The organism is Streptomyces sp. NPDC088706, assembly GCF_044752765.1.
GTDB lineage: Bacteria > Actinomycetota > Actinomycetes > Streptomycetales > Streptomycetaceae > Streptomyces.
Map to the genome: position 1 here is coordinate 1 of NZ_JBIVLW010000019.1, position 108,883 is coordinate 108,883.

General features: G+C 70.9%; 105 protein-coding genes, 2 tRNA genes, 3 pseudogenes and 1 riboswitch. Of the genes and pseudogenes, 66 read left to right on the top strand and 44 right to left on the bottom strand.

Going from position 1 to position 108,883, the window contains the following annotated elements:
- Positions 1-106 precede the first annotated feature (106 nt).
- The 24 genes from ACIQAK_RS28925 (at position 107) to ACIQAK_RS29040 (ending at position 17,940) form a co-directional block, all read left to right on the top strand.
- Positions 107-580, top strand: a complete 474-nt coding sequence (locus tag ACIQAK_RS28925; RefSeq protein ID WP_366392057.1) for a hypothetical protein — start codon at positions 107-109, stop codon at positions 578-580.
- A gap of 1,140 nt (positions 581-1,720) precedes the next feature.
- Entirely contained in the window at positions 1,721-2,146 is a 426-nt protein-coding gene (locus tag ACIQAK_RS28930) for a hypothetical protein (protein ID WP_366392052.1), read from the top strand.
- Positions 2,143-2,979, top strand: coding sequence for a relaxase/mobilization nuclease (locus ACIQAK_RS28935; RefSeq protein ID WP_366392051.1), 837 nt, complete (start codon positions 2,143-2,145; stop codon positions 2,977-2,979). The genes ACIQAK_RS28930 and ACIQAK_RS28935 overlap by 4 nt, the downstream gene beginning before the upstream one ends.
- A 122-nt stretch (positions 2,980-3,101) precedes the next feature.
- Entirely contained in the window at positions 3,102-3,686 is a 585-nt protein-coding gene (locus ACIQAK_RS28940) for a hypothetical protein (RefSeq protein ID WP_366392050.1), read from the top strand.
- 23 nt (positions 3,687-3,709) lie between these two features.
- A complete protein-coding gene (locus ACIQAK_RS28945) occupies positions 3,710-4,471 on the top strand; it encodes a hypothetical protein (RefSeq protein ID WP_366392049.1) in 762 nt (253 codons plus the stop codon).
- Positions 4,472-4,543: 72 nt separating this feature from the next.
- The gene (locus ACIQAK_RS28950) at positions 4,544-4,915 is read left to right on the top strand and encodes a hypothetical protein (RefSeq protein ID WP_366392048.1); all 372 of its coding nucleotides are present in this window, start codon (positions 4,544-4,546) and stop codon (positions 4,913-4,915) included.
- A 13-nt stretch (positions 4,916-4,928) separates the two neighbouring features.
- On the top strand, positions 4,929-5,336 hold the full coding sequence (locus ACIQAK_RS28955; RefSeq protein ID WP_366392047.1) for a hypothetical protein: 408 nt from the start codon (positions 4,929-4,931) through the stop codon (positions 5,334-5,336).
- 271 nt (positions 5,337-5,607) lie between these two features.
- On the top strand, positions 5,608-5,991 hold the full coding sequence (locus tag ACIQAK_RS28960) for a hypothetical protein (protein ID WP_366392046.1): 384 nt from the start codon (positions 5,608-5,610) through the stop codon (positions 5,989-5,991).
- Entirely contained in the window at positions 5,988-6,791 is an 804-nt protein-coding gene (locus ACIQAK_RS28965) for a DUF317 domain-containing protein (protein ID WP_366392045.1), read from the top strand. Before ACIQAK_RS28960 ends, ACIQAK_RS28965 begins: the two co-directional genes overlap by 4 nt.
- 25 nt (positions 6,792-6,816) lie before the next feature.
- A complete protein-coding gene (locus ACIQAK_RS28970) occupies positions 6,817-7,173 on the top strand; it encodes a hypothetical protein (RefSeq protein ID WP_366392044.1) in 357 nt (118 codons plus the stop codon).
- Positions 7,164-7,982 carry a DUF317 domain-containing protein gene (locus ACIQAK_RS28975; protein WP_366392043.1) on the top strand — a complete coding sequence of 273 codons (819 nt, stop codon included), beginning with the start codon at positions 7,164-7,166 and terminating at the stop codon, positions 7,980-7,982. The genes ACIQAK_RS28970 and ACIQAK_RS28975 overlap by 10 nt, the downstream gene beginning before the upstream one ends.
- A 284-nt stretch (positions 7,983-8,266) precedes the next feature.
- A complete protein-coding gene (locus ACIQAK_RS28980; RefSeq protein ID WP_366392042.1) occupies positions 8,267-8,566 on the top strand; it encodes a hypothetical protein in 300 nt (99 codons plus the stop codon).
- Between the two features lie 2 nt (positions 8,567-8,568).
- Positions 8,569-9,345: a DUF317 domain-containing protein gene (locus ACIQAK_RS28985; RefSeq protein ID WP_366392041.1), complete on the top strand. Its 777-nt coding sequence runs from the start codon at positions 8,569-8,571 to the stop codon at positions 9,343-9,345.
- Between the two features lie 37 nt (positions 9,346-9,382).
- Positions 9,383-11,173, top strand: a complete 1,791-nt coding sequence (locus ACIQAK_RS28990) for a TraM recognition domain-containing protein (protein ID WP_366392040.1) — start codon at positions 9,383-9,385, stop codon at positions 11,171-11,173.
- Positions 11,170-11,745, top strand: a complete 576-nt coding sequence (locus ACIQAK_RS28995; RefSeq protein ID WP_366392039.1) for an XF1762 family protein — start codon at positions 11,170-11,172, stop codon at positions 11,743-11,745. Before ACIQAK_RS28990 ends, ACIQAK_RS28995 begins: the two co-directional genes overlap by 4 nt.
- Entirely contained in the window at positions 11,717-12,256 is a 540-nt protein-coding gene (locus ACIQAK_RS29000) for a hypothetical protein (RefSeq protein WP_366392038.1), read from the top strand. Before ACIQAK_RS28995 ends, ACIQAK_RS29000 begins: the two co-directional genes overlap by 29 nt.
- 121 nt (positions 12,257-12,377) lie before the next feature.
- The gene (locus ACIQAK_RS29005) at positions 12,378-13,097 is read left to right on the top strand and encodes an HAD family hydrolase (protein ID WP_366392037.1); all 720 of its coding nucleotides are present in this window, start codon (positions 12,378-12,380) and stop codon (positions 13,095-13,097) included.
- Positions 13,098-13,389: 292 nt separating this feature from the next.
- Complete coding sequence (locus ACIQAK_RS29010) at positions 13,390-14,094, top strand: HAD family hydrolase (RefSeq protein ID WP_366392036.1); 705 nt, start codon at positions 13,390-13,392, stop codon at positions 14,092-14,094.
- A 17-nt stretch (positions 14,095-14,111) separates the two neighbouring features.
- Positions 14,112-14,303: a hypothetical protein gene (locus tag ACIQAK_RS29015; RefSeq protein WP_366392035.1), complete on the top strand. Its 192-nt coding sequence runs from the start codon at positions 14,112-14,114 to the stop codon at positions 14,301-14,303.
- Positions 14,300-15,055: a DUF317 domain-containing protein gene (locus tag ACIQAK_RS29020; RefSeq protein ID WP_366392034.1), complete on the top strand. Its 756-nt coding sequence runs from the start codon at positions 14,300-14,302 to the stop codon at positions 15,053-15,055. Before ACIQAK_RS29015 ends, ACIQAK_RS29020 begins: the two co-directional genes overlap by 4 nt.
- Before the next feature lie 138 nt (positions 15,056-15,193).
- Positions 15,194-15,682 (top strand): hypothetical protein, encoded by a 489-nt coding sequence (locus ACIQAK_RS29025; RefSeq protein ID WP_366392033.1) that lies wholly within the window; start codon positions 15,194-15,196, stop codon positions 15,680-15,682.
- Positions 15,679-16,434, top strand: a complete 756-nt coding sequence (locus ACIQAK_RS29030) for a hypothetical protein (protein ID WP_366392032.1) — start codon at positions 15,679-15,681, stop codon at positions 16,432-16,434. Before ACIQAK_RS29025 ends, ACIQAK_RS29030 begins: the two co-directional genes overlap by 4 nt.
- A gap of 28 nt (positions 16,435-16,462) precedes the next feature.
- A complete protein-coding gene (locus ACIQAK_RS29035) occupies positions 16,463-16,969 on the top strand; it encodes a hypothetical protein (RefSeq protein WP_366392031.1) in 507 nt (168 codons plus the stop codon).
- 266 nt (positions 16,970-17,235) lie between these two features.
- On the top strand, positions 17,236-17,940 hold the full coding sequence (locus tag ACIQAK_RS29040; RefSeq protein WP_366392030.1) for a hypothetical protein: 705 nt from the start codon (positions 17,236-17,238) through the stop codon (positions 17,938-17,940).
- A gap of 6 nt (positions 17,941-17,946) precedes the next feature.
- On the opposite strand, the gene ACIQAK_RS29045 is transcribed toward ACIQAK_RS29040, so the two are convergent.
- Positions 17,947-18,510 (bottom strand): hypothetical protein, encoded by a 564-nt coding sequence (locus tag ACIQAK_RS29045; RefSeq protein WP_366392029.1) that lies wholly within the window; start codon positions 18,508-18,510, stop codon positions 17,947-17,949.
- A 374-nt stretch (positions 18,511-18,884) separates the two neighbouring features.
- Between ACIQAK_RS29045 and ACIQAK_RS29050 the strand changes: the two genes are divergently transcribed.
- From ACIQAK_RS29050 to ACIQAK_RS29075, 6 genes are all read left to right on the top strand, one after another.
- On the top strand, positions 18,885-19,469 hold the full coding sequence (locus ACIQAK_RS29050; protein ID WP_366392028.1) for a hypothetical protein: 585 nt from the start codon (positions 18,885-18,887) through the stop codon (positions 19,467-19,469).
- 191 nt (positions 19,470-19,660) lie between these two features.
- The gene (locus ACIQAK_RS29055) at positions 19,661-21,136 is read left to right on the top strand and encodes a site-specific integrase (protein ID WP_401849379.1); all 1,476 of its coding nucleotides are present in this window, start codon (positions 19,661-19,663) and stop codon (positions 21,134-21,136) included.
- The gene (locus tag ACIQAK_RS29060; protein WP_366392026.1) at positions 21,133-22,182 is read left to right on the top strand and encodes a hypothetical protein; all 1,050 of its coding nucleotides are present in this window, start codon (positions 21,133-21,135) and stop codon (positions 22,180-22,182) included. Before ACIQAK_RS29055 ends, ACIQAK_RS29060 begins: the two co-directional genes overlap by 4 nt.
- Positions 22,179-22,976: a hypothetical protein gene (locus ACIQAK_RS29065; RefSeq protein ID WP_366392025.1), complete on the top strand. Its 798-nt coding sequence runs from the start codon at positions 22,179-22,181 to the stop codon at positions 22,974-22,976. The genes ACIQAK_RS29060 and ACIQAK_RS29065 overlap by 4 nt, the downstream gene beginning before the upstream one ends.
- Positions 22,973-25,123: a hypothetical protein gene (locus ACIQAK_RS29070; RefSeq protein WP_366392024.1), complete on the top strand. Its 2,151-nt coding sequence runs from the start codon at positions 22,973-22,975 to the stop codon at positions 25,121-25,123. The genes ACIQAK_RS29065 and ACIQAK_RS29070 overlap by 4 nt, the downstream gene beginning before the upstream one ends.
- Positions 25,120-25,539, top strand: coding sequence for a hypothetical protein (locus ACIQAK_RS29075; RefSeq protein ID WP_366392023.1), 420 nt, complete (start codon positions 25,120-25,122; stop codon positions 25,537-25,539). Before ACIQAK_RS29070 ends, ACIQAK_RS29075 begins: the two co-directional genes overlap by 4 nt.
- A gap of 75 nt (positions 25,540-25,614) precedes the next feature.
- On the opposite strand, the gene ACIQAK_RS29080 is transcribed toward ACIQAK_RS29075, so the two are convergent.
- Positions 25,615-25,971, bottom strand: a complete 357-nt coding sequence (locus ACIQAK_RS29080) for a DUF4440 domain-containing protein (RefSeq protein WP_366392022.1) — start codon at positions 25,969-25,971, stop codon at positions 25,615-25,617.
- A gap of 196 nt (positions 25,972-26,167) precedes the next feature.
- On the opposite strand from ACIQAK_RS29080, the gene ACIQAK_RS29085 reads away from it, so the two are divergent.
- The 6 genes from ACIQAK_RS29085 to ACIQAK_RS29110 all read left to right on the top strand — a co-directional run bounded on the left by ACIQAK_RS29085 (position 26,168) and on the right by ACIQAK_RS29110 (position 32,836).
- Positions 26,168-27,040 (top strand): hypothetical protein, encoded by an 873-nt coding sequence (locus tag ACIQAK_RS29085; protein WP_366392056.1) that lies wholly within the window; start codon positions 26,168-26,170, stop codon positions 27,038-27,040.
- Positions 27,037-28,302, top strand: coding sequence for a DNA cytosine methyltransferase (locus ACIQAK_RS29090; protein WP_366392021.1), 1,266 nt, complete (start codon positions 27,037-27,039; stop codon positions 28,300-28,302). Before ACIQAK_RS29085 ends, ACIQAK_RS29090 begins: the two co-directional genes overlap by 4 nt.
- On the top strand, positions 28,303-29,415 hold the full coding sequence (locus tag ACIQAK_RS29095; protein ID WP_366392020.1) for a DnaB-like helicase N-terminal domain-containing protein: 1,113 nt from the start codon (positions 28,303-28,305) through the stop codon (positions 29,413-29,415).
- Positions 29,412-30,818: a DUF317 domain-containing protein gene (locus tag ACIQAK_RS29100; protein WP_366392019.1), complete on the top strand. Its 1,407-nt coding sequence runs from the start codon at positions 29,412-29,414 to the stop codon at positions 30,816-30,818. Before ACIQAK_RS29095 ends, ACIQAK_RS29100 begins: the two co-directional genes overlap by 4 nt.
- A 770-nt stretch (positions 30,819-31,588) precedes the next feature.
- Positions 31,589-31,819: a DUF397 domain-containing protein gene (locus tag ACIQAK_RS29105; protein WP_366392018.1), complete on the top strand. Its 231-nt coding sequence runs from the start codon at positions 31,589-31,591 to the stop codon at positions 31,817-31,819.
- 180 nt (positions 31,820-31,999) lie between these two features.
- Positions 32,000-32,836 (top strand): helix-turn-helix transcriptional regulator, encoded by an 837-nt coding sequence (locus tag ACIQAK_RS29110; RefSeq protein ID WP_366392017.1) that lies wholly within the window; start codon positions 32,000-32,002, stop codon positions 32,834-32,836.
- 36 nt (positions 32,837-32,872) lie between these two features.
- Here ACIQAK_RS29110 and ACIQAK_RS29115 read toward each other — a convergent pair whose 3' ends face one another.
- The 3 genes from ACIQAK_RS29115 to ACIQAK_RS29125 all read right to left on the bottom strand — a co-directional run bounded on the left by ACIQAK_RS29115 (position 32,873) and on the right by ACIQAK_RS29125 (position 35,111).
- A complete protein-coding gene (locus ACIQAK_RS29115) occupies positions 32,873-33,709 on the bottom strand; it encodes an SAM-dependent methyltransferase (RefSeq protein WP_366392016.1) in 837 nt (278 codons plus the stop codon).
- A gap of 179 nt (positions 33,710-33,888) precedes the next feature.
- Complete coding sequence (locus ACIQAK_RS29120) at positions 33,889-34,326, bottom strand: hypothetical protein (protein ID WP_366392015.1); 438 nt, start codon at positions 34,324-34,326, stop codon at positions 33,889-33,891.
- Positions 34,323-35,111 (bottom strand): hypothetical protein, encoded by a 789-nt coding sequence (locus ACIQAK_RS29125; RefSeq protein WP_366392014.1) that lies wholly within the window; start codon positions 35,109-35,111, stop codon positions 34,323-34,325. The genes ACIQAK_RS29120 and ACIQAK_RS29125 overlap by 4 nt, the downstream gene beginning before the upstream one ends.
- A 1,280-nt stretch (positions 35,112-36,391) precedes the next feature.
- Between ACIQAK_RS29125 and ACIQAK_RS29130 the strand changes: the two are divergent.
- Positions 36,392-37,181, top strand: a pseudogene (locus tag ACIQAK_RS29130) (IS5 family transposase).
- 415 nt (positions 37,182-37,596) lie between these two features.
- Here the strand turns inward: ACIQAK_RS29130 and ACIQAK_RS29135 are convergent.
- The gene (locus tag ACIQAK_RS29135) at positions 37,597-38,457 is read right to left on the bottom strand and encodes a DUF5655 domain-containing protein (protein WP_366392055.1); all 861 of its coding nucleotides are present in this window, start codon (positions 38,455-38,457) and stop codon (positions 37,597-37,599) included.
- Between the two features lie 1,301 nt (positions 38,458-39,758).
- Between ACIQAK_RS29135 and ACIQAK_RS29140 the strand changes: the two genes are divergently transcribed.
- Entirely contained in the window at positions 39,759-40,976 is a 1,218-nt protein-coding gene (locus tag ACIQAK_RS29140) for a site-specific integrase (protein WP_322784830.1), read from the top strand.
- Positions 40,977-41,094: 118 nt separating this feature from the next.
- Here the strand turns inward: ACIQAK_RS29140 and ACIQAK_RS29145 are convergent.
- Together ACIQAK_RS29145 and ACIQAK_RS29150 are read right to left on the bottom strand one after the other, a co-directional pair.
- Positions 41,095-41,168, bottom strand: a tRNA-Pro gene (locus tag ACIQAK_RS29145).
- A gap of 50 nt (positions 41,169-41,218) precedes the next feature.
- A complete protein-coding gene (locus tag ACIQAK_RS29150; protein WP_366392012.1) occupies positions 41,219-43,873 on the bottom strand; it encodes an AAA family ATPase in 2,655 nt (884 codons plus the stop codon).
- A 116-nt stretch (positions 43,874-43,989) separates the two neighbouring features.
- Here ACIQAK_RS29150 and ACIQAK_RS29155 point away from each other — a divergent pair, with 116 nt between their 5' ends.
- The 5 genes and pseudogenes from ACIQAK_RS29155 (at position 43,990) to ACIQAK_RS29175 (ending at position 48,364) form a co-directional block, all read left to right on the top strand.
- Positions 43,990-44,469 (top strand): DUF309 domain-containing protein, encoded by a 480-nt coding sequence (locus ACIQAK_RS29155; RefSeq protein WP_366392011.1) that lies wholly within the window; start codon positions 43,990-43,992, stop codon positions 44,467-44,469.
- Positions 44,470-44,555: 86 nt separating this feature from the next.
- Positions 44,556-44,963: a hypothetical protein gene (locus ACIQAK_RS29160; RefSeq protein WP_366392010.1), complete on the top strand. Its 408-nt coding sequence runs from the start codon at positions 44,556-44,558 to the stop codon at positions 44,961-44,963.
- A gap of 153 nt (positions 44,964-45,116) precedes the next feature.
- Positions 45,117-47,032 (top strand): annotated as a pseudogene (locus ACIQAK_RS29165) (DUF2264 domain-containing protein).
- An 11-nt stretch (positions 47,033-47,043) separates the two neighbouring features.
- Positions 47,044-47,397, top strand: a pseudogene (locus ACIQAK_RS29170) (response regulator transcription factor); the annotation flags it as partial.
- Between the two features lie 82 nt (positions 47,398-47,479).
- Complete coding sequence (locus ACIQAK_RS29175) at positions 47,480-48,364, top strand: DUF2510 domain-containing protein (RefSeq protein ID WP_366392054.1); 885 nt, start codon at positions 47,480-47,482, stop codon at positions 48,362-48,364.
- An 81-nt stretch (positions 48,365-48,445) separates the two neighbouring features.
- On the opposite strand, the gene ACIQAK_RS29180 is transcribed toward ACIQAK_RS29175, so the two are convergent.
- Entirely contained in the window at positions 48,446-50,506 is a 2,061-nt protein-coding gene (locus ACIQAK_RS29180; protein ID WP_366392009.1) for a phosphocholine-specific phospholipase C, read from the bottom strand.
- Between the two features lie 295 nt (positions 50,507-50,801).
- Between ACIQAK_RS29180 and ACIQAK_RS29185 the strand changes: the two genes are divergently transcribed.
- The 4 genes from ACIQAK_RS29185 to ACIQAK_RS29200 all read left to right on the top strand — a co-directional run bounded on the left by ACIQAK_RS29185 (position 50,802) and on the right by ACIQAK_RS29200 (position 55,338).
- On the top strand, positions 50,802-51,191 hold the full coding sequence (locus ACIQAK_RS29185) for a cold shock domain-containing protein (protein ID WP_366392008.1): 390 nt from the start codon (positions 50,802-50,804) through the stop codon (positions 51,189-51,191).
- A gap of 581 nt (positions 51,192-51,772) precedes the next feature.
- Positions 51,773-52,984: a helix-turn-helix domain-containing protein gene (locus tag ACIQAK_RS29190; protein WP_366392007.1), complete on the top strand. Its 1,212-nt coding sequence runs from the start codon at positions 51,773-51,775 to the stop codon at positions 52,982-52,984.
- The gene (locus ACIQAK_RS29195) at positions 52,981-53,613 is read left to right on the top strand and encodes a transcriptional regulator (protein WP_366392006.1); all 633 of its coding nucleotides are present in this window, start codon (positions 52,981-52,983) and stop codon (positions 53,611-53,613) included. The genes ACIQAK_RS29190 and ACIQAK_RS29195 overlap by 4 nt, the downstream gene beginning before the upstream one ends.
- A 78-nt stretch (positions 53,614-53,691) precedes the next feature.
- A complete protein-coding gene (locus ACIQAK_RS29200) occupies positions 53,692-55,338 on the top strand; it encodes a pyruvate, phosphate dikinase (RefSeq protein WP_366392005.1) in 1,647 nt (548 codons plus the stop codon).
- A 101-nt stretch (positions 55,339-55,439) separates the two neighbouring features.
- Here the strand turns inward: ACIQAK_RS29200 and ACIQAK_RS29205 are convergent.
- Positions 55,440-55,513: transfer RNA gene (locus tag ACIQAK_RS29205), tRNA-Pro, on the bottom strand.
- A 127-nt stretch (positions 55,514-55,640) separates the two neighbouring features.
- On the opposite strand from ACIQAK_RS29205, the gene ACIQAK_RS29210 reads away from it, so the two are divergent.
- Positions 55,641-56,360 (top strand): transketolase, encoded by a 720-nt coding sequence (locus ACIQAK_RS29210; protein ID WP_366392004.1) that lies wholly within the window; start codon positions 55,641-55,643, stop codon positions 56,358-56,360.
- Between the two features lie 65 nt (positions 56,361-56,425).
- Positions 56,426-57,328 carry a transketolase C-terminal domain-containing protein gene (locus ACIQAK_RS29215; RefSeq protein WP_366392003.1) on the top strand — a complete coding sequence of 301 codons (903 nt, stop codon included), beginning with the start codon at positions 56,426-56,428 and terminating at the stop codon, positions 57,326-57,328.
- Between the two features lie 70 nt (positions 57,329-57,398).
- Here ACIQAK_RS29215 and ACIQAK_RS29220 read toward each other — a convergent pair whose 3' ends face one another.
- Together ACIQAK_RS29220 and ACIQAK_RS29225 are read right to left on the bottom strand one after the other, a co-directional pair.
- A complete protein-coding gene (locus ACIQAK_RS29220) occupies positions 57,399-57,782 on the bottom strand; it encodes an MmcQ/YjbR family DNA-binding protein (protein ID WP_366392002.1) in 384 nt (127 codons plus the stop codon).
- Positions 57,783-57,965: 183 nt separating this feature from the next.
- Complete coding sequence (locus ACIQAK_RS29225) at positions 57,966-58,916, bottom strand: NAD-dependent epimerase/dehydratase family protein (RefSeq protein ID WP_366392001.1); 951 nt, start codon at positions 58,914-58,916, stop codon at positions 57,966-57,968.
- A gap of 186 nt (positions 58,917-59,102) precedes the next feature.
- On the opposite strand from ACIQAK_RS29225, the gene ACIQAK_RS29230 reads away from it, so the two are divergent.
- Entirely contained in the window at positions 59,103-59,846 is a 744-nt protein-coding gene (locus ACIQAK_RS29230) for a TetR/AcrR family transcriptional regulator (RefSeq protein ID WP_366392000.1), read from the top strand.
- A 168-nt stretch (positions 59,847-60,014) separates the two neighbouring features.
- Entirely contained in the window at positions 60,015-60,575 is a 561-nt protein-coding gene (locus ACIQAK_RS29235) for a substrate-binding domain-containing protein (protein ID WP_401849361.1), read from the top strand.
- Here ACIQAK_RS29235 and ACIQAK_RS29240 read toward each other — a convergent pair.
- Genes ACIQAK_RS29240 through ACIQAK_RS29260 form a run of 5 tightly spaced genes read right to left on the bottom strand, consistent with a single transcriptional unit; the run spans position 60,511 to position 64,420 of the window.
- Positions 60,511-61,095 carry a GAF domain-containing protein gene (locus ACIQAK_RS29240; RefSeq protein WP_366391999.1) on the bottom strand — a complete coding sequence of 195 codons (585 nt, stop codon included), beginning with the start codon at positions 61,093-61,095 and terminating at the stop codon, positions 60,511-60,513. The genes ACIQAK_RS29235 and ACIQAK_RS29240 overlap by 65 nt on opposite strands.
- Positions 61,092-61,715, bottom strand: a complete 624-nt coding sequence (locus ACIQAK_RS29245) for an ATP/GTP-binding protein (RefSeq protein ID WP_366391998.1) — start codon at positions 61,713-61,715, stop codon at positions 61,092-61,094. Before ACIQAK_RS29245 ends, ACIQAK_RS29240 begins: the two co-directional genes overlap by 4 nt.
- A complete protein-coding gene (locus ACIQAK_RS29250; protein ID WP_366392053.1) occupies positions 61,693-62,064 on the bottom strand; it encodes a DUF742 domain-containing protein in 372 nt (123 codons plus the stop codon). Before ACIQAK_RS29250 ends, ACIQAK_RS29245 begins: the two co-directional genes overlap by 23 nt.
- 2 nt (positions 62,065-62,066) lie before the next feature.
- Positions 62,067-62,501, bottom strand: a complete 435-nt coding sequence (locus ACIQAK_RS29255; RefSeq protein ID WP_366391997.1) for a roadblock/LC7 domain-containing protein — start codon at positions 62,499-62,501, stop codon at positions 62,067-62,069.
- Positions 62,502-62,506: 5 nt separating this feature from the next.
- Complete coding sequence (locus tag ACIQAK_RS29260; protein WP_366391996.1) at positions 62,507-64,420, bottom strand: ATP-binding protein; 1,914 nt, start codon at positions 64,418-64,420, stop codon at positions 62,507-62,509.
- A 352-nt stretch (positions 64,421-64,772) separates the two neighbouring features.
- On the opposite strand from ACIQAK_RS29260, the gene ACIQAK_RS29265 reads away from it, so the two are divergent.
- Positions 64,773-66,218, top strand: coding sequence for a glyceraldehyde-3-phosphate dehydrogenase (locus ACIQAK_RS29265; RefSeq protein WP_366391995.1), 1,446 nt, complete (start codon positions 64,773-64,775; stop codon positions 66,216-66,218).
- Between the two features lie 65 nt (positions 66,219-66,283).
- On the opposite strand, the gene ACIQAK_RS29270 is transcribed toward ACIQAK_RS29265, so the two are convergent.
- Positions 66,284-67,492 (bottom strand): MBL fold metallo-hydrolase, encoded by a 1,209-nt coding sequence (locus ACIQAK_RS29270; protein WP_366391994.1) that lies wholly within the window; start codon positions 67,490-67,492, stop codon positions 66,284-66,286.
- Between the two features lie 96 nt (positions 67,493-67,588).
- Positions 67,589-68,029, bottom strand: a complete 441-nt coding sequence (locus ACIQAK_RS29275) for a PPOX class F420-dependent oxidoreductase (RefSeq protein WP_366391993.1) — start codon at positions 68,027-68,029, stop codon at positions 67,589-67,591.
- Positions 68,030-68,176: 147 nt separating this feature from the next.
- Between ACIQAK_RS29275 and ACIQAK_RS29280 the strand changes: the two genes are divergently transcribed.
- Positions 68,177-68,788 (top strand): TetR/AcrR family transcriptional regulator, encoded by a 612-nt coding sequence (locus tag ACIQAK_RS29280; RefSeq protein ID WP_366391992.1) that lies wholly within the window; start codon positions 68,177-68,179, stop codon positions 68,786-68,788.
- A 4-nt stretch (positions 68,789-68,792) separates the two neighbouring features.
- On the opposite strand, the gene ACIQAK_RS29285 is transcribed toward ACIQAK_RS29280, so the two are convergent.
- Positions 68,793-69,794 (bottom strand): DUF6745 domain-containing protein, encoded by a 1,002-nt coding sequence (locus ACIQAK_RS29285; protein WP_366391991.1) that lies wholly within the window; start codon positions 69,792-69,794, stop codon positions 68,793-68,795.
- 172 nt (positions 69,795-69,966) lie between these two features.
- Entirely contained in the window at positions 69,967-70,293 is a 327-nt protein-coding gene (locus ACIQAK_RS29290) for a hypothetical protein (RefSeq protein WP_366391990.1), read from the bottom strand.
- Between the two features lie 196 nt (positions 70,294-70,489).
- Between ACIQAK_RS29290 and ACIQAK_RS29295 the strand changes: the two genes are divergently transcribed.
- Genes ACIQAK_RS29295 through ACIQAK_RS29320 form a run of 6 tightly spaced genes read left to right on the top strand, consistent with a single transcriptional unit; the run spans position 70,490 to position 76,747 of the window.
- Positions 70,490-71,443: an STM4015 family protein gene (locus tag ACIQAK_RS29295; RefSeq protein WP_366391989.1), complete on the top strand. Its 954-nt coding sequence runs from the start codon at positions 70,490-70,492 to the stop codon at positions 71,441-71,443.
- 7 nt (positions 71,444-71,450) lie between these two features.
- A complete protein-coding gene (locus tag ACIQAK_RS29300) occupies positions 71,451-72,410 on the top strand; it encodes an STM4015 family protein (RefSeq protein ID WP_366391988.1) in 960 nt (319 codons plus the stop codon).
- Positions 72,391-73,548, top strand: a complete 1,158-nt coding sequence (locus ACIQAK_RS29305; RefSeq protein WP_366391987.1) for an STM4014 family protein — start codon at positions 72,391-72,393, stop codon at positions 73,546-73,548. Before ACIQAK_RS29300 ends, ACIQAK_RS29305 begins: the two co-directional genes overlap by 20 nt.
- A 28-nt stretch (positions 73,549-73,576) precedes the next feature.
- A complete protein-coding gene (locus ACIQAK_RS29310) occupies positions 73,577-74,389 on the top strand; it encodes an STM4013/SEN3800 family hydrolase (protein ID WP_366391986.1) in 813 nt (270 codons plus the stop codon).
- The gene (locus ACIQAK_RS29315) at positions 74,386-75,780 is read left to right on the top strand and encodes an STM4012 family radical SAM protein (protein WP_366391985.1); all 1,395 of its coding nucleotides are present in this window, start codon (positions 74,386-74,388) and stop codon (positions 75,778-75,780) included. Before ACIQAK_RS29310 ends, ACIQAK_RS29315 begins: the two co-directional genes overlap by 4 nt.
- 7 nt (positions 75,781-75,787) lie before the next feature.
- Complete coding sequence (locus tag ACIQAK_RS29320) at positions 75,788-76,747, top strand: STM4011 family radical SAM protein (protein ID WP_366391984.1); 960 nt, start codon at positions 75,788-75,790, stop codon at positions 76,745-76,747.
- A 6-nt stretch (positions 76,748-76,753) separates the two neighbouring features.
- Here the strand turns inward: ACIQAK_RS29320 and ACIQAK_RS29325 are convergent, their stop codons facing one another.
- Together ACIQAK_RS29325 and ACIQAK_RS29330 are read right to left on the bottom strand one after the other, a co-directional pair.
- Positions 76,754-77,581: an SGNH/GDSL hydrolase family protein gene (locus ACIQAK_RS29325; RefSeq protein WP_366391983.1), complete on the bottom strand. Its 828-nt coding sequence runs from the start codon at positions 77,579-77,581 to the stop codon at positions 76,754-76,756.
- Positions 77,582-77,743: 162 nt separating this feature from the next.
- Entirely contained in the window at positions 77,744-78,694 is a 951-nt protein-coding gene (locus tag ACIQAK_RS29330) for a LysM peptidoglycan-binding domain-containing M23 family metallopeptidase (RefSeq protein WP_366391982.1), read from the bottom strand.
- 5 nt (positions 78,695-78,699) lie between these two features.
- Positions 78,700-78,858, bottom strand: a riboswitch (cyclic di-AMP (ydaO/yuaA leader).
- Between the two features lie 410 nt (positions 78,859-79,268).
- On the opposite strand from ACIQAK_RS29330, the gene ACIQAK_RS29335 reads away from it, so the two are divergent.
- Positions 79,269-80,081, top strand: a complete 813-nt coding sequence (locus ACIQAK_RS29335) for a tyrosine-protein phosphatase (protein WP_366391981.1) — start codon at positions 79,269-79,271, stop codon at positions 80,079-80,081.
- A gap of 16 nt (positions 80,082-80,097) precedes the next feature.
- Here ACIQAK_RS29335 and ACIQAK_RS29340 read toward each other — a convergent pair whose 3' ends face one another.
- The 17 genes from ACIQAK_RS29340 to ACIQAK_RS29420 all read right to left on the bottom strand — a co-directional run bounded on the left by ACIQAK_RS29340 (position 80,098) and on the right by ACIQAK_RS29420 (position 97,934).
- Entirely contained in the window at positions 80,098-80,274 is a 177-nt protein-coding gene (locus ACIQAK_RS29340) for a DUF6126 family protein (RefSeq protein ID WP_366391980.1), read from the bottom strand.
- 43 nt (positions 80,275-80,317) lie between these two features.
- Positions 80,318-80,926: an XRE family transcriptional regulator gene (locus tag ACIQAK_RS29345; protein WP_366391979.1), complete on the bottom strand. Its 609-nt coding sequence runs from the start codon at positions 80,924-80,926 to the stop codon at positions 80,318-80,320.
- A 64-nt stretch (positions 80,927-80,990) separates the two neighbouring features.
- Positions 80,991-82,388 (bottom strand): aspartate aminotransferase family protein, encoded by a 1,398-nt coding sequence (locus ACIQAK_RS29350; RefSeq protein WP_366391978.1) that lies wholly within the window; start codon positions 82,386-82,388, stop codon positions 80,991-80,993.
- The gene (gene hpnH, locus ACIQAK_RS29355; protein WP_366391977.1) at positions 82,385-83,404 is read right to left on the bottom strand and encodes an adenosyl-hopene transferase HpnH; all 1,020 of its coding nucleotides are present in this window, start codon (positions 83,402-83,404) and stop codon (positions 82,385-82,387) included. The genes ACIQAK_RS29350 and hpnH overlap by 4 nt, the downstream gene beginning before the upstream one ends.
- Before the next feature lie 5 nt (positions 83,405-83,409).
- Positions 83,410-84,057 carry a 1-hydroxy-2-methyl-2-butenyl 4-diphosphate reductase gene (locus tag ACIQAK_RS29360; protein ID WP_366391976.1) on the bottom strand — a complete coding sequence of 216 codons (648 nt, stop codon included), beginning with the start codon at positions 84,055-84,057 and terminating at the stop codon, positions 83,410-83,412.
- Positions 84,057-86,057: a squalene--hopene cyclase gene (gene shc / locus ACIQAK_RS29365; protein WP_366391975.1), complete on the bottom strand. Its 2,001-nt coding sequence runs from the start codon at positions 86,055-86,057 to the stop codon at positions 84,057-84,059. Before shc ends, ACIQAK_RS29360 begins: the two co-directional genes overlap by 1 nt.
- A gap of 108 nt (positions 86,058-86,165) precedes the next feature.
- Positions 86,166-87,269 carry a polyprenyl synthetase family protein gene (locus ACIQAK_RS29370; protein ID WP_366391974.1) on the bottom strand — a complete coding sequence of 368 codons (1,104 nt, stop codon included), beginning with the start codon at positions 87,267-87,269 and terminating at the stop codon, positions 86,166-86,168.
- A complete protein-coding gene (gene hpnE, locus ACIQAK_RS29375) occupies positions 87,266-88,651 on the bottom strand; it encodes a hydroxysqualene dehydroxylase HpnE (protein ID WP_366391973.1) in 1,386 nt (461 codons plus the stop codon). Before hpnE ends, ACIQAK_RS29370 begins: the two co-directional genes overlap by 4 nt.
- Positions 88,652-88,769: 118 nt before the next feature.
- A complete protein-coding gene (hpnD, locus tag ACIQAK_RS29380) occupies positions 88,770-89,690 on the bottom strand; it encodes a presqualene diphosphate synthase HpnD (RefSeq protein WP_366391972.1) in 921 nt (306 codons plus the stop codon).
- A gap of 29 nt (positions 89,691-89,719) precedes the next feature.
- On the bottom strand, positions 89,720-90,631 hold the full coding sequence (hpnC, locus tag ACIQAK_RS29385) for a squalene synthase HpnC (protein ID WP_366391971.1): 912 nt from the start codon (positions 90,629-90,631) through the stop codon (positions 89,720-89,722).
- Between the two features lie 312 nt (positions 90,632-90,943).
- Positions 90,944-91,729: an ABC transporter ATP-binding protein gene (locus ACIQAK_RS29390; RefSeq protein ID WP_366391970.1), complete on the bottom strand. Its 786-nt coding sequence runs from the start codon at positions 91,727-91,729 to the stop codon at positions 90,944-90,946.
- Entirely contained in the window at positions 91,722-92,651 is a 930-nt protein-coding gene (locus tag ACIQAK_RS29395) for an ABC transporter permease (RefSeq protein ID WP_366391969.1), read from the bottom strand. The genes ACIQAK_RS29390 and ACIQAK_RS29395 overlap by 8 nt, the downstream gene beginning before the upstream one ends.
- A gap of 101 nt (positions 92,652-92,752) precedes the next feature.
- Positions 92,753-93,625 (bottom strand): glycosyltransferase, encoded by an 873-nt coding sequence (locus tag ACIQAK_RS29400; protein WP_366391968.1) that lies wholly within the window; start codon positions 93,623-93,625, stop codon positions 92,753-92,755.
- Positions 93,626-93,633: 8 nt separating this feature from the next.
- Complete coding sequence (locus tag ACIQAK_RS29405) at positions 93,634-94,413, bottom strand: CDP-alcohol phosphatidyltransferase family protein (protein WP_366391967.1); 780 nt, start codon at positions 94,411-94,413, stop codon at positions 93,634-93,636.
- Complete coding sequence (locus ACIQAK_RS29410) at positions 94,391-95,452, bottom strand: iron-containing alcohol dehydrogenase family protein (RefSeq protein WP_366391966.1); 1,062 nt, start codon at positions 95,450-95,452, stop codon at positions 94,391-94,393. The genes ACIQAK_RS29405 and ACIQAK_RS29410 overlap by 23 nt, the downstream gene beginning before the upstream one ends.
- A complete protein-coding gene (locus ACIQAK_RS29415; protein WP_366391965.1) occupies positions 95,440-96,177 on the bottom strand; it encodes a phosphocholine cytidylyltransferase family protein in 738 nt (245 codons plus the stop codon). The genes ACIQAK_RS29410 and ACIQAK_RS29415 overlap by 13 nt, the downstream gene beginning before the upstream one ends.
- On the bottom strand, positions 96,174-97,934 hold the full coding sequence (locus tag ACIQAK_RS29420; protein ID WP_366391964.1) for a DUF5941 domain-containing protein: 1,761 nt from the start codon (positions 97,932-97,934) through the stop codon (positions 96,174-96,176). The genes ACIQAK_RS29415 and ACIQAK_RS29420 overlap by 4 nt, the downstream gene beginning before the upstream one ends.
- Positions 97,935-98,252: 318 nt before the next feature.
- Here ACIQAK_RS29420 and galE point away from each other — a divergent pair, with 318 nt between their 5' ends.
- The 3 genes from galE to idi all read left to right on the top strand — a co-directional run bounded on the left by galE (position 98,253) and on the right by idi (position 101,315).
- Positions 98,253-99,278 carry a UDP-glucose 4-epimerase GalE gene (gene galE / locus ACIQAK_RS29425; protein ID WP_366391963.1) on the top strand — a complete coding sequence of 342 codons (1,026 nt, stop codon included), beginning with the start codon at positions 98,253-98,255 and terminating at the stop codon, positions 99,276-99,278.
- A gap of 157 nt (positions 99,279-99,435) precedes the next feature.
- Entirely contained in the window at positions 99,436-100,377 is a 942-nt protein-coding gene (locus ACIQAK_RS29430; RefSeq protein ID WP_366391962.1) for a cation diffusion facilitator family transporter, read from the top strand.
- 344 nt (positions 100,378-100,721) lie between these two features.
- Positions 100,722-101,315 carry an isopentenyl-diphosphate Delta-isomerase gene (idi, locus tag ACIQAK_RS29435; RefSeq protein WP_366391961.1) on the top strand — a complete coding sequence of 198 codons (594 nt, stop codon included), beginning with the start codon at positions 100,722-100,724 and terminating at the stop codon, positions 101,313-101,315.
- A gap of 27 nt (positions 101,316-101,342) precedes the next feature.
- Here the strand turns inward: idi and ACIQAK_RS29440 are convergent, their stop codons facing one another.
- Both ACIQAK_RS29440 and ACIQAK_RS29445 read right to left on the bottom strand, forming a co-directional pair.
- Positions 101,343-101,798 carry an ATP-binding protein gene (locus tag ACIQAK_RS29440; protein WP_366391960.1) on the bottom strand — a complete coding sequence of 152 codons (456 nt, stop codon included), beginning with the start codon at positions 101,796-101,798 and terminating at the stop codon, positions 101,343-101,345.
- A 146-nt stretch (positions 101,799-101,944) separates the two neighbouring features.
- Complete coding sequence (locus ACIQAK_RS29445; protein WP_366391959.1) at positions 101,945-102,595, bottom strand: DUF308 domain-containing protein; 651 nt, start codon at positions 102,593-102,595, stop codon at positions 101,945-101,947.
- Positions 102,596-102,675: 80 nt separating this feature from the next.
- Between ACIQAK_RS29445 and ACIQAK_RS29450 the strand changes: the two genes are divergently transcribed.
- A complete protein-coding gene (locus tag ACIQAK_RS29450; protein WP_366391958.1) occupies positions 102,676-103,449 on the top strand; it encodes an enoyl-CoA hydratase-related protein in 774 nt (257 codons plus the stop codon).
- Here the strand turns inward: ACIQAK_RS29450 and ACIQAK_RS29455 are convergent.
- Together ACIQAK_RS29455 and ACIQAK_RS29460 are read right to left on the bottom strand one after the other, a co-directional pair.
- Positions 103,439-104,074 carry a DJ-1/PfpI family protein gene (locus tag ACIQAK_RS29455; RefSeq protein ID WP_366391957.1) on the bottom strand — a complete coding sequence of 212 codons (636 nt, stop codon included), beginning with the start codon at positions 104,072-104,074 and terminating at the stop codon, positions 103,439-103,441. The genes ACIQAK_RS29450 and ACIQAK_RS29455 overlap by 11 nt on opposite strands.
- A gap of 89 nt (positions 104,075-104,163) precedes the next feature.
- Positions 104,164-105,135, bottom strand: coding sequence for a DJ-1/PfpI family protein (locus tag ACIQAK_RS29460; RefSeq protein WP_366391956.1), 972 nt, complete (start codon positions 105,133-105,135; stop codon positions 104,164-104,166).
- Positions 105,136-105,260: 125 nt separating this feature from the next.
- On the opposite strand from ACIQAK_RS29460, the gene ACIQAK_RS29465 reads away from it, so the two are divergent.
- Both ACIQAK_RS29465 and ACIQAK_RS29470 read left to right on the top strand, forming a co-directional pair.
- Positions 105,261-106,130: an SCO6745 family protein gene (locus ACIQAK_RS29465; RefSeq protein WP_366391955.1), complete on the top strand. Its 870-nt coding sequence runs from the start codon at positions 105,261-105,263 to the stop codon at positions 106,128-106,130.
- A gap of 188 nt (positions 106,131-106,318) precedes the next feature.
- The gene (locus ACIQAK_RS29470) at positions 106,319-108,748 is read left to right on the top strand and encodes a Tex family protein (protein ID WP_366391954.1); all 2,430 of its coding nucleotides are present in this window, start codon (positions 106,319-106,321) and stop codon (positions 108,746-108,748) included.
- Positions 108,749-108,883 lie beyond the last annotated feature (135 nt).

Sequence of the window (108,883 nt, forward strand, 5' to 3'; positions counted from 1 at the left end):
GTTGAGACGTCAGACATCTCGATCAACAGCTCGGGGGCCCTGTTCGTTGCGGTCGCAGCCCGTCACCCGATCGGTGGCCATCTCGAAGAAGCTCACTCAATGGACCGTGGAGCACACCTGCTTCCACCAGGTCATTCACGACCTTTCCGGCCGCCCGGCCGACCAGCGGGCTGGCTTCGCCCGCTGGCTCGCGGGCCGGGATTGCACCGACTGCTGGACGGCAGCGCGCGACGCCGACACCGGCTCGAAGGAGAAGTGGCTCGCGGCCAAACGAGCCTCCGAGCAGGAGGAGGCCGCAGCATGGGCGAAGCAGTTCGACATGCCGCCGCTGGAAGGCCCGCAGAAGGCCCTGGACTGGGGCGAGCGCTCCCGCCACCAACTGATGACCGCGGCGCACAACGCGCTCGTCATGGAGGGGAGCTGGGGAGAGGCCGACTGGGCGGAGCTGGAGGAAAAGGCCCGAAAGGTGGGTCGAGCCGGTTGGTGGATCGACCAGAGGGACGCCGAAGGTTCTGATCTGGTGGAACTCCTCGACGCCGCCACCGAGCAGGACCAGGGGACAGAAAATCCGTTCCGCTGACCCCTACTCGGAATGTTTTGCCGTCACCCACCGGGGTGTCCGCTCCCTCGCCGCCCGGCTGTGCTTCTCCCCGAGCCGATGACCGTACGCGCCCCCACGTTGCGCGCGTGCCTCGTACCTACCTCCTGCCGAGCTTCGCCAGCCCCTGGACCCGCAACATTGCGCGCCTCAAAACAATGTTGCGAACGCCCATAGATGGAGACAGTTCGAGAATCCCGTCGCAGCAACATGGATTAACAATGCACGGACAGGTCTGCACGCAATACCGGAGAGGTAATGTCGGGTACGGCGAATACTAATTCGCCAGGCATCAAGGATTCCGAACCCCAAATACCAATGGTAGAGTCTTAAGAGCCATCCACATTGAGGACGGAACCCGCCCGCGCCTGGAAGCTTAGACGGGCCCCGCCCGAGTGGGACGTGGATGCAGAGGCAGGGGTCCACATACGCGGGCCCCTGCCTTCACACCCTGGTCAGAGCAGCCACGACTTGATCGCGTACGCGACCCGCACGACGACCAGAACAAGCTGGCCCACGAGGGCCACAGCCCTCAACCGGTGCCGCAGGCGCGCCCACCGTCGACGCATCGACTGCCGTGGCGGTTGTTGACCAGGTTCCTGCACGTCCATCACCCCCTTCCCTCGCTGGAAAGGCGGACAGGACAAGCTCACAGTATCACCCGGGAATGCGCCGACTTACCCTCAACACGGGTACTCAAATGTACCCGCGAGGGAGGTTGCTTAACTCTATGATTCAGGGTCTAGCTTTCCGCAGGAAAAGAATTACCACCTTCCGGCCGGTTTTCGCAGGTCACGAACTGTGGTCCCCGCCAAGGCGGGGGCGTTCGCCTGTCGTCGCGTCAGCTGCCCGCGAAGGGTGCTCCTCACGGGGCGCGGATGGCGATCTACAGGCGTGCCCATCCTTCGCCAGGCTGATGGGTGGGCGAAGAAGTGCGGGCGATCTGAGGCTTTTTTCACGGCCGGGCGTCTACAACGGGTTCTGCATTCATGGCAGTTCGTCCAGCTGGCAGGCCACGAGGCGGTCGGAGCGACGGAAATATAACCGGCAGTCGCCGGTTAGCCAAACCGGCGTTCCTCCGGACTATTGATGCTCCCACCCCGCCACCTGCGGAAGGACCTCATGTCCCAGCTCCCACGCGCTTCGGCGTTCGCACCGACGCCTGATCCGCTCACCCCCGACCGGGACGTCACACACCGACATTTCCGGGCCGGTGACACCGTCGTCGTCCTCAAGGGCGTGGCCAGCGGTGAACTGTGGGGCGACTCGATGCGCGTCGTCGCCCCGTCCTGGCACACCCCGACCGACGAGGACGGGTGGCGGTTGCGGGATGCGACCGGCGGAGCCCAGTCCTACGTCACCGCCCACCCCCGCTACCTCGTGCACCTCTCCCGTCGCTGCCCGGACTGCCTGATCCACCTACGCGCCATGGAGGATGCGCTCCTGGCACGGTTCGCCGGCCGGGAGGAGCTGATCGACTGCGGCTGGTACACCACCACCGCCCTTGGCCAGCTCGTACACATCGCCGACATCCGGGGCGGGCGATGATCCCTCGCATTCATCACCGGACCCACCGGCCGCACGACCCGCTCGAAGCGGCCCTGGGCCGGCCGGTGTCGCCGGACGAAGGGCTGACGGAGTACACGGTCGTCGCCCACTGGCCGGGCCTGGACGAATGCACCCAGGACGATGAGGACAGGACCTGGACGTCCGTCGAGTGGGCCGAGCACCTCGACGATCCCCGCCTGAACCACCCGTTCCCCGCAACTCCGCCCGACGGGCGGGAGTTCTCCCACATCGAGCTGCGCCTCGCCCCGCACGACCGGGAGTTGGCCCTGCAGGAATGGGCCGAGGTTGCTCACCGATTCGCCCGGGCCGCCGGAATCGAGATTCCCGGCAAGGAACAGGGCGCCCGGTGGATCGCAGTCCAAGCCCAGCCCGGGCGCCTCGACCTCATCGCCAACCTGATCCACATCGACGGCACGTGGCACGCACCACCCGGGAACGTGGCACGACGTCTGGTGGCCGAGGCTCGCCGTATCGAGCAGGACCTCAACCTCACCCCGACGCGTGCCACGCCTGCGCCTCGTCCCGCCGCTCGTACGGCGCCGACGGCATCCGCGCAGCTCGCGGCCGTTCTCACGCAACTCGCCGACGAACACACCGGCCCCTTGGCCACAGTCCGTGGACTCATCGAGCACACCGCCCACCGGACCGCCCATCAGCCCGGTGCCGCCGGCACCGCCCACAGCCTGCTGCTGCTCGCCCGCCGCGTTTACGCCGTCCAGGATGACCTGCACCGCGACGCAGCCGGGCTGGCCCAGTCTCCGGTCGCCGTCGAACCACCCACCGCCCGGCGCTCCACCCACCGATCACCGTAGGAGAACCGCCCCTGCTCCGCATCAACCGCTTCGTCCAGATCCGCCGCGACCCGGACTCCGAAGAACTCCTTGCCCGAGAGGGCGACGCCCCGGCCCACAGCATCCTCCAACGCGCAGGCTTCGTGCCCGTCGTACGCGCCCACGACAGCTACCACCGTGCTCCCAAGGGGCTGACCGCCAAGGACGAGGACCGTCTCGCCACCGCCGCTGTCGCCCGTCTCCGGGCCCAGGGCTACCACGTGTCCTGCGATGACGACTTCGACACCGACGACCGCCCGGCAAGCTACCCGCCGTCCAGCGCCGAGGTCGCCCACGTCACCAACCGCGTTGAGGAGGCCACCACCACGGACGAAGCGGCCGCCGCCCTGACCGAGCTGACCGCTCCCCACGACGGCATCCTCACCGCGATCGAGGAAGTCCTCACTGCCACCGCCGACTTCTACGACGGGCTCGGCGAGCCATCCGACCCGCAGATCGCCCAGCGGCTCCGCTACCTCGCCGACGAGGTCCTCCGCACCATCCGTACCGACCTCTCCGACACCCGCAATCAGCTCGCCGACCGGCACGCCCCGCACCCCGGCCGCAGCACCTGCGCGCAGGAGGTCCCGGCCCACGAACGCGAACGCTCCGCCGTGTGTGCCTGCCCGCCCCCGCCGCACCCGCTCCCGGCCCCGCCGCCCCCGGTGGCCGTCGCCCTGCGCCGCTGACTCCTATCCCGCCCAAGGACAACATGTACGACCACCACGAAAGCTCCGACCGCCTCGCCTCGTACGCCGACGTCCTCGCCGGCGAACTCCGCGGCAGCTGGACCAGCTCCCACATACCGGCGGACGCCAAGGACGACCTCGCCGAAATCGCCGACCGGATCTGGGACCTGGACCTGGTCGCCGGCTCCCTCGCCGCCCACCCGCTCCAGGAAGCGGCCCTCCTTTCCCGCCCGGACGGCGCCCAGCTCGTCCTCCTGGACCGGCACGACGAACGCGACGGGTTCCTCATCGCCGCCATCGCCCCACGCGCACTGCCCGACGAGGCGTACCGCTCCGTCCCCGAGCCCAACGGCATCGCCCTGGTCGACGACCCGTTCCTGAGCGCAGAGCACGTGGCCGGCGACCTCCTCGCCCGCTACGACAGCGCGCTCGCGCAGGTGCGCAGCAACGTACTAGGCGGCCTGCAGCCCTCCCAGACGGACCGTGTCGTCCTGACCTGGCAGCCGGACGGCAGCGTCGCCACCGCCCCCGTCGACCACCGCGCCGGTGAGATCCTCCTCGCCCACGGCTTCGTCCAGGACCCGCAGGACGGCATCTACCGTCTCAACGGCGACGACACCCAGGCCCAGGCCCGCGCCCTGCGCGAGATCGGCCCCCGACTGGAAGCGATCGGCATCGGAACCGGCCTGCAGCACCCCACCGGCCGGACCGCCCCCACCACCACCCCGGCTTTTACCCCGCCGGTCCCGGCGGGCAACCGCACACCATCGGTCCGCGGGCGATGAAGCAGCACGAACCCCACTGCGCACGCCCTGCTGGCCGCCGGCCACAGTGTGCACCTCGACCCTGCCCTCAACATGCTGGCCACCCCGGATGGCGACCGAGATGCCGCCCTGCGCTACCTCGGCAATCTCGCCGAGCGGGTCGCCGCCGCCGAGACCGGCAGCCAGGTGGCGGAGGTACTGACCGAGGTCGCCGCCCCGGCCAACGGCCTGTTGCCCCTCACCAGAGAAGTCGTCGTCCGCGCAGCGTTGGCTGCCAGAGCACTAGAAGGCACCCCTCCCGGCGACGAACCCGATCACATCGACCGCCTCCTGGAAATCACCCACTCCATGAGCCGGGCTGCACAAGCCATCCTCCACGCCCGCAATCACGTTGCCCGCGCTCCGCAGAAGGCCCCCACACCGCCGCCGAGCACACCCCGGCCCCGGGCCTCCCGCCGCCCTTGAACCGGAGAAGCGCATGACCAACCTGGCCGACGAATGCGGCACGGACGCCGAGATCTACAAGAGGCCCTTTCCGCCCACGGTCCACGTCGACACCCGTACCGGTGCCCCTGCCGCCCTCTACGACCTGCTTGACCAGCTCGGTCTGGAACGGCACACCGTCCAGGAGTGCGACCAGACCCTCACCTTCCACACCGCGCCCCTGCAGCTGGACTTCGACGAGCAGAAGCGCGTGGCGACCCGTGCCATCCCTGGCCTTCTCCTGGCCGGATACAAAATCAACTGCACGCCCACCGTCTTCGACGAACCCACCTACGACCAGGCCGTGCACGACATCCGCGTCCGTAAGGCGAACCCTGCGGCACAGCTGCCAGCACCAGCCAGCGCACCCTCACGGTCCGCTCCTGCCCGCCGTACCCCATAGGCCCCAGGCGGCCCCGGCTGCACCCCGGGGCCGCCCACCCCGCCCCGACCCCGGAGTAACCCGTAGCACCCCGCACACCCCCACCGATCAACAGCCGGCTCAAACCACGCCTGGCCACCGCCCTGTTCCGCCGATACCTGCGCGCCTGCATCCCCACCGGGCCCGACAGCGGCTCTCCGCTGGCCGGTGCCCGGCCGGAGGCCGTCCTCGCCGAGTCGCAGCGCGTCGGGCAGCGCGACCGCCCCTGACCGTCCCACCGACACGGAGGAGCATGTCCCACCCCGCCCCCTACCCGATAGGGCTGGCCGACGAGATCACCCGGCAGCTCCATCTGCTCGCCGAGCACGTCGCCGTACTGCCGCCTGACCAAGCGACGCAGGTCATCGCACACATCCTCAACCCGGATGACGGGCTGCTCGACAGCGTCACCGGACTCGTCTCCGTGAGCAGCACGTTCGCCAAGGTCCAAGCCGAAGGCGGGGTGCTTCCAGCCGAAGTGTGGCTCGCGCTGGGCCGGGCCGCCAACGATCTTGACGCCGTCGGCGGAGACCTGGACGAGCACCGCGCCACCCTTCTACGTTTCGGCGCTCAAGCTGGTACCGGCGCGGCAAAACCTCCGGCCCCCGCGCCGCTCGTCGTACGGCGGCGCCGATGAAGAAGAAGCAGCGGCACGGCTGGGGAACCGGTGACCAGGCCGAGCAGCACTATCTGGTCCAGCCCCGAACCCTGGCCGGAGGCGGGGATATCCGGCACGTCTCGGAGTTCCTGCGCGCCTCGGGCTGGCGGGACAAATCCAAGACGGGCGGCCCTCTGCACATGGAGAGCCCGGACCGCACGCTCCGTGTGGCCTACGACCCCTACGTCCTGCCCGGTGGATGGACCGTCCACGGCCGGGCGAATGGGCCGAACGGCGAGTGGGCGGCGCAACTGGGCCAGCAGACCCCGGTGGAGATCGTCGCCGGTCTGACCGACGCCCTCACCCGACCCCGCACCGCCCACGCTCCCGACGTCTGGGCGCCGCTGGCGGAGCAGCAGTGGGACATGCGCTTCGAGGGAGACAACTACGTGGCGAGAAGCCCCGACGGTGCCACGTGGATGCAGTACCACCAGAGCACCGACGGCTCGGCGATGTGGTGGACCGGCGCGAAGGACAAGCAGGGCAACGGCTGGACGGCGCACTTCACGTCCAACACCCCGATGCACCTGGTCCAAGCGTTCTCAACCCAACTCGCAAGCCCAGAATCCGCCATGCGCCCGCGGGGACATTTCCCTCTCAGCGCCCAGATCCGTACCTGGTCGGTTTCCGTCAAGCCCTCCGAGCTCAGCGCATGGCAGCAGGCCCGGATCACGGCAGCCCGTGCCTCCACGTGGGCCCGCAACAGCGCCCGTGGCTCCCGGCCGCGCACCACCACTCCCCTCTACACCCCCGTCGGCGGCGCCCGCACCCACCGATGAAGTACCGCCCGCTCCAAGGAGATTGATGCCCGCACTTACCCCGGAAACCATCCGCACCCTCACCGAAACGCTGGCAGATCTCACCGACTACCTGCGCGAGACCCCCGATCTCGACGAGGCCCTCGCGCTCGTCGAGCCCCTCCTCGACGAGTACACGGGCCTGCCCGTCCAGTTCGCCGACGCCCTGCGCGCCTTGGCCCGTGCCCTGCAGGAGCACCCGGACGCCCCGCGCACCGTGCAGGTCGACCTGCTGCTCACCGAGTTGCGTACGGCCGCGTGGGAGCAGGCCGACCAGCACACCCTCCACTACGTCTTGGACGACCTCCGCGATCTGTACGGCAGCTCCGTGACACGCGAGCCGGGGTGCTGCTGGTGTCGCTGAACGACCGGCAGCTCGCCGCGTTCGCCGACAAACACGCCTGGCAGATTCCGTTCGACACCGGACCGCGCCATCTCGCGGGTCCGGGAGATGCCCGCCACGTCACCCACGGCCTGGCCGCCGCCGGATGGAGCACCGTCTCCGACCCCCTGAGCGCCGAGATCGTCCTGCGCAGCCCCGACCTCCGTCTCAGCCTGCAGTTCGACCCGCAGTCCGCCACCGGAGCGTGGTGGCGGCTGCGGTCCGAGCCCTTCGCAGACGGTCCCGCGTGGTACGCCGAGTTCGGCGAACTCGTGCCCGCCGAGGTCCTCGCCGCCTTCACCGACGCCCTCAACGGCGCACCGTCGCAACCGGCCGACCCGTGGGCCCCAGTGACCTCGGCGGGTTGGCACCGGGACTCAGAGAGCACAGCTCGCTCACCGGACTCCATGTGCCGCATCGAGCTACGGCAATTCAGCGAATCTCGGGAGCTGCCGTCCTGGCACATCGAGACCAGCGAGCCCCGCGGCGAGTTCTCCGGCCCGCGCATCTGGCACGCCTACCTCGACGAACTCACCCCACCCCACCTGGTCGCTCCCTTCCTCACCGCGCTGGCCGACCCCAGTCCGCTCCAGCGCGGCATGTACGAACGCACCGGCCATCACAGCGCCGTACAGAAGCCGAGCCCACTGCTCCCTCAACAGGTGGTCGACGCCCACACCAACCGCATCAACGCTCTCCGCACGCAGGCACGCTCCGCCCGCCGACCGCGGACGAAACCCACGACAACCCCGGCGAACACGAACTCAGCCCGTCCGGCAAACCGCCGCTGAACCGACAGGACCCGTCCATCCCCTCCGACCACCACGCACACCGCGCCGCCCTCCGCCACCTCGACCGCTACCTGAGCGACAGCAACAAGATCCTCACCGCCTGGGACGCCTACTCCGCGGAGCACACCGACCTCGACGGCCGGCCCCATGACGACCGCGCCTACGGCCTGCAGGCGAGCCGGCGTGACGCCGCCACCGCCGCGGCGTTCGAGCCGGTCCGACCCGGCGCCCGTCACCTGCTGGCCACCGCCGAGACCCAGCTGATCCGCCTGCCGAAGAACACGGTGCAAGGCCGGTGGATCTACCAGCTGGGCGTTCTGCGCGACGCCCTCGACCGGCTGGACGAACTGCACGACGAGTGGCAAGCAACCCGCGACACACTGCCGATCACCACCCAACCCGGCACACCGGACTACGACGACGGACTCGCCGAGCATCACGCCGAGTCGTGGAGCTATCTCGACGACTGGTCCACCTACGGCGAGACGATCCGAGAGATCAACACAGCCGCCCGAAGCATTCGTTCGCCGCTGGCACCAACGCCTTCCCCGGTCCCTGCCCGGCACGCTGCGGCACGGAAGTAGACATGGCCCCGTCTCCCCAGACCGTCGCGGTCGACTTCATCACCCCGCGCCACCTCGCGGGTGGCGGGGATCCCGCTTGGATCACCGTTCCACTCCACCGAGCCTGTGGCTGGACCTACGACAATGACCCGCTGATGCCCCGAGTGGTTCTCACCAGCCCGGACAAGTCAGCCGTCCTACGCCTGGAACCCAACACGGACGGGCAGTGGTGGGTCCTCCACCACATCGGCGGCACGGGCCTATCGGACTGGTACGCCAGTTTCGGCGCCCGCACTCCGGTCGAACTGATTGCCGGGTTCGTCGACGCACTCACCGACCCAACTCCCGCAGCGTCAACGTCCGACCCCTTCGAGCCGCTGCGCCACTACGGCTGGGAGTCCACTCAGACCGCCCCCGGACTCGCCGCTCCCGATGGTACGGCGTTCGTACAGCGTCCGGGCGACGAGCACAGCCCAGGCCCGTGGTTCATCACCGCCACCCTCGGACACGACCGGCCGGTATGGCAGGCCCGCTTCGGGGAGAACACTCCACCGCACCTCGTCACCGCGGTCACCACTGCGCTCGCAGACCCGCAGCCCGTGTGGCGCACCAACAGTCCCCTGGGCCTGCCGACGCTGGACCCGAAGATCATCAGCCGCCACACCATCGCCGCACCCAAGGCGCTCGTCCCCGCGGCCTTGGTCGATCGCGTAACCACGCTCGCCGACTGGCCTCATCCCCCGAAGGGGGAGCCGAACCCGCCGGAGCCACCAGCACCAGGCGCGTCCCGCCGCCGCTGATCCGACCGTCCCCGAACAGAAGCGCGAAAGCCCTTTCTTGCCTCCCACCTCCACCAACTCGACCGACGGATACGACCTCGTCCTCCGCCTACTCCTCGGCGTTCTCGCCGTGGTGGTGCCGCTGTCCCACCTTGCCTGGCTGGCCGGCAACACCGCCGCCTACCTCAGCAACACCCCGACGGCTCCGTACCAACCGACGGCAGCCCTTCTCCACCCCGAGCAGCTGTGGCCCGAAGCTGGAGAAACGATCCTGCTGGTCAGCACACGCATCGTGCCCATTGCTCTGATCCTGGCGCTCGGCGTGCTACTGGCCGTGCTGTGGGCCCGGTACAAGAACCGCTCCGGCGGCCGGAAGAAGAAGATCACCGATATGGCCACGGCCCGGGACATCGAGCCGCTCATGGCCAAGGCGATCACCGACAAGTCCCGCTCCCTGCGCCCCAGCCTGAAAGACGTCAAGCACATCGACGCGAAGGACACCGGCATCCTCCTCGGCAACCTCGCCGGTACCCGCCACGAGGTGCGGATGGGATTCGAGGACGTGTGCGTCGCCATCATGGCGCCACGGTCTGGGAAGACAACGTCGCTCGCCATCCCCTCGATGCTCAACGCGCCCGGTCCCGTACTGCTGACCTCGAACAAGGCGGCTGGCGATGCTTACACCACCGCGTACGAGGCGCGGGCCGGTATGGGGGCTGTGTGGACCATGGATCCGCAGCAGATCGCCCATGCCAGTCGGAACATGTGGTGGAACCCCCTCGCCACCGCGAAGTCTCTCGACGGGGCGAATCGGCTGGCGTCGCACTTCCTGGCCGCGTCGGTCGATGCTTCCCAGCAGGGCGACTTCTGGAGCAAGGCCGGATCCAACATCCTGTCCCAGTTGCTGTTGGCCGCCGCGCTCGACGAGCGGCCGATCACCGACCTCATGCAGTGGCTCGCCTTCCCCGCCGACCGCACGCCTCTCGACATCCTCCGCGACGGAGACTTCGCCGCCGTCGCCGCCCAGCTCAAGGGCACCGTCGAAGGTCCTCCGGAGACCCGGGACGGGATCTACGAGACCGCCAGACAGTACGCCGCCGCGCTCCTCAATTCCGAGATCGCCGCCTGGGTGACACCGCAGAAGGGCGTCGCCGAGTTCCGGCCCGCCGACTTCGTCACCTCCACCGACACCGTCTTCCTCCTCAGCAAGGACGGCGGCGGCGGCGCCTCGGCGCTGATCGCCGCGTGCGCCGACTCCGTGATGCGCGCCGCGACCGCTCAGGCCGAGCGGGCCGGCGGGCGCCTGGACCCGCCCATGCTCGCGGTCCTGGACGAGGCCGCGAACGTGTGCAAGATCAGTGACTTGCCGGACCTGTACTCCCACCTCGGCAGCCGCGGGATCATCCCGATGACCATCCTCCAGAGCTACCGGCAGGGCCAGAAGGTCTGGGGGGATACGGGCATGGACGCCATGTGGTCCGCGTCCACGGTGAAGGTGGTCGGGTCCGGAATCGACGATCCCGACTTCGCCGACAAGCTGTCCCGTCTGATCGGCGACCACGACGTCGAGACCACCTCGACCTCGCACTCGGACTCCGGCAAGAGCACGTCGGTGTCGATGCGGCAGGAACGGATCCTGCCCGCCGACGCGATCCGCGCCCTGCCCAAGGGCTCGGCCTTGTGTTTCGCGACCGGAATGCGGGTGGCGATGCTGGACCTGCGCCCGTGGTACGCCGAGCCCGGGGCCAAGGAGTTGTCCGAGGCGTCCGCCCGCGCGTCGGCGGGCATCACCGACCGAGCCGTGGCCAAGCACACGCCCCGACAGTCGGACTTCGGGACGGCCGCGTGAGCGACGACGCCCGGCTCCACCTCGTACCGGTCCGCTCGCGGGAGGCGCGTGAGTTCGTGCGCGCCTGGCACCGTCACCACCCGCCGCCCGCCGGGCAGATCTTCTCCGTCGGGGCCGCTGACCACGAGGGCATGTTGCGCGCCGTGGCCATCGTCGGCCGACCGGTGGCCCGTCACCTCGACAACGGCACCACCCTCGAAGTCACCCGCACCGCCAGCGACGGCGCACGCAACACCAACTCCCTTTTGTACGGTGCGTCATGGTGGGCGGCGAAGGCCCTCGGGTATCGGCGGTTGATCACCTACACCCAGGAGGGCGAGAGCGGCGCCTCCCTGCGCGGCGCTGGCTGGCGGGTGATCGCCAGCCGGCCGCCCCGAGCCGGATGGCACACAGCCTCACGGCCCCGAGCCGGCCACGGAAACGACCGCATTGCCCGCCTTCTGTGGGAAGCCACCCGATCCAGCCCGTACGCGGCAACGATTCCTCCACCTTCACCTCGCCCTGTCCTGCCCACTTCCAGGAGCTCCCCTGCACGCCGTCGACTTGACTCAACACACCCGTCTTCTCGGTGAGGTGGCCCCCGCCCTGGAAGAGCTGTCCGCGGAGGCGGCTCGGATCCGGGCGGGCGAGATCGCCAAGCCCTTCCGAGAGATCGTGCCTCTCAGCCTGCGGGTGCACGAGCTGGCGATGCGGTGCACCCAGCAGGCCCACGACCTCTCGATCAGCCAGTACCCCGCGATGAGGGACGGTGCCGAGAACGTGGCGCTCCTCGCCGGGGCCTGCGCCCAGATCTCGCTCGCCGCCACCCTGTGCAACTTCGCCGTCCATCACCGTATCGAGATCCTGGCCTACGTGGACGCCGACGCGACCCCTGCCACCAGCCGCGATCAACTACGTCGCGCAGGTGACGAGTTGCAGACAGCTGCCAAGTGCTACCGCGCTGTGGCGCAGCGGCTCTCCCGCCGCCTCGCCTCCTTTCCGGCGCAGGCTGAGGACCGGCAGCTTGTCGCCGAGGCCCGCGAACGCGGCCTTCAGCAGGTCACTTCGACTCCGTCGGCTGCCGCGGTCCGGCGCCACGTATGACAACACCTTCTGAGGACCTCCTGGTCACGGTCAACGTACTCGCCGATTCGCCGCCGGAGCGCGACCTCCTAGTAGCTCGGACGGATCCGGCCCCTCCATCAACTCTTCGGGAGACGCGCTGATGCTCATGAGCCCTGCCCAGCCCGTCCACCCCGTGCACATCGTCTGGGACTGGAACGGCACTCTTCTGGACGACCTCTCCGTCATGGTCGACGCCGTGAGCGCCTGCCAGGAGGCCATCGGCGAACCGCCCGTTGATGCGGCCACCTACCGGCAGCGGCACTGCCTGCCCGGCCGCGCCTTCCACGACCGCCTCTGCGGACGCCCCGTGACCGACGCCGAATGGCCCACCATCACGCGCACGTTCGCCGAGCACATGGCGGCCCGGAACCCGCCCCTCCGGGCTGGGGCTGCCCGGCTCCTGGAGTCGGTCGCTCGCCGGAAGCACACCCAGTCCCTGCTGTCCCTCACCGACGATCCGCAGTTGCGCCGGGAGGTGGAGCAGACCGGGCTGGCCCGCGTCTTCGAGCGGATCGACGGACGGCGCGAACCGGGTACCGCGAAATCTGTCGCGCTTGAGCAGCATCTCCGCGCGCTGGGCGAGCGTGATCGTCGCAGGGTCGTGCTGATCGGCGACACCCGGGACGACGCCCGGGCCGCCGGGGCGTGCGGCATCCGAGCGGTGCTCCACTCCGGCGGCTTCGAGCCCGCCGAGCACCTGCGGACGGCCGGTGCGCCCGTCGTCCACAGCCTCGACGCGGCAGTTCGTCTCGCCATCGAACGGTCCCCCCGTCCGCCTCGGCCAGGTCTCAAAGACGACAAGGTGGACCAGCGCCGTTGACAGGCGGCGCGGCATCGGCACCGTCCTCGCTCGGGAATCCCGACGTCTCCTCGTCCGTACGGAGTACCTGCTTTGGTACCGGGCCGGGCGGGTCCACCTCACCCGGCCGGCTGACGCGCCCTGACCCCCGCCCTGAGCGGGCCGTGCCCCCGACCGCTGACCACCCTGGGCCCAGTGAGCCGACCGGCAGCGACCGCCACGCGCACTCCGTCCCGCCGGCCCCGTACCCCGTCGCCCCTCACTCCAGGAAAGCGCCCTCTTATTCATACCCTCCGCCTCGCCCGTCCTCCCCGTGCACATCGTCTGGGACTGGAACGGAACCCTGCTGGACGACCTCGACCACATGGTCGACGCGGTGAACCGTTGCCGTGAAGCCATCGGCGAACCCCATGTCGACGCCGCAACCTACCGGCAGGAGCACTGCCTCCCCATCCGTCGCTTCCACGACCGCCTCTGCGGACGACCAATCACCAACAGCGAATGGGCCACCGTCCAGCGGACCTTCGCCGAACAGATGGCAGCCCGGCTGCCACCCCCCATGCGGACAGGCGCGGCGGCCCTACTGTTCAGGATTGCCGAGCGGGGGCACACCCAGTCGCTGCTGTCGCTCACCGCGGATGCTCAGCTTCGCCGCGAGGTGGACCGGACCCATCTCGACATCTTCTTCCGGCGCATCGACGGCAGGCACGAGCCCTCCACCCCGAAGTCCGAAGCCCTGCAACTCCACTTGGCCGCCCTGGGGGAACCAGACCGGCGCCGGGTCGTACTGATCGGTGACACCACCGACGACGCTGAAGCGGTCCGGGCGTGCGGCGTACGCGCTGTCCTGCACACCGGGGGTTTCGAGCCCCTGGAGAAGCTGCGTACCGCGGGGGTGCCCGTCGTCGACGGCTTGAACGCAGCGGCCCAGCTCGCCGTGGAACAACCCACCCGTACATCCGAGCAGCCCACCATCCCGGACATCGTGCGGGGCCGCGATACGCGCCGCCACCGCTGACAGGAACGGCCCTCAACGTGAACCAGCCAGACATCTGCGCACACGTCGCCTACCTTCGGCGCCTCGGCGTCGACTTCGCCGGTCTCCGCTCCACCCTGTCCACGCTCTCCGCCAGGGCTCAGGGCCTGGCCACCCGGTCGGCCGCAGAGGTCACTGGTCTCGATGGCAGCCACTACATCCGGGTGCCGGGGAACCGGTCCGGCCGGTGACGCGGTTCGCGCCGGACGAGCTGGTCCTCGTCTCCCCACGTCATCTGGCAGGTACCGGAATCGACAAGATCCGCGACGCCCTCGCTCCTCTGATCCGCCTATTCGGCTGGACCTCCGAGAAGCAGCTGCCCCAGGTCTCCCTCGCAAGCCCCGGTGGCGAGCTGTTCCTCGACTTCACGCCAGACCGGCAGGACGATCGCTGGTGGTCAATCGCGCACCACGAGCCGTTCTGGCGCGTGGAGTTCACCCGGCAAGTGCCCGTAGAAGCCATCGCAGCGGTCACCCAGGCCCTGCCCCAGATCCTGGGCGACAACCGGCACGCCAGCCGCATTCCCTTCGCCGACGAATACCCCGCCCTCATCGCAAAGCGCTGCGGCTGGGCGGTACGCGGGACCACATGCGGTGTCACGTGGACATCCCCCGACGGGCACTGCACCGTCGAGCACACCACGGATCCCGATCACCCCTGGCGGTTCACGCACTCGGTCCACGACGGCTTCGACACCCACTGGACCGGCACCTTCACCGTGGACACACCCGACCGGGTAGTCGCCCAGTTCCTGACTCATCTGGCCGATGAACGCCCCGTCCAGCGGCACTTCGGCGACGTGCCCCCTCTCGCCCTCGGCGCCGCCGTGATCACCCCCACCCGCAGCAGCGGGCTCGGGGCCGAAACCCTGCACACGGCCGAGCAGCTCGGGCAGCTCCTCGCCCCGACCAGTCGGGCACCCGGCGCTCATCGGGCACGCTGACTTACCGACAGATCACGGATACCCAACCAGCGCCCCCGCGGCACTCGCGCGAGAAGGGCCCGACTCCCCGTTGCAAGCTCCCTGAACCACACACCTGGAGACCAACTGCACACCTACGAACCCACCGACCTCGACGACATGTCCCCGCGCAAGGCCCTGGACGCCGTGACCGCGGACATACGCGGCAACCACATCACCGCGGACGGCACCGGCCTGTTCAACACGACGCGGTACATCGGACTGCTGTGTCATCTGGCCGCGAGCATGGCCGCCGACACCGAGTACCAGCTCGCCCCCAACAGCGCCGACCTGCCGTCGGCCGAGAATCTCGCCGCAAGCGCCGGCCACCTCGGAAGGGCCATCGCCCACTACGCCCAGGCCCTCGCCCCCCTCCTCATCCTCACCACCACAGCGCAGGACACGCGCCAGCAGAAGCTCGACCCACTGGACCATCACCATCGCCTGCGGGGCCACCTCGATGACGCCGACCGCGCCCTCGCCGCCGCCCGCACCGTGCTCGCCGAGCGCACCTCCTCCTACGCCGCCCCGCGCCCCAGCCGTCCGGCGCCATGCATGACGACACCGCCCGCGCCTGCGCATGACGTACAGCTCCGGGCCCGCCGATGACCATCCCGCCGAACGCGCTCTTCGATGTGCCCGCGCCCCCGCCTCCACCCCCGCCTCCCGTCGCAAGGTTGCTGACCCTCGCCGGTGAGTACACCCGGCACAACGACTCCCTCGACATTCTCGATAGTTCAGCGCCGGAGCTGGGCGACTTCGCCCAGTCCGCGGAGCGGCTGGCGTCGGAAACCACCGCCGCGATCACGGCCGTTGCGGGTATGGGACTCTTCGATCACGCCGACTTGACCGCCGCGCTGGTCCGGCTCAAGCAAGTCGCCTACCTCACCGATGCCGCCTCACGCCACGAACTGGTCGCCTCCCGCGTGCTGACCGCCTTCGCTCCTGAAGCCGTCGTCGGCAGCGCCGCCCGGATCGCCGCCCACATGCGCCGCAGACGCTCCGGCCATGCCCCCGAGCCCGACGACCGTCTCGACGCCGTACGGCAGACGGCCCTCCACGAGATCGCGCTCGGACACGTCGTGACCACCAGCTCCCAGGGCCGCGACTACGTCCACAGTGCCGGGGCCCGCGTCCTGATCGGCACACTGCGGACACTGGAGAAGAACGGGCTCGCTGAGCGCGTCCCGGAGTCCGCGCCCCCCGCCTACGTGGGCGGAGGGCGCCAAGACCGCGTACGCCTCAGCACCCCCGGGGCAATCGCCTTGGCCACCGTCATCGGCAGTCCCCCGGCGACCAGAGATCCCGGCCCGACACCCGCGCCCGCCGCTGCCACGAAGACGGCCCCACGAAGCCGCTGACCGATCCTCCCGAAGCCCCACCACCCCCATGCCACCGCCTCCGCTGACCGAACCAGCCGACCAACTGCACCACCTCGCAGTGGAGTTCGAGACCCTGCACGCCCGCGTCCGAGACGTCTCCTACACCCCCGGCAGCGACGCGTTGCGACAGATCACCCCGCTTCTGCTCATCTCCCACGACCTGACAGCCACCGCCCTCGTGCGCCTCCGCGCGCTCGACAACAGCCCCGGCACCACCATCATCGGCAGCCGCTCCGGTCGGGAGCTGATGGTCTCGGTCGCTTCCTTCTCCGCCCGCGTCGGCACCGACCTCGCCCACGCCCTGCTCGCCAACCCCGCTGAAGGCGCACCGCACCCCGTCAGCCCGCCGGACGAGCCCTCGGTACGGACCGCCGTCCTCGCCGAGGCCATCGCCAAGATGACCGGCCACCTCGCGGACGCCGTACACCATCTCGACCTCAGCGCCACCGGCTGCCACAGCGTCGCCGCCGCCGTACGAGACGCCACAGCCACCGGACAGCCGACCCCGAGCTGACCACAATCCCCGCAATTCGGGGGCCGCGCCGGTGACGCATCTCGCGCCCCGGGACCGTGTCCCGGTTTCCCCGCGGTACACGGCCGAAGCCGGAGACCACATCGCCCAGGTGATCGGCAAGCTCATCCACCTGACCGGAGACCGCCCTGCCCAAGAACTCCCTCTCGCTCCAGCCGGCCGAAGAACTTCTGTCCCTCGCAGCCGACTTCACCCGCTTCACCGACTCCCACCTGCGGAGCAATCTCCGCGGGAAGCCCCTCCACGACATGCTGGTCACCCAGGAGGAAGCCGCCCAGGACCTCGCCCGTACCGCGCTCGGCATCGTCACGACGCTCAACGACCAGCGGATGTACGAAAGCCCGGACATCCGCGCCGTGTATGCCCGGGTCCGCCAGCTCGCCCATCTCGCCGACGACGCGGTCAACCATTTCATCGCCGCCGAGGACATCCTCCTGGCCGCTCGGGCAGGACTGCCCGTGGAGACCGGCGACGGCTTCATGACGGTCCCGACCGAGCAGCAGGCCGGCCGCGAGGCCCTGCGGTACTTCGACCTCGTCGGCGAACGCCTGTCCCTGGGCGCCGTCGACGCGGTGGCCGCCGCCGAACTGTACGTCACCGACCGCTGCTTCCGCGGACACGTGCCCGACCACCGGCCGCCCGCACTCTCCCCCGCCCAGAGCACCACACTGCGCGCGATAGCCCACGGTGAGGTGACCATCAGCCGCGGCCGGCCCTGGCCGAGCCGCGACGACCTCCGCGTCTCCATCAGCACCGTCCGCGCCCTGGAGGGCGGCGGCCTGGTGACCCGCACATCGTGTCCCCGCCTGCTCCAGGACGAGCGCCTCGTGCTGACCTCCGCCGGGCGCCGCGGCCTGGCCGCCACCTTCGCACGGCCACGGCCCACAGCGCTCACCACTGGCCGCCCACCCCGTCGCCCGGTCGCGAGCACGGTGCGCTCGAAGGCCCGATGAACCTCCTCACCAGCCCCCTTGGGAGTCGCCACGATCTCCGACCCTCCGACCGTGCACGATCTCGCCCGTGCCCTCGCCGATCAGCTCCGCCCCGGCGCCGCTCCCCGTGACGTGCCCATCAGCTTCGGCGTCCGCCGGCTGGCGGCGGCCCAGTACGACTACCGCTCCCGCGGTGGGCCCGTGACCGCCTACGCCCAGGCGCTGCACGCCGCCCTCTACGGCCTCCCCACCGATACCGGCCCCCTGCCCACAGCTCTGGACGCGCTCCTGCAGGCCACCCACACCGCGACCGCCCCGGAGCAGCAGACCGCAGTCCTGCGGCAGGTCGCCGAGCAGCTGCGCAACGCCGCCGAGATTCTCCAGCGCTACCAGTACCAGGCCCAGTGGGACCGGTTCCCCGACGATGTCGCCGAGCAGCTCGCGCAGGCCCAGGGCCGGGCCCAGCAGATCGCCGAGGCCCTCGATCGCGTGGCTCCCGCCTTCAGCGACCAGCCGACCAAGGGCTCCGCACCCGACCTGCGAGCCGCTCGTGGCCGGAGCGCCGCCGCACCTGCGCCCTCCCGCCGTCACAGGCGAACCGGCCCTCCGCTTCCCGCGCTGCGTGGCCCGTCCGATGACCGCCTCCGCCGACGGGCCCGCACGCCCATCCGCGAAGCCGCGTACCGATCGCTACCGCTGGGAGCTGGCCCGGGGGCAGATCACCGCCCTCGGAGAGTCGAAATCGCTTCGGGAATGGGCTGCGGACGAGCGCTGCGCCATCACCCGGGAGGCACTCCGGACCCGGCTCGCGCTCGGCTGGAAGCCGACGGACGCCATCACCACGCCCCGGCACGACAAACCCGACCTCACACACCCACGCGGGACGGACGCTGTCACTCCGCGGGTGGGCCGACCAGAGCGGAATCAAGTACCACACCCTCTACAACCGGCTCAACCGGTCGGGCATGACGTTCGTCGAGGCACTGGAGAAGGGCGGGGAGGGGCCGCATTTCAACCTGCCCGTCACCGCGTTCGGCGAGACGAGGCTGCTCAGCCATTGGGCGGTCGACCCGCGTGCGGGCTGCGCCTACGCAACGATCCGCCGCCGTCTGGCCCAGGGCTGGGAACCCGAGCAGGCGATCTCCGAAGATCCCCAGCAGCGCTCCACGCTCGGGGCCGGAGTCCCGTACCGGGCGTTCGGTCTGAGCATGGGGCTGGAGGACTGGGCCCGCCACACCCACATCCCCGCCGGCCACCTGCGTTACCAGATCAGCCGATACGACCTGCCGCTGGAAGCAGCGCTGACCAGCCTGGGCTGGACCCCGCACGCCGAAGTCCGCGCCGAGCACGACCTGATCCGGATCACCGCAGCAGACCTTCGGCCCGGCGACCACGTCCTCGGTACGGAGAACGCCGGTACGGACCGCCAGATCCTCACCGTGCGCCGTATCCCCGACGCGCTGCGGCCAGGGCCAGCACCCCACCGAGCTGGCCGAGCCGCCACTCCCCCGAGGCCGCCATCGGCCCGCACGCTTCCCGCTCGACGCTAACGCTCTCCCTCTCCAGAACCGTTCACCGCAAGGAATCCCTCATCTCCACAGCCCCCACCTGCATTTCACTCGGCGCCGGTCTGTACCGAGTTCAGCGTGTTGCATGCAGTCTGATGCGGTACGGCATGGTTCTGTTCCGGGCTATGAGCGATCAACTGCGGGACTCTGGCTCCCGCTTCGGGACGTGGAACATGCGCCGGTGCGAGCCTGACCGGGTGGTGTCGTGGTACGCCGCGGATCCGGTGCTGGCCGGTGTGTCGAGCCTGCGGGAATTCGCGGACAGGCACGGGACTCGCACGGGCCAGGAATTCTTGATCAATTCCGACGGGCGCGTCATTTGCGAAGTGAATTCCTTCTTCGGTTCGTTGCGGATGCGGAATCGATCGGCGGGGACCCGGGAGAAGTACGGGTACGCGTTGTGCACCTGGCTGGGCTTTCTCGACGCGGTGGGGAGCCGTTGGGACACGGCTGACGCGGAGGACGTCGAGGGCTTCAAGTTCTGGCGGATGACGGACGAGTCGAACCCGGAGCGGGTGCCTGGCGGGACCGTGTCGGGCAACCTGGACGCGGTCCACGCCTTCTACGACTGGGCTGCGCCCCGTTTCGGGGTACGCAATCCGGTGATCCGGCTGATGCGTCAGCAGACGTCGTCCTATACCGGTGCCGCCGGGTTCGAGGCAGCGCCTCACGTGGTGCGCGACCGGGATGTGAAGTGGCTTGACCCGGGCGGCTACGCGTTGTGGCGGGATGTGGGCCTTCGCGGCCTGGATCGTGAGGGCCGGGAGGTGCCGCGGTGGCGGGGCCGTAACAGTCAGCGGGACTGCGCCTTCGCGGACGGGTTGTACGGCACCGGTCTGCGGCTGACGGAGTGGGCCAGCAAGCTGATGCTGGAACTGCCGGCCGAGGGCGTCGGCCGGTCCTATGCCACGTCCCGGCTGGCGTCGGCCTGCGCGAAGGGCGGTCGTGGGCGGCGGTTCTGGATGCCACGCACCGTGCTGTCCGACGCGCTGGGCTACTGCGAGGGCGAGCGAGCTGCGGCGGTACGCCGTGCTCAGCAGGCCGGCCGCTACGAGCGGCTCGCCGGGGTCCTGCTGCTGCACCGAGTGCTGGGCCGCAGGCGGCTGCAGCTGGTCGACGGTACGGGAACGCTGGTACAGGTGTCGCTGGACGCGCTGACGCCGCAGGTCCGCCGACGGATCTTCCTGGAAACTCCGGCGGGGCCGGCGCCGGCGGCCCTGTGGCTGAACGAGGACGGGCTGCCCCGGGCTCCTCGCGGGTGGCAGCACACCTTCGACACGGCCAACGAGCGGGTGGCCCGCGCGGGACTGGCCGGAGTGGCAGCGACCGCGCACATGCTGCGTCATTCGATGGCACTTCGCTGGTTCTCGGTCGGACGACTGCTCTATGAGCGCCGCTTCGCCCACCTGGATGCCGAGGAACTACGTGATTTCCGGGCCCAGTTCGGCGACACCTGGCACTTGGTGCAGACGCTGCTGGGGCACGCGGACGTGTCCACGACCATCGACGTCTACCTGGAGCCGTTCAGGGACCTGGATGTCTCGCTGCTGATCGAGCACGCCCACGGAGCGGTCTTGACGGAGCTGATGGCGGAGATGTTCGCCGGTCACCGGCAAGTCATCACCGCCGGGGCGGTGACGGGAGGATGAGCGGAACAGGACGGCGGGCGGTACTGCCCGCGGCCGGCTACCGACTGCCGCAACGGCTGTTCGTCGACGAGAGTCAGTGCAGGGTGCGGTTCTTCCCGGAACGCGGCGGCGAGGCGGTGGACATCGACCTGTCGGTTCTGCCGGTCACGCGCGAACTGCGCGACTGGATGGCGCTCGGAGTGCAGGGGGTGACGGGCCCGTCGGGGACCCGCCGGACCACCACCTCGGCCCTGGACACGGTGAACATCCTCAAGCGGTTCAGCCGCTATCTGGCCGGCTTGTCGAACCCTCCGACGTCTCCGGCCCAGCTGCGGGCCGTGCACCTGGACGGGTACATGCTGACCGGGGCGACCACCCTGCACCGGGATATCTCCGCGCTTCGGACGATCCTGCGGTTCGCCCCCGATGCGCCCGCGGAGTTCGCGGCCCGCCTGGCACAGGCCCGCGTCGCCAAAGCGGACGCGCCAACCCGCAGCTACCCGGAAGCGGAGTTCCGCCGCATCACCGCGCAAGCGCGATCCGAACTGCGGGCCGCCGCCACGCGCATCCGCACCGGCCGCCGGCTCCTGGCCGACTGGTGGGCGGGGGCCATCAACGCGGACAACGACTGCGAACAGTGGATGCTGGGCTCGCTGCTGGACCACGTCGACCGGCACGCGGATCTGCCGCGCTACGAGTACGGCACACCCCGGCACGGGGCGGCCGTCCGCAAGGCCGGGGGCATCGGCGGGGTGATGACACGCCTTCACCTCACCCACCACGAGACCGGGGCGGCAGCTGTCCTTCTGCTGTGTCTGACCGGGCAGAACTATTCGACGCTCGCCGCTGCGACGACCGCGCACCACCGGCCCGACGCACACGCCGGAGGGACCGCCACCGCGCAGCTCGACCTGGTCAAGCCCCGTCGTGGATCCCGCAAGGCAGCCATGACGGTGGCCCTGCAGGACGTCCCCGCTCCCCACACGAGGCACGGGACGACCTCAACACCCCTTTCGGGGTCTATGCCCTGCTGCTTGACCTGGCCGCCGGATCCCGGAAGACGTTGAATACCGACTCACTGTTCGCGTTCTACAACGTCAAGAACGGACCTCACGGGCGAGGCTTCCGCCACGGGCTGCCCAAGCAGGTCCTGCAGTTGTGGGGTTGGGCCACCGATCTCATCTGCGACGCCCCCGACGCTGACGGCCAGCCGGTGCCGCTGCACATCGACAGCCGCCGCCTGCGGATGACCTGGCTGGAGATCAACCAGCGTCCGGTCGCCCACACCGAGGCCACCCTCGCGAACGAGTACCTGGCCCGCAACCGCGGGAACCTGGCCGAGTACCAGAAGGTCGTCGCCGACGCCCTGGACCAGCAGGTCACGCGGGCCCGCTCCGCGCCACCGATCCCGGTGCTGACCGCCCGCGACATCGAACAGGCCCGCACCGACCCGGAAACGGTTGCCGCCCGGCACGGCCTGGACAAGAACACCCTCCAAAAGCTGATCACCGGACGGCTGGACACCGTCCTGGCCGGCTGTACCAACCCGCTCGGCAGTGTTTACACGCCCGTCGGCAAGCCCTGTGGTGCTTCCTTCCTGCTCTGTCTGTCCTGTCCCGGCGCGCGGGCGACACCAGCCCACCTGCCGGTGCAGGTCCTCACGCTGGACGCGCTCAAAGCCCGTCAGCAGGAGATGACGCCGCTGCGCTGGGCCGAGCGACTGGCCGAGCCCACCGCCCGCCTGACCGATCTGCTCGGCCATTACTCACCGGCCGCCATCACGGACGCCCGTGGCACCGCCACCCCGGCTGATCAGGCACTCGTCGACCGCTTCCTGAGCCGAGGACTGGACCTGACATGACCCCCGCCCTTCCCGCCGCCGCGCCAGCAGTCCGCCGTCTGCTGCCCGGCCCGGACACACCGGTCCTGGCCACCCGCCCGCTTCGGCCCGGCACCACTACCGCCGAACTCTCGCTGTTCGGCGAGGACCGCTGGAACCTGACCCCCGCCTTCTTCCAGGAGCACGCCTCCCGCGTCTGCCTGGACTTCCACGACGCCCCAGCGTCCTTCCACCGACCGATCAAGCTCCTGACCTGGCTAATGCTCAGCCACCAGGGCAGCGGCGGGACCGGCTTCCTTCCCGGCATCCCGCGGCCCGCGCCCCGCACCGTCGCCGGTTATTGCCGGTTCCTCAAGCGGTTCGCGCGCTGGCTGGAGAACAGGGGCATCACCTGCTTCGGGCAGGTCACCGTTGCGGATCTGGACGCGTATGCCGCCGACATCAAGGAGGCGGCGCTCTCCCACGAAATGCGTGAGGACTTGCTTGCCGCCGTCGTGCGCACCTGGACTCTGCGCGATCTCCTGCCCGACGAGAACGACCGGCTTCCGCACGCTCCGCCCTGGAACGGCGAGCGGATCGCGGACATTCTCGGGCAACGCCGCGCTTGCGAGGAGAACCGCACGCCACGCATCCACCCGGCGACCATGACCACGTTGCTGAAGTGGTCCCTTCGGTTCGTCGAGGACTTCGCGGATGACATCATCGCCGCCTTCAACGAGTACAAGACACTCTCCCGCCGCGCCCGCGACGCACACCTCCACGGCACGTCGCTACCTGGAAGGCGGCGTCGTCCGCAGGGCACGGTCCCCCTGCTGGTGGCCGGGCTCCTGGACGACTACCGCGCACGCGGCCTGCCCCTGCCGGGCCGCCGGAACGCCGACGGCGCGATCATCGTCAACACCTACTTCCTGGGGCTCCAGCTCGGCGTCCAGATCACCCGGCCTGCCGCCGCGACGATCGCGAACTCTGGACTGCGCGTCGCGGACGACACCTACCTGACCACGCCCGTCCGGGGCATCCTCGACGGCCAGCCCTGGCTCACCACCCGCATCACCTACGAGCAGGCGCCCGTCCTGGCCCGCCACCTGAGCAGCGCCTGCCTGGTGATCATCGGCTACCTGTCCGGCCAGCGTCCCGGAGAGACGTTCAATCTGGAGCGCGACTGCATCGAACACGATCCGGTCACCGGCCTGATCCTGCTGCGCGGCAAACACTGGAAGGGCGTTCGCCACCCCGACGGCGCCCAGCGCGCCGAGGGGGAACAGCGAGCCGACCCCTGGGTCGTCGCTGCCCCGGTCGCCACCGCGGTCGCAGTGCTCCAGCGTCTTCACGACGCACGGCTGCTGTTTCCCAACACCCTGCTCGTCAACGGGAAATCCGAGTCCGGACACCTTCGGGAACGCGTTGGCAGGGCCCGCGGCGACTCCCTCAGCAACAAGGACGTCGCCGAGCTGATCGTCTGGATCAACGCCTACTGCACCGCCCGGCACCACCCCGACGTGATTCCTGCCGACCCTACCAACCCGAAGATCGCTCTCAGCCGCCTGCGCCGCACACTCGCCTGGTTCATCGCACGGCGCCCTCGCGGCCTGGTCGCAGCCGCGATCCAGTACGGCCACGTCCGGATCAACATGACCCTCGGCTACTCCGGCAACTACGCCTCCGGGTTCCCCGACGACCTGGCCTTCGAGGAATGGCTCGCCCGCCTCGAAGACCTAGCCGAAGCCCACGAACGGCTCCAGGACGGCGAAAACGTCAGCGGCCCCGCCGCCGACACCTACCGTCACCGCGTCGCCGCCTCTGCCAAGTTCGCCGGCCGTGTCCTGCGCACCACCCGCGAGGCTCACACCCTGCTCACCAACCCCGACCTGCAGATTTTCCCCGGCAAGGGCATGACCTGCGTCCTCGACCCCGCCCGCGCCGCCTGCCGGCTGAGTACGGACGAACGCAGCAGTCGCCGCACCCCCGATATCGACGACTGCAGACCCTCGTGCGTGAACATCGCCCGCACCGACCGCGACATCGACTTCCTGCGCACACGCGTCGACACCCTGCAAGCCATCGTCGACGACCCGCTCGCCCCGCCCATCCGCCACGCACGGGAACAACACGAACTCGCCCGACTCCAGCAGGTCATCGCCAACCACCACCAGGAGCCCCGGCCATGAGCACCCACCGCACAGCCGAACGCGACGCCATCCAAGCGGCAAAGCAACGCCTCCTGGCCGGCACCCCGACCCGCTCCACCGGCGCCCTCACCGTCGTCCAGCTCGCCGCCGAAGCCGGAGTCAAACGATGGGTCCTCACCCACAAACACCCCGACCTCCGCAAGGAATTTGAAACAGCCCGGGAATCCGTGAACGGAATTCCCGCCGCATTCCAAACCCTCCAGGCAAAGGTCGACGACCTCGAAGCCGCCAACAGACGGCTACGCCAGCACAACAGCGAACTGACCGAACGAAACGAGATCTATGCCCAAGTCATCCACGCTCTCACGACCGAACTCGCCGAGCTCCGACGAGATAGGCCCCTCCCAGCGAACGTTCGCCGCCTCCCGACCGAAGCCACACCACCACGGGCCTGAACTTTGCGCCGACGCCAGGCCGGCATCACGGTCGGCTCGGCGACCGCTGTCCTCACGGGCAGCGGTTACACACGTTCAGCTGGTCAAAGTTGCCTGGTGGAAGTACATCCGCCAGCCCGTCTCCGTCAGGCGCCACAACGAGCTCCGCCATGCCCGGCGGCCTTGGTTGTCGGCGAAGTACGTCAGATGGACGACACCCGGAGCGAGGACGGCACCGGACATTTCGCTGACCTCGACAGGAGACACCGAGCCGCCACTCGTCACGGTGAGGATCGACTTCACATCCCACCGGCGTCCAGAAGCCCCGAACTCGATGAACTCCGGATCCAGTAGCTCCAGAACCCGGGCCGGAGAAGCACGCACCTCAGGGTCGAGAAGCCGCAACTCCCCATCAATGGCCGCTTGCACGGCCTGCTCACTCTCATCAGCCATGCAGGAACCCTACGGACGTGCCTGCCCGGGGCACAGCGAATTCTTCACGCGCCGCAGCCACGGCACAGGGACACCACCAAGACACACACGTGCCGCCGCCCGACGTGAACGAGACCAGCCTCCGGCGCTCCACGCCAGAGGCTGGATGCAACAGCCCCGAATAGGTGACAGAGGCGCCGGAGTCCAGTCCAGCACCCTGCTCGCCCTGTCCGCCGCAGGCGACCTTCCCAAGGTCGATTACGCGATCTTCGCCGACACCGGATGGGAACCTCGCGCCGTCTATGACCACTTGGACCGCTTGGAGCGTGAGATAGCCGCTCCGGCCGGCATTCCCGTCCTGCGTGTGTCCACCGGCAACATCCGCGAGGACGCCCTCGACCCGGGCCACCGGTTCGCCTCCATGCCGCTCTACATCCTCAACCAGGACGGCAAGGCCGGGATGGCCCGACGGCAGTGCACCGGCGAATACAAGATCAAACCGATAAAGAAGCAGGTCAGAGCCCTTCTCGGCTACCCCTATCCCGCCCGGATCCCGCGGGAGGTGTTCGTCGAGCAGTGGGTCGGCATCTCGACCGACGAGTTCCACCGCGCCAAGGACGCGGACGTGAAGTACATGCGCACCCGGCATCCGCTCATCGACCTGGGCTGGTCGCGCACCGATTGCGTCCGGTACCTGTCCTCGCTCAACCTGGCGGACACCCCCAAGAGCAGCTGCTTGGGATGCCCCTTCCACGGCAACGCGCAGTGGCGGCACATCCGAGACACCTCGCCTGCCGAGTGGGCGGACGTGGTGGCCTTCGACGCCGCCATCCGCCAGGGCAACGCCCGCGCCAACGCGAGCGGCAACCGGCTGCTGGGTGAAGCATTCCTGCACCGCTCCCGCGTCCCTCTCGGTCAGACCCCGATCGATCACGTCACCGCCGCCGAATGGGCCGCCATGCAGCAGGAACTGGGAGACGGCGAAGACCCCGCCACGCTGGAGGAAGGCGTCGCAGACGGCTGCTCTCCCTGGGCCTGCCGCGGCGACGCGGACGCGCTGACCCGGGACGACTTCGGGCTGGCGACGTGATCGTGCTCGATCTGTTCGCCGGTCCTGGCGGCTGGAGCCACGCCCTGGCCATCCTCGGGGTACGTGACATCGGCCTGGAATGGGACGAGTGGGCCTGCAAGACCCGCGCGGCGGCCCGACAGTTGACCATCCGCACCGACGTTGCGATGTATCCGGTGGAGCCCTTCCTAGGAAGGACCACCGGGCTCATCGCCAGCCCGCCCTGCCAGGCATGGTCGATGGCCGGTAAACGCCTCGGCCTGCTCGACCAACACCTCGTCCACCAGGCCGTCGCCGACCTCGCGGTCGGCCGCGACACCCGCGAACAGCTCCTCACCGCCTGCCAGGACGAGCGCTCGCTGCTCGCTGCCGAGCCCATGCGCTACCTGCACGCCCTGAACCAGCACGGCCAGCCCGAGTGGATCGCAATGGAGGAAGTCCCCGACGTCCTGCCCCTCTGGCGTCAGTACGCCGCGATCTTGCGCAGCTGGGGCTTCTCGGTGTGGACCGGGATCCTGAACGCGGCGGACTACGGAGTGCCGCAGACCAGGCGACGGGCGATCCTGCTCGCCTCCCGCACCCGCACCGCCGAGCCCCCGCCCCCCACGCACGCCAAAATCGCCGAGCCGGAGACGCTGTTCGGGCCGGGCCGCGCCCAGTGGGTGTCCATGGCCGAAGCCCTCGGGTGGGGCGCCACCGACCGTCCCGTGCCGACCGTGTGCGCCGGCGGAGGCCGGGGAGGCGGGCCGGAGCCCTTCCCGTCCGGATCCCGCAAGACCCTCAGTGACGCCCGCGACCGCGGAACCTGGAAGCCCCAGAGCACCCTAGTCCTGCAGTCCCGCCGGGAAGGCGCGGGGTGGGCGGCTCGGCACGGAGCTCGGGAGAACCGGGCGGCCGACGAGCCGGCCCCTACCTTCACGGGCGAAGCGCACCGCTGGTCATGGTCACTGCGCAGCAACAACCAGTCCAACGCGACCGTCCGCCGGTCCGACGAACCGGCCGGCACCCTGTTCTTCGGCCATCGCGCCAATGAATGCGTCTGGATCGCTGAGCCCGCTCCCAGCACCACCGGCGAGGGGCAGCCGGCACCGGAGTCCATCCGGATCACCGCCCAGGAAGCCGGCCGCCTGCAGACCTTCCCCGCCGACTACCCCTGGGTCGGGAACAAGGGCCAAGTCTTCGGCCAGATCGGCAATGCGGTGCCGCCCCGGCTCGCCGCCCATCTGCTGGCCCCGCACCTCGGCAAAACCCTCCGCCCCGACGACTTCACCCTGGCCGCCTAGATGCCCCACTCCACCGACCCGTACGAGGACGACCTGGACGAACTGCCCTCTCCGCGGCCCGTCCACTACGCCGAGCAGTCCCTTCTCGGTGCACTCCTGCTCGCCCCCCACCGGCTTCCCGACATCCGCGGCCTGGGAGCGGAGCAATTCAGCAACCACGCCCACGGCGCCCTCTTCCAGGCCATGCGCACGGTGCCGCTACCTGATCCGGAGGCCCATCGCTCCGATCCCGCCTGGCTCAACGCCGTCCTGGCCGCAGCCCGCCCCCAGGCCCCCGGGCTGAACGCCTCCTACCTCCACACCCTCGTCCAGGTCTGCCCGTGGCCCCAGCACGCGCCGACCTACGCCCGGATGATCCAATCCGATCACGCCCGGCGCACGCTGCTCATGCATGCCCAGCGCCTCGCCGAGACCGCCACCGACGCCACCTTGCCCAACCGGGCCGTCGCCACCCTGGCCCAGTCCGACGCCCTCGTACAGTTCCTGGACACGCTCGCCGGGCAGTTCGCCCCGCACCCCGGCTCCCTGCCGCGCACTGCCATGCCGACACAACCCGCGGCGCGCAGCAGCGAGGAAGCCCTCGACGAGGAACAACTCCTCCTCGCCACCGCCACAGCGCACCCGGCAGCTCTGAAGGACATGCGCTGGCTCCAGCCCGACGACTTCACGCAGCCCCTGCACGCAGCCCTGTGGCAGTGCCTGACCTCGCTGGTCCACCGAGCCGAGCCCGTGGACCCGGTCACCGTGCTCTGGGAAGCCCAGCACCGCGGACTCCTCGCCGACAACCTCGCCGCCAGTGACCTGATGGCCTTGGTCTCCGCACCCGTCGGGTCAGCCGACTACTGGGGTGAACGCATCCTCCAACGCGCCCTGCTGACCCGCGCGTGCGACGTCGCCACACGGATCGCCACCTACGCCCAGGACCCGGCCAACACGACGCACCAACTGATCACCGGCAGCCGCCGTGCCCTGGCCGACCTCACCGCCCTGCGCACCTGCTGGCAGCGCAGCACCGCCCCCACACCACCGACGACTCCTCGTGCCCCGCGCAGCCCGGCCGTCTCCCGAGCCGGTCCGCCGCCCCGAGCCACGGCAGCACGAGCACTCCGATGACCCTCGCTTCTGCCGGCCCACGCCGGCCGGAGCCGCGAAACGAGACCAGATTGCCGCACCCCGAAGATGCCCCTCACATCCGCCTCGGCCTGTACGAGGAGCGCTCCAGCGCCGTCACCGCCACCATCACGGGCACCCCTGCCCGCGCGATCCAAGCCCTTCTCACCATCCAGGGCTTCGAGCCGCTGGACGAACAGACGATGGTCATGGCACGCATCGACAGCGAGGAACCGCACTACGCCGAGCAGGCCGCACGCGCCCTGCGAGCCGAGCACCTCACCGTGGACATCACCCCCGAACTGCGCGAAGCGATCGACACCGAATGGACCTGGGCCAACTACCCCATGCCCTGGTGCTCGCGCGAGGAGATCCGCGAGGTTTCCAACGACGCCCAGAAGATCTACAACGACATCCGGCACGGGCGCCTGATCATCCACGCCCACGCCCACGACGGCTGGACCACCGTCGCCGTCGGCACCTACCTCCACGGCCCGAGCATCCACCTCTGCGGGGAAAACCACCTGCGCACCGAATCGATGCTGTACGACAACCCCGTGGAAGCCATCACCGACTTCGATCGCCTCTACGGCGACGCCGTACGCCCCGGCCCGGCGCCGGCCACCAGCACCGAGCACGAAGCCGAACGGATCCGCACCTCGCTACCGGGTACGGCCGACGCACCGACAGCACCGGTGACGACCAAACTCGTAGACGCGCACTCTGCCGCGGTCGGCCACCACGAAGCACTCCTGAACGAGTTTCTCGAGGCGCACGGAGAGTGGGAAAAGTGGCGGACCTGGTCGGACGAGACCACCCACGCAGTTCACGAATCCCTCGTCATGCGAGCCGAGTTCGTTCACGAAGCCGACCCTGACGACGCCCGGTGGAAGATCGCGGCGTACGAGAGCCCGGTCGGCGAGCGCCTGTGGCACGCCACCGCGACCGCCACGGTCCCCGTGGACATCGTGCGGTCGCTACTCGAAAGCCTCGACTCCGCAGATACCGTCGAGATCGCCGCCGGCAGCGTGGTCTCGGAGGCCAGCGTCTGGGAAGCCACCCGTCCGTTGTTCGACGCCGACTGGGATCACAGCGTCGACGGCCGTTTCATCCGGTGGCAGGCACCAGGTGGTCACTCTGCAGGTGTCCAGTTCGATGCCTTCGCAGCAACCTTTCGGCAGTCCGACCTGCCCGTCTGGACGTTCTGGGGTGAGGGCACCGCCGACGCCCCCGGGTGGTCGCTGCACTTTTCGACGCACGCCGCCGTCTCCGTGCTGCAGGACGTCGCCGTCGAAGCGGCCGGTCGATACGCAGAGCCGCTCACCTCCGCGCGGAGGCAGAACAGCTTGCGTACCCCGTCGCCCGTCCCGGCCCCACATGCTGCTGCCCCGGCCAGAACACGCTGACGCAGGCGCTAACTTCACTGCATGATCCGTCCTCGCGCACCCAGCGCTACTCACCTGAGGAAGGTTTCGTGGATGCCTGCTCGTCGCCCCCTCCGACGTGGCATTGCCGGACCTGGCCGTGACAAGTGCTGTATCCGCATCCGCGGTCGGCAAAGAGTGGGCCCGACCTGCCGCCGCGGGTGTCCCGTCTGGCATCTGGTAGGCGGCATAGCCTCGAGGAGGACGCGAGTCGGATGACGTCGTTGCGGTTGCCGCAGACGGGTTCCAGATCCACGCCTCGATTGTCTAAATAGTGGTGGTGACGCCCCCTCGCCTGCGGCTGAGCGGTGATCCTGCCGCGGTTTTGGGCACAGTCACCGACCAATGGACACGGGAGGGCGACCAGTTCTCAGGGGCACACCGGGGGAACGCTCACCAACTGGTGTGCTTCCCGCAACTCTGTATCGAGAAAGACGTCCCCATTGCCCCCTTCGAAGCTCACCGGACACGGATCTCACTTGCGGGCCAGCCCATCAGGTCCGCCAGACTCAAGTACAAGCGGACGCCCACGTCGCTACCTGCCCCCGGAGCTTCAGGTGCACATTCAACCAAACTATCCGCTCGTATGAGAAGTATTTTATTCGAAAAAAGTAATCGAACTACACCCTTTCGGGGAAATGCCTTCACGAACGGAATCCTCTAGTCTTGCATCTGCGACTCAAGGGATTCCCTTATGGGAAATCGTTGCATGCAAGAACAGCATCCCAGCGAGCAGACAGGGTGATCGTGACGTGGTAGAGAATGGGGTTTCCGCCGCCGAGATCGAGGGCGTTACATGGAAGAAGGCGCAGGCCAGCATTGGAGGGGGCGAGTGCGTTGAAGCCGCCGGGTTACCCAGTGGCGGCGTCGCCCTCAGGAACTCGCGGTACCCGGCCGGCCCGGCCCTCGTGTTCACCGATGCCGAATGGAGCGCCTTCCTGACGGGCGCCAAGGGGAGCGAGTTCGACCGCCACGCCATCTAGCGGGAACTTAATGTAAAGCGTTGGCCATGGTTTGTGGTGGCGGGTATGCCTCCGGCATCCTGTGGGAGAACCTCTGTCCTCCCCTCAGATTTCGGAGTTCGCATGCCCGCCGCTCGCAATCCCCGGCCTGAAGGTCCTGTGGTTCCCATGCAGGAGTCGGGCGACAGTCTCAGTGGTCGGATGCTGGGCGTTGAACTCCGGCGTCTGCGTGAGCAGCGAGGTTACACTCTGGCCGATGCGGCCCGGGTTATCCGTGCCAGCACTTCGAAGGTGAGTCGGCTGGAGCGGGGGCAGAACCCCGTCAAGTACCGTGACCTGAACGACCTTGCCGTGTTTTATGGCGTCTCGCGCGAGGAACGGGCCCACCTCGACCAGTTGCACCAACAGGTCGGGAACGAGGACCTACTCCAGCGGTTCAACGATGTCACGCCGGCTTTCTTCAAACGCCTCATCGGTCTGGAGCGGGCTGCGCAGCAGATCACAGTCTTTGAGCCTCGCGTCGTACCTGGACTCCTACAGACTGAGGAGTATGCGCGCGCGCTGGTCCGTCTTATAGAGATCGACCGCTCTGAAAGGGACATTGAGCTCCTGGTCCGCCTGCGCCTGGAGCGACAGCTCATGCTCGACGGCGAGTCGCCCCATCTGATAGCACTCATCTATGAGAAGGCTCTCTACCAGGCTTACGGGCCCGGCAGCATGATGGCTGAGCAGATGCGGCACCTCCGTGATACGGCCAAAGCCGGCAAGGTGGCCGTACGCATCCTGCCGAAGCAGCTCATCCCGTTGCCGACGCCCATCTTCCACCTGACCTTCCCTGACGGTCAGCACCAGGAGCTGGCGTACGTCGAGCACGCGAACAGTGCCAACTACATCACGCAGAAGGCGGAACTCGACCGCACGCGAAAGCAACTGCTCACGATGCACGGCAGCGTCTATGGCCGTGAGGACAGCGTGACGGCCTTGGAGCATGCCGTCGACTACTGGGAGCGGGTCGCTGCCGAGGAGCAGCCGGGCTAGGTGTCCGAACAGCCCGGCTGCTGCTCAGCAGCAGCGTCACCTCGGGGTGAGTACGCGGCCGACGCCGCCCCACTCGACCCAATCCGACGGGCGCATTCCCGGGGGGGGAGGCGGCGAGTCGGGAAGCCAGTCGACGACGTCGACCAGGCCCGGAGGGTCTTCGATCTCCAGGGAGTCGAAGTAGCGTTTCACCTCGTGCGGTTGCCGTACTCGTCCCCAGTTGCCGCCGGTGGCACCGTCCATGAGGCGAGTGACGCCGTCCCTCACCGCGGGATCGTCGCTGACGAGCTGGCAGATAACCATGTAGCTGTCAGGCGCGAGCTGTTTGGCGACGGCCTCTATCAGGGCGGCCGGGTCGGACTCGTCGTCCGCGTCAGGCAGGCAGTGCAGGACGGAGACGAAGAGTGCCGCGATGGGCTGGTTCCAGTCGAGGAAGCCGCTGGTGGCTTTCCGGATGTCCTCCGTGCGCCGCATGTCATGGTCGACGACCATCGTGTTCTTGTTGTCGTCGAGGTGAGTCCGAGCGTGGGCGAGGACCATCGGGTCGTTGTCGACGTAGACGATCTTGGCTTGGGGGGTGATGCCCTGGGCAACCTGATGCACGTTGTCCTGGGTGGGCAGGCCGCTGCCGTGGTCAAGGAACTGAGTGATCCCCCTCTCCGCGGCGAGGAACCGTACGACGCGGCGGAGGAAATCCCGGTTGTTACGGGCCAGTTGCTGGGTGCTGGGTGCGATCGTCAGGAGTTCGTTGCAAGCGGCTCGGTCGACTTCGAAGTTCTCCGTTCCCCCTAAAAGCCAGTCGTACATGCGCGCTGCGCTGGCCCGGCTGGTGTCGATCACGCGGTTGGTTTGGGGTTTCTCCCCGTAGGTCATACGCGCTCCCGTAAGCCCTGGTCTGGGCTGCCTCCCGTGGATGTAAGGGCTGATTCTAGGAGCGCGCAAGGCTGGCGGCTAGTCAGCCTGAGGGATTGACGGGGTTAGAAATCCGCCACGGAGGGGTGCGAAATGCTGGTCAGCGCACGCCCCCTTGGGGCGCGTGCGCTGACCAGGGTTCACCCGTCGAACTGGGGGCCGAGGTCTCGTTCGGCGCCGCGCAGCAGGGCGTGCGCGACCGGGCCCGTCATGCCCATGAGGTGAGCAGCGCGCTCGACGGGCAGGCCCAGATCGTGGTGAAGGATCACGATGTCGGCCTGGGCGGGCCTGAGGATGGCGTGAAGCCGCCCGGCTCGTCCGCCCGTGCTGTGTGTGCGGCGCGCGGCCTCGGTACGCAGGTCGGCCCAGATTCGGGCAGCGGGGCACTGGTCGCCCAGCACCGCGATCCAGCAGTCCTCCAGCGCCGCCAGCACGGCGTCGACGCACCGCCTGGCCTCCGCACGGTCGGCAATCCGCCGCTCCGCGTACTGGACGTACGCTGGCCGGTTCGCCTCGCAGAGCGCGTGGTACCCGAGCCAGGGGGCGGACAGACGCGCGTCGCCTTTCCGCCGGCTCACGACGACACCGCCCGTTCACCGGACTCCAGCTGGGCGGCCCGAGCAACGACCCACAACGGCTCGAACAGTGCCGGGTCCGCACCGAGCCCGCCCAGGAGCTCGGTCACCACCGGCCACGGCGGAACCACTTGCCCGCAAAGAGCTGCGCGGACCACGGCCACGTCAACGTCCGACACGATCGCCAAGCTGGGCGATCCCGCCGCTAGCCAGGCACCCCGCAAGGCCGCCGCCAAACGGTCCGTACCGCTGCTTGCATCGGTGGGCAACCGCTGATCCGAGGCGAGTTCCCACAGGTGCAGCACATCCCTTGGCTCGCCACGCAGGGCGTGCGCCACGGCGTACGTCGCGAGCCAAGGCTCCACCGTCCTCCCCGCGACCATGTCCATGACTGTGGCAAGAGGTAGCCCGGTGGCAGCCGCTGCCTCCGACAGGCTCGTGTGAGACACCTTGCCGAGCGTGCCCAAGGCAGCTCCGAGAGCTCGCCGTACGCCTGGCACCGCACTGTTCACAGGACGCGGATAGGGGACGGGCGGGACGGCGGATGCAGTGCCCGCCGAGAAGCCCTCATCCGCCGTCAAGAACACCCGTGGCCGCACGCGTGCGGCCAAGAGGTCCGAGACACGAGTTCCGCCCCACCTTGCCGTAGCTGCCCCCCGGCTCAACTCGGCGGCGACGGCGATGTCCTGCCAGCTACCACCGTGCCGCAGGGCGGTATCGACCGCGACGGCGGACAGACATTCCGCGTCACGAGCGATGCGCTCGGCGAGCACCAGAATGTTCTTCAAGCCCAGTTGCTCACCGCCGTACAACTGCAGGCTGCTGGTGACCAGATCGTGCGCGATCGGCTGCCACGACGGACCAGGATCGCGCCGCGCGCGGTCACGGTCGCGCTGAGCCCGACGTCGACACTGCGACGTGCAGTAAGTTCGGGGCCGCCCGCCCCTCGTTGTCGCCTTTTCAATGGGGCCGCCGCACCGTACGCACCGGACCCCCCGTGATGGCTCTGCCATCAGGTCTCCCTTCGCCACCCCGGGGCGCAATCGTCCGCAGCACCCCGCGGCTCTGGCAGTTGAGGCAGGGGTGGGCCGCTATCGAGCGGCCCACCCCTGCAAGGAGGTCAGGCCCTGCGGTAGTGGACCCGGCGAAGCATGCTTCGCCGACTGGCCCTCAGCAGCAACGCCACAAAGGGCAGCCCCAACAGCGGCCAGTAATCAGGCAGGCCCGGCGGAGCCGGCAGCACCGCGACGATGACAACGGCCACGATGATCAGAATGGTGACCGTCAGGAGACTCCCGCACACACGTACATCGGTCCGAGAGATCTCCATGGTTTCACCGGCACCCAGGGGAGGGATACTCCCGTGGGGATAGCCCGGGGGAGCCATACCAGGCTCCGGGCTTTCTCCGAAAGTCATGTCAATAACCTTCCTCGGTTGGTGATGGCCTGACAGGTGGCCCCGGGGGTGCATCCCGGGGCCACTGGCATCACAGTCCGCCATCGAGAGACTGCGATCCGTCATCAGACTATCGGGAAAAAGTCCCCTTCGCCGCAAGTCCTAGAAGGTTCCCTTCGTGCAAGGCAGATCCCATATGCAACCCACCTAGGGGCGAGTCACACTCGTACACCTACTGACAGATTTTGATCAATTAGACACCGACTTTGCGTCGCTTCGAACCATGAACTTAAAGCACCTGCGAGTCATAATGAAAGAACAGCAGGTGAGGAGGGATTCGACTTACTCGAACCCTTTTTCCATAAGGACAAGAAGAGGAACGGTGACGTCCTGGTGCATCAGTTCGTGCATATGAGAAAAAAGCAAATGTGCAAACGTAAATAGAAGTCTTCACTTGCCTAGTCACGGCGGGACGTCGAGTGCACTAACCCCTGCGGACAGGGGGTCAAGGACTGCGACACCGGGGCGATGGGAGTTTGCTGGCAGGCGGCACGCTTGCGCGGGCGGGAAGTTATCCAGGATCTAAAGAGTGACCTACTGGACAATTAGTCCACAGTTACAGTTCTCGACCACACGTTCGCATTGGATCAGTCGCCCCGGAAGTTCAAGCCGGTGATCGTCGAGCGCTTGGTGCCGGACGAGTTGTGGGGGCTGTTCCAGCGGGTGGTGCCGGAGGCACCGTCACGGTCTCAGAGTGGTGGCCGGCGTCGGCACGGGGACCGGGAAGTGCCAGCCGCGATCGTGTTCGTTGCCACGCCAGGCTGCACGTGGCAGCAATCGCCATCTGCATCGTTCGGCCGGTCGGGGGAGACCGCCCACCGGCGCTTTCCGGAGTGGTCGAAGGCCCGGGTGTGGGCCAAGCTCCACCGCCTGGTTCTCGACGAGCTCGGTGCCCGCGGCGAGCTCGACTGGTCGCGTCGCAAGATCGACTCGGTGAACATGCGAGCCTCAAAAGAGGCACCCGGCAGGCCCGAATTCTGTCGATCGGGGCAAATGCGGCTCGAAGATCCACCTGACTACGGAACGACCGGGTCTGCCCATATCCGCCGGGGATCTCGGCTGCGAACCCACACGACAGCCGGGCCCTCATACCGTCGGGAAGGGAATACCGCCGATCCGCTCGCGTCGCGGACGCCGACGGCGCAAGCCCGAAAGCTCCACGCCGACAAGGGCTTCGACTACGCCCACCTACGGCGATGGTTACGCCAGCGACGCATCACCCAACCCAACGCATCGCCCGCAAAGGGAGCGAGCCCTCACAGCGGCTCGGCCGACACCGCTGGACCGTCGAACGCAGCCATGGCCGACGAATCCACCTACGCTACGGACGTAAAGGTGACTGCTCTTTTGCCTTCACAGCATCGCCTGCACCCTTATCTGCTACCGCAGACTCACCAAATGAGGCACCTCTTACGGCTCCAGCCGGCCGCAGGAGAGCGGGAAGCCTCGATGTCCTCCGGCGAGGGCAGGATGACGCCGGGCGCTACCTTCGACGGAGCGATCCCGCGGGGGCCCTCGGGGGTCTCCGTGGCCGCTGCGCTGGTACAGCAGATGCGCCGGACACGCGGTGGAGGCTGAACGAGGAACAGTTCGCCCACTACCGGGCGAGCGTGCAGACCGCTCACGCCGGCTTGTCCGGCGGGCTTCGGTAGATCTGGGCGGCAATATAGCGGCGGTACCCCGGTTACCGAAACCGGGGATCCACCGAATACTTGTAGCTCCACCGCCACTACCTGACCACCGCATCGAAGGGCCGCATCGCGACAGACGACAACTTGATCAGGCAAGCGCACAGGGCCTTGAAGACCGTTACTCGTTCACGCCGCGGCGTAGCTCAGCCGGAACAGGTCCTGAGCACGCTCCAGGTCGCGTTCGGTGCGCAGCTGCACCTCCAAGTCGCCCGTGCCGTGGTGACCGAGGCCCGTCACGTCCCGGGTGAATCCGGGCGTGAGATCGACGCTTTTCGGGTCGGCCTTCAGGTAGACGAGCAACTTGGTCTGCTGGGGCGGGATGACGCAGGCGAAATTCCGCAGCCGCTGGTAGGCGGCGTACTGCTTGCGCTGGACTCGCGTGATGCCATCTCCGAGACCGCGGAGCGTCTCATCCGCAGCCACGGCCAGCTCCGCCATCGCGCCGGTCTGCCGCTGGAGCGCCTGGGGCGCGTCCATGTGCGCGTGACGGCGAGTGCGCCGGTTCGCCGCGCCCGACTTGCCGGTGACGGAGACCACCGTCTCCAGGCTGACGTGGTCGCTGCCGTAGTACCGGTAGCGGACCAGGTCGATGCTGCGACGGTGCTCGCGCACAGCGTGCGCGTCGAAGCGGCTGAAGTCGCCGGCAACACAGATCAGGCGGGGCGCGCTCCACAGGACCTGCGCTGCGGTCGGCACTCCGAGCCTGTCGCGGACCAGGCTATCGAAGGCGCTCCGGTGCCGCGTGAGCCACGACAGGTAGTACAGGCCCTGGTTGATCACGCCGGCATCCGTGCCGCGCTTGTACTCAACGATGACCGGCGCACCGTTCTCATCAATCCCGAGCGAGTCGATCCGCCCGCCATCGACGCAGTCGATAACGTACTCGCTCGCCAAGAACGTGACGCCCAGCATCGTCTCCATGTGCGCCTCGATAAGGCTCTGCACATCTGCCTCGACGGCGGCAAGACGCGGCGTGACCTCAGTCACGCCGCCTTTCGTTGTGCGGAACAGCTTCACGCCCGACTTCCCCCCTCGACTAGGAGATCAACAACGTCGGGCAGGTGCAGATTTGTTTCCGGACGAGGCCATGAGGCCGTGAAGAAAGCGTGTGGATGGATCCTCTCCCTGCTCACCCGTCGCACCGGGCAGCACGCTGTCCGAAACCCAGCACGGGCGTTCCCATCCCATCCCAGCACGATCCCAGCACGGTAGGGATGAGCAGGGGTGATGACAGGTGACGAGAGGTCAGCTATCCCAGCACCATCCCAGCACGGGAAAAAACCAAGGGCCCGACCCCGAAGAGCCAGACCCTCTCTGACCTGGTCGTTTGCCAGATCGGCGACGTGGTGATATGTCAGCCGCTACACGTTGAAGCGGAACTCGACCACAAGACACCGATGTCGGCCGATGGTGACCAGCCCCTCGCGCTCCTCCCAGTCAAGCGAACGGACGGCACCGGCTCCGCTGTCGAGGCGCAACATGACCGAGCACCCAGCAGTCGCTCTTGAGGCTCCGCCAGTTGGCTCCGCAGGCGCCTGACGGCCCATCACCCCATGCGTCATACGTGCGTCAGAAGGGCCCGCCGTGCGTCGAATATGCGTCAAGATATCGCCCGTAACGCACACAACGCACATAGCGCACACTCGCTAAAACGGCAGGTCAGCGGCCCTTTTCGGCGGGCTCAAGGATGGCGACGCACTCCACATGATGCGTCATCGAGAAACACTCATCGACACAGCACGTGATGCTCGCCGCGTCGCAAATGAGGGCAATATAGCCGAACATCGCCGGTTAGCCAAACCGGCGCTTCTGCAGACGATTGTTGTCCACCGTTTGCCCAGAGCACCACTGCGGATCAGTTCCAACAGAAGAGACTCACCGCTTCTGTGCATGCAGAACCCCACGGTTCTCCACCTGCGGGCCGCGCCGCTTGTCGCCGACCGCCTTCTGTATCCCTTGATGCTCCGTACCCCCGGAGATCCACCGCCTTTGTCCACCGAACCGATAGCAGACTACACAGACCGTCAGACGTACACGAAGAATGAGGATGGTGCCCCTTTCGTCCGAGAGGACAGCCGGTCGTCTCTCGTGGCCAATGCCTGGTATTCGACGCGCGACCTCGCCGCCTGCCTGCATGTAAACACCTCGACTCTGCGCCGTTGGCGCACCGCTCGGCCGCCCCAGGGTCCGCCGTTCGTCGCCATTTCGGAACGCGTCGTCATGTACAGCGCGGTCGACGTCGAGGAATGGCTGCGTCGCCACCGGACCGTCCCGCGACGAGACACATGATGGCCGACAAGGCCATCGTGCCGGTCGGTGTCCGACTCACCACCGACATCGAGTACCGGCCTAATCGCCTCAACCCGTACCGCGCCCGAGTCCGCTGGTTTGACCCGGCCACGAAGCGGCGGCTGTCCTTGTCGGAGGGGAAGGCTGACGAGGACGAAGCGCAGGAGTGGCTCCAGTCCATCATCGAAGCGGCTGAAGCAGGGCTGTCCCCGTCGCTCGCCACCATGAAGCTCGCCGAATACGGCAACGCGAACATGGACCTCGCCCTGCGCGGCCTGGAGTTGAAAACACTCGACCCCTACCTGTCAGGCTGGCGGATGCGCGTCGTGCCCGCCCTGGGCCACCTCGCGGTCCGCATGATCACCAACGGCGCTGTCGACCGCACCGTGCAGAACTGGATCGCCGACGAGCTCAGCCGCTCAACGGTCAAGAACACCATCGCCGTCCTGGTCCGCGTCATGGAGCAGGCAGTCCGCGACGGCATCATCAAGGTGAACCCCGCCCGGGTGACCGGCTGGCAGAAGCTCTATAAACAGGCCGAGGACGAACTCCTCGACCCGCGCGCGCTCGCCCTGCCCGACTGGGAAACACTCGTCACACTGGCCGACGCACTCGTGGCCGCCTCCCACGACGAGTACCGCGGCTGGGGAGAGGTGGTCATCTTCGCCGCGTGCACCGCCGCACGGATCGGCGAGATCTCCGGCTGCCGCGTCGGAGACATCGACACCACCCAGTGGATCTGGACCGTGCGGCGTCAGACCACACCCGCGCCCGGCGGGCTGACCGACAAGGGCACCAAGGGCAAGCGGGCCCGCAAGGTGCCCATCGTCGAGGAGATCCGCCCCCTCGTCGCCCAGCGCATCCTGTCCGCTGGCCCCAATCCGGACGCCCGCCTGTTCACGGGACCGCGAGGCGGACGTATCTCCACCGCCGTTCTGCGCGACGCCACACACTGGGACGACGTGGTCACCAAGCTCGGCTACGAGCATCTGCGCCGCCACGACCTCCGGCACACCGCACTCACCTGGTTCGCCGACGCCGGGGTCCAGGTCCACGTCCTCCGCAGGATCGCTGGCCACGGTTCGCTGACTACCACCCAGCGCTACCTTCACCCGGACGTCCACAAGATCACGGCCGCCGGAGCGGCGCTCTCGGCCCACTTCAACGTGCTGCGCGCACCGCGCTCACTGCCGAGCCCGATCGTCATGACCCGCTGACCCGCAGACCCGGTCAAGGACGCCGGACCTCCAGCTGGTCCCCAACTGGTCCCCAAAAATGATCAAGGGCCGGTTTCGGATTGCTCCGAAACCGGCCCTGACCTGCGACTGTCTCCAGTCGGGACGACAGGATTTGAACCTGCGACCCCTTGACCCCCAGTCAAGTGCGCTACCAAGCTGCGCCACGTCCCGATGCGTCTCCGCCCGGTTTCCCGGGGCGGTAGCGCAGGACAAACATTACCTCACTCCGAGGACCGGATCGACGTCCGTGCCTGCTGGGCGCGGGCCGCCAGCCCTTCGGCTCCGCAGGCCATGGCCTGCTTCTGGGCCCGGGCCAGCTCCCGGTGCGAGCCGATCGCCATGCCGTAGTCGACGCGGGCGAGCGCGTGCTCGTAGGCGGAGGAGGACTTCTCCAGATGGCGCAGCGCGTCGGCGAGCAGGTGTTCCGCCTCCTGCGGCGGGGCGAAGAGCGAGACGCAGCGCAGGGCTTCGCCGATGGCGGTGTCCGTACCGAACCGCTCGGCGTGCACCCGGGCACGGGCCGCGAGGTGCGCCGCACGCCCCGGGTCGTCGTCGGCCAGGGCACGGGCGAGGTCACCGGCCCACGGCGCCCAGATGCCGTTGAAGCGTTCGCGCGGCTCCAGGGCCGCGCCCGCCGCTTCGAGCTCGGCGATCGCTTCCTCCTTGCGGCCTTCGGCCAGCAGCAGGCGGCCCAGGACGCACGGGCCGTCGGGCAGCACCATGGCGCTGGGGTAGGGCGGTCCGAAGTGGTAGCGGTCGGCGATCCTGCGCGCCTCGGCGGTCCGGCCCCTGGCCAGCAGCGTGTCGATGAGCAGGCACGCGGCGTCCCAGTGGACGGGCAGCCCGGAGCCGACCCGGTCGGCGAGGCGCAGCCCTTCGCGCAGGAAGCCCTCGGCCTCCGCGAGACGGCCGCGACGGCGGTGGACCATACCGAGCAGGGTGTGCGCGAACGCCAGGTGGGCGCCGCTCCAGCCGGAGATCTCGAAGGCGCGCACCGCCTCGCCGAAGAGGCTCTCGGCCCGGTCCAGCTGGTCGGTGAAGGCGTAGGTGATGCCGACCATGGTGGGCAGTTCGAAGCCCCACTCGGAGTCGGTCCAGCCCAGGCCCCGGGCCGGGCTGCCGTCGATCAGGGCGCGTTCGCACAGGTCGACGATGAGCTGGGCGTTCTCGCCGCGCAGCATGGCGTCGAAGGCGCGCAGGGTGAGCAGCGCCCGTTCGGCGTTGTCGCGGCCCTTGAGGTGGTCGGCGTTGCGGGTGAGGCGGCGGGAGCGGGCCGGGCCGTCCTCCTCGGTGGCCTGCATGCCCTCCCACATGAAGTGCGCGGCCTGCAGGCGCATCAGGCCGGGGCCCGGTGCCGTACGGGCCGCCTCGGCGGCCAGCGAGAGCGCCGCGTCCTTGAGCTGGTTGTTGTGGGCGAGCGCGGCGGCGAGCCGGAACGTCGCGTCGACCCGCAGGGCGTCGTCGAGCCCCGGCATGTCCAGGGCCGCCCGCAGGTGCTGCACGGTGGTGGGCGGCGAGCTGAGCAGGGTGGCGCAGCCGAGTTCGTACAGCAGGGCCGCGCGGTCCTTCGGGCGGGGTGGCTCCTCCAGGGCCCGCTCCAGACAGCGCCGGGCCGCCTCGGGGGCGCCGACGGCGAGGTGCTGACCGGCGGCTTCGCGGAGCTGGGCGACCAGTTCCTGGTCGTCGTCCGGGTGGACCTCCAGCAGGTGGCGGGAGGCCGCGGCGGCTCCGAGGCCGGCCCGGGTGATGGCCCAGGCGGCGCGGCCGTGCATCGCGGTGCGGGTGGCCGGCGGGATGGAGCGGTAGACGGCGGTGGCGATGAGCGGGTGGACGAACTCCAGCGGGTCGAAGCCGCTGACGATACGGGCGTCGCGCAGCCGGGCCGTGCAGTCGGCGGCCTCCGCCGAACTCATCCCGGCGAGGGTGGCTGCCAGCTCCTGGGAGATGTCGGTCCCCAGCACGGCGGCGGCCCAGGCGAACCGGTTGGCGTTGGTGCCGAGCCGCTCCAGCCGCGCGACGAGCCCGCTGCCCCGGGCGGAGGCGCCGAGCTCCCGCAGCTGCCCGGCCGATTCCTCGACCGGCGCCAGCTCCTGGTCCTGGACCTTGGCGACCAGCTCGACCGCCTCGTACGGGTTCCCGCCGGTGACGGCCCACACCTCCCGGCAGAACGGGTCGTCGGCGTGTTCGCCCAGGGCCGCGCGGGCCAGTTCGGCGGTGGCGTCCGGGGTCAGTGCCCGCAGGGCGACCCGGTTGATCGCACTGTGGCCTTCGGAGCCGCGTTCGGCCGCGCGCTCGGCGGCGTAACTCGCGTTGCGTTCGGCCATCTCCTGCGGCCGGTGCGCCTGGACGACGAGGAGGGGGAGTTCACCGAGGCGGGCGGTGAACGAGGCCAGCCAGGAGAGGGATTCACCGTCCGCCCAGTGGGCGTCGTCCACCAGAAGCAGTAACGGCCGGTGGCTGAGGCGGGAGGCGAGCCGGGCGACGACGAAGTCGAGGCCGTCACGGACACCCTGCGGGTCGGGCTGCGGGCCGCTGGGCTCGGCCAGTCCGAGTGCGGGCGCCGTGGTGTCGTACCAGTCGCCGAACAGGGCCCGGGTCTCGTCGGGCGGGAACCGGTCGAGGGCCGGCTGCAGCAGCTGCCGCACGACGTGGAACGGTACGGAGGTGACGGTCTCGCCGCCGCGGGCGGACCAGATCGTGCAGCGGTCGGCGGCCATCGCCCGGATCTCGGCGAGCAGGGCGGTCTTGCCGAGCCCCGCCTCCCCGCTGAAGACCAGGAGCCCACCGACGGCCTGGGCTCCGCACAGGTCGTCCACCGCCTTCGCGGCGACGGCGAGTTCCGGTTCACGCTCGTACAACGGCCGGGACGGCTTCATGCCCACCCTTCCCCACAAACAATGGCATGCAGTGACGACGGTCGAGCCTAGTCGTGCGCGGGTGCTCACCGACAGGGTTCGGCCCATTCCCTGCAGCTACGAGGCACAATCGAGTGGTGAACGAGACGCGCAGGGACCGTGACACCGAGGGCCGGGCGCGCAACGCGCGCCCCCGGGACGGCCTGGGGCGCCCGCTGCCGTACGGAACGCCCGGGGTCGAGCGGCAGCCCGAGGGAGTCGTCCGGACACCGGACGAGACGCTCCGGGAGGCACAGCGGCTGCTGGACGCGGGGATGCCGTTCCACGCGCACGAGGTGTTCGAGGACGCCTGGAAGTCGGGGCCGCAGAGCGAGCGCGGGCTGTGGAGGGGGCTCGCACAGGTGGCGGTGGGGCTGACGCACGCCGCCCGGGGCAACACGGCGGGCGGAGCGCGGCTGCTGCGCCGGGGCGCGGGCGCACTCACTCCGTACGGCGAGGCCCGCCCGCACGGCATCGGGATCGACGGGCTGGTCCGCTGGGCCCGGGAGTTGGCGGGCCGGGTGGAGGCGGGCAGCGCGGTGGACGCGGCGGCCGAGGCGCCCCGGCTGCTGGCGTAGTCGGCGCGGACCCGCCGGTGCGGGCCGGTACCGGAACGCCAGGGTCCGGGAACGGGCCTGCCGCGCAGCCATTACGATCCGGCTCCATGAGCACTTCTGACCAGGACCGCGACCATGAGCGGGACCAGCGCGAGGGCCGGGACCGGGACACCGACACGCCGATAGCCGAGGCCGCCGTGGCGGAGCCCGTCGAGGACGAGCACGACGTCGAGGACGCCACCGACGCGGAGACCGGGCGGAGATTGACGCCACGTCAGGCTCGACGGCTGAGGATCGTCCTCTCCTCGGTGGGCATGGTCACGATGGGCGTCGTTCTCGCGCTGCGGATCGCGAGCCGGTCCTCGGTGCTGGTCGTCGGCGTGTACGGGCTCGCGCTCATCCTGTGCGGCCTGGTCATCGAGCTCAGCAGACACGGCCGCACCCGGCTCGGCAGCTGGCTGCTCGGGGCCGGCCTGGTGGCCGCCGTCGGTGCGGACCGGCTCCTGCTTCCCTGAGCCGGGCGGCCGCGACAAACTCCGGCAGCTGCTCTTCTCCCGACCTTTTGATCGCTTCTGTTGACTTGTGGTCGATCTCTTGACCGCTTGCGATCGCTCGATCAGGATCTCCGGTGCCGCCCACGTCGACCCCGAACGGCCCGGCCTTCCCGTATGACGACCTTCCCCGCCCTCCCCTTCGCGCTCCCCCCGGACGATCGGGCGTCGAGCCCGCACACCGGGTACACCCGAGGGCACTGGGAAACCGCGGCCGACGGGCTGCTGCACGCCGCCTGGCGGTGGGCCACCCCCGGCGGGGCGCTGCTCGACCTGCCCGGCCCCCCGTCCCGCTCCGGGGTCCGCTCCGACGGCTGGAGGGCTACGCCCGGACCTTCCTGGCGGCCGCCTTCCGGGTCGCCGGGGCGGAGGGGAAGGACCCACAGAAATGGCTGGAACGCTACGCGCGCGGGCTCGCGTCCGGGACCCGTACGCCCGGGCGGGACGACACGGAGTCCTGGCCGCTCATCCTGGACCACCATGTGCGGGGGCAACCCATGGTGGAGTCCGCGTCCGTCGCGCTCGGGCTGCGGCTCACCCGGCCCTGGCTCTGGGACCGGCTGGAGCCCGCTGTGCGGGACCGGGTGGACCAGTGGCTGCGGGGTGCGCTACGGCACCTTCCGGCGGGCAACAACTGGTATCTCTTCCCGTACACGGTCGCCGGTTTCCTGGAGTCGGTGGGGCGCGGTGACGCGGAGACGGCCCGGGCGCGGGAGCGTGCCATGGAGCTGCTGGAGAGCTGGTACCGGGGGGACGGCTGGTACACCGACGGGGACGGGGCCGCCTTCGACCACTACAACGGCTGGGCGCTGCACCTGTATCCGACGCTGGACGCCCATCTGTCGGGCGACGCGGGCGCGGCGGCGCACCACGGGGCGCGGCTGCGCGAGCATCTGGAGAGCTACTCGCTGATGTTCGGCGGCGATGGGGCCCCGCTGTACTTCGGGTGCTCGCTCACCTACCGCTTCGCCGCGAGCGCGGCCGTGGGCCTGGGCGCGGTGTCGGGGCACACTCCGCTGGCCCCCGGGGTCTCGCGGCGGCTGGTCAGCGGGTCGTTGCGGTACTTCCTGGAGCGGGGCGCCGGCGGCGGTGACGGAGTACTGAGCCTCGGATGGCACGGCCCGCATCCGGCGACCCTGCAGTCCTATTCCGGTCCCGCGTCGCCCTATTGGGCGTCGAAGGCGTTCGTGGCGCTGCTGGCCCCCGCCGGGCACCCGCTGTGGACGTCGGTGGAGGAGGAGGCTCCGAGCGAGGGCCCCGACCGGGTGCTGTCCGTACCGGCGCCCGGGTTCCTGGTGCAGTCGACGGGGGCGGACGGCGTGGTGCGGCTGCACAACCACGGCAGCGACCACGTCCGGCCGGACGAGGGCGAGTCGGCGGGCGACGCGGACCCGCACTACGCCCGGCTCGCCTACTCCAGCGTGACCGGACCGACCTCGGCGGCGAACCCGGCGGACAACCATCTGTCGGTGACGGTCGGCGGGGTACGCAGCACCCGGCGCCGCGTCCACCCGCTCGGGGCCGGGCACGGCGCCGGCTGGGGCTGGGCCGGGTCCTGGCACGTACCGGTGTTCCCGGCGGGGCCTGCCACCGTTCCCGGCCTCCGGGTGGAGAGCGTGACGGTGGCACGGGGCCGCTACGAGCTGCGGGTCCACCGGGTGCTGGGAGCGCCGGACGGCGCGCGGGCCGAGCTGACCGGCTGGGCGACGGAGCCCGGTGGGCCGGTCCGCTCCCAGCTGTACGGGCTCCACGGCTGGGAGGCGCCGGAGGAGGTACGGGCCCCGCAGGGAACGGCGTTCACCCGCTGGGCGGTGCTGCCACGGCTCGCCGCCGAAGCGGCGGGGACGGTGGTCCTGGCGGCCCTCGCGTCACTCACCGCCGAGCCGGACGCCGGACCGCCGGAGGCGGTCGTGGACCATGTGGCGGTGCGGCCGGGACCGGACGGTGACACGGTCGAGGCCGGGTGGGCGCAGGACGGCGGCAGGACGCGGATCGCCTTCGGCCGGGGGGCGGTGACGGTGGACCACTCGTAGGCCGGAACACAGCGGCCGGGTACGTCCTCAAGCCGGTCGCCGACCGGGACCTGGTGGAGGTCTGCCGGGCGGCGGTGCGCGCCGAGCCGTTCCTCTGCCCGGGCGCGGTCACGGCGCTCATCCGCGACTTCCTCGACCGGGCCGGGGACGGCGAGGAGCTGCCGGCGCGGGCGATCGACGAACGGGAGGAGGAGATCCTCAAGCTGGTCGCGGAGGGGCACTCCGCCAAGGAGATCGCCGAGTTGCTCGTCATCGGCGTCAAGACCGTGGAGCGGCACCGCGCCAGCCTGCTCCAGAAGCTCGGGCTGCGCGACCGCCTGGAACTCACCCGGTACGCGATCCGCGCCGGCCTGATCGAACCGTGACCACTGCCCCGCGCACACCGCCGCACGGTGGTCGGTTCATATGATTCTCACTCGACCCGCATAAAGTGCACTCGTGACCCAGATGACCCCGCCCGGCTGGTATCCAGACCCCGGGCACTCAGGTAAAGGCCCCGCGCAGGAACGCTGGTGGGACGGAGTGCAGTGGTCCGCCCACGTCCGCGCTTCGCCCGCCGCGGTCCGCCGCCGAGGTATCCGTATCGGCGTCGGCGTGACCGTCGGCGCCGTGGTGCTCGCCGCGATCGGCGGCGGGATGTACCTGCTGCGCGAGGACGACGACGGGCAGCCGGACATCGCGGTCGCCCCGCCGTCCGCCGCTCCTTCCGCCCCCGACGGTTCCGGCGCGCCGGACGACGAGAACGGGAGCGGCGGTGAGGACGGCGGTGCGGGCCCCGGCGAGCAGCTCCCGCAGACGGAGCCGGGCTATGCCACGGACCTGGCCGCCGGGATCAGCCTGCCGGTGCCCAAGGGGTGGACGGGCACGTCGGCACCGCTCGGCGCCGGGCTGTCGACGGGTGAGTACGCCTGCCCCGGCGGCCCCGCCAAGACGTGCGTGCGCGGAGGGGTGTTCTCGGCCCCCGCGGTGGCTCTGAATCTCACGGCCAAGTCGCCGGAGGAGGCGGCCAAGAAGGACATCGCCGTCAACGCCGAGAAGTCCTACGGAGGGGACTCCTACGGGAAGATCAGCTCGCACGAGGAGCTGAGGTCCGGTGAGGTCACCGTGGCGGGCCAGAAGGGCTACGCGGTGCGCTGGAAGGTGGTGACGGAGAAGGGCGACGACGGTTACGTCGAATCGCTGGTGTTCCCCTCCCCCGCCGCCAAGGACAAGCTGGTGGTGGTCCGGTCGGGCTTCGACGTCAACAAGGACGCGCCGAAACTGTCCGTCCTGGACGAGATCGTCAAGGGCATCAAGGCCGCGTCGGGTACCGGCACCGGCGGAGCCGCCTGAGCCCCAGCACGTACGGGAGCCGGGCGGGCGAAGCCCAGCCCCGCCCGGCTCCCGCCGCGTCCAGCCGTCTCCGGCCACCCTTCAGCCCGTCGCGGTCGCCGGATCGCTGACTCCGGCGGCCCCCGTCTCGACATGGCCCGCGAACCGGCGCAGGAAGCCCGGCCCGCTGCCGGCGGTGACGGACACGTCGTACCAGCGCTTGCCCGCCCGCAGGTCCACCGTGCGCGAGACCGTGGCTCCCGGCCGGACGGTGACCGTCTGTGCCGCTCCCCCGTAGGCGTTGGCGATCGTCAGTACGGCCGCCGTGGCGCCAGGGTTGGTGAGCGTGAGGTCCAGGTTGCCGGTGGTGGCGTTGTGGCGCGCGGTGGCCTCGGGGCCCTTGGTGGCGCCCGGGCTCCGGAACGTCCGCAGGAAGCCGTTCGGGCCGTGCACGGTGAGGTCGTGGCTGCCGCCGGAGTAGGCGGAGTTCCAGCTGTCGGTGAGCGTTCTGCCCGCGCCCGTGGTGTACGTCCACGGGGCGTCGGTGCGGTTGCCGGAGGTGACGTAGAACTGCGCTCCGGCCGCCGTCCCCGGGCTGAACGTCAGCGCGATCTTCCCGGTGGCCGGGGCGACGGCAGCGTCGACGTACGGCTCGTACGGGAGGGGCCGGGTGGGGCGGCTGCCCGGTTCCTGCCGGGGCATGGCACCGACCGGCGGCGGAGTGGGCCGGTAGTCGGGGTGGCGCTCGCGGTCCGGGGGCTCGTACGCCGAGGTGTCGGGCAGGTCTCCGGGGGCGGGGTCGGTGCGGCCGAAGTCGAACGCGGAGGTGAGGTCACCGCAGACGGCCCGCCGCCAGGGCGAGATGTTCGGCTCGTGCACGCCGAAGCGCTGTTCCATGAACCGGAGCACGGAGGTGTGGTCGAAGACTTCGGAGCAGACGTATCCGCCGGTGCTCCAGGGGGAGACGACCAGCATCGGGACGCGTGGTCCCAGGCCGTAGGCACCGGCTCCGTAGGAGGGTCCGCCCCGGTAGATCTCCGTGGTGGTGTCGGCCGTGGAGAGGCCCTGTTTCGCCGAGGCCGGGGGGTAGGGCGGGACGACGTGGTCGAAGAAGCCGTCGTTCTCGTCGTACGTGATGAACAGGGCGGTGCGGCTCCACACCTCGGGGTCGGAGGTGAGGGCGTCGAGCAGTCCGGCGATGTACCAGGCGCCGTAGTTGGAGGGGAAGTTGGAGTGCTCGGTGAAGGCCTCCGGGGCGGCGACCCAGGAGATCTGCGGCAGCCTTCCGGCCTGTACGTCGGCGGCGATCGCGTCGAAATAGCCGCCGCCGGCCGACACGTCGGTGCCGGTGCGCGCCTTCTCGTAGAGCGGATCGCCGGGCTTGGCGTTGCGGTAGTTGTCGAAGTAGAGGAGCGAGTTGTCGCCGTAGTTGCCCCGGTAGGCGTCGTTGATCCAGCCCCAGTGGCCGGCGGCGTCCAGCCCGTCCCCGATGTCCTGGTAGATCTTCCAGGAGACCCCGGCCCTTTCGAGCCGCTCGGGGTACGTCGTCCAGCCGTACCCCTGCTCCTCGTTGCCGAGCACCGGGCCGCCGCCCTTGCCGTCGTTGCCGGTGTGACCGGACCAGAGGTAGTAGCGGTTGGGGTCGGTGGCTCCGATGAAGGAGCAGTGGTACGCGTCGCAGACGGTGAAGCGGTCGGCGAGCGCGTAGTGGAAGGGGATGTCCTCGCGGGTGAGGTAGGCCATGGTCGTCGGGGTCTTGGCCGGTATCCACCGGTCGTAACGGCCCTCGTTGTACGCCCGGTGGCCGCCCGGCCAGTCGTGGTTGAGGCCCTGGAGGAACTGCATGCCCAGGTCGTCGGCGGTCGGGTGGAACGGCAGCGTCACCTTGCCCGCCGCGTCCGCCTGGTGCCAGACGGGCTTGCCGCTGGGCAGGGTCACGGGCCGTGGGTCGCCGAACCCCCGAACCCCTTTCATCGCCCCGAAGTAGTGGTCGAAGGAACGGTTCTCCTGCATCAGGACGACGATGTGCTCGACATCCCGGATCGTCCCGTCGGCCCGGTTGGCGGGGATGGCGGCAGCCCGGTCGATGCTGCCCGACAGGGCGGAGAATCCCGCGGTCGCACCGGCGATCTGGAGAAAACGGCGCCGATTCATCTCAGTCATGCGTGGGGCCTCTTGGAGTGGGGGAACAGAAGCGAACAGAATGTTCCAAAAGAACCGAACAGAACGGAAGGGGGCGTGACGGATCGGTGAACGCGGGCGGTACGCCTGCCGAAACCGGTGATCCACGGGCGTCACCCGCCCGATGCCGGGGACGGCGCGCCGGTGCCGACCGCCCCGGACCGGGTGCCACCGTGACGTCGAAGGGTCGCTTCCGCGGTGACACACGGCTACGCTCGGTCCAACTCCTCGGGCAAGGGGCCCGTGGGGACAGGGCGTTGGATTTGGTGGGGTTGTCATGGTGGCTGGCCGTGTGGTGCGTTTCGACAGTGTGCGAGGGTACGGGTTCATCGCTCCGGAGACCGGCGGGGACGATGTGTTCCTGCACGTCAACGACATGCAGGTGTCCGAGTCGCTGGTGAGTCCCGGCGTGCGGGTGGAATTCGAGATCGAGAACGGTGAGCGGGGGCCGAAGGCCGCGGGGGTTCGTCTGGCCCCTGGGGAGACCGGCAAGCCGAGTCCTTCGTACGACGACTCGCTCTGCGATGTGCTCACCCCGGTGGAGTTCGTCCAGGAGGTCACCGAGGTCCTGCTGACGTCCGCCCCCTCGTTGACCGGCCAGCAGATACTGCAGGTGCGCGGCGGGCTGGCCCAGTTCGCCAAGGACCATGGCTGGACGGAGGGCTGAACCACGGCCCCGGTCCCGGAGTGAACAGGTGACCCGGCAGCGGGAGGTCAGCACCATCCAGATGTCCGGATCACTCAACTGGCCTGCTACGGACGGCCTTCCCTGGCGACTCGGCGTCTGTACGTGGCCGGGCACGGCGCGGCGGAGGCGTTCGGGGCACTGACCGATGCGGCGGGGCAGCAGCAGACGCAGCTGCTCGCGGAGCGCCTGGCCCGCCCGCCGATCGGTGCCGTACGGCACTCGCCGTTGCCCCTGACGTACAACGACATGAGCCATCTGCCGGCGGAGCTTCGCCGGACGGGGTTCGGCCCTGAGCCGACGAGGCGTCCGGCCCTGAGCCCATGGGGCGTCCGGTGCCGTGCCGACCGAGGCGTCCGGAACCTTGGCGGCGTGGGGCTCGGCCCGCCCCCGGGTATGGAGCAGCGTCTTGCCGTCGGCCCTGAAGACGACGCCGGTCACGTCGCCACCCTCCATCTTGCCGGTGCCCGCAATTCGGATGTTCCCATCATCGGGATGCCCGGTGTATACTTCCGGTCCGGACAGCGGACGACAGCGGACGATCGGACGGAGAGGATTCGCGGATGGTGCGGCTGACCCGGGCTCAGCAGCAGGAGCGCACACGCGCGGCTGTACTCACCGCGGCTGAGGCTGAGTTCACCGAGCGCGGATACGCGGCGGCGAAGGTGGACGAGATCGCCGAGCGGGCGGAACTGACGCGTGGCGCGGTGTACTCGAACTTTCCGAGCAAACGCGCCCTCTACCTGGCGGTGTTGGTCGACATCGTCGAGCGCAGCGCCTGGGCCGAGCGCAGCGCCTGGGCCGAGCGCGGCGGCCCGGCGGAGCGCCGGGCCACAGCTGGGCGGAAGGCCGTCGCCGAGCGGGGCGGCACCGGCGCGGCTCAGCCGCCCGCGGCGGCCGTCGCCGACGCGTTGGGCGCGTTCGCCCGGACCTGGCTCGAACACATGCCCCTGGCCGGCGGCGCTCCCTCGCCCGGCCGGATGCGTCTGCGCTCGTCGGACGCGCTGCTCGATGACGAACCGATCCGCAACGCGTTCGGTCAGGTGACTCACCTGGAGGCGCTGCTGCTCGCACTCGCGCTCGAGTCGCAGGCACCCGGCGGTGCACTGTCCGGACGGCAGGTCCGACGGGCTCAGCTGGTCATGAGGCTGCTGGACGGCGCGGGTCCCTCGGCAGATCCGGCACTCGGTCTCGGCGACCCCTTCGACATCGTTCAGGCCTGCGCGCATCTGGGCGGCCTCGCCCTCGCCGACACCTGGAACCCGCCGCATCTGCCGTACGTCCCGCCGGCCCGCACCTGCCATGACCCGTGGTCCCCGCCACCGGAGATGCCGGACCTCATCACGCACCGACCGGTGACCCTCACCGAGGACGGGGTGATCACGCTCCTCGGCACCAACCGTCTCAAAGCCGCCGAGGAAACCGTCCGCGCCGCACGCACCGGCGACCTCGTCACCGTGGTCGTCACGACGGCCGACCCGGCCGAGACCGGCCGCCTCGTCCAGGTGAGGGCCGGGGACTTCGCCCGGTGCCTGCGGCGCGTGTTCGAGCCCGGTACCTGGCCGCGCCTCCGCCTGGTCCTCGACGAGCGCGGTCTGCTGGCGTCCGCCGTCGGCGTGCCGGACGCCGACGACACCACCGAGTACGCGGTACGGGTGCGGCACGGCGCGATCGTCACCCGAGCCCAAGGGCTCGGTGCCGCTCTCGGAGCGGCCACCTCCGATCTCACGAACGCAGCTGTCTCCGGCACCACACCTGAAGGGGCGGCACGATGACCGAGCCCGTTTCGTCCCACGCGACCAGCACCGACCTGCTGGTGCTCCACACCCTGCGCTGCATCGGCTTCTCCGGCCTCTCCGGAGTGGCCAAGGCGTCAGGACTCCCCGAGTCCGACGTCGAATCGGAACTGATCGACCTCGCCGTGGCCGGACTCGTCACCCATGCCTCAGGCGACTTCGGCGGCTGGGGCCTCTCGGAGGAGGGCCGGGCCGCGGACGCCGAGCGGATCGCCGAGGAGCTGGCGGCGGCCGGGGCCAGGGAGCGGGTGACCGCGGTGTTCGATCAGTTCCTGGTGCTCAACCCCGAGCTGCTCGACCTCTGCACGGCGTGGCAGACCCGCACCGCGGACGGCACCATGACGATGAACGACCACAGCGACCGCGCGTACGACGCCAAGGTCCTCGACCGGTTCACGGAGTTCCACCAGCGTGCCGAGCCCCTGTGCGCCGAGCTGTCCGGGGTTCTGCTCCGCTTCCGGCGCTACCCCGTCCGGCTCGCCGACGCCCTCACCCGGGCGAGGACCGGCTCCCTGGAGTACGTGACGGACAGCACTTCCTCGTACCACACCGTCTGGTTCCAGTTGCACGAGGACCTGCTGGCCACCCTCGGTCTCCCGCGCCACTGAATCCGCAGTTCCGCCACCCCGCGAGGGCCTTGGGCCCCGTAGCCGAACCAGCGAAGGCGACGCAGAGATGACTACGCGATGACCTGGATCCACCCGCTCTCGGCCGAGGTCGAGGAGACGGCGGAGGTACTCGGCGGAAAAGCACACGGCCTCGTCGTGCTCCACCGTCTGGGGCTGCCCGTGCCGCCGGGCTTCGTCATCACCACGCAGGCGTGCCGCGCCTTCCTCCGTACCGGGGAGCTGCCCAGCGGCCTCGATGCCCAACTGGCCGACGCCGTCGCCGGACTGGAGGCGGCCACGCACCGGCGGCTCGGCGGTCCGCAGCGGCCGCTCGCGGTGTCGGTCCGCTCCGGGGGCAGCGTTTCGATGCCCGGCATGATGAGCACCGTGCTCAACCTCGGGCTCACCACCGAGGCGACCGGCGCGCTCGCGGACGAGACGGGCGACCTGCGGTTCGCACTCGACTCCCGGCTGAGGTTCCTGACCAGCTTCGCCGCCGGGGTCGCCGGTGTGGGCCCGGAGCGCCTGGCGGCCGTCGACCGGGCACTCGCCGGGCAGGACACCGGCCCCAGCCGGCTCGCCGAAGCCATCGGGAAGGTCGAGCGGCTCATCGCGGACCGCAGCGGCGACACCGTACCCGAAGACGCCGCCCGGCAGATGGAGCTGGCCGTCGCCGCCGTGTTCTCGTCCTGGAACACACCGCGTGCGAAGACCTATCGCGAACTGCACGGCATCCCGCACGACCTGGGCACCGCCGTGACCGTGCAGGCCATGGTGTTCGGCAATCGCGACGGGCGCAGCGGGACGGGCGTCGCGTTCAGCCGTGATCCCAACACCGGCGAGCATGTCCCCTTCGGTGAAGCCCTGTTCGGCCGCCAGGGCGAAGACGTCGTCTCGGGTACGTCGTCGACCGGGCCCCTGGATGAACTCGCCCTCCGGGAACCCGAGGTGTGGACGGGCCTGCTGTCCGCCCTGGCCCGGCTCGAGGAGCACTACCGCGACGCGTGCTACGTCGAGTTCACCTTCGAGGCGGGCGAACTGTGGATTCTCCAGGTGCGCCCCGGAAGGTTCGTCGGGCGCGCCGCGGTCCGGGTCGCGGTCGACCTCGCCGATGCGGGAACGATCGCACGCGAGGAGGCGCTGCTGCGCGTGGCACCGCGGCATCTCCCCCAGGCCCGTACGCCTCGCATCACGGGGATCGGACCCGGTGACCTCTTCACCCGAGGGCTCGGCGCCTCCCCCGGTGTCGCCGTCGGCCGGGTGGCGACCAGCGCCGACAGTGCGGCGCGGATGGCCGCCGGAGGACCGGTCGTCCTGGTGCGCCCCGAGACCTCCCCGCTCGACATGCACGGCCTGGCCGCCGCCGCCGGGGTCGTGACCGCGCGCGGCGGCCCGACCAGTCATGCGGCCGTCGTGGCGCGGTCGATGGGGAAACCCGCCGTCGTGGGTGCGGCGAGCCTCACCGTGGACGCCGTCGACGGTTGCGTCCGGGCGGGCGGGCGGACACTGCCCGAGGGCACCCTGATCGGCGTCGACGGGACGAGTGGCGAGGTCGTCGTCGGCGAGCCCGGCGTCGCCACGGCCTCGACCGACCCACAGCTGCACCGCCTGCTCGCCTGGGCCGACGATGTCGCGGGCGACGGAGCCACGGTCCGCGACGAGCCCGAGCGCCTCTCGGCGGCCCAGGCGGTCCTGCACGGCAGCGGCGACCGGACGGGGAGCTGATCGTCACCGCCGGACGGCGTCGGTCGCCGACTGCTCCCAGAAATGATCGAGGGCCGGTTCGGATGGATCCGAACCGGCCCTCGACTCACGACTCTCACGAGTCGGGACGACAGGATTTGAACCTGCGACCCCTTGACCCCCAGTCAAGTGCGCTACCAAGCTGCGCCACGTCCCGGTGCCCGTCTGACCTGGGGTTTCCCCTGGCCGAACGCGCATGAGAACAATACCGCACTCGAGCAGGTGGTCACGAACCGCTTTCTCCGCTTGACCTCAACCATGGTTGATGTCGAACGCTCGGTGTCATGACGAACACGACGGCCGCCCCGGTACTTGGCCCCCACGGCGTTCCCGACTTCCACGACCTCGACCGCCTGATCGCCCTGATGACCGGCGCCGAGAAGCACGCCCCCGCCGCGCACTCCACCACGGACGCCCTGTGGGTGCTCTACGACCGGGTGCTGCGCGTCACGCCCGCCACCGCGGACGACCCCGGGCGCGACCGCTTCCTCCTCTCCAAAGGGCACGGCCCCATGGCGTACTACGCCGTTCTGGCGGCCCACGGGTTCTTCGACGAGGAGGTGCTGCGCGGCTTCGGAACGTACGGTTCGCCGCTCGGCCATCACCCCGACCGGCTGCTCGTCCCGGGGGCGGAGATCGGCAGCGGCTCGCTCGGGCACGGCCTGCCGCTGGCCGTCGGGACCGTCCTCGGGCTGCGCGCCCAGGGGCTCACCGATCCCCGGGTATGGGTGCTGGTCGGCGACGCCGAGCTGGACGAGGGAAGCAATCACGAGGCCATCGCCCACGCGGGCCCGGCCGGTCTCGAACAACTGCACACGCTGGTGATCGACAACGCCTCCGCCACCCATGGCTGGCCCGGCGGCATCGCCTCCCGGTTCGAGGCCGCCGGCTGGTCGGCGGCGACGGTGGACGGCCGCGACCACGAGGCCCTGTACGCGGCGTTCACCGCGCCCCACCCCGGCCGGCCCCGGGCCGTGGTCGCCCGGGTCGAGCCCAAGGGCTGACCCCGCCGCCGTGAACCGCGGACCAGACCGGTCCGCGACCGGCAGATTCTCAGGAGGATCCGTTCATGGAAACCATGCGTGACCGCTTCGTCGCCACCACCTCACAGCTCCTGGAGGTGGAGCCCCGGCTGGCCGTCGTGCTCGCCGACATCAGCGCCGACGGCTTCGCACCGGCCCGGCGTGCCCACCCGGACCGGGTGGTCAACGTGGGTATCCGGGAGCAGCTGCTGATCGGGGCCGGAGCGGGGATGGCCCTGACGGGTATGCGGCCGATCGTGCACACCTTCGCCAGCTTCCTGGTGGAGCGGCCGTTCGAGCAGGTCAAGCTGGACTTCGGGCACCAAGGGGTCGGCGGGATCCTGGTCAGCGCCGGGGGCTCGTACGACTGGCCCGCCGGGGGCTTCACCCACATGGCGCCGGGCGACGTGGCGCTCTTGGACACGCTGGAGGGCTGGACGGTCCAGGTGCCGGGCCACCCCGACGAGGCCGAGGCGCTGCTGCGGGAAGCCGTGGACGGCGACGACCGCGTGTACGTACGCCTCTCGCTCCAGGCGAACCGGCAGGCGCGGCCGGTGGGCGGCTCCGGCGGCCTCTCCGTGGTGCGTGAGGGGCGGGGCGGAACCGTCGTCGCGGTCGGCCCGATGCTCGACAACGTCCTCGCGGCCACCGAGGGGCTGGAGGTGAGCGTGCTGTACGCGACGACCGTGCGGCCGTTCGACGCGGCGGGTCTGCGCCGCGCCGTCGGTGCGGGTCCGGGCGCCGATGTGGTGATCGTGGAGCCCTATCTGGCAGGCACCTCGACGGCCGAGGTGAACGGGGCGCTCATGGAGCTGCCCCATCGGGTGCTCGGCCTAGGGGTGGGCCGCGCCGAGCTGCGCCGGTACGGGCGGATGGACGAGCACCTGGCGGCGCACGGGCTGGACGCGCGGGGGCTGCGGGAGCGGATCACCGGGTTCCTGCGGGCCTGAGGCGCGGGAGGACGCCGGAACCCCTCCGGTGCCTGAGGCGCCGGAAGGCCTGCCGACAGAACCCCCCTCCTTAGCCCTCCCCCGGCCCCTCCAGCTCCGGATGTGCCGCCAGCAGCCGGCGGGGGGCCACCTGCCGCCAGGCGTCGGCGAGGACCGCGGCGAGCTCCGCGGCGTCCTCCAGGGCGGCCAGCCGGACCCGCATCCAGGCGTACTTGTCGTCGTGCCCCTCCTTCAGGAAGAACTTGTCCGGCTCGGCGGCGATCAGCTCCGCCCGGTCCTGCATGGGGCACTTCACGCCCATCGCCGTGTCGTCGTCGCCCAGCGAGGCGAAGATCTTGCCCGCCACGCGGAAGGTGGGCTGTCCCCAGGCGAGCTTCTCGGTGGTGTCGGGCAGGGACAGCGCGGCCGAGCGGACATCGGCGGCGGTGACGGTGGCATTGCTTCTGGCGGTCATCCCGCGTCTCCGATCGGCTGGGCTCCGGCTGCCGGTGCCGGGCTTCGACCGTAACGCGATGCCCATCCCGGCCGCTTCCGGGCCGTCGTCTTCGAGTCGCGGCCGCGTTACTGACGCCACTGGGCGGTGGTGCGAGCGGTCCGGTCCCGGGTGGGCGGTCGAGCGCCCGGGACCGGGCCGCCTTCAACGGCGGGAGGCGAGGAGTTCGCCGTACCAGGCGAGGGTGGCGTCGATGGCCGCCTCCAGCGGGGTGGGGGTGAGCCCGAAGGCCCTCTCGATGGCCGAGGAGTCGACGATCTGCGCCTCGGTGTGCTGGTTAAACATCTCGGCGTACTCCGCCATGAAGGCCTCGTCGAAGGGGCCGAAGGGGCGGGGTTCGGGGATCACGGTCAGCTCCGGCGGGCGCCCGGTGCGCTCCTCGACGAGCGCGAGGACCTGGCGGGTGGTGCGCGCGGGGGCGGTGGGCAGGTGCCAGACCCGGCCGTCGCCCTCCGGGTGCTCCCCCAGGGTGGCGAGCCCGGCGGCGACGTCCGCGATGTACGTGTAGCTGTGCGGCAGGTCGATGTCGCCGAGGGCGGGTACCGGTTGCCCGGTGAGCGCGGCGGGGAAGACGGCACCCCCGAGCGTGGAGTTGAGGACCCCGGGGCCGACGAAGTCGGCGGAGCGCCCGAGGACGACGGGCAGCCGGCCCTCACGGTGGGCGGTGAGGTAGCGGGCGTCCAGCTCTGCGCACATGCGGCCCTTGCGGGTGGTCGCGTTCCACGGGGAGTCCTCGGTCATCACCGCGCCGTGCGTCTCGCCGTACGGGTAGAGCGTGTCCAGGACGACGAGCCGGGCGCCCTCCCGCTCGGCCGCGCCGAGGACCGCCTGCTGGATCTTCGGCATGACGTCCACCTGGAGGTGGTAGCCGACGTTGACGCAGTGGTGCACGACGGCGGCTCCGGCCACGGCCGCCCGGGCCCCCTCGGGGGTGGCGACATCGGCGGCGTACCGCTCGACTCCCTCGATCGCCGGGCCGCCGCCCGACCGGTCGACGAGCCGGACCGGGTGGCCCCGGCGGACCAGCTCGGTGGCGAGGGCGGTACCGGCGGGGCCGGAGCCGAGGATGGTGTGCGGAACGGGTGCGGTGGTCATGAGATGCCCCTTCGGGATCGGTCGCTCGTTCCGTCCGTGCCGTGCCGGGTCAGCCACCGCAGCGCCGGAACTACTTGTCACTTCCGTTAGAGACCATAACTCCCGTGCCAGGTCATCGCAATAGCGCTTGTTAGACTGTGTAACAGAACCGAGCTCGACCGGCTCGACCGGTGAGAGGGGACCGTGATGGAACGGGCCCAGCAGGGACCACGCGCCCGCTACCGGGAGCAGACCCGTGCGGAGATCAAGAACCTGGCCCTGCGACAGCTGGCGGAAGGCGGCGCCAGCGCCCTGGCTCTGACCCGGATCGCCAAGCGGATGGGCCTCTCCGGGCCTGCCCTCTATCGCTATTTCACCGGCCGGGACGACCTGCTCAACGCCCTGATCAGGGACGCGTACGACGACGCCGCCGCGGCGATGGCCCGGGCGGCGGCCCGGTCGACGCGGGCCTCGCACGGCGGTCGCGCCCGGCTGCACGACCTGGCCGAGGCGTACCGCGCCTGGGCGGTCGCCGAACCCCACCGGTATCTGCTGATCCAGGGTGACCCGGTACCCGGCTATGTGGCCCCCGCCGACACGCTGGAACGGGCCCGTGCGGTGCTGGGCCCCTTCCTGCCGGTCTTCGCCGCCGGAGACCCCGGCTCGGCGGTGACCGCCACGGTGGAGGAGATGACGGCCTGGCTCAAGGTGGACGAGTCGGTGGGGGCGTGGGTGACCCGGTACGCCCCGGATACGCCCGGCACTGCTGGTACGGCGGCCGGGGAGGCCCGGTCGGCTTCGGCGCTCGCGGGCGCGGTGCTGGCCTGGGCCCAGTTGCACGGCTCGGTGAGCCTGGAGATGGCCGGTCAGTTCGCCGGGATGGCACACCGGGGCGGCACGCTGCTGGGCGCCCAGATGGAACTGCTGGCGGACGCGTTCGGGCTGGATTGACGGGAGGCCGGGCGGCCCCCTCACGGCCGGACCGGATCGGATCGAGGAAGCGAGGCCGCCCCCGTACCGTCTGGCTGGAGTGACGAGGGGCTGGGCCGCCCCCGTACGGCCGCCTCTCCCCCGCCCCTCGGTCCTGCGCCGGCACCGCCCCCAGCAGGTCGCGGATGTGTGCCGTGGCCGCGCGGAACTCCGGGCCCCGGAGCGTCGCGCCGCAGTCGCGCTCGGCGGACAACCCCACCTCGGTGCTCTCAGAGGGCGAAACGGCCGAGCAGCAGCGCCAGGGGCCGCCAGCCCTGGCCGGCTCCGAGGGCAACCGTACGGCGGGACCGATCTGCCACGACGTCAGCGGCCCCTGCTTCGCGGGCATCGCCGACGGGAAAGGCGGCCGGTGCGCCGGCCGCGCTGCGCGAGGCGGGGGTGCGGGTGCCGGAGGACATGTCACTGGCGGGGTTCGACGAGATCCCCGTCGTACGGGAGCTGTCGCCGCCGCTGACCACGGTGGCGCTGCCACTCGCCGCGCTGGGCGAGAGCGTGATCGCGCCGGTCCTGCGCACAGCGTCGGGGGCTGGCGTTCGCGGGTGGTGCGGATCGACGGCGAGGTGGTGCTGCGGGCAGCACCGCTGCGCCGCCCGGGAGGTGAGGCCTGCGCGGCCGTCAGGACCGGTCAGGGATGGCGGTACCCCTCCCGGTGGTCGATCTGGCGGACGAGCTCCTGGGCGAGGGACTTGATGGTGTCCAGACCGGCGCGGCCCCAGGGGCGCGGCACGGTGTCGACGGCGCAGACGGTCCCCAGCGCGATGCCGGTGCGGTCGATGAGCGGCGCGCCGAGGTAGGAGCGGACGCCTATGTCGTCGACCACCGGATTGCCGGCGAACCGCGGGTAGTCGCAGACGTCGTCCAGGACGAGTGCCTTGCGCCGCACCACGACGTGCGGACAGTAGCCGTGGTCGCGGGCCATGTGCCGGGCGCCGCGGTTGCCGCCCGCCGCGGCGGCCCCGAGGTCCTTGCCGCCGCGGTTGCCCGCCGGGGTGTGCAGCCCCGCGAAGAACTGCCGGTTCTGGTCGATGAAGTTGACCATGGAGAAGGGCGAGGCGGTCACCTCGGCGACCTTGTCGGCGAAGGCGTCGAAGTCGTCGAACGAGGCGTCGGGGCGTTCACCGAGATCCAGCCTCCGCAGCCGCTCCGCGCGGGCCGGGCCGTCCCGGTCAGCGGGGGTCAGCAACATCCGGCCGGTGGCGAAGGACGTCACTGGTGGGCTCCGAAGGCCTGGAGCGGGGCGGGCGCCGAGGTGGCGTTGATGAGGTGCTGTACCAGGGTGACCAGCGCCCCCGTACTGGAGCTGGCGATCCGTGCGTCGCACAGGACGACGGGCACGGCGGGCCCGAGGTCGAGTGCGGCGCGGATCTCGTCGGGCTCGTAGCGGTAGGCACCGTCGAACTCGTTGACGGCGACGATGAATCCGATGCCGCGCCGCTCGAAGAAGTCCACGGCGGCGAAGCACTCCGCCAGCCGCCGGGTGTCGGCGAGCACCACGGCTCCGAGCGCCCCTTGGGAGAGCTCGTCCCACATGAACCAGAACCGCTCCTGGCCCGGCGTCCCGAACAGGTACAGGACATGCTGCTCGGAGAGGGTGATGCGGCCGAAGTCCATGGCGACGGTGGTGGCCGTCTTGGACTCGACGCCCTCCAGGTTGTCGGTCCCCACGCTGACCTGGGTCAGCAGCTCCTCGGTGCTCAGCGGGGCGATCTCGCTGACCGCGCCGACGAACGTCGTCTTGCCGACCCCGAATCCGCCCGCGACCAGGACCTTGAGAGCCACGGGGAAGAACTCGGTGGTTCCGGTGCGGTCAGAGCTGTCGTCGTAAACCATCGAGCACTGCCTCCAGCAGGGATCGGTCGGTGGGTGTGTCGTGGAAAGCGGGGGCGTGCGCGGTGACCGCGCCGCAGTCGACCAGGTCGGAGAGGAGCACCTTGGTGACGACCGCGGGCAACCGGAGGTGGGCGGCGATCTCGGCGACGGACATGGGCCCGTCGCACAGTCCGAGGGCCACGGTGTGTTCGGGGCCGAGGTGGATGTCGGCCTCGATGCCCGTGGCCATGACCAGGGAGAGCAGATCGAATCCGGTGGACGGCCGGGTGCGGCCGTTGCTGACGGTGTACGGGCGGATCAGCCGGCCGGCCGCGTCATCGAGCAGGGGCCCGTCCTGCGGGGCCGGCATCCTCACAGCCCCGGGGTGAACGGGGCCCCGGCCGGCTGCCGCAGCGGGGTCATCAGATAGGGACGGACACTCTTGACCAGCATCGCCATCTCGTAGCCGAGCACCGCGGCGTCCGCTTCGCGTCCGGCCAGGACGGCCAGACAGGTGCCGGATCCGGCGGTGGAGACGAACAGGAGGGTGGAGTCGAGTTCGACGACCACCTGCCGGACGTCGCCGTTGTCGCCGAAACGGGCGCCGGCACTGCGGCCCAGGGAGTACAGCCCCGCGGCCAGGGCGGCCATGTGGTCGGCGCTGTCGGGGTCCATGCCGTGGACGGATTTCACCAGCCCGTCGGCCGAGAGCAGCACCGCGCTGCGTGTGTAGGGCACGCGTTGGACCAGTCCGCTCAGCAGCCAGTCCAGGTCCGGGACCTGGCCGGACGGCATTTCGCTCGGCATCGTTTCTACTCCTTGGAAGTCGGGTCTTTACGGGGTTCCGGCACGGCGCGGCCCGGCAGAAACGTCTCCGGCCCACGGGTGCCCTGGGGGTCGCCGCCGGCCGGCGGGTAGCCGGTACGCGCGGCCCTCCGGGGCCCTTCGGCGGCGCCCCGTACGGGGAGGGGGGCGAGGGACTCCAGGGGGGCGTCGAGCGCGGTGGGCGTACCGGCGGGTTCGCCGTGACCGGTGCCGGTGCCCTCCTCCTGGGCCGTCCGGGCCTCGGCGAGGTCGACGCCGCGCCGGAAGGCGGCCATGAGGCCCGGGTCGTGCAGGGCGTGCTCGTCCTCGACCCGGGGGGCGGGCGCTTCGCGCAGTTGCGGGACGAGGTGTTCCTGGTTGGCCCGCTTGGGGAGTTCGGGGCGGGCGGCGGGCGTCGCGGGGCGGTCGACCCGCTCGGCGCGCAGCGGGAGGGGCGGGGCCTCGCCGCGGGGCTGTGGCGGGCGGCTCTCCGGCGCGGCGTGTGCGTGCGAGCCCGGTGCCTGGGCGTCGCGTGGGTGGCCGGCGGGGGCCGCGGGGACGGCCTGCGGCCGGACGGCCTGGACCTGCGGCGGTGTGTGCGGGGCCGGCGGCCCGTCGTCCGCGGGCGGCCGGTGCACGGCTCCGGGCGGCGGTACGGGGGCGGCGCCGGGCGCGGCGGGGGTGTCGGGGTCGGCCCCGAGGAGGGTCTGCGGCAGGACGAGCACCGCCTGCGTGCCGCCGTAGATGTTGCTCTGCAGACGGACCGCGATCCCATGGCGGCGGGCCAGGGCCGAGACGACGAACAGGCCGATCCTGCCGTCCTGGAGCAGATGGGCGACGTTGACCTGGTCGGGGTCGCAGAGCAGGGCGTTCATCCGGTTCTGCTCGTGGTCCGGCATCCCGAGGCCGCGGTCCTCCACCTCCAGCGCGAGGCCGGCGGTGACCCGCTGGACGCGCAGCAGCACCTGGGTGTGCGGGGCGGAGAACACCGTGGCGTTCTCGACCAGTTCGGCCAGCAGATGGATCACGTCGGCGACGGCGTGTCCGCGCAGGGTGCCGTCCATCGGCGGGACCAGCTTGACCCGGGGGTACTGCTCGACCTCCGCGATGGCCGAGCGGAGCACCTCGGTCATGGTGACCGGGTTGCTCCACTGGCGGCGGGAGACGGCCCCGCCGAGGACGGCGAGGTTCTCCGCGTGGCGGCGGATCCGGGTGGCCAGGTGGTCGACGTGGAAGAGGCCCTTGAGCAGGTCGGGGTCCTCGACCTCGTGCTCCAGCTCGTCGAGGATCTGGATCTCGCGGTGGACCAGGGATTGCAGCCGCCGGGCGAGGTTGACGAAGACCTCGACCTTCTGTTCGTTGCCCGCGGAGCTGAAGAGCTGCGACGCCTGGACGACGGCGGTGACCGCGGCTTCCTGGGCCCGTCCCATCTCCTGGGCGAGCAGGTCGAAGGCGTCACCGTCGGGCGCGCCCGGTGGCGGGGGGCGCCGCGCGCCGACGGGTTCCCCGGCGCGGAGCCGCTCCACCACCCGCTGGAGTTCGGCCTGCCCCTGGGCGCTGGCGCGGCGGAGCGTCAGCGCCCGGTCGAGCACGGCAGCGGCCACGCGGTGGGCGCCGAGGTAGGCGGCGGCGACCGCGGCGACGGCCAGGGCGGCCGATCCGCCGAGCGCCGCCCACAGGCTCGGGGACGGGTCGACGGCACCGTCGCGGACGGTGAAGATGACGGCTGCCGCGCCGCTGAGCAGGGCGGCGATGGTGGGGAGCAGCGCGGTGCGCAGCAACTGGGGGCGTATGCGGCCCTCGGGGGTGGGCTGGGCGGCGCGCGGCCTGGCCGTGGCCGAGTGGGCGCGTGCGCCGGGGCGGCCGTGCCGCCCGCCCTCGCGGCGGTCCGGTCGCGCGGCGGGTGCGCGAAGTTGAGACATCAGCGTCCTCGGTACAGGGGGCACCAGGAATCGGCGTTCCTGCGGGCGTTCATGCGGTGGCACCTACGGTGGTCGGTCGGGCTGGGTCATCGGTCGGGCCGTCCCGGGGTCCAGGAGCCCCCCGCCGATCACCGAGCACACACGGTAGTCGTGAATGACCTGTGCGCGACGGGCAGTTGTGGAACTTGCCCGCCATCCGTCCTGCTCTGGTATGACCTCTCGCACGCGCACCCGATTACGCCGCATTGACACCGCAAAGCCCTGCCGTCCGATCTCCGGACGGGACCTCCTGAATGATGAGCGGACCGGGGCGGCTACCATATGAGCGCCGCCTAGCTCGAAAGATAAACACGTGACTGTCAATGACGACTCGTTCACCAACTGGATGCACCGCGAGGAGATCGCGGAGTCGATGATCCCGATCATCGGGAAGCTGCACCGCGAGCAGGACGTGAACGTCCTGCTGCACAGCCGCTCCCTGGTGAACAAGTCGGTGGTCAGCATCCTCAAGACCCACCGCTTCGCCCGGCAGATCGCCGGTGAGGAGCTGTCCGTCACCGAGACGATGCCGTTCCTGCGGGCGCTGACGACCCTCGATCTCGGTCCCTCCCAGATCGACATAGGCATGCTGGCCGCGACGTACCGCGCGGACGACCGGGGCCTGACGGTGGAGGAGTTCACCGCCGAGGCCGTCGCCGGGGCCACCGGCGCCAACAAGGTAGAGCGCCGCGAGTCGCGCGATGTCGTCCTCTACGGCTTCGGCCGCATCGGCCGCCTGATCGCCCGCCTCCTCATCGAGAAGGCCGGTTCGGGCAACGGCCTGCGGCTGCGCGCCATCGTCGTACGCAAGGGCTCCGGCCAGGACATCGTCAAGCGCGCCTCACTGCTGCGGCGCGACTCGATCCACGGCCAGTTCTCGGGCACGATCACCGTCGACGAGGCGAACAGCAAGATCGTCGCCAACGGCAACGAGATCAAGGTGATCTACTCGGACGACCCGACGTCGGTGGACTACACCGACTACGGGATCAAGGACGCCATCCTGATCGACAACACCGGCAGGTGGCGTGATCGCCAGGGGCTCTCGAAGCACCTGCGCCCCGGGATCGCCAAGGTGGTCCTGACCGCGCCGGGCAAGGGCGATGTCCCCAACATCGTCCACGGGGTCAACCACGACACGATCAAGGACGACGAGCAGATCCTGTCCTGCGCGTCCTGCACCACCAACGCGATCGTGCCGCCGCTCAAGGCGATGGCGGACGAGTACGGCGTCCTGCGCGGCCACGTGGAGACCGTCCACTCGTACACCAACGACCAGAACCTGCTGGACAATTACCACAGCTCCGACCGGCGTGGGCGCTCGGCGGCGCTCAACATGGTCATCACCGAGACCGGCGCGGCATCCGCCGTGGCCAAGGCGCTGCCCGATCTGGACGCGCCGATCACCGGCAGCTCCATCCGGGTCCCGGTGCCGGACGTCTCGATCGCGATCCTGAGCCTGCGGCTGGGCCGTGAGGCCACCCGCGAGGAAGTCCTCGACTACCTCCGCAACGTGTCGCTGGCCTCCCCGCTCAAGCGCCAGATCGACTTCATCAGCGCACCGGACGCGGTCTCCAGCGACTTCATCGGTTCACGCCACGCCTCGATCGTCGACGCGGGCGCCACCAAGGTCGACGGCGACAACGCGATCCTCTACCTCTGGTACGACAACGAGTTCGGCTACTCGTGCCAGGTCATCCGGGTAGTCCAGCACGTCTCCGGCGTGGAGTACCCGACGTACCCGGCACCGGCGGTCTGACCCCGGCGAGCGGCACAGGATGAGGGGCGGGCGCCCGGAGCGCCCGCCCCACCGACTCCCGTCGCCTACCGCTCCCCCGCCACATCCAGGTCCCGTCGCACGACCGGTGCGCCGCCCGGGACCACGTCCGGTACCGCCGTCCGCCACTGCGGGGCCGCCATCGGCGCGGACACCGCACGCCACCACGGCTCCACGGGGAGTGTGCCGGCGGGTTCGAAGGGTTCGCCCGGCCGGGGGAACGCCACGGCCTGCTCGGCCTCCTCGGCGGCGTCCCGCGCCCACTCGGCGGGCTCGGCCCAGGCGTGCGGGGCCAGGTTGAAGGTGCCCCAGTGGATCGGGAGCAGCACACCGTGCGGGCGTGAACCCTGGAGGTCCAGATGGGCGCGCATCCCCTCGGCGGGGGTCATGTGGATGTCCGGCCAGTACTCCGAGTAGGCGCCGAGCTGGATCATCGTGGCGTCGAAGGGGCCATGCTCGGCGCCGATGTCCCGGAAGCCGGGGAAGTAGCCGGTGTCGCCGCTGTGGTAGATCCGGTGCTCCGGGCCGGAGACGGCCCAGGAGGCCCACAGGGTGTGCTGGTTGTTGCGCAGGCCCCGACCGCAGAAGTGGCGCGCGGGAGTGGCGGTGAGGCTGACCCCGTTGACCTTCGTCGTCTCGTTCCAGTCGAGCTCGCGCAGCCGGTCGGGCGCCACTCCCCAGCGCTCCAGGTGGGCGCCGACCCCGAGCGGCACGGCGAAGACGGTGTCCGTGCCCGCCAGCGCGCGGATCGTCGGCAGGTCGAGGTGGTCGTAGTGGTCGTGGGAGATCACCACCACGTCGACGGGGCCGAGCGTGGCCAGCGGCACCGGCACCGGGTGCAGGCGCTTGGGTCCGGCGAAGGGGAACGGGGAACACCGCTCACCCCAGACCGGGTCGAACAGGACGCGGGCGCCGTCGATCTCGGCCAGGACGGTGGAGTGACCCATCCAGGTCAGCCTCAGCCCCATGGCGGGCGGAGCGGCCAGGTCGGCGAGGGTGGTGGCGTGGACCGGGACGGTGCCGGCCGGTGCCCGCCGGATCCGCTGTTCCTTCTGGAAGTAGATCCTGGCGAACTCCAGCGTGGACCCGGACGGCCTGGTCCGGGCGCCCAGGGGGTTCTGGAACACCCCCTCGGCGAAGTTCGGCGAGCTGAGGATGCGCTGCATCCGCGCTCCCGCCGGATCGGCCCCGAAGGGCTCGGAGCGCATCGAACGCATTCTCGTACGGAAGGGGACAAAGTAGTCGGCGCCGGTCACAACATCTCCTGGGGGAGTCGGTGTCGTCCCATTATCGTCGGACTGTCCGACAGGGCGAGAAGAGGGCGGTGAACGGGGCAGAGGTCCGGTGGCCGCTCAGCCACGCGGCTGTCCGTAGACGTGGTCGATGTGGAGCGTAAGCACCACGCGGCGGTCCTCGACCATGGCCCGCCGGTAGTCCTCCCAGTCGGGGTGCTCGCCTTGGACGTCACGGTAGAGCGTGATCAGGGCCTCCACGGTGGCATCGTCGCGCTCGGCGGCGGGCGGGGTGAGCTCGGCGGTGCCGTCCACCACGGTCCAGGCCCAGCGGTCGTCACTGGTGACGTGGTAGCTCGCGCGGGGGTCCCGCCGCAGGTTACGGGTCTTTGCCCGGCCTTCGGTGACCGATACCCGGAGCACGTGCTCATCGGGGTAGTAGGCGTGGTTGACGTTGGACAGCTGGGGCCGCCCGTCCTGCTTCAGAGTGACCAGCACTCCCCCGTCGTGCTCGCCGATGAGGCCGAGCAGCGCTTCGTGTGCCGGTTCGAATGACGTCATGCACGGTCCAACGTGCTTGCCGCCCCCAGGATTCCGGTCGGCCGCCCCGCCCGGCGGTGTCACATCCGAGGGGTCCGTCGCGTCACCTCCGTGAGGGCCGGATCTTCGGTGACCGGCAGTAACCAGAACATTGACTAGGGTGGTCGCGTGGCAAGAGTCCGGTTGAACGTGGCGGAGCGGCGTGAGGAGCTGTTGAGGGCGACGGTCGAACAGATCGAGATCCGCGGGGCCTCCTCCGTGCGGATCGCGGATGTGGCGTCCGCGCTGGGCGTGAGCAACGCGCTGGTGCTCTACCACTTCTCGACCAAGGAGAAGCTGGTCGCCGCCGCCTTCGCCTACGCGGCCGAGGCCGATCTCGCCCATCTGCGCAAGCTGCTGGCCCGCCGCACCACGGCCGTTCGGCGACTGCGGGCCGCCGTGCGGTGGTACGCGCCGACCGGGCAGGCCAAGGGGTGGCGGCTGTGGATCGAGGGCTGGGCCGTCTCGCTGCGGGAGCCGGCCCTGCGCGAGGTCGCGGGCGACCTCGACCAGCGGTGGAAGGCGGAGCTGGCCGAGGTCATCCAGGAGGGCGATGCCGCCGGTGAGTTCCGCTGCGCGGACCCGGAGTCGGCGGCCTGGCGGCTGACCGCCCTGCTGGACGGTCTGGCCGTGCAGATGACGTCGTACGCGGGTCCGCTCTCCAGGGCCACGATGCTGCGCTGGACCGACGACGCGCTCGCCCGCGAGCTGGGCATCGACCAGGCCGCGCTGACCGGCTGACGGGTCAGGTCTGGCGCACCGGGGCGTAGGCGGCGCCGTCCAGCCCGAACGTCCAGGCCACCCCCTCCTTGGCGGTACGCGTCGCGGGCGGTACGCGGAGCCAGTAGGTGCGGTGCGTACCGTCCGGCTCGGGGGTGGAGTTGACCACCTCGACCATCACCACGTCCTCGTCCCCCTCGAGTGCGATGCGCCAGAGGATGCCCGTCTCGTCGCGGTGGACGGGCTCGGCCCCGGACTCCGTGAGATAGCGGTCGTAGCCGTAGTACTCCAGCATCACGCGGCGCAGCTCCGCGTTCCCCTCCTCCCGGATGCGCTGCGGGGTCAGGGACGCCAGCTCGGCCAGGAACGCGGCGGGCACCGGCATACCGCGCCACGCGTACAGCGCGAACCCGTCCCGGTAGGCGAGGGCCGGCCCCTCCCCGTGGTCCAGCCTGCCGGCCTCGTCGCGGTGCAGGACCTCGGGCCGTTCGGTGATCACCACGGCGTTCTCGTACGGCCACCACCAGCCGGCGTTCCGGGCGACCTCGGCGAGGCCGGTGAGCCGGTCGCCGCGCCCGTCGAAGGCGGCGAGCCAGGCGGCGTCGTGCTGGCCGAGCACCGCGTCGAGCAGGACCAGCCGCACGCCGCTCTCGTCCTGCGGCCGGGGCGCCAGGTCGGCGACGACGCCGGACCGTATCCGCTCGGCGAGCGCGGCCGTGGTCTCCCAGAGCTGGGCCCCGGTGGCGGACCAGAGGGCCGACCAGCCCGCCGGACCCAGCTCGTCGTACATGCGGCGGCGCTCCTCGGCCCACGGCCGGGTGCGGACCTCTTCGCGCACCGACCGTCCCGCGTCGGCCAGCTTCCCGACGGCTTCGACGGCCGCGCGGGGCGACTGGGCCCAGACGATCCGCCCGGGCTCGGCAAGTCCGGCGGTGCGATAGGCGCGCCGCACGCCCTCCTCGGCGGCCGGCCGGTCCGCCGCGCCGGTCGCCGCCGCCACGTCCCGCCAGGAATTCACGTGCTGCATCGGTTGTCCCGTCCCCTGTCGTGCTCGTTCGTCGTGCTCGTTCGTCGTGCTCGTTCGTCGTGCTCGTTCGTCGTGCTCGTTCGTCGTGCTCGTTCGTCGTGCTCGTTCTGATGGCTGAAGATGTCTGGACCGGTGGCTGCGCGGTGGCAGCCGCGGAGCGGCCCGGGCGCGGTCAGTCCGCGACGATCCGGATCGCTCCGGGTGCGTACTCCCGCTGGCGCACCACGCGGAACCAGCCCTTCGGCAGCGCGATCGTGGCGTGCTCCTCGTGCACCACCCGTCCGCCCTCCGGGAGATGGAGCAGCATCGGGCCGAACGGTCCCGCCTCCCGGATCAGCCGGCCTGGCCCCTGCACGGCGTGCGCGTGCCCGGTCACCTCCCCCAGCGCGAGCACCAGCCGCCCCCGCGCGTCGCGCAGTTCGCCCGAAGCCTTGCGGAAGGGGGCGGGCACGGCCGACTCCTCCAGCGCCATGATCAGTACATCGCCCTGCCGGTACACAGAGGTCTCCCCTCGGTCGCGGCACCCGCTGTGCCGGACATGGGAAAAACGCTACGGGCAGGGTCTGACAACGGGCCCCGACGGCGGGCCCGGAGCCGGTCCGGCGGCTCGGAGGCCGTCCCGGTCGCGGCGTTGTCAGTGCGGCTTGATAAACCTTGCGGACATCAGCCGTCCCCAGGACCAGGAGCTCAGTGCGATGTACGGTGCGCAGCATCTGCAAGCGTTCGGCGGCCTTCCGGCCGTCGACTTCCAGCACAAGGACGACCCCGCCGACCGGCCCGCCGCCGACGATGTGGCCTGGCGCATCTCCGTCGATCCGTACGAGGACCAGGATCAGAGCTGGGAGCAGGAGTTCGCCGCCTTCCTGGGGGCGGTCGACCCGGCCGGGGTCCGGGCGCTGATCATCGGCCAGTGGGGCGAGGCGTACGAGGAGAACTCCGCCGTCCCGATCGGCCTGGTGGTCGCCGCCGCCGACCGGCTGACCTCGCTGGAGGCGGTGTTCGTCGGGGACCTGGAGGCGGAGGAGGCCGAGATCACCTGGATCGAGCAGTCGGATGTCACGGCCCTGCTGGCCGCCTTTCCCGCGCTGACGGAGTTCGGCGTGCGGGGCGGTACCGACCTGGTGTTCCCGCCGACGAAGCATGACCGGCTGCGGGCGCTGACCATCCAGGCGGGCGGCCTTCCGGTCCAGGTGGTGCGCGGGGTGCTGGACAGCGAACTGCCCGCGCTGGAGCGGCTGGACCTCTGGCTGGGGGTCTCGGCCTACGGCGGCGACACCGATGTGGCGGACCTCGCGCCACTGCTCTCGGGCACCCGCTTCCCCCGTCTGCGCCATCTGGGCCTGCGCAACAGCGAGGTGCAGAACGAGATCGCGGCGGCCGTCGCGTCGGCGCCGGTCGTCGCCCAGCTCAAAGTCCTCGACCTGTCCGACGGGACGCTGGGGGACGAAGGCGCCGCCGCCCTCCTCGAAGGGCAGCCGCTCACCCATCTCGACGAGCTCGATCTCCACCACCACTTCCTCACCGAGGCGATGGAGCAGCGGGTCCGCTCGGTGCTGGAGCCGCACGGGGTGCGCGTGGACCTGTCCGAGCGGAACGAGCCGTGGGACAACCGCGGCGCCGAGGGCCGCTACACCGCCGTGTCGGAGTGAGGGCGTCATGACGTACATCCGCATCGCGCATTTCGACGACTTCCACGGGCTGCCGGTCCATCCGCTCGCGCCGCGGGCGGCACCGGTGTCGGCCAGGCCCGAGGCCGACACCGTGGCCTGGCGGCTGGAGTGCGACCACGACGAGGAGACGGACTTCGCCGTCCTGTGGCAGCGGTTCCTGGACACGGTGGACACCACGCGGGTCCGGGCGCTCGTCATCGGCCCCTGGTGGCGTGAGGACTACACGCCGTTCGAGCCGGTGCGAGATCTGGTGATCGCCGACGCGGACCGCTTCCCGGCCCTGCGCGGCCTCTTCCTCGCCGACGTGGTGGGCGAGGAGTGCGAGGTGTCGTGGCTGCGCATGTGCGACATCACGCCGGTGCTCGAAGCGCTGCCGCTGCTGGAGGAGTTCACCGTACGGGGCTGCGGCCAGGAGGGGCTGGGGCTGCGGCCCGTCCGTCATGCGGCGCTGAGGTCGCTGCGCTTCGAGTCCGGGGGACTGCCCGGCGATCTGGTGCGGGCGGTCGCCGCGAGCGAACTGCCCGCGCTGGAGCGGCTGGACCTGTGGTTCGGCAGCTCGTGGTACGGAGGCGACGCCACGGTCGACGACATCCGGCCGATCCTGTCGGGCGGTACGTTCCCCCGGCTGCGCCACCTGGGTCTGCAGAACAGCGAGATCCAGGACGAGATCGCGGCCGCCGTGGCGTCGGCGCCCGTCGTCGCCCAACTGGAGACCCTCGCCCTGTCCATGGGCACCCTGAGTGACACGGGTGGTGAAGCCCTGGTGAACGGGCAGCCCCTGAACCACCTCGGCACGCTCGACCTGCGCCATCACTACCTCACCGACCCGGTGCTCGACCGCATCAGGGCCGCGTGCGTCCCGGCCGTGGTCGAGGGCGACGAGGCCGAGGAGGACTACGGGGACCCGGACGACGAACCGGAGCGCTATGTCGCCGTCAGTGAGTAGCCCCGGGAGCGAGGGGGGACCGCGCTTCGCGGTGGTGGGCAATCCGGAGAACCGCCGGGTCGCCTTCTTCCAGGAGGCCGTACGGGCCGCCAGGCTGCCGCCGGCCCGGGTCGTGCCCTGGCTCCGGGTGCTGGGCGGCGCGGCGGCGTTCGCGCCGGGCGAGACCGTGCGGATCGACTCGCCGGGCGAGGACGCGGAGGTGGAGCGGCTGCTGCGCGGGGTCGAGAACCCGACCCGGGTGGAGGGGTCCGCGCGGTGGTACGCCGGGTTCCTCGCGGCGGTGGGCGAGGTGGCGCGTGCGGCCTCGGCGGCCGGTGCCGAGGTGCTCGCCTCCCCCGCTGACCTCGCCGCGCTCTTCGACAAGCGCCTCTGCCACGCGCTGCTGGAGGGTGCGGCGGTCCCGGTGCCCGCCTCGCCCACGTCGGGCCCGCGGGCACCGGAGGTGCGGGGCTGGTCCGACGTACGGGCGCTGATGCGGGAGCACCGGATGCCCCGGGCGTTCGTGAAGCTCGCCCACGGCTCGTCCGCCTCGGGGGTGCTGGCGGTGGAGACCGCGGGTCCCGGCCGGGTCCGGGCGAGCACCTCGGTGGAACGGGACGCCGGGGGGCGGCTGTTCAATTCGCTCCGGGTCCGCCGGTACAGCACGGAGCTGGAGGTGGGCGCGATCGTGGACGCGCTCGCCCCGGACGGCCTGCACATCGAGCGCTGGCTGCCCAAGGCGTCCCAGCGGGGGCGGGCCGCCGATCTGCGGATCGTGGTGGTCGGCGGCCGGGCGACCCACGCCGTCGTCCGGACGAGCCTGTCCCCCATGACCAACCTCCATCTCGGGGGCGCCCGCGGCGATCTCGACGAGGTCCGGGCCGCCGTGTCGGCGGTGGGCGGCTGCTGGCGCGAGGCGCTGGCGATGTGTGAGCGGGCCGCCGCCTGCTTCCCCGGGACGCTGTGCGTGGGCGTGGATCTGCTGCCCGCGGCCGGCTGGCGGCGCTTCGCCGTCGGCGAGGTCAACGCCTTCGGTGATCTGCTGCCCGGGCTGACCGGTCTGCCGGGCAGCGGTGCCGAGGGACTGGACACCTATGCGGCGCAGGTCGCCGCCGTACTGGACCGAGCGAGGAACGACCGTGCCGCCACCCCTTCCTGACCCGGGGCCCGACCCCGGGCGACCCGATATGACCGAGGTCGTGGGCAGCCATGACCTGCTGCTGGTCACCCTGGACACCCTGCGTCACGACGTCGCCGTGGAGCTGGCCGCCGCCGGGCGCATCCCGAACCTGGCCCGGCATCTGCCCGGCGGCGTGTGGGAGAAGCGGCACGCACCGGGCAGCTTCACCTACGCCTCGCACCAGGCGATGTTCGCCGGTTTCCTGCCGACACCCGCCACCCCCGGCCCGCATCCGCGGCTGTTCGCGGCGCGCTTCGCGGGCAGCGAGACGACGGCGGACGGCACCTTCGTCTTCGACACCCCGGACCTGGTGTCGGGTCTGGCCGCCGAGGGCTACCGCACGGTGTGCGTCGGCGGGGTCGGGTTCTTCAACCGGCAGGGACCGCTGGGGGCGGTGCTGCCCGGCATGTTCCAGGAGAGCCACTGGGAGCCGGAGTTCGGCGTCGCATCACCGACCTCGTTCGAGGAGCAGGTGACCCGGGCCGAGGAGGTGGTGGCCGGGCTCCCCGAGGAGCAGCGGCTCTTCCTCTTCGTCAACGTGTCCGCGCTGCACCAGCCGAACTGGTTCCACACCCCGGGCGCGACCCGCGAGGCGGGCGACTCCCGGGCCACCCACGCCGCCGCCCTGGAGTACGTCGACCGGCACATCGGCCGGCTCTTCACCGCGGCGAGCAGCCGCCGCCGCTGTTTCGCCATCGTCTGCTCCGACCACGGCACCGCCTACGGCGACGACGGCTACACCGGCCACCGGCTCGGCCACGAAGCCGTCTGGACCGTGCCGTACGCCCACTTCTTCCTCGAACCGGGGGCCTCCCGATGACCACCAGCACCCCGACGGCGACCGCCGCCGGCCCGCCCGCCGTCCGGCCCTACGAGAGTTACGTCTACGCCTATCCGCACAAGACGGCCTACCGCCCTCTGCCGGACCGGCCCGCGCTGCGCGAGCTGTGGGCGGCCGAGCCGAAGAACGCCCTCTCCCTCTACCTCCACATACCGTTCTGCGAGGTCCGCTGCGGCTTCTGCAACCTCTTCACCCGGATCGGCGCGCCCGAGGAGCTGACGACGCGGTATCTCGACGCTCTGGACCGGCAGGCCGTGGCCGTGCGGGACGCGCTCGGCGACAGTGAGCTGGTGCGGTTCGCCGCGGCGGCGTTCGGCGGCGGGACCCCGACCTTCCTGACGGCGGGTGAGCTGGAGCGGCTCTGCGACATCGCTGAGAAGCGGATGGGCGCCGACCTGCTCGCGGTGCCGCTATCCGTGGAGACGTCCCCCTCCACTGCGACCGCCGACCGGCTGGCGGTGCTGGCCGACCGGGGCACGACCCGGGTCAGCATCGGCGTACAGAGCTTCGTGGACGAGGAGGCGCGGGCCGCAGTCCGTCCGCAGCGCCGGGCCGAGGTGGAAGGCGCCCTCGGCCGGATCCGGGAAGCCGGGATACCGGTGCTGAACATCGACCTGATCTACGGCATCGACGGCCAGACCGACCGCACCTGGCTGACCTCGCTGGACGCCGCCCTGGCCTGGCACCCCGAGGAGCTGTATCTCTACCCGCTGTACGTCCGCCCGCTGACCGGCCTGCACCGCCTGGGCGCCGCGGCCGGTGCGGAGGCACAGGCCCTGGAGCAGGCCGCCTGGGACGAGCAGCGGCTGCGGCTGTACGGGGTGGGCCGCGACCATCTGCTGGCGCACGGCTACGAGCAGGTGTCGATGCGGATGTTCCGGCGCGCCGACACCCCGCGGGAGTACGCGGAGGGCCCCGAGGACTACGCCTGTCAGACCGACGGCATGATCGGGCTGGGCTGCGGGGCCCGTTCGTACACGGCGGCCCTGCACTACTCCTTCGACTACGCGGTGGACATGCGGGAGATCCGGTCCATCATCGACGGCTTCACCGCCACCGAGGACTTCTCCCGGGCCGAGGTCGGCCGGTACGTCGACGCGGCCGAGGCGCGCAGGCGCCATCTCCTGCAGTCGCTGCTCCAGGCGCCGGGGCTGCCCGTGGACGACTACCGCGCCCGCTTCGGCACGGACCCCCGGGAGGACTTCCCCGCGGAGCTGGAGGGGTTCGCGGCCCGGGGCTGGCTGGCCCCCGACGCGCCGCCGGGCCTGCTGCGGCTCTCCCCGCTGGGCCTGGCGCACTCGGACGCGCTGGGGCCCGCGCTGTTCTCCCCCGGGGTGCGGGCCGCGATGGCCGCGTACGAGCGGAAGTGAGCGGCCCGTGGACCTGACGATCCTCTACCGGGGCCCGCTGGCCTCGTGCGACTACGACTGTCCGTACTGCCCGTTCGCCAAGAGACGCGACAGCCGGGCGCGGTTGACCTCGGACCGGGAGGCGCTGGAGCGGTTCACCGCGTGGGCGGCGGCGCAGACCGGCGACCGGCTCTCCGTGCTGTTCACGCCGTGGGGCGAGGGCCTGGTGCGCTCCTGGTACCGGCGCGCGCTGACCGAGCTGTCGCAGCTCCCGCACATTCGCCGGGTCGCCATCCAGACCAATCTCAGCGGCCGCACCGCGTGGCTGGCGGACGCCGACCCGGAGCGGATCGCGCTCTGGTGTACGTACCACCCGGGGCAGACACCGTACGAGCGGTTCCTGGGCAGGTGCCGGGAGCTGTCGGCACGCGGGATCCGCTTCAGCGTGGGCGTGGTGGGGTTCGACGAGCACCTGGACGAGGCGCGGCGGCTGCGGGCGGCGCTGCCCGAGGAGGTCTACCTCTGGGTCAACGCCGCCGAGGGGCATACGTACACCGACGAGGAGGCGGAGCGGTGGACCGAGCTGGACCCGCTCTTCCCCTACAGCCGGCATCCGCACCGCTCGGCGGGGCTGCCCTGCCGGACGGGCGAGTCGGTGATCTCGGTCGACGGTGACGGCACGGTGCGCCGCTGCCACTTCGTCAAGGCCGAGCTGGGCAACCTCTACGACGGCAGCTACCGCCGGGCGCTCGCCCCGCGGGCCTGCCCGCTCGCCGTGTGCGACTGCCACATCGGCTATGTGCACCTGGAGACGCTGCCGCTGTACGACGTGTTCGCCGGCGGCGTCCTGGAGCGGATACCGGCCGGTCGCGGTGCGGCTTCGACGCCGGACGGACCGGTGGCACCGGGCCCGTCCCGGCGTGCGCTGCCGCTGCTGCCGGACCCGCGGCGATGTGCGGTCCCCCGGCCGTCGGCGGAGTCCGCGTAGCGGCGGCTACAGCGGCAGCAGGTCCGGCCGCTTCGCCGCGACCTGGTCGCCGGACGATTCGCCGCGCAGCCGCCGGCCGATCCACGGCACGAGGTACTCCCGCGCCCACTGGATGTTGTCGCGCCGCGCGTCGAAGGGGCGGCGCTGGGCCTGCGGCGGCCAGGGCTGGTCCGGGTCGGCCGGCACGTCGTGGCCGAGGACCTGGGCGGCGCGCAGCGCGACGCGGGTGTGGCCCTCGGGCGAGAGGTGGAGCCGGTCGGCGTCCCACGCGCGCCGGTCCTGGACCGAGCGCAGCGACCACAGGTCGAGCACGGGGCACCGGTAGCGGTCGGCGATGGCCCTCAGGTGGACGTTGTACGTGGCGATCTTGCCGCGCATGTGGCGCAGTACCGGAACGCCCCGGGTGTCGAAGCCGGTGGTGACCATGACGGTGCCGACCGCGTCGGTCAGGTCCGCGACGGCCCGCTCGAAGCGCTCGGCCAGATCGTCGGGGTCGGTGCCGGGCCGGATGATGTCGTTGCCGCCCGCGCAGAAGCTGACCAGGTCGGGGGCCAGTTCCCTGGCGCGGGGGAGCTGCTCCTCGACGATCTGGTCGAGGAGGCGTCCGCGTACGGCGAGGTTGGCGTACCGGAAGTTCCCGTGCCGGGTCTCGCCGGGGCCCGTCGCCGCGTCGGGGGCCGGGAGCCGGTCGGCGAGCAGAACCGCGAACCGGTCCGCCCAGCCGACGAAGGTGCCGTCGGGGCCGGGGTCGCCGACGCCTTCGGTGAAACTGTCCCCGATCGCCGCGTACGACCCGATGATGTTCTGTCGCTGGGTTCTCGAATCGTCTGCCACAAGCGCATATCCTGCACGGTTCGATGTGACCTACGCGACCGTAATACGGGGTTGACGGGTGGTGAGATAGACCACCCGGTCAGGTTTCGGTAAAGCCGGAATAAGCGGAGGGGCGGTGCGCCGCCGCGCACCGCCCCCCGATCACTTATCGCTGCCCTCGGGTCAGAGGGAGACGTTGTGCGCTCGCAGGTAGGCGATCGGGTCGACGTCCGAGCCGTAGCTCGGGCCGGTGCGGACCTCGAAGTGGAGGTGCGGGCCGGTGGAGTTGCCGGTGGAGCCGGAGAGGCCGATCTGCTGGCCGCCGGTGACGGTCTGGCCCACCGAGACGTTGAGCGAGGACTGGTGGGCGTACTGGGAGTACATGCCGTCCTCGTGCTGGATGACGACCTCGTTGCCGTACGAGCCGCTGTTGCCGGCCGAGACCACGGTGCCCGGTCCGATGGCGAGGACAGGGGTACCGGAGGCGGCCTGGAAGTCCGAGCCGGTGTGGTAGCCACTGGACCAGCTGGCGCCGGAGGCACGGTACTGGGTGGTGACGTTGGGGCTGGCCAGCGGTGCCGACCAGCCGGAGCCGTTGGCCTCGGAGGAGCCGGTCTGCGCGGAGGTGCCGGAGTCGTCGGCCGATGCGGTGTCCGCCTTCGGAGCCTTCTTCGGGGCGGCCTCGGGGGCCGGCTCGGCCTTCTTCGGGGCGGCCTTGGGAGCCGGAGCGGACTCCTTGGCCTCCGAAGGCGCGGCGGAGCCGGACGCCTTGGCGCCGAGGGTGAGCTTCATGCCCGGGAAGATCAGGCTGGGGTTCTCGCCGACGGTCGAGCGGTTGTCCTGGTACAGCTTCTGCCAGCCGCCCTTGACCTGGTGCTCGGATGCGATCTTGGCGAGGTAGTCACCGGAGACGACGGAGTACGTCTTCGGGGCGGCCTTCGCCTTGACGGGCGCGGCCTGCGGCGCGGACTGAGCGGCGGCCGAGGCGGCGGCGGGGGCCGCCTTCTCCGCGGCGTGCGCGCCGGTGGCGCCCATCAGCGGGAGGGCGAGTACGGCTCCGCCGGTGCCCGCGGCGAGGACGCCGCGGTGGATCGGGCCGGACTTGGGACGACGGTGCTTACCCTTTGCGGGCATGGGGTGGTTCCTCTCCGGCGCCTGCGAGGTGAGCTGTCGGGTTCGAGCTGGAGATGCCCGGCCGCCGGATGGCGACTTCACCCCGAGCCGGTCCGGATCGCTCCGGGCCGGCGGCTTACCTGGTTCCCCCGCTCCTGCCACGCGTGAGTGGGTGGATGCGAATTCCGGGCGGCGGCAGGATTAGGCGGTCCGTCCGGATTGACGGTGACCGTAAACGAGTCAGGACGACGGGAACAAGCCCTCGGATGCACCCCGGAATGGTCGATTCAATTTCGCTCCGGATTTCCCGTCACACTCCGTGGATTACGGATCTTGGCTTTCCGTACGGATACCGGGAAAACGCCCGGGCGCCACCGCCACGGTCCGTCACGGATATGATCCCGCTCACCCGGGGAATCCCATCTCCCCCATTAGTGGGGCATGTTCTGCGAAATACACCAATACGGACATGGCACCCGCGCCACATCTGACGCCCGGTCAGCGCACTGATGGTTGCCTGGTGAACCGATGTCGTATCGTCGCAGGGGCGCCCTCGCCGGAGAGCGGCGCCGACGCAGAGATTCCAGGAGCCACCGTGACGCAGCAGGTGCCGCAGGTCCCGCCGACCGAGACCGCACTGACCGGAGTCCGCAACTTCCGCGACGTGGGTGGGCTCCCCACCACGGACGGGCGGCGCACCGCCTTCGGCCGGCTCTACCGCAGCGGCCACCTGGCGCACGCCACCGCCGAGGACGCGCTCTTCCTCGGCGGGCTCGGGCTGCACACCGTCTTCGACTTCCGCAACTCCGCCGACCACCAGCTCGACGGGTACGACGTCGAGCTGGCCGGTGTCCGCAATGTCAGCATTCCGCTCTCCGACCCGGCCGACGGAGCCGAGTTCTGGCGGCTGGTGCGCGACGGGAACATCGAGCAGCTGCGCTCGATCCTGGCGAACGGCAAGGGCACCGAGCGCATGATCCACATGTACCGGTCGACCATCGTGGACCGCACGGCCGAGCACAGCCGGGTGCTGCACGCCCTGGCGGAGGACAGCGTGCCCGCCCTCATGCACTGTGCTGCGGGCAAGGACCGGGCCGGTCTGTCGATCGCGGTCTCGCTGCTCGCGGTCGGCGTCGAGCGCGAGGCGATCGAGGCGGACTACCTCAAGTCCAACGACCCCCACCGCCGGTACAAGGTGAAGCGCTCGGACATGTCCGAGACCGGGATGTCCGCCGAGGTGATGGAGCTCCTGAACCCGCTCTTCGGAGCGCAGGCCTCCTACCTGGCGGCGGCGTTCGCGGCCATCGACGAGACCTGGGGAACGACGGACCGCTACCTGGCGGAGGGGCTGAACGTCTCCTCCGTGACCCGGGAGCGGCTGCGCGAGCGGCTGCTCGACCAGGGCTGATCGGCAGGCCGGACGCTCACTCGGCCCCTGCCACCATGAAGAGCAGGTAGAGGAAGGCCGCGATCACATGGCCGACCACCAGGTAGGCCAGCAGCCTGATCACGAGACCGCGCGGCATCCGGCGCTCCTGCGAGTCCCGCGTGGTCCTGGGACGCCGCGGGCTCAGCGGGTCGTAGTGCTCGGAATCGGACATGACGGTCCTCTCTGCCGGCCTCGCGGCCGGGGGAACGAAGGGGTCAACGCGCGCGCAGTGCGTTGCCGAGGCAGAGCTCGGCCGCGGGGCTCTGCAGCAGGGAGTGGACGAAGAGCAGCTCGGCCCCGCCGCGGTCCAGGGCCGCGATCCGGTGCGGGGTGAGCGAGTCGAAGTGGGCGCTGTCGCCGGGGTCCAGATCGTGCACGGTCTCCCCCAGCGCGACCCGCAGCCGCCCGCCGAGGACGTACAGCCACTCCTCACCGGGGTGCACCCGGACCAGATCGCCCTGGGCGCCGTACGGTACGCGGACCCGCAGCGCCTGCATGGCGCGGCCGGAACCGCCCGTCCGGCGGTACATCCAGCCGTCGGCCTCGGCGCCCTCGAAGGCGCCGCCCCGGATGACCGCCTCCCGCTCGGGCGGCTGCTCGCCGAGCAGCTCGGAGACCGTCGTACCGTAGATGCGGGCCAGGCCGAGCAGCATGGGCAGCGAGGGCTGCCTGCGGCCCGTCTCCAGCCGGGAGAGGTGGGCCGGGGAGAGTCCGGCCCGCTGGGCGGCGGTCTCCAGGGTGAGACCGCGGCCCCGGCGCAGATCGCGCAGGCGGGGTGCGACGCCGGGGAGTTCGCCGGCCGCCCCTTCGTCCGGAGGGTTCATGCCTCCATTGGGCCAGGAACTTTCCTCCCGGGCAAACTATTTGCCCGGGAGGCAAAATCAGCGGTCAGCGGTTGGCCACGGCCTGCTTGACCAGCGTCCGGCCGAAGTCCCACATCAGGCCGCCGCCGCTGTGCGCGTCGTCCATGACCTCCGTGAACGCCGATACGAAGCGGTCCACCTCCGCCTCCCCGATGATCAGTGGCGGGATCAGCTTGATCACTTCCAGGTGGTCGCCGGAGACCTGGGTGAGGATGCGGTGCTTCCGCAGCAGCGGCACCACGACCATCTGGGCGAAGAGTCCCTTGCGGGCCGCCTGGAGCATGGTCCAGCGGCCGCGGAGCTTCAGCGAGGCGGGCCGGCCGAACTCGATGCCGATCATCAGCCCGCGCCCGCGCACCTCGTGCAGCAGCTCGTAGCGGTCCACCAGTGCCGTCAGGCGCTCCCGCAGCAGATCTCCGGTGCGCCGGGCGTTCGCCACCGTCTCCTCGTCCTCCATCACCGTGAGCACCGCGAGCCCCGCCGCCATGGCCTGGGCGTTGGAGCCGAAGCTCGCGGAGTGGACGAGGACCCGGTCCATCGAGGAGTAGACCCTGCGGAAGATCCAGTCCTTGCCGAGCGTCGCGCCGACCGGAACATAGCCGCCGGAGAGCGCCTTGGCGACGCAGACGAGGTCGGGCTCGACTCCCTCCTCGTGCTGGTAGGCGTAGAAGTCCCCGGTCCTGCCCAGTCCGGTCTGCACCTCGTCGGCGATCAGCAGCGCCTGGTGCCGGTGCAGCAGTTCCTGTGCCTCGCGCAGGAAGCCCGGCGGCGCGGCGTGCACCCCCTTGCCCTGGATCGGCTCGACGACCAGGGCGGCGACATCCCCGCGCCTCAGCTCCCGGCGCAGCGCGTCCAGGTCGCCGAGCGCGATCGGGGTGTCGGGCAGCAGCGGGGCGAAGCCGTCCCGGAAGCCGCTCTCGCCGTTGACCGAGAGCGAGCCGGTGGTCAGCCCGTGGAAGGCGTGGGCGCAGTACAGGACGCGGGGCTTCCCGGTGGCGTACCGGGCGAACTTGAGCGCCGTCTCGACCGCCTCCGTACCGCTGTTCCCGAAGAAGACGCGGTCCAGGTGCGGGCTGTGGCCGAGCAGCTTCTCGGCGAGCAGCCCGGGCAGCGGCTGGCAGTCGAAACGGGTGAGGTCGGCGAGCTGGGCGTCGAGCACGTCGTGCAGGGCCTTGCGGACGACCGGGTGGTGCCGGCCGATACCCATCACGCCGAACCCGGCGAGCATGTCGAGGTAGTCGTTGCCCTCCGCGTCCCAGAAGTAGGCGCCCTCGGCCCGCTCGTAGACCTTGTCGAAGCCGATGGTGTGCAGCATGCGCGGCAGTTGGTGGTTGAGGTGGCGCGCGTGCAGCTCGTACCGCTCGGCCCCGCGCTCCGCGAGGAGCCGTTTCAGGTCGAAGCCCTTCGGCCCGCCGTCCGTCACCGGTTGCCGCCGACGCTCTCCCGCGCCGCGCGCAGCGACTCCTTGAGCGACCCCATGGTGGCGAGGACCGCTGTGGGTTCGTAGCCGCAGTGCGCCATGCAGTTGGCGCAGCGCGGGTCCTTGCCCCGGCCGTACTTGCTCCAGTCGGTCTCCTCGATGAGCTGACGGTACGTCGGTACGTAGCCGTCGCTCATCAGGTAGCAGGGGCGCTGCCAGCCGAAGAGCGAGTAGTTGGGAATCGCCCACGCGGTGCAGGGGAAGTCCGCCTTGCCCTCCAGGAAGTCCAGGAAGAGCGGTGAGTGGTTGAGCCGCCAGCGGGCCCGGTTGCCGCCCGCGAAGGCCTTCTTGAAGAGTTCGCGGGTCTGGTCGACGCCGAGGAAGTGCTCCTGGTCGGGCGCCTTCTCGTACGCGTAGGCGGGCGAGATCATCATCTCGTCGACCTTGAGGTCGTCGTTGAGGTAGTTGAGGACCTCGATGATGGTCTGCGGGGTGTCGGTGTTGAAGAACGTGGAGTTGGTGGTGACGCGGAAGCCCCTCCGCTTGGCCTCCTTCATCGCCGCGACGGCCTCGTCGAAGACGCCTTCCTTGGCGACCGACTCGTCGTGCCGCTGACGCAGTCCGTCGATGTGCACGGCGAAGGCGAAATAGGGCGACGGGGTGAACTTGTCGAGCTTCTTGCGCATGAGCATCGCGTTGGTGCAGAGGAAGACGTATTTCTTCTTCGCTACGAGCTGGCGCACGATCTCGTCGATCTGCGGATGCATCAGCGGCTCGCCACCGGCGATGGAGACCATGGGGGCACCGGATTCGAGCACCGCGCCCACGGCCTGCGCGACCGGCATGCGCTGCTTCAGGACACCGGCCGGGTGCTGGATCTTCCCGCACCCCTCGCAGGCGAGGTTGCAAGCGAACAACGGCTCCAGCTCGACGATCAGCGGGAACTTCTCACGCTTGCGGAGCTTCTGTTCGAAGAGATACGTCGCGACCTTGATGGACTGGCGGAGCGGCATGGCCATCTGGCTCACCTCCTGGGGAGCAGTGAAGAGCGGTGCCATTCATGGAAAGCGGGCAGGACGGCACGGAGAACACGGAAGGCTGATATTCCACCGCGTACCGTGCCGATCCGGACGAGCTCATGCTCTGGAGCGTCCACGACCACCCGGACGGCCGCAACCGGGCGCGGTCCATGGCACAGGGCGGTGCGCAGCGTCGCGGCGGACTCCATGTCCACCGCGATGGCCCCGGTGGACCGCAGCGCGGCCCGCTCGGGGCCGCGTACGACGTGGTCGGAGCCGGTCAGCGGACCGGTGTGGACCCGGCGGCCGGGGGCGGCCCTGGACAGGGCGGCGACCAGCAGCCCGGTGCCGGTGCACGGGGTGGCGCCGTCCGCGTCCCGGGTCTCCTCGGCGACGACCAGGTCCCCGGGGTGCATCCCGGGGGCGAGACCGGCGCAGAAGCCCGAGGCGATGACGGCGGCGTCCGGTAGGCCGCCGGGGGCGAGGAGCCGGGCCACAGCCGCCTCCGCCGCCCGGGGACCCATGCCGGTCCGCAGGACCCGCACCGGTCCCCCGGGGCGCTTCCCGCTGCGCAGGGCCAGTTGCTCGATGCCCAGTGCGCAGGCGACGAGCAGCGGTGCCTGGGGGGCCGTGGACCCCGGTGCGCCGGCCATCAGGCGCCCTTGGCCGCGCCTGTACGGTCGGCGAACGGGTCGCCGTACACGTAGCGCCCGAGTGCCGTGAGGGGGAAGACCTGGCGGTACAGGTGGTAGTTGATGGAGAAGTCCCAGGGGAAGCCGGTGCCGGTGAAATAGGGCTCGTCCCAGGAGCCGTCGGCCTGCTGCGCCTCGGTCAGCCAGGTGACCCCGCGGGCGACGGCCCGGCTGTCGCGGCGGCCCGCCGAGAGCAGGGCGAGCAGGGCCCAGGCGGTCTGGGACGCGGTGGACTCACCGTGCCCGATCCACTTCTCCTCCGTGTACGAGCGCAGGTCCTCGCCCCAGCCGCCGTCGTCGTTCTGCACGGATTCCAGCCAGGTCACCGCACGGCGGATCGCGGGGTGTGCGGTGGGCAGTCCGGCGGCGACCAGGGCGGGCACCACCGACCCGGTGCCGTAGACGTAGTTGACGCCCCAGCGGCCGAACCAGGCGCCGCACGGCTCCTGTTCGGCGAGCAGCCACTCGATGCCCCGCTGCGTACGGGGGTGGCGGCCGAGCCCCTCGACGGCGAGCATCTCCACGACATGGCCGGTGACGTCGGCCGACGGCGGGTCGACGACCTCGCCGAAGTCGCAGAAGGGCAGCCGGTTGGGGAAGGAGCTGGTGTTGTCGGCGTCGAACGCGCCCCAGGCCCCGTTGCGGGACTGCATCCCGAGGTTCCAGCGCACCCCGCGCTCGATGGCCGCTTCCACCCGGGCGGGCTCGGGGTGGTGCACCCGGCGCAGCGCCAGGACGACTTCGGCGGTGTCGTCGATGTCCGGGTAGTTATCGTTGTGGAACTCGAACGCCCATCCACCGGGGGCGAGTTCGGGTCTGCGTACGGACCAGTCTCCGGGCCGGGTGATCTCCTCTGCCAGCATCCAGTCGGCGGCCTTCACCAGTGCCGGGTGGTCGGGTCTGAGTCCGCCGTCGACCAGGGCGATGGTCGCCAGGCAGGTGTCCCAGACGGGCGACTGGCAGGCCTCGACCATCCGGGCGCCGTCCTCGCGGTGGACGGCGAACCGGTCAAGCGAGGCCAGTCCGGCGCGCATCACCGGGTGGTCGAGGTCGTAACCGAGCAGGTGCAGGGCGATGACGGAGTAGACGGCCGGGGGCTGGATGCCGCCCCAGCAGCCGTCGTTCTCCTGGCGCTCGACGATCCACCGGGCCGCCACGTTCATCGCGATCCGGCGCAGCGGGCGCGGGGCGACCTTGTGGTAGAGGTGCAGCCCCTTGTCCAGGCGCTGGAACAGGCCGTCCCAACTGGCCGCCGGGGCAAGCTTCCTGGGCGGATTCGGCTCGGCGGGATCGGTGTGCAGCTCGTCCAGGGTGAAGGGCGCGGGCCGCACGGGGCGCTTCGCGGAGACGATGGTCAGGGGAACGATGGTCTGGCGCGCCCAGCAGCCGAAGTCGTAGATGTTGAGCGGGACCCACGTGGGGAAGAACATGATCTCGGGCGGGAGTTCGGGGAGGTCGTCCCACTTCCACCAGCCGAACAGGGCCAGCCAGATCCGGGTGAAGACGCGGGCGGCCGCGATGCCGCCCTGCTCCCTGATCCAGGCGGAGGCGCGGGCCATGTGCGGCTCGTCGGGTCCGTCCCCGGCCAGCCGCAGGGCCACATACGCCTCGATGGTGGCGGAGAGGTCGCTCGGTCCGCCGTAGAAGGTGTTCCAGGTGCCGTCACCGAGCTGTTCGCCCCGGATGAAGAGGGCGGCGGCCCGGGTGGTCCGAGGGTCCTGGATCCCGAGGAACTGACGCAGGAGCAGGTCCTCGGCGTCCATCGTGACGTTGGTGGCCAGGTCGCCCTTCCACCAGCCCTGCTCGTCCTGTCTGCCCAGGAGGTGCGCCACGGAGCGTTCCGCGGCCCGCCGCGCGGCGGCGAGCACGTCGTCCGCGGCGGTGGTCGTGTCGGCCGGATGTGCCACCGGGACCGCGGTGAGGTTCGCGGCTCCGGTGGATCCGTCGGTCGTCGCTGTCATGAGCTTCCCCTTACGTGCAGTGGTTTCTCTGCTGTGCTGGGGTCTCCGTCGGCCGACGCCCCCGTTCAGGGCGCCGGCCGGCGACTGCGAGTCATATACGGGTGCTGATCACCGCTTCCGCACCACCACGAAGTCGGCGAGCGCGGTGAGCTGCGCCCGCACCTGGTGCGGCATGTCGACACCGTGCAGCGCCTCGATGGCGACCGCGTGCTGGCGGCGGGCCTCCTGGGCGGTCCACTCACGGCCGCCCGCTTCCTCGATGAGCGCCGCGCGGGCGGCGAACTCCTCCTCGGAGAAGCTGTCGAAGTCATTGCTCTTGGCGTCGGCGGCCAGCAGTTCGCCGAGCCGCTCGGAGGCCGGGCCGCCCGCGGCGAGCGCGGCGACGACCGGGAGGGACTTCTTGCGCTGGCGCAGGTCGCTCCAGGTCTGCTTGCCGGTGGCCTCGGGGTCGCCCCAGATGCCGAGCAGGTCGTCGACGGCCTGGAAGGCGAGGCCCAGGTGGTAGCCGTACGCCTCCAGGGTGTCGGCGGTGCGGTCGTCGGCGCCGCCGAGCACCGCACCGATGGAGACCGCGCAGGCCAGCAGGGCGCCGGTCTTGTTGCCCTCCATCTCCAGGCACTCCTCGACGGTGACCCGCTCGCGGTGCTCGTAGGAGATGTCCTGGGCCTGTCCGTCGATGAGCTTGCGGGTGGCCGAGGTCAGCCGGCGGGCCGCGCGGCCCGCCTCGACCGTGCCGAGCTCCAGCAGGACGTCGTACGCGAGGGCGAAGAGCGCGTCGCCGACCAGGATCGCCTGGGCGGGGCCGTGCACCTTCCACACGGTGTCGCGGTGGCGGCGCTGCTCGTCGCCGTCCATCAGGTCGTCGTGCAGCAGCGAGAAGTTGTGCACGAGTTCGACGGCCACGGCGCCGGGGACGCCCGCTTCGGCGGGGGCGCCCGCCGCTTCGGCCGACAGCAGGGCGAGCGCGGGGCGCACGGCCTTGCCGCCGTCACCGTCCGAGGGCCGCCCCTCGGCGTCGATCCAGCCGAAGTGGTAGGCCGCGACGGTGTCCATGGGCGGCGCCAGCCGGTCCACGGCAGCGCGCAGCACCGGCGCTGACAGGGCTCGTCCGCGCTCCAGAAGCGTGGTGACGTCCGTGGTCTGCGCCACGGTGTCAAAAGCCGGATTCGCCGGGGTCACTGACTCTCCTCTTGTTCCGGTGGTACTGCTCATGCCGCCTCCCGCAGCGGATGTCCGTGCGGGCGGCCGAGGTCGTGGAGGGCCGCGTCGGCGGCCTGGAAGCCGCTGCGCACGGCACCCTCCATCGTCGCGGGCCAGCCCGTGGCGGTCCAGGCGCCCGACAGGTGCAGTCCGGGCACCCGCGTACGGGGGCCGGGGCGCAGCCGGCCGACGCCCGGGGCGGGCGCGAAGGTGGCGGTGCGCTCCCGGGTCACGAAGAAGTCCCGGATGCCCGCGCCGCGGGCGGCGGGCAGGAGCCGCTCCAGCTCGGGCAGGTAGCGGGTCCGCAGCTCGGCGACGGGCAGGTCGATCTCGTCCTGCGCGGCGGACTGGGAGACCGCGAGGTACTGCCCGGGGCCCGTCAGCCCCGAGGAGTGCGTACGGTCGAAGACCCACTGGACCGGGGAGCCGATCGCGGCGAAGAAGGGGCGGCGCAGCACCTTGCGGTCGTAGACGACGTGCACGTTGAGGATGGGCGCGTGGTCGATGGCCAGGAGCAGGCCCGGCTCGTCCAGGGCACCGGCGGGCAGCAGGTCGTGCGTCTCGGTCTGCGGTACGGCGAGGACGACGGTGTCGGCGGTGATCCGCTCCCCCGCGCTCTCGACGCTCCAGCGGCCGTCCTCGGTGCGGGTCAGGGACCCCACCTTGGCGCGCAGCTCGGTGCGGACGCCCGCGGTGTCCAGGGCCTTGCGGGCGAGGGTGTCGTGCAGCTCGCCGAGGGGGACGGTGGCCCAGCCGATGTCGGCGGCGCCGGGCTCGGAGAGCAGGCCGGTCTTGAAGACCTTGGCGGCGAGCGCCATGGAGGCGTGGGGGGCGGTGGCGTTCAGGGTGGCGACACCGACGAGGTCCCACAGCGCCTCGATGGTGCGCTCCGACTGGCCGTGCTGCCGCAGCCAGGTGGCGAAGTCGACGCGGTCGAGCGCCGGGTCGGCGGGGTCGAGGCGGCCGAGTGCGAGGGCGGCGCGGCCCACGCCCGCCTTCTCGGCGAGGGAGAGGTGCGGGTAGGCCGCGAGGCCGCCGGCGAGGTGCAGCGGTACGGGCAGCTCGGTGCGCCGCAGCCGTCCCAGGCGCGGTCCGGCCTCCCGTCCGACGTCCAGGACGGGGACGTCCAGGCGGTCCTGGAGGGGGGCGAGGTGGGTGCCGTCGACACGGTCGAGGAACCAGCGGTAGCCGGTGCAGCAGCGCAGGTAGACGTGCTGGCCGTTGTCGACGGTGAGGTCGCCGCGCTGGAAGGAGAAGGCGAGGCCGCCGAGGCGGGGCCGCCCTTCGAGCAGGGTCACGTCGAGGCCGGAATCGGCGAGGCGGAGGGCCGCCGTGATGCCGGCGAGTCCTCCTCCGACGACGACCGCGACGGGGCGCGGGGTCTCGTCGCTCATGCCTGCCCCTCTCGCCGGGTCGTCACCGATCGCCGGGCTGTCCCGGATGCGATCGTCGCAGGCGTGGACGCGCGGGGCCACCGGAGGGTCGACCGGGCACCGGGGCTGCCGGAGCGCATCAGGCCCGCCCCCTGGAGGTCAGCCGCGAGACATGGCGGGCGTCGAGGCCGGAGAGGCCGCGCACCGCGACGTACGCCTTCTCGTGGCCGGGCAGCGAGACCCGGCCGCGCAGTACGGCCTCCGGGTCGCGCTCGATCCGGTCCAGGAGGCGGCGGTAGATCCCGGCCATGGCGGCGACACAGGCGCCGCTGCGGCGGTCCAGCATCGGCAGGAGGCGGTAGCCCTCGGCGAACAGGGCGCGGGCCCGGCGCACCTCGAAGTGGATGAGGCCGGTGAAGTCGGAGCCGGGCGGCGGGGTGGACCGGTGGAATCCGGCGGAGCAGCCGAATTTGGCCAGGTCGTCGGCGGGGAGGTAGGTGCGGCCGTTGCCGGCGTCCTCGCGGACGTCGCGCAGGATGTTGGTGAGCTGGAGAGCGAGGCCGAGGGTGTCGGCGTACTCCGGGGCGCGCTCGGCGCCGGGTGCGCCCGGTTCCGTACCGAAGACGCCGAGGCTGAGGCGTCCGATGGCGCCGGCGACGCACCGGCAGTAGGTCTTCAGGTCGTCCCAGGTCTCGTACGTGGCGCCGCGGACGTCCATCAGGACGCCGTCGATCAGTTCGTCGAGGCCCTCCAGCGGCAGCGGGAACCGGCGGGCGGCGTCGGCGAGTGCGACGGCCACCGGGTCGGTGTCGTCCTCCTCGACCTTGCCGTGCCTGATCCGGTCGAGCAGCTCGCGGGTGCTCTCCAGCCGGCTCCGCTTGGTCCCCGGGTCCAGCTCGCCGTCGCCGATGTCGTCGACCCGGCGGGAGAAGGCGTACAGGGCCGACATGGCCTGCCGCTTCTCGTTCGGCAGCAGCCTGATGCCGTAGGCGAAGTTCCGGGCCTGGTGTCCGGTGACGGCCTCGCAGTAACTGTATGCGGCCTGTACCGGCGGTGACATGGGCGTGGTCTGTCCCTCCACGTTCCGGCTCACCCCTCTCTACGCGCTCTTCGCAGGACGACTGCGACTTCGCGCAGCATGCTGGGCTTGGTGGGCTTGGGCGGCCCCGGCAGTACGTCGAACCCGGCGGCCGAGATCGCTGTGAGGGCGGAGCGCCCGCCGCCGACGAAGCCGGCGAGGAGGAGCCTGAGTCTGCCGTCGACACTGCCCACCAGGGGGATGCCGTCGTTCAGCAGTTCGCTCGCGCGCTCGCACTCGTAGGCGATCAGGGCGCGGACCGAGGCGCCCGCGGACGGCCGGGCCAGGTCGGCTTCGGCGACCCGGAAGCGGTCCATGTCCTCGGCGGGCAGGTAGATCCGGTCGCGTCCGAGGTCCTCGGCGACGTCCTGGAGGTGCTCGACGATCTGGAGCGCGGTGCAGACCGCGTCGGAGCGGCGTACGCGTTCCGGGCTGGTGGTGCCGGTGAGGGCGAGGACCAGGCGGCCGACCGGGTTGGCGGAGAGCTCGCAGTAGGCGGCGAGCTCCGCGTAGGTGGCGTAGCGGCGGACCTTCTGGTCCTGCCGGTTGGCCTCGATCAGGCCGAGGAAGGGTTCGGGGGTGAGCGCGCGGCGCCGCACGGTGGGGCGCAGGGCGCGCAGCAGGGGGTGGCGCGGCTCCTGGCCGGTGGTGGCGAAGACCCGGTGCAGGTCGCTCTCGAACGCGTCGAGCATGGCGAGGCGGTCGTCGCTCTGTTCCGGCTCCAGGCCCAGGTGGCGGGCGTCGGCTCCGCCGGGGGCGAGGTCGCCGTCGCCGATGTCGTCGACGAGCCGGGCGTAGCCGTAGACGGCCATCAGGTCGTCGCGCCAGGCGCGGGGCAGGAAGAAGGGGGCCACGGGGAAGTTCTCGTCCGCGACCTTGCCGAGCGTGGCGTCACCGGTACGCGCCTGTGGCGTGGGGGTCACTGCCGACCGCCCGGCGCGGGGACGGCGAAACCACGTCGGAGCTGGAGATCTTCCGTCATTGCCGTCACATCTCCCGTTCTACACTGCTGACCCAAAACATCCCTTTTCGGACACGCCGCTCGTTCTTCCGAGTGCACTGCGGCACAGCGGGCGGAGCGCCGGGGCGTATCGCCCTACTTGCCATGAATCAGCACCGCTACAGCTTACGTTGTACAGCTCACACGGGTGCGGCGGGGTGGAGCGCCCCCGGCCCGGACACCGCGGCGGCCCCCGCCGGCAGCGGTCCGGCGGGGGCCACAGGGGGTCTCAGGGCTACTTGCCGGTCTCTCGTTCGTACGCCTTGAGGACTTCCTCGGTGGGGCCGTCCATCAGGAGCTCGCCCTTCTCCAGCCAGAGCGCCCGGTCGCAGGTGTCCCGGATCGACTTGTTGTTGTGGCTGACCAGGAAGACGGTGCCGGCCTCCTTGCGGAGTTCGCGGATCCGCTCCTCGGAGCGGATGCGGAACTTGCGGTCACCGGTGGCCAGCGCCTCGTCGATCATGAGAACGTCGTGGTTCTTCGCGGCGGCGATGGAGAAGCGCAGGCGCGCCGCCATGCCGGAGGAGTACGTCCGCATCGGCAGGGTGATGAAGTCGCCCTTCTCGTTGATGCCGGAGAAGTCGACGATCTCACGGTAGCGCTCGCGGATCTCGTCCCGGGTCATGCCCATGGCCAGACCGCCCAGCACCACGTTGCGCTCGCCGGTGAGGTCACTCATCAGCGCCGCGTTGACGCCGAGCAGCGAGGGCTGGCCGTCGGTGTAGACGTGGCCGGACTCGGTCGGCAGCAGGCCGGCGATGGCCCGCAGCAGCGTCGACTTGCCGGAGCCGTTGGTGCCGATGAGGCCGATGGCCTCACCGCGGTAGGCGGTGAAGGAGACGCCGCGCACGGCGTGCACCTTCCTGACCCCGCGCGGCTCGCCCTTGCCCCGGCGCACCATCCGGCTCAGCGCCGCGGTGGCGCTGCCCCGGCCGCCGGCGCTGCCGTTGACCCGGTAGACGATGTGGACATCGTCCGCGATGACCGTGGGAATCCGTCCCTGCGTGTTGTCCTCAGCCACGGCCGTACCGTTCCTCTGCCTTCCAGAAGTACACGAATCCCACCACGCCCAGCAGCACGGCCCAGCCGAGGCCCACCGCCCAGACGTGGTCCGGCAGGTTCTCGGAGCCGTACCCGTCGATCAGGGCGAAGCGGACCAGGTCCATGTAGACCGCCGCCGGGTTGTACTGCAGCACGTCGGCGATCCAGGACGGCTTGTCCTTGAGCATCACCGGGATGGAGAACATGACGCCCGAGGCGTACATCCAGGTCCGCATGACGAACGGCATCAGCTGGGCGAGGTCGGGGGTCTTGGCACCGAGCCGCGCCATGATCAGGGCGAGGCCGGTGTTGAAGAAGAACTGGAGGATCAGGGCGGGGATCACCAGGAACCACGACAGCGAGGGGTAGCTGCCGAAGATCACGGCGACCGCGACCAGCACGATCATCGAGAAGAGCAGCTGCTGGAGCTGCTGGAGCGAGAAGGAGATGGGGAGCGAGGCCCGGGGGAAGTGCAGGGCCCGGACCAGTCCGAGGTTTCCGGAGATCGACCGGACGCCCGCCATCACCGAACTCTGGGTGAAGGTGAAGACGAAGACGCCGGTGACCAGGAACGGCACGAAGACGTCGTGGGAGATCCCCTCGCGGGTCCCCAGGATCAGTCCGAAGATCAGGTAATAGACAGCGGCATTCAGGAGGGGGGTGACCACCTGCCACAGCTGGCCCAGTTTGGCCTGGCTGTACTGCGCGGTCAGCTTCGCCCGGGAGAAGGCCAGGATGAAGTGGCGCCGGCCCCACAGCTGTCTCATGTAGGCGAACAGCCCCGGCCGGGCGCCGCTCACGGTCAGGCCGTACTTGGCGGCCAGCTGGGCCGCGCCGAGGCCCTCGTCGGCGGACGGCGGGGTCCCGAGGGCTACCCCGCCGTCGTGGGTCGTGTCACTCACAAGTTGAAACTCTCGTCTTCACGCGCAGCCAGTCGCGGGCGCGGCTCAGGCGGACAGGTCCCGGAAAGAAAATACGCCTCATGCTCTCAGAGGAAAGCCTCTCAGATGACCGGAGGTCGGCCCAGCCTCGTCAGCCGCCACACCGTACGCCACCTCATCGGGCGCCGAGGCCCGCAGGGCGTCGACCAGCCTTCCCGGAAACCACCGAACCACGCCTTCAGCGCGGGCGGCGACGGGCGCCTGACCAGGGTCAGCAGCAGCCAGACCCCCACGTAGAGGGGGACCAGCGGGGCGGGCAGGTTCCGGCGGGCCAGCCAGACCCGGTTGCGGGCCACCATGCGGTGGTAGACCGCGTGCCGGGAGGGAGCGGTGGTGGGGTGGTTCAGCACCATGTCCGCGCGGTAGTCGATCATCCAGCCCGCGTCCAGCGCCCGCCAGGCCAGGTCGGTCTCCTCGTGGGCGTAGAAGAACTCCGCCGGCAGCGTGCCGACCTCGGCGAGGACCTGGGTGCGTACGGCGTTGGCGCCGCCGAGGAAGGTCGTCACGCGCGAGGAGCGCGTCGGGTCGGCCGCCCGGAGCCGGGGTACGTGGCGGCGCTGGGTGGCGCCCGTGACCGGGTCGGCGATCCGGAAGGTGATGATGCCGAGCTTCGGGTCCGTCTCGAACGCCCGGCGGCAGAGCTCGGCGGTGTCCCGGCCCGGGAGCAGCCCGTCGTCGTCCAGGAAGAGCAGGGCGTCCACGTCCGCGCCGGCGGGGCCGAACGCCTCGATGCCGACATTGCGACCGCCGGGGATGCCCAGGTTCTCGGGCAGCTCCACGGTCCGCACCCCGGCCGGGAGGTCCGGGACCGGGGCTCCGTTGCCGACCACCACGACCTCGACGCGGTCACCGTCCTGCGCGGCGACCGAATCGAGGAGGGCGCGGAGCTCGTCGGGGCGGTTGCCCATGGTGATGATCACCGCGCCCAGTTTCATGGCAGGGATCACTTCAGCCTGCTGGAGGCCAGGACGGACACCAGGTGCAGCAGGGTCTGCAGCAGCGCGATGCCGGCCAGGACCGCCGTGGCCAGGCGGGTGTAGAAGAGGTCGCCGCCGATGGTGTCCAGGATCGCCACCAGGAGGATCAGCAGCGAGGCCTCGATCCCCAGGATCAGCCGGTGGAACTTGAGCGCCCCGGCCGCCCGGCGGGCCAGCGCCATGCCCGAGGAGCGCGGCTCGGACGCCGCCTCCTTGACCGGCGGCAGCCCGCCCTGGTGGCGGGCCACGCCGACCAGGTCCGTCTCGGCCTTGATCAGGATCGCGCCGAGCGCCGCGAGGGTCCCGAGGAAGGCCCAGAGCCAGTCGATCCGGCCCTCGCCCCAGATGTCGGCGGCCCGCAGGCCGAGGCCGACGAGCACCGCCGCGTCGCACAGGTAGGCGGCGACCCGGTCCAGGTAGACCCCGCTGAGCGAGTACTGCTTCTTCCAGCGGGCCAGCTCGCCGTCCACGCAGTCGAAGAGCAGGTAGAGCTGGACCATCAGCACGCCGAGCAGGGCGCCCCAGACGCCCGGCACCAGCAGGGCCGGGGCGGCCAGGGCTCCGGCCAGCGTCATCACGTACGTCACCTGGTCGGGGGTGACCCGGGTGTTCACCAGGTAGCGGTCCACGCGCAGGGAGACCTCGCGCATGTACATGCGGCCGGCCCAGTGCTCGCCGCTGCGCCGGTCCTTCACCCCCGGGGGGTGCACGACCGGACGGAGTTCAGCTACTGATGGTCGTCGCATAGTCGGCGTACGCGTCCCTGATCTGGTCGGTGGACAGGTTGAGGTGTTCCAGGATGGTGAAGCGTCCCGGGCGGGTCTGCGGCGCGTAGTCGACGGCCTTGACGAACTCGTCGACGCTGAAGCCGATCTCCTGGGGCAGGACCGGCAGACCGTGGCGGCGCAGTACCGATGCCATCAGGAGAGACTCCTGGCGGGCACCGCGCAGATGCATGGCGAAGCAGGCGCCGAGGCCGACCTGCTCGCCGTGGCTGGCCGCCCGCTGGGGGTACAGCAGGTCGAAGGCGTGGTTGATCTCGTGGCAGGCGCCGGACGCCGGACGCGAGTCACCCGCGACCGACATCGAGATGCCGGTGAGCACGAGCCCCTCGGCCAGGACCTTGAGGAAGGCGTCGTCGCCGACGCCGCCGGGGTGGCGCAGCACGGCCTCGCCGGCCTGCCGGGCCATCGCCGCCGCGAGACCGTCGATCTCCTCGCCGTTGACCTCGTGGGCCAGCTCCCAGTCGGCGACGCAGGAGATGTTCGAGACCGCGTCGCCGATGCCGGAGCGGACGTAGCGGGTGGGCGCCTCGCGGATCACGTCGAGGTCGATGACCACGGCGATCGGGGTGGGGACCCCGTAGGAGCCGCGCCCGTTGTCGTTGTCCAGGGTGGCGACCGGCGAGCACAGGCCGTCGTGCGAGAGGTTCGTCGCGACGGCGACCATGGGCAGCCCGACCCGCGCGGCGGCGTACTTCGCCACGTCGATGATCTTGCCGCCGCCGAGGCCCACCACGGCGTCGTACCGGTTGCCCTTGATGCCGTCGGCGAGCTTCACCGCGGAGTCGATCGTGCCGTCGGCGACGGCGTACCAGTCGGCACCCGGCAGGTCCGGGGCGAGCCTCTCCCGCAGGGCGCGCCCGGAGCCGTCGCTGATCGCGATGGCGAGCCTGCCCGAGGAGGAGATCCGCTGATCGGCCAGGAGACCCGCCAGATCGTCCATGGCGCCGCGCCGGATGTCGACGACGACCGGGGACGGAATGAGCCGGGTCAGTACTGGCACGCGATCTCCCGGCCCTTGGCGAGGTCGTCGTGGTTGTCGATCTCGACCCAGGTCACGGTGCCGATGGGGGCGACGTCGACGGTGAAGCCGCGGTTGACCAGCTCCTGGTAGCCGTCCTCGTAGTAGAGGTCGGGGTCGCGCTCGAAGGTGGCCTTCAGCGCGTCCGCGAGCTCCTCGGCGGCCTCGGGCTCGATGAGGGTGACGCCGATGTACTCACCGGTCGCGGTGGCCGGGTCCATCAGCTTGGTGATGCGCCGGACGCCCTTGCCCTCCTCGGTGATGACCTTCATCTCCTCGTCGGCGAGGCTCTTCTCGGTGTCCAGGGCGAGGATGATCTTCCGGCCCTCGCCGCGGGCGTCCAGCAGGGTCCTCTCGACGGAGACCGGGTGCACGGTGTCGCCGTTGGCGAGGATCACACCGCGCTTGATGACGTCCCGGGCGCACCACAGGGAGTAGGCGTTGTTCCACTCCTCGGCCTTGTCGTTGTCGATGAGCGTGAGGGTGACGCCGTACGTCGCCTCCAGCTCGGCCTTCCGGGCGTGGACGGCTTCCTTGCGGTAGCCGACGACGATCGCGACCTCGGTGAGTCCGACCTCCGCGAAGTTGGCCAGCGTGAGGTCGAGGACCGTCCTGTCGCCGTCGACAGGGACGAGCGCCTTGGGGAGCGTGTCCGTGTAGGGGCGCAGACGTCGTCCTGCACCGGCTGCCAGTACGAGGCCGATCATGCGAGTTCTCCTTCGTCGTGTACGGCGGGGGCGGAGGAGGACACCCAGAAGCGGATGGACTCCACGAGCACCACCAGAGCCACGGCCACCGCGAGGGCGGTGAGAGCCGTGGTGAAGCCTGAGGCGTGGGTGAGTACGGCGGCGAGGACGGCCACCAGCGCGGTACGGCCCTCGTGGCCACCGATCGTCCGCACCAGCCACCGGGGCGGCGCGCCGGTACCGCCGCGGATGCGGTACACCGTGTCGTAGTGGTGGTAGGCGACGGCCGAAACGAGCCCGAAGGCCGCCGGAACGGCGTGGGGGACGTCGCTGCGGGCGGCGAGCACGAGGATCGTGACGTACTCGGCGGCCCGGAAGAACGGCGGCACCAGCCAGTCGAGCGCGCCCTTGAGCGGGCGGGCGACGGCCAGGCCGGAGAGCAGGACGTACCCGGCCGCCGCGGCGACGGTGAGCCAGCTGCCGTACGGGAGGAGGAGGGCAGCGCCGACCATGACCAGCGTCCCGAGCAGGGCGACAGCCGGGGCCGTGAACGCGCCCCGCGGTCCGGGTGCGACGGCGGCGACGGCCTGGGCGAGGGGGCCGGAGTCGGCGAGGTCCGCCAGGGCCTGTGCGGCGCGGTCGGTACGGTCGGCCTTCCGGGTCAGCGAACGCAGGAGGCGGCCCGCGGTGGTGTAGCAGGCGGCCAGGGCGCAGCCGACGAGCAGGGCGTAGAAGACGACGCGGGGGGTGGTGAACGCGGTGAGCACCGCGATCATGGCCCAGCGCTCGCCGATCGGCAGCACGATCATCCGGCGCGCCCAGACGGTCCAGCCGACGCTGTCGAGCTTGTCGGAGAGGGCGGCGGTGGGGCTGGTGTTGGCGACGGCGTCGTGGTTGGCCTCGTTGAACGAGAAGTCCACGACATGGCGGCAGGCCTGGAGGACCATCGCGCCCAGCGCCAGGGCCCATACATCGTCACTGTCGCCGCCGCGTACGGCACCGATGGCGAGGCCGGCGTAGTACGCGTACTCCTTGGCCCGGTCGAAGGTGGCGTCCAGCCAGGCGCCCATCGTGGAGTACTGCAGCGAGTAGCGGGCCAGCTGCCCGTCGGTGCAGTCCAGCACGAAGGAGACCAGGAGCAGGATCCCGGCGGCGATGTAGCCGCCCCGGGTGCCGGTGGCAGCGCTGCCCGCCGCGATGAGCGCGGTGACCAGCGACGCGGTGGTGACCTGGTTGGGGGTGAGGCTGCGGCGGGCGCACCAGCGGGCGATGTAGCGGGAGTAGGGGCTGATGCAGAACGTGGTGAAGAACCCGTCGTGGGCCTTGACCGCGCCGCGCAGCCGTACCGCCTCGTCGTCGACCGAGGTGAGCCCGGCCACAGCGGCGGCCTCCTGCTCGGGGTCGGTGGGCACGGCGGCGACGAGCGAGCCGAGGGCGGGGCGCTGTACGGCGGTGCCCTCGGCCTCCAGCGCGACGGCGATGCGGCCGGGGACGGTGCGGTCCTCGGGCGCGGGGTCGGCGTCCGGTTCGACGACGGGGGCGCCCGCGCCGACGGCGGCCGTGGTGCGGTGCAGCGCGCGCAGCAGGGCCGGGCGGGCCTCGGGCTGGGCGGTGAGCGCTCCGGGGACGGTCGCGGCGGCGAAGCGCGGGTCGGTCAGCGCGAGCCGCAGCGCGTGGACATGGCCCACGAAGCGGGGGTCGACGAGCGCGACCCGGCGGCCCGCGGGGACGGCGGCGAGGAGTGCTGCGGCGTCACCGGCGTCGACGGCGCTGAGCACGTCGAAGCCCAGGGACCTCAGATCGTCCGCGAGCGGCGACCCGGGTACCGGCGTACCGGTGAGGATGGCGGTCGACAGACGAACTCACTCCTTGGCACTGACGGTGGACGACACACGGGAGCACGGCCGTGGGGCGGGCCGGCGGCGTGTCGGCTGAGGCTATCGGATGAACGGAAGGCCGAGTTCACCACCCGTTCGCGCGCTGTTCGGGTGGACCTGATCGAGCCGGTTCCGTCTCCGATCATCATCATCGATCGGGGCCCCGGCCCACAAACCGCGGGTCGGAGCACCGGCAGGGGGGCGCTTAGGGTGGCCGTCATGACATGGCTGATCACAGGCGGGGCGGGATACATCGGGGCACACGTGGCGCGGTCCATGATCGCGGCGGGAGAGCGGGTCGTGGTGCTCGACGACCGCTCGACGGGCCTCGTGGACCGACTGCCGCAAGCCGTCACGCTGGTGGAGGGCTCGACCTCGGACCGGGCCCTGCTGGACCGGGTGCTCGCCGGTCACGCGGTGAGCGGTGTGGTGCATCTCGCGGCGAAGAAGCAGGTCAACGAGTCGGTGGAGAAGCCGCTGCTGTACTACCGGGAGAACGTCGCCGGGCTGGGCGTGCTGCTGGAGGCCGTGGTCGCGGCGGGCGTGCGGCGCTTCCTGTTCTCCTCGTCGGCGGCCGTCTACGGCGTACCGGATGTGGACCTCATCACCGAGGAGACGCCCTGCCTGCCGATCAACCCGTACGGCGAGACCAAGCTCGCCGGGGAGTGGCTGGTGCGCGCGACGGGCGAGGCGCACGGGATCTCCACCGCCTGCCTGCGGTACTTCAACGTGGCGGGCGCGGCGGGGCCCGAGCTGGCGGACACCGGCGTCTTCAACATCGTCCCGATGGTCTTCGACCGGCTGACCCGCGGTGAGGCGCCCCGGATCTTCGGCGACGACTACCCGACGCCCGACGGCACCTGCGTCCGCGACTACATCCACGTCGCCGACCTGGCCGAGGCCCACCTCGCGGTGGCCCGGAAGCTGGCCGAGCGCGCGGCCGGCGATCTGACGCTGAACATCGGCCGGGGGGAGGGCGTATCGGTACGGGAGCTGATCGACGTGATCGCCGAGGTGTCCGGACACGCGGTGGAGCCGGTGGTGGAGCCGCGCCGGGCGGGGGACGCGGCGAAGGCGGTGGCGTCGGACGCCCGGATGGTCCAGGAACTGGGGTGGACGGCGCGCCGGGACGTCCGCTCGATGGTGGAGTCGGCCTGGGAGGGCTGGTGCCTGCGCCACCCGCAGGCACGGGTCGGCGCCGGTGACGTGAGCACGGCCGAGGTCCGCGCCGAGCAGCGTCCGTGATCACGTCGGCGCTCTGACCTGCGGAACGTTTCCGCAGGTCAGAGCAGATGACAACGGTGTTCAGTGCCGTGTTGCCCGATACCCCCCACCCGTAGTTCACTGGCCACGTCGGGCGGTTTCGCCCCGGCGTTGCCGTAGGGACCTGGAGGCGTTTCGCATGGGGGCTGGCCACGATCACGGGCACACGCACGGCGGGCCTCCCCCGGCGGGCACGGCGGCAGCCGCGTACCGGGGCAGGCTCCGGGTCGCCCTGGGGATCACGCTGGGCGTGATGGTCATGGAGATCGTCGGCGGGGTGCTCTCCGACTCGCTGGCCCTGATCGCGGACGCCGCCCACATGGCCACCGACGCCCTGGGGCTCGGGATGGCGCTGCTCGCCATCCACTTCGCCAACCGGCCGGCCGGGCCGAACCGCACGTTCGGCTTCGCCCGCGCCGAGATCCTGGCGGCGCTCGCCAACTGTGTGCTGCTGCTGGGGGTCGGCGGCTTCCTGATCTTCGAGGCGGTCGACCGGTTCATCACCCCGGCCGAGACGAAGGGCGGCCTGGCCATCGCGTTCGCCGCGGTCGGCCTGGTGGCCAACGTCGTCTCGCTCTCGCTGCTGACGCGCGGACAGCAGGAGAGCCTCAACGTGCGGGGCGCCTATCTGGAGGTGCTGGCCGACACCCTGGGCTCGCTCGCCGTGATCATCGCGGCGGGCATCATCATGGGGACCGGCTGGCAGGCCGCCGATCCGATCGCCTCGCTGGTGATCGGCCTGATGATCGTGCCCCGGACGGTGAAGCTGCTGCGGGAGACCCTGAACGTGCTGCTGGAGGCGGCGCCCAAGGGCGTGGACATGGCGGAGGTACGGGCGCACATCACGGCGCTGCCCGGCGTCCTGGACGTCCACGACCTGCATGCCTGGACGATCACCTCGGGGATGCCGGTGCTCTCCGCCCATGTGGTGGTGCGCCAGGAGATGCTCGACTCGATAGGGCACGAGAAGGTGCTGCACGAGCTGCAGGGCTGCCTGGGGGACCACTTCGACGTGGAGCACTGCACCTTCCAGCTGGAGCCGAGCGGTCACGCGGAGCACGAGGCGCATCTTTGCCACTGAGCGGGGCGCGGCGGCGGCGCTGGGGAGATCTCGCTGGACGAGGCCGACCTCGTGGACGCGCTACGGACCGGCGCAGATGCCCGGCCGCCCGGCCCCGGTCACGTCACTGACGGCCCTGGTCCTGGACGATTCCCTTCCGGTTCCCGTGGGCATGATCCGCTGTCCGGCGGCCTTCGGGTTCCGACGGCCGTCCGGCCCGCCGCGCTCGACGACGGGCCCTCGGAGGCGCGGCGGGGCGGGACATGCCCGGGCCCGCAGTGCGGACGAGCGGCTTTCGTGCGGCAGACTTGACCGGACTCGAGGGGTCCGGCGCACGAGGCCGGGGACCAAAGACAAGGATGGGTATGCCGACCACACCAGCCACCGCGACGGACAGCTCGTCGAACGGCACCGCAGAAGCGATCATGCTCGAACTGGTCGACGAGAACGGCACCACCATCGGCACCGCGGAGAAGCTGGCGGCCCACCAGGCCCCCGGGCAGCTGCACCGCGCGTTCTCCGTCTTCCTCTTCGACGAGCGGGGGCGGCTGCTGCTCCAGCGCAGGGCACTCGGCAAGTACCACTCCCCCGGCGTCTGGTCGAACACCTGCTGCGGACACCCCTACCCGGACGAGGCGCCCTTCGCGGCGGCCGCCCGCCGTACGTACGAGGAGCTGGGGATCGCGCCCTCGCTGCTCGCCGAGGCGGGCACGGTCCGCTACAACCACCCGGACCCGGCCTCGGGCCTGGTGGAGCAGGAGTTCAACCACCTGTTCGTGGGGATGGCGCAGGAGGCGCTGAGGCCGGACCCGGAGGAGGTCGGCGAGACGGCCTTCGTGACGGCGGCGGAGCTCGCGGAGCGGCATGCGCGGGCCCCGTTCTCCGCCTGGTTCATGACGGTGCTGGACGCGGCACGGCCGGCGATCCGTGAGCTGACAGGGCAGTCCGCCGGCTGGTGACCCGTCGGCGGATCGCGTACGGGGCGGTCAGAGCTGCGTCTTCAACGGCAGCGCCGCCCAGATGATCTTGCCGCCGCTCGCCGTGTGCTCTACGTCGCAGGTCCCGCCCGCCTCGGCGGTGATCTCCTTGACCAGCAGGAGTCCGCGTCCGCCGGTCTGCGCGTAGTCCGTCTCCAGCGCGGTGGGCCGGTAGGGGTGGCTGTCCTCGACCGACACCCTGACCCAGTCCGCCCCGATGGCCACCTCGACCGCGAGTTCGGGTGAGAGCAGCGCCGCGTGCTTGACGGCGTTGGTGACCAGCTCCGAGACGATCAGCAGCAGACCGTGGAGGATGTCCTCCCCGATCGGCACGTCCTGACGGCCGAGGAGGTCGCGCACGGCGTGCCGGGCCTGCGGCACGGACACATCGACGGCGGGGGCGGTGAAGCGCCACACCCCCTCGTACGACACGGGTTCGGCAGGGGCACTCCCGAGGCTCTCCATCGTCCGGCACCAGCTCTCACTCGCACTGCACTGACCGTCGAGTGAAGAGTGTTGGGAACGGCTTGGTCCGTACCGTGCCACTGATGGGAAATAGCTGCGTATCGGCGCTATTTGACCGAAGGTGCGCGGTAACGCCGGGTGGTGGACTACTTCTGACCGCCTTCCGGGGCCTTGGGCGGACTGTCCGTAGCCGGGCCGGGCGCATCGAGCCGATCCGAGACCATGCTGACGATGCGCCGGCCGCCCACCCCGACGGCGACGAGGCCGAGGCCGTCGAACAGCAGGGCCAGCGAGAAGAAGACCCCCAGAACGTACCGGCTGCTGTGCGGCCAGTCGAACAGCACCAGCAGGCCCAGCAGGAGCACGAAGGCGCCTTGCAGCAGCGTCCACCCCATCTGCGGACCACGGACGACGACACTGCCGGCCAGCCGGAACACCCCGCCCGTCAGGAAGAGCAACGCGGCGAACATGGTCAGCGCCTCGGCGGTGCCCTCCGGGTGGCGGATCACCACCACACCCGCGGCGAGGTTCAGGGCGGCGACCACGACGCCGAGCCAGAAGTAGTTCGTGCCGCGCGACTCGATCGCGTGTGCCAGGCCGACCAGGCCGCCGATCAGCAGCAGCCAGCCGAAGAGCAGCATCGAGGTGAGGGTGGCGACGCCGGTGTGGATCAGGCCGATGATCCCCGCGATCACCAGCAGCGTGCCGAGCAGGACGAGCCGGCCGAAACTGCGGCTGAGCTTTCCGCCCTCGGCGGTGCGGCCGGGCTTCCCGCCCGTGGCGGTGGGTCCGTTCATCGACAGCTCCTCACGGTGCGTGTCCGTTTGATGACCCCTTCTTGATCATAGGTTCGAACCGTGCGGATAGCATCCGGCGCATGGACCGTACGGAACCCCAGCTCCTCTGCTCCGTCGACGGCGGCGTCGCCACCGTCGTGATCAGCCATCAGGCCAAGCGCAACGCGATGACCGCCGCGATGTGGCGGAGCCTGCCGGAGCTGCTGGAGCGGCTGGCCGGCGACCCGGCGGTCCGGGTGCTGGTGCTGACGGGGGCCGGGGACACCTTCTGTGCGGGGGCCGACATCTCCACGCTGCGGGAGAGCGCCGGGGACGCCCAGGCGCTGGCGGTGGCGGCCGAGGAGGCGCTGGCCGCCTTTCCCCGGCCGACACTCGCGGCGGTGCGCGGCTACTGCGTGGGCGGCGGTGGCCAGCTCGCGGCCGCCTGCGATCTGCGGTTCGCACAGGAGGGCGCGCTGTTCGGCGTCACCCCGGCCAAGCTGGGCATCGTCTACCCGTCCTCCTCCACCCGGCGGCTGGTCGCCCTGGTCGGCCCGGCCGCCGCGAAACACCTGCTCTTCTCCGGCGAGCTGATCGACACGGAGCGGGCCCTGCGCACCGGGCTGGTGGACGAGGTGCTGCCGGTCGGCGGTCTGGACGAGCGGGTGGCGGCGTACGCGGGGGTACTGGGCTCGCGCTCCCAGCTGACGCAGGCGGCGGCGAAGGAGGTCGCGGCGGGGCGGCGGGACCGGGACGCGTACTGGGCCGGTCAGGCGCGCTCCAGCGGCGACACCGCTGAGGGCGTCGCCGCCTTCCTGGAGCGCCGCGCGCCGCGCTTCACCTACACCACGGGGACCGAGGGGTCTACCGGGTGAGGTGGCGACTGCGGGCGCGCCACTCCTCGACCAGGGCCGCCGGGGCCTTCGCGGGGGACCCGGCGTCGTAGGGCGGCTGCGGGTCGTACTCGGTGAGCAGCTGCACCGAGCGGGCGGCGTCGTCGCCCGCGATCCGGCCGAGCAGGCTGAGGCCCATGTCGATGCCGGAGGAGACGCCGGCGGCCGTCACGTACTTCCCGTCGAACACCACCCGCTCGCCCGTCGGCTCGGCGCCGAACTCCGCCAGGGCCTCCAGCGCCAGCCAGTGCGAGGTGGCCCGCCTGCCCGTCAGCAGTCCGGCCGCCGCCAGCAGCAGCGAGCCGGTGCAGACGGAGGTCGTCCAGGTGGTGGTGGCGTCGGCCGCGCGCAGCCAGCCGAGCAGGGTGGCGTTCTCCATCTGGTCCCCCTGTCCGGGACCGCCCGGCACGATCACCAGGTCGGGGGCCGGCACCTCGGCGAGGGTCCGGTGGGCGACGAGTTCGAGGCTGCCGCTGTCGTTGGCCACGGGGCCGGTCCGTTCGGCGACGAAGACGACCTCGGCGCCGGGGGCGCGGCCGAGGATCTCGTAGGGTCCCACCGCGTCCAGGGCGGTGAAGCGGTCGAAGAGCGGGATGGCGATCTGCACGGGGCTGCCTCTCGGTCGGTGGGTCGGGGTGGCGGGCGGCGCTGTTCAGAGGGTGGGCATGGGCGTACGGAATCGGCGGGCGGCGCTGTTCAGAGGGTGGGCTCGGGCGTACGGAATCGGCGGCGGTACTCGGCCTGGGCCGTCGCCAGGGCCTTCACGAAGGCGCGGCGCATGGCTTCCGGTGTGCCGTAGCCGCTGGCGCGGGCGATCCGCGCGACGGAGTCGGAGGTGTCCTCCAGAAGCCTGCGGGCGTGCTCCAGCCGTACGCGGTCGACGTACCGCCCCGGTGTCGTACCGGTCTCCGCCCGGAACGCGCGGGCGAAGTGCCGGGGTGAGAGCTGGGCGCGGGCCGCGAGGGCGTCCACGGCGAGATCCGCGTCCGGGTGCTCGGTGATCCAGTGCTGGACCTCGCGCAGGGGTTCGCGCTGTGCCGTCTGCGCGCTGAGCTGGACGCTGAACTGGGCCTGGTTGCCAGGGCGCCGCAGGAAGACCACGAGGTGGCGGGCGAGGGTCAGCGCGATGTCCCGTCCGTGGTCCTCCTCGACCAGCGCGAGCGCCAGATCGATGCCCGCGGTGACGCCCGCCGAGGTGGCCAGCCTGCCGTCCCGTACGAAGATCGGGTCGGGATCGACCTGGACCTCGGGGAAGTCGCGGGCCAGCTGGGCGCAGTAGTTCCAGTGGGTGGTGACGCGGTGGCCGTCCAGAAGGCCCGCTTCGGCCAGGAGCAGGGCGCCCGTGCACACCGAGACCAGCCGCTCGGCCCGAGGGGCGTGCTCCCGCAGCCAGTCGGTCAGCTCCGGGTGGGCGCCACGGGTGCCGTGCCCGCCGGGGACGAGCAGGGTGTGCGGTACGGATGCCTCGGCGAGGCTGCTGTCGGGCAGCAGGGTCAGTCCGCCGGTGGCCCGGACGGAGCCGCCGTCGAGCGAGGCGGTCCGCAGGTCGTAGGAGACGCCCGGTGCCCGGGAGGCCCCGGCGAAGACCTCCATCGGGCCGGTCACGTCGAGGCTCTGGATGCCGTCGAAGAGGACGACCGGCACGGTTCGCTGCTTCACACCTGCCATCCTGGGCGGCGGGCGGCGATGGCCGCAATGACGGGTACCCCACCTTTTCTGCCATCGGCTCCGGGCCGGTGCTCCAGCGCGCCCCGGGGTTCCCTGCCGTACCGACCAGTCGGTAACGTGCAGGCATGAGTACTCTTCCGGCCCGCGCGGAACGCCGCTGTCACAACGCCGTCAACCCGCTGCACTCGTGCCTCTTCTTCTCCCCCGACCTGGGCGCCGAGTTGGGCAAGCTCGGCATCGAGGACCGGAGCGCCGTCTACTTCGCCACCCGGGCCGCCGCCTTCGGGGCCGTGGGGGCGGGCACCGTCGCCGCGACCTTCTACAACTTCAACCCGGCCCTGGTGGCTGCGCATGTGCCCGCCGTCTGGTCCGTCGCATCGCCCGAGCAGGTGCTCGGCGCGCGGCTGCGGGCGGCGGACGCGACGCTGCGGCGGCTGCTCGGCGAGGAGATCATCGCCTCCGAGGAGATGGCGGAGGCGGCCCGGCTCGCGCTGCGCGCCACCGAGGCCTGCACCCCGCACGCCCGGCCGCTGTACGCGGCCCACGCGGAGCTTCCGGTGCCCGACGAACCGCACCTGGCGTTCTGGCACGCCGCGACCCTGCTGCGCGAGCACCGGGGCGACGCGCACCTCGCCGCGCTGCTCGCCGCCGGCCTGGACCCGGTGGAGTCGCTCGTCAGCCACACCGCCACCGGCAAGGGCATGGCGATCCGCTGGATCCTCTCCTCCCGGGGCTGGCGCCGCACCGACTGGGAGGCGGCGTCCGACCGGCTGCGGGAGCGCGGGCTGCTGGCGGCGGGCGAGGAGCCGGCGCTGACCGACGCGGGGACGGCGCTGCGCGCGGAGGTGGAGGAGGCCACGGACCGGATGGACACGGCCCCGTACGAACACCTGGGCGCGGAAGGCGTGGAGCGGCTCACCGAGCTGGGGCGCGCCTTCCAGGCCACCGCGGCCGCGGCGGGCGCGTTCCCGGCCGAGGCGACCGGCCGGGGCTGACCCGGCCGCCCTCCGGGGCCCCCGCACGCGCCGCGGGGGCCCCGGGCGTGTTCGACGAGGGCGCGCGACACGGCACCCGGCCACCCGGCACAATGCAGGCGAAGGGGCCATCACCCCCGGTAAGAGCGTGCTCGTCGCACCACGGGCACGGCCAGCACAGCCAGTACGAGAAGGCGAGTCGGGAAACCGTGACGACGTCCATCGAAGGCAGGATCGCCGAGGAGCTCGGCGTACGTGAGCGACAGGTCAGGGCGGCTGTCGAGCTGCTCGACGGCGGTTCCACCGTGCCGTTCATCGCGCGCTACCGCAAGGAGGCGACCGAATCGCTCGACGACGCGCAACTGCGCACGCTGGAGGAGCGCCTGCGGTATCTGCGGGAGCTTCAGGAGCGGCGTACGTCGATCCTCGAGTCCGTCCGCGAACAGGGCAAGCTCGACGCCGCGCTGGAGGCCGCGATCCGGGGTGCCGAGACCAAGGCGCGCCTGGAGGACATCTACCTGCCGTTCAAGCCGAAGCGGCGGACGAAGGCGCAGATCGCCCGGGAGGCCGGGCTGGAGCCGTTGGCGGACGGCCTGCTCGCCGACCCGTCGGCCGATCCCCTCGCCGCCGCCGCCGCGTTCGTGGACGGCGACAAGGGCGTGGCGGACGCGGCTGCCGCTCTGGAGGGCGCGCGCTCCATCCTCACCGAACGGTTCTCCGAGGACGCCGACCTGACGGGTGAGCTGCGCGAGCGCATGTGGACCCGGGGCCGGCTGGCGGCGAAGGTGCGCGAGGGCCAGGAGGAGGCGGGCGCCAAGTTCGCCGACTACTTCGCCTTCGCGGAGCCGTTCACCGCGCTGCCCTCGCACCGGGTCCTCGCCATGCTGCGCGGCGAGAAGGAGAACGTGCTCGACCTGGTCCTGGAGCCGGAGGAGCCGGAGGCCGCCGAGCGGCCGGGCCCCTCCGGTTACGAGAACATGATCGCCCGCCGCTTCGAGATCGCCGACCGGGGCCGCCCGGGCGACAAGTGGCTCGCGGACACCGTGCGTTGGGCGTGGCGGACCCGGATCCAGGTGCACCTCGGCATCGACCTGCGGCTGCGGCTGCGCACGGCGGCGGAGGACGAGGCGGTACGGGTCTTCGCCTCGAACCTGCGCGATCTGCTGCTCGCCGCCCCGGCCGGGACGCGGGCCACGCTGGGTCTGGACCCCGGTTTCCGTACCGGGGTGAAGGTCGCGGTCGTCGACGCGACCGGCAAGGTGGTGGCCACCGATGTGATCCACCCGCATGTGCCCGCCAACAAGTGGGACCAGGCGCTGGCCAAACTCGCGCACCTGGCGAAGGAGCACGCGGTCGACCTGATCGCGATCGGCAACGGCACGGCGTCCCGGGAGACGGACAAGCTCGCCGGTGAACTGATCGACAAGCACCCGGAGTTGAAGCTCACCAAGGTGATGGTCTCGGAGGCGGGCGCCTCGGTGTACTCCGCGTCCGCCTTCGCCTCGCAGGAACTGCCCGACATGGACGTGTCGTTGCGCGGCGCGGTCTCGATCGCACGGCGGCTCCAGGACCCGTTGGCCGAGCTGGTGAAGATCGACCCGAAGTCGATCGGCGTCGGCCAGTACCAGCACGACCTGTCCGAGGTGAAGCTGTCGCGTTCGCTGGACGCGGTCGTCGAGGACTGTGTGAACGGCGTCGGTGTGGACGTCAACACCGCTTCCGCTCCGCTGCTTTCACGGGTCTCGGGGATCAGCTCGGGGCTCGCCGAGAACATCGTCGCGCACCGCGACACCAACGGCCCCTTCCGCTCCCGCAAGGCGCTCAAGGACGTGGCGCGGCTGGGTCCGAAGGCGTACGAGCAGTGTGCGGGCTTCCTGCGGATCCGGGGCGGCGACGACCCGCTGGACGGTTCCAGCGTGCACCCCGAGGCGTACCCGGTGGTGCGGCGGATGGGCAAGAGCGCCGGCGGCGAGGTCGCCTCGCTGATCGGCAACACGCAGGCGCTGGCGTCGCTGCGGGCGGCGGACTTCGTGGACGACATGTTCGGCCTGCCGACCGTGACGGACATCCTCAAGGAGCTGGAGAAGCCGGGGCGCGACCCCCGGCCCGCTTTCCGCACGGCGACCTTCAAGGAGGGCGTCGAGAAGCTCGGCGACCTGGAGCCCGGCATGGTGCTGGAGGGTGTCGTGACCAATGTGGCGGCGTTCGGCGCGTTCGTCGACATCGGCGTCCACCAGGACGGTCTGGTGCATGTGTCGGCGCTGTCGAAGACGTTCGTGAAGGACCCCCGCGAGGTCGTGAAGCCCGGGGACATCGTGAAGGTCAAGGTCATGGACGTCGACGCGCAGCGCAAGCGGATCTCGCTCTCGCTGCGGCTGGACGACGAGCCGGGCGCCGGTGGCGGGCAGCAGGGGCGTGGTGAGCGGGGCGCCCGTCCGCCGAAGCAGCGGCAGGGCCAGGGCGGCGGCCAGGGGTCCGGTGGCGGGCAGGGCCGTCAGGGCGGCGGCCGGGACCGGCGCGGCGGTGGCGGTTCCCGGCAGGGGCAGGGCGCTCCGGCTCCGGCGAACAGCGCGATGGCCGACGCGCTGCGGCGGGCCGGGCTGACCGACCCGAAGCAGGGCGGCGGCCGGGGGCGCTGAGCCGGAGAGGTGGGGGGGGGGGGGGGGGGGCCGGGGGGGGGGCCCCCCCCCCCCCCCAAAAAAAAAAAAAAAAAAAAAAAACGAGGGGCCCCCACAACAAAAGAGGGGGGGGGGGGGCCCGGAGACCAAGACACC

Coding starts and splice junctions, on each gene's coding strand:
- ACIQAK_RS28930 (WP_366392052.1), top strand. CDS start 1,721: ATGTCCCAGCTCCCACGCGCTTCGGCGTTCGCACCGACGCCTGATCCG.
- ACIQAK_RS28935 (WP_366392051.1), top strand. CDS start 2,143: ATGATCCCTCGCATTCATCACCGGACCCACCGGCCGCACGACCCGCTC.
- ACIQAK_RS28945 (WP_366392049.1), top strand. CDS start 3,710: ATGTACGACCACCACGAAAGCTCCGACCGCCTCGCCTCGTACGCCGAC.
- ACIQAK_RS28950 (WP_366392048.1), top strand. CDS start 4,544: ATGCTGGCCACCCCGGATGGCGACCGAGATGCCGCCCTGCGCTACCTC.
- ACIQAK_RS28955 (WP_366392047.1), top strand. CDS start 4,929: ATGACCAACCTGGCCGACGAATGCGGCACGGACGCCGAGATCTACAAG.
- ACIQAK_RS28960 (WP_366392046.1), top strand. CDS start 5,608: ATGTCCCACCCCGCCCCCTACCCGATAGGGCTGGCCGACGAGATCACC.
- ACIQAK_RS28965 (WP_366392045.1), top strand. CDS start 5,988: ATGAAGAAGAAGCAGCGGCACGGCTGGGGAACCGGTGACCAGGCCGAG.
- ACIQAK_RS28970 (WP_366392044.1), top strand. CDS start 6,817: ATGCCCGCACTTACCCCGGAAACCATCCGCACCCTCACCGAAACGCTG.
- ACIQAK_RS28985 (WP_366392041.1), top strand. CDS start 8,569: ATGGCCCCGTCTCCCCAGACCGTCGCGGTCGACTTCATCACCCCGCGC.
- ACIQAK_RS29005 (WP_366392037.1), top strand. CDS start 12,378: ATGCTCATGAGCCCTGCCCAGCCCGTCCACCCCGTGCACATCGTCTGG.
- ACIQAK_RS29025 (WP_366392033.1), top strand. CDS start 15,194: ATGTCCCCGCGCAAGGCCCTGGACGCCGTGACCGCGGACATACGCGGC.
- ACIQAK_RS29030 (WP_366392032.1), top strand. CDS start 15,679: ATGACCATCCCGCCGAACGCGCTCTTCGATGTGCCCGCGCCCCCGCCT.
- ACIQAK_RS29035 (WP_366392031.1), top strand. CDS start 16,463: ATGCCACCGCCTCCGCTGACCGAACCAGCCGACCAACTGCACCACCTC.
- ACIQAK_RS29040 (WP_366392030.1), top strand. CDS start 17,236: ATGCTGGTCACCCAGGAGGAAGCCGCCCAGGACCTCGCCCGTACCGCG.
- ACIQAK_RS29050 (WP_366392028.1), top strand. CDS start 18,885: ATGACGTTCGTCGAGGCACTGGAGAAGGGCGGGGAGGGGCCGCATTTC.
- ACIQAK_RS29055 (WP_401849379.1), top strand. CDS start 19,661: ATGCGCCGGTGCGAGCCTGACCGGGTGGTGTCGTGGTACGCCGCGGAT.
- ACIQAK_RS29060 (WP_366392026.1), top strand. CDS start 21,133: ATGAGCGGAACAGGACGGCGGGCGGTACTGCCCGCGGCCGGCTACCGA.
- ACIQAK_RS29070 (WP_366392024.1), top strand. CDS start 22,973: ATGACCCCCGCCCTTCCCGCCGCCGCGCCAGCAGTCCGCCGTCTGCTG.
- ACIQAK_RS29075 (WP_366392023.1), top strand. CDS start 25,120: ATGAGCACCCACCGCACAGCCGAACGCGACGCCATCCAAGCGGCAAAG.
- ACIQAK_RS29080 (WP_366392022.1), bottom strand. CDS start 25,971: ATGGCTGATGAGAGTGAGCAGGCCGTGCAAGCGGCCATTGATGGGGAG.
- ACIQAK_RS29095 (WP_366392020.1), top strand. CDS start 28,303: ATGCCCCACTCCACCGACCCGTACGAGGACGACCTGGACGAACTGCCC.
- ACIQAK_RS29100 (WP_366392019.1), top strand. CDS start 29,412: ATGACCCTCGCTTCTGCCGGCCCACGCCGGCCGGAGCCGCGAAACGAG.
- ACIQAK_RS29110 (WP_366392017.1), top strand. CDS start 32,000: ATGCTGGGCGTTGAACTCCGGCGTCTGCGTGAGCAGCGAGGTTACACT.
- ACIQAK_RS29115 (WP_366392016.1), bottom strand. CDS start 33,709: ATGACCTACGGGGAGAAACCCCAAACCAACCGCGTGATCGACACCAGC.
- ACIQAK_RS29140 (WP_322784830.1), top strand. CDS start 39,759: ATGGCCGACAAGGCCATCGTGCCGGTCGGTGTCCGACTCACCACCGAC.
- ACIQAK_RS29150 (WP_366392012.1), bottom strand. CDS start 43,873: ATGAAGCCGTCCCGGCCGTTGTACGAGCGTGAACCGGAACTCGCCGTC.
- ACIQAK_RS29160 (WP_366392010.1), top strand. CDS start 44,556: ATGAGCACTTCTGACCAGGACCGCGACCATGAGCGGGACCAGCGCGAG.
- ACIQAK_RS29175 (WP_366392054.1), top strand. CDS start 47,480: ATGACCCCGCCCGGCTGGTATCCAGACCCCGGGCACTCAGGTAAAGGC.
- ACIQAK_RS29180 (WP_366392009.1), bottom strand. CDS start 50,506: ATGACTGAGATGAATCGGCGCCGTTTTCTCCAGATCGCCGGTGCGACC.
- ACIQAK_RS29185 (WP_366392008.1), top strand. CDS start 50,802: ATGGTGGCTGGCCGTGTGGTGCGTTTCGACAGTGTGCGAGGGTACGGG.
- ACIQAK_RS29190 (WP_366392007.1), top strand. CDS start 51,773: ATGGTGCGGCTGACCCGGGCTCAGCAGCAGGAGCGCACACGCGCGGCT.
- ACIQAK_RS29195 (WP_366392006.1), top strand. CDS start 52,981: ATGACCGAGCCCGTTTCGTCCCACGCGACCAGCACCGACCTGCTGGTG.
- ACIQAK_RS29200 (WP_366392005.1), top strand. CDS start 53,692: ATGACCTGGATCCACCCGCTCTCGGCCGAGGTCGAGGAGACGGCGGAG.
- ACIQAK_RS29210 (WP_366392004.1), top strand. CDS start 55,641: ATGACGAACACGACGGCCGCCCCGGTACTTGGCCCCCACGGCGTTCCC.
- ACIQAK_RS29215 (WP_366392003.1), top strand. CDS start 56,426: ATGGAAACCATGCGTGACCGCTTCGTCGCCACCACCTCACAGCTCCTG.
- ACIQAK_RS29220 (WP_366392002.1), bottom strand. CDS start 57,782: ATGACCGCCAGAAGCAATGCCACCGTCACCGCCGCCGATGTCCGCTCG.
- ACIQAK_RS29225 (WP_366392001.1), bottom strand. CDS start 58,916: ATGACCACCGCACCCGTTCCGCACACCATCCTCGGCTCCGGCCCCGCC.
- ACIQAK_RS29230 (WP_366392000.1), top strand. CDS start 59,103: ATGGAACGGGCCCAGCAGGGACCACGCGCCCGCTACCGGGAGCAGACC.
- ACIQAK_RS29245 (WP_366391998.1), bottom strand. CDS start 61,715: ATGGTTTACGACGACAGCTCTGACCGCACCGGAACCACCGAGTTCTTC.
- ACIQAK_RS29250 (WP_366392053.1), bottom strand. CDS start 62,064: ATGCCGGCCCCGCAGGACGGGCCCCTGCTCGATGACGCGGCCGGCCGG.
- ACIQAK_RS29255 (WP_366391997.1), bottom strand. CDS start 62,501: ATGCCGAGCGAAATGCCGTCCGGCCAGGTCCCGGACCTGGACTGGCTG.
- ACIQAK_RS29260 (WP_366391996.1), bottom strand. CDS start 64,420: ATGTCTCAACTTCGCGCACCCGCCGCGCGACCGGACCGCCGCGAGGGC.
- ACIQAK_RS29275 (WP_366391993.1), bottom strand. CDS start 68,029: ATGACGTCATTCGAACCGGCACACGAAGCGCTGCTCGGCCTCATCGGC.
- ACIQAK_RS29285 (WP_366391991.1), bottom strand. CDS start 69,794: ATGCAGCACGTGAATTCCTGGCGGGACGTGGCGGCGGCGACCGGCGCG.
- ACIQAK_RS29295 (WP_366391989.1), top strand. CDS start 70,490: ATGTACGGTGCGCAGCATCTGCAAGCGTTCGGCGGCCTTCCGGCCGTC.
- ACIQAK_RS29300 (WP_366391988.1), top strand. CDS start 71,451: ATGACGTACATCCGCATCGCGCATTTCGACGACTTCCACGGGCTGCCG.
- ACIQAK_RS29305 (WP_366391987.1), top strand. CDS start 72,391: ATGTCGCCGTCAGTGAGTAGCCCCGGGAGCGAGGGGGGACCGCGCTTC.
- ACIQAK_RS29310 (WP_366391986.1), top strand. CDS start 73,577: ATGACCGAGGTCGTGGGCAGCCATGACCTGCTGCTGGTCACCCTGGAC.
- ACIQAK_RS29315 (WP_366391985.1), top strand. CDS start 74,386: ATGACCACCAGCACCCCGACGGCGACCGCCGCCGGCCCGCCCGCCGTC.
- ACIQAK_RS29330 (WP_366391982.1), bottom strand. CDS start 78,694: ATGCCCGCAAAGGGTAAGCACCGTCGTCCCAAGTCCGGCCCGATCCAC.
- ACIQAK_RS29340 (WP_366391980.1), bottom strand. CDS start 80,274: ATGTCCGATTCCGAGCACTACGACCCGCTGAGCCCGCGGCGTCCCAGG.
- ACIQAK_RS29345 (WP_366391979.1), bottom strand. CDS start 80,926: ATGAACCCTCCGGACGAAGGGGCGGCCGGCGAACTCCCCGGCGTCGCA.
- hpnH (WP_366391977.1), bottom strand. CDS start 83,404: ATGGCCATGCCGCTCCGCCAGTCCATCAAGGTCGCGACGTATCTCTTC.
- ACIQAK_RS29360 (WP_366391976.1), bottom strand. CDS start 84,057: ATGGCCGGCGCACCGGGGTCCACGGCCCCCCAGGCACCGCTGCTCGTC.
- shc (WP_366391975.1), bottom strand. CDS start 86,057: ATGACAGCGACGACCGACGGATCCACCGGAGCCGCGAACCTCACCGCG.
- ACIQAK_RS29370 (WP_366391974.1), bottom strand. CDS start 87,269: ATGAGCAGTACCACCGGAACAAGAGGAGAGTCAGTGACCCCGGCGAAT.
- hpnE (WP_366391973.1), bottom strand. CDS start 88,651: ATGAGCGACGAGACCCCGCGCCCCGTCGCGGTCGTCGTCGGAGGAGGA.
- hpnD (WP_366391972.1), bottom strand. CDS start 89,690: ATGTCACCGCCGGTACAGGCCGCATACAGTTACTGCGAGGCCGTCACC.
- ACIQAK_RS29400 (WP_366391968.1), bottom strand. CDS start 93,625: ATGAAACTGGGCGCGGTGATCATCACCATGGGCAACCGCCCCGACGAG.
- ACIQAK_RS29405 (WP_366391967.1), bottom strand. CDS start 94,413: ATGCGACGACCATCAGTAGCTGAACTCCGTCCGGTCGTGCACCCCCCG.
- ACIQAK_RS29415 (WP_366391965.1), bottom strand. CDS start 96,177: ATGATCGGCCTCGTACTGGCAGCCGGTGCAGGACGACGTCTGCGCCCC.
- galE (WP_366391963.1), top strand. CDS start 98,253: ATGACATGGCTGATCACAGGCGGGGCGGGATACATCGGGGCACACGTG.
- ACIQAK_RS29430 (WP_366391962.1), top strand. CDS start 99,436: ATGGGGGCTGGCCACGATCACGGGCACACGCACGGCGGGCCTCCCCCG.
- idi (WP_366391961.1), top strand. CDS start 100,722: ATGCCGACCACACCAGCCACCGCGACGGACAGCTCGTCGAACGGCACC.
- ACIQAK_RS29440 (WP_366391960.1), bottom strand. CDS start 101,798: ATGGAGAGCCTCGGGAGTGCCCCTGCCGAACCCGTGTCGTACGAGGGG.
- ACIQAK_RS29445 (WP_366391959.1), bottom strand. CDS start 102,595: ATGAACGGACCCACCGCCACGGGCGGGAAGCCCGGCCGCACCGCCGAG.
- ACIQAK_RS29450 (WP_366391958.1), top strand. CDS start 102,676: ATGGACCGTACGGAACCCCAGCTCCTCTGCTCCGTCGACGGCGGCGTC.
- ACIQAK_RS29460 (WP_366391956.1), bottom strand. CDS start 105,135: ATGGCAGGTGTGAAGCAGCGAACCGTGCCGGTCGTCCTCTTCGACGGC.
- ACIQAK_RS29465 (WP_366391955.1), top strand. CDS start 105,261: ATGAGTACTCTTCCGGCCCGCGCGGAACGCCGCTGTCACAACGCCGTC.